The 115,343-nt window shown below is 66.7% G+C and carries 100 protein-coding genes and 3 pseudogenes (1 of these 103 only partly in view); 42 read left to right on the forward strand and 61 right to left on the reverse strand.

Going from position 1 to position 115,343, the window contains the following annotated elements; translation table 11 throughout:
* Positions 1–561, reverse strand: partial view of a class I SAM-dependent methyltransferase gene (locus ACIBUY_RS04450; RefSeq protein ID WP_399151751.1) — the 5' portion only. Its footprint begins 174 nt before the window's first position; the window shows 561 of its 735 coding nt (coding positions 1–561); its start codon is at positions 559–561; its stop codon lies beyond the left edge, outside the window.
* A 267-nt stretch (positions 562–828) separates the two neighbouring features.
* Positions 829–1,713, reverse strand: coding sequence for a DUF5655 domain-containing protein (locus ACIBUY_RS04455; RefSeq protein WP_399151752.1), 885 nt, complete (start codon positions 1,711–1,713; stop codon positions 829–831).
* A gap of 849 nt (positions 1,714–2,562) precedes the next feature.
* Here ACIBUY_RS04455 and ACIBUY_RS04460 point away from each other — a divergent pair.
* The 3 genes from ACIBUY_RS04460 (at position 2,563) to ACIBUY_RS04470 (ending at position 5,662) form a co-directional block, all read left to right on the forward strand.
* On the forward strand, positions 2,563–3,990 hold the full coding sequence (locus ACIBUY_RS04460) for a hypothetical protein (RefSeq protein ID WP_399151753.1): 1,428 nt from the start codon (positions 2,563–2,565) through the stop codon (positions 3,988–3,990).
* 313 nt (positions 3,991–4,303) lie between these two features.
* The gene (locus ACIBUY_RS04465; protein WP_365568009.1) at positions 4,304–4,702 is read left to right on the forward strand and encodes an SH3 domain-containing protein; all 399 of its coding nucleotides are present in this window, start codon (positions 4,304–4,306) and stop codon (positions 4,700–4,702) included.
* 156 nt (positions 4,703–4,858) lie between these two features.
* Complete coding sequence (locus tag ACIBUY_RS04470; RefSeq protein ID WP_399151754.1) at positions 4,859–5,662, forward strand: Type 1 glutamine amidotransferase-like domain-containing protein; 804 nt, start codon at positions 4,859–4,861, stop codon at positions 5,660–5,662.
* A gap of 48 nt (positions 5,663–5,710) precedes the next feature.
* On the opposite strand, the gene ACIBUY_RS04475 is transcribed toward ACIBUY_RS04470, so the two are convergent.
* On the reverse strand, positions 5,711–6,052 hold the full coding sequence (locus tag ACIBUY_RS04475) for an Lsr2 family protein (protein ID WP_365568003.1): 342 nt from the start codon (positions 6,050–6,052) through the stop codon (positions 5,711–5,713).
* Between the two features lie 324 nt (positions 6,053–6,376).
* On the opposite strand from ACIBUY_RS04475, the gene ACIBUY_RS04480 reads away from it, so the two are divergent.
* Positions 6,377–6,667, forward strand: coding sequence for a GNAT family N-acetyltransferase (locus ACIBUY_RS04480; RefSeq protein WP_399151755.1), 291 nt, complete (start codon positions 6,377–6,379; stop codon positions 6,665–6,667).
* Between the two features lie 14 nt (positions 6,668–6,681).
* On the opposite strand, the gene ACIBUY_RS04485 is transcribed toward ACIBUY_RS04480, so the two are convergent.
* Both ACIBUY_RS04485 and ACIBUY_RS04490 read right to left on the reverse strand, forming a co-directional pair.
* Positions 6,682–7,179 carry a TrmO family methyltransferase gene (locus tag ACIBUY_RS04485; protein WP_399151756.1) on the reverse strand — a complete coding sequence of 166 codons (498 nt, stop codon included), beginning with the start codon at positions 7,177–7,179 and terminating at the stop codon, positions 6,682–6,684.
* A gap of 117 nt (positions 7,180–7,296) precedes the next feature.
* On the reverse strand, positions 7,297–8,157 hold the full coding sequence (locus tag ACIBUY_RS04490; RefSeq protein WP_399151757.1) for a hypothetical protein: 861 nt from the start codon (positions 8,155–8,157) through the stop codon (positions 7,297–7,299).
* A gap of 173 nt (positions 8,158–8,330) precedes the next feature.
* Between ACIBUY_RS04490 and ACIBUY_RS04495 the strand changes: the two genes are divergently transcribed.
* Both ACIBUY_RS04495 and ACIBUY_RS04500 read left to right on the forward strand, forming a co-directional pair.
* The gene (locus tag ACIBUY_RS04495) at positions 8,331–8,939 is read left to right on the forward strand and encodes an NUDIX hydrolase (RefSeq protein ID WP_399152156.1); all 609 of its coding nucleotides are present in this window, start codon (positions 8,331–8,333) and stop codon (positions 8,937–8,939) included.
* A 123-nt stretch (positions 8,940–9,062) separates the two neighbouring features.
* The gene (locus ACIBUY_RS04500; protein WP_366078512.1) at positions 9,063–9,728 is read left to right on the forward strand and encodes a hypothetical protein; all 666 of its coding nucleotides are present in this window, start codon (positions 9,063–9,065) and stop codon (positions 9,726–9,728) included.
* Between the two features lie 19 nt (positions 9,729–9,747).
* On the opposite strand, the gene ACIBUY_RS04505 is transcribed toward ACIBUY_RS04500, so the two are convergent.
* Positions 9,748–11,874, reverse strand: a complete 2,127-nt coding sequence (locus ACIBUY_RS04505) for a hypothetical protein (protein WP_399151758.1) — start codon at positions 11,872–11,874, stop codon at positions 9,748–9,750.
* 206 nt (positions 11,875–12,080) lie between these two features.
* On the opposite strand from ACIBUY_RS04505, the gene serS reads away from it, so the two are divergent.
* From serS to ACIBUY_RS04520, 3 genes are all read left to right on the forward strand, one after another.
* Positions 12,081–13,373, forward strand: coding sequence for a serine--tRNA ligase (gene serS, locus ACIBUY_RS04510; RefSeq protein ID WP_399151759.1), 1,293 nt, complete (start codon positions 12,081–12,083; stop codon positions 13,371–13,373).
* A gap of 159 nt (positions 13,374–13,532) precedes the next feature.
* The gene (locus ACIBUY_RS04515; protein WP_365567982.1) at positions 13,533–13,832 is read left to right on the forward strand and encodes a hypothetical protein; all 300 of its coding nucleotides are present in this window, start codon (positions 13,533–13,535) and stop codon (positions 13,830–13,832) included.
* Between the two features lie 80 nt (positions 13,833–13,912).
* Entirely contained in the window at positions 13,913–14,251 is a 339-nt protein-coding gene (locus tag ACIBUY_RS04520; RefSeq protein ID WP_399151760.1) for a hypothetical protein, read from the forward strand.
* A 103-nt stretch (positions 14,252–14,354) separates the two neighbouring features.
* On the opposite strand, the gene ACIBUY_RS04525 is transcribed toward ACIBUY_RS04520, so the two are convergent.
* The 12 genes from ACIBUY_RS04525 to ACIBUY_RS04580 all read right to left on the reverse strand — a co-directional run bounded on the left by ACIBUY_RS04525 (position 14,355) and on the right by ACIBUY_RS04580 (position 28,985).
* A complete protein-coding gene (locus tag ACIBUY_RS04525; protein WP_160508150.1) occupies positions 14,355–14,558 on the reverse strand; it encodes a cold-shock protein in 204 nt (67 codons plus the stop codon).
* A gap of 342 nt (positions 14,559–14,900) precedes the next feature.
* A complete protein-coding gene (locus ACIBUY_RS04530; protein WP_399151761.1) occupies positions 14,901–16,304 on the reverse strand; it encodes a DUF6177 family protein in 1,404 nt (467 codons plus the stop codon).
* Positions 16,301–20,278, reverse strand: a complete 3,978-nt coding sequence (gene eccCa / locus ACIBUY_RS04535) for a type VII secretion protein EccCa (RefSeq protein ID WP_399151762.1) — start codon at positions 20,276–20,278, stop codon at positions 16,301–16,303. Before eccCa ends, ACIBUY_RS04530 begins: the two co-directional genes overlap by 4 nt.
* Entirely contained in the window at positions 20,275–21,393 is a 1,119-nt protein-coding gene (locus ACIBUY_RS04540) for a CpaE family protein (protein ID WP_399151763.1), read from the reverse strand. Before ACIBUY_RS04540 ends, eccCa begins: the two co-directional genes overlap by 4 nt.
* 51 nt (positions 21,394–21,444) lie before the next feature.
* Positions 21,445–22,809, reverse strand: a complete 1,365-nt coding sequence (gene eccD, locus ACIBUY_RS04545; RefSeq protein WP_399151764.1) for a type VII secretion integral membrane protein EccD — start codon at positions 22,807–22,809, stop codon at positions 21,445–21,447.
* Between the two features lie 30 nt (positions 22,810–22,839).
* A complete protein-coding gene (locus tag ACIBUY_RS04550; protein WP_365567964.1) occupies positions 22,840–23,127 on the reverse strand; it encodes a hypothetical protein in 288 nt (95 codons plus the stop codon).
* Positions 23,128–23,194: 67 nt separating this feature from the next.
* On the reverse strand, positions 23,195–24,058 hold the full coding sequence (locus ACIBUY_RS04555; RefSeq protein ID WP_399151765.1) for an immunity 49 family protein: 864 nt from the start codon (positions 24,056–24,058) through the stop codon (positions 23,195–23,197).
* 3 nt (positions 24,059–24,061) lie between these two features.
* Positions 24,062–26,524: a hypothetical protein gene (locus ACIBUY_RS04560; RefSeq protein WP_399151766.1), complete on the reverse strand. Its 2,463-nt coding sequence runs from the start codon at positions 26,522–26,524 to the stop codon at positions 24,062–24,064.
* Positions 26,521–26,925 carry a DUF6507 family protein gene (locus ACIBUY_RS04565; protein ID WP_399151767.1) on the reverse strand — a complete coding sequence of 135 codons (405 nt, stop codon included), beginning with the start codon at positions 26,923–26,925 and terminating at the stop codon, positions 26,521–26,523. Before ACIBUY_RS04565 ends, ACIBUY_RS04560 begins: the two co-directional genes overlap by 4 nt.
* 62 nt (positions 26,926–26,987) lie before the next feature.
* Positions 26,988–27,296, reverse strand: a complete 309-nt coding sequence (locus tag ACIBUY_RS04570; protein ID WP_399151768.1) for a pore-forming ESAT-6 family protein — start codon at positions 27,294–27,296, stop codon at positions 26,988–26,990.
* A gap of 37 nt (positions 27,297–27,333) precedes the next feature.
* A complete protein-coding gene (locus ACIBUY_RS04575) occupies positions 27,334–27,663 on the reverse strand; it encodes a hypothetical protein (RefSeq protein ID WP_399151769.1) in 330 nt (109 codons plus the stop codon).
* A gap of 155 nt (positions 27,664–27,818) precedes the next feature.
* The gene (locus ACIBUY_RS04580) at positions 27,819–28,985 is read right to left on the reverse strand and encodes a hypothetical protein (RefSeq protein WP_399151770.1); all 1,167 of its coding nucleotides are present in this window, start codon (positions 28,983–28,985) and stop codon (positions 27,819–27,821) included.
* 649 nt (positions 28,986–29,634) lie between these two features.
* Here ACIBUY_RS04580 and ACIBUY_RS04585 point away from each other — a divergent pair.
* Positions 29,635–30,183: a hypothetical protein gene (locus ACIBUY_RS04585; protein ID WP_399151771.1), complete on the forward strand. Its 549-nt coding sequence runs from the start codon at positions 29,635–29,637 to the stop codon at positions 30,181–30,183.
* A 130-nt stretch (positions 30,184–30,313) separates the two neighbouring features.
* On the opposite strand, the gene ACIBUY_RS04590 is transcribed toward ACIBUY_RS04585, so the two are convergent.
* The 3 genes from ACIBUY_RS04590 to ACIBUY_RS04600 are packed head-to-tail and all read right to left on the reverse strand — an operon-like array spanning position 30,314 to position 36,099.
* Positions 30,314–33,385: a type I restriction endonuclease subunit R gene (locus ACIBUY_RS04590; protein ID WP_399151772.1), complete on the reverse strand. Its 3,072-nt coding sequence runs from the start codon at positions 33,383–33,385 to the stop codon at positions 30,314–30,316.
* A gap of 1 nt (position 33,386) precedes the next feature.
* Positions 33,387–34,592, reverse strand: coding sequence for a restriction endonuclease subunit S (locus ACIBUY_RS04595; RefSeq protein WP_399151773.1), 1,206 nt, complete (start codon positions 34,590–34,592; stop codon positions 33,387–33,389).
* The gene (locus tag ACIBUY_RS04600; protein WP_399151774.1) at positions 34,585–36,099 is read right to left on the reverse strand and encodes an N-6 DNA methylase; all 1,515 of its coding nucleotides are present in this window, start codon (positions 36,097–36,099) and stop codon (positions 34,585–34,587) included. The genes ACIBUY_RS04595 and ACIBUY_RS04600 overlap by 8 nt, the downstream gene beginning before the upstream one ends.
* Before the next feature lie 1,765 nt (positions 36,100–37,864).
* Here ACIBUY_RS04600 and ACIBUY_RS04605 point away from each other — a divergent pair.
* The 3 genes from ACIBUY_RS04605 (at position 37,865) to ACIBUY_RS04615 (ending at position 40,379) form a co-directional block, all read left to right on the forward strand.
* A complete protein-coding gene (locus ACIBUY_RS04605) occupies positions 37,865–38,833 on the forward strand; it encodes a DUF6615 family protein (protein ID WP_399151775.1) in 969 nt (322 codons plus the stop codon).
* Between the two features lie 401 nt (positions 38,834–39,234).
* On the forward strand, positions 39,235–39,720 hold the full coding sequence (locus tag ACIBUY_RS04610; protein WP_399152157.1) for an SMI1/KNR4 family protein: 486 nt from the start codon (positions 39,235–39,237) through the stop codon (positions 39,718–39,720).
* Positions 39,721–39,938: 218 nt separating this feature from the next.
* A complete protein-coding gene (locus ACIBUY_RS04615) occupies positions 39,939–40,379 on the forward strand; it encodes a DUF6193 family natural product biosynthesis protein (protein ID WP_399151776.1) in 441 nt (146 codons plus the stop codon).
* A 261-nt stretch (positions 40,380–40,640) separates the two neighbouring features.
* Here ACIBUY_RS04615 and ACIBUY_RS04620 read toward each other — a convergent pair whose 3' ends face one another.
* The 3 genes from ACIBUY_RS04620 to ACIBUY_RS04630 all read right to left on the reverse strand — a co-directional run bounded on the left by ACIBUY_RS04620 (position 40,641) and on the right by ACIBUY_RS04630 (position 45,279).
* On the reverse strand, positions 40,641–42,467 hold the full coding sequence (locus ACIBUY_RS04620) for an IS481 family transposase (RefSeq protein ID WP_399151777.1): 1,827 nt from the start codon (positions 42,465–42,467) through the stop codon (positions 40,641–40,643).
* Between the two features lie 200 nt (positions 42,468–42,667).
* Positions 42,668–43,045, reverse strand: a complete 378-nt coding sequence (locus ACIBUY_RS04625) for an SsgA family sporulation/cell division regulator (RefSeq protein ID WP_399151778.1) — start codon at positions 43,043–43,045, stop codon at positions 42,668–42,670.
* A 1,448-nt stretch (positions 43,046–44,493) separates the two neighbouring features.
* Positions 44,494–45,279, reverse strand: coding sequence for a hypothetical protein (locus ACIBUY_RS04630; protein WP_399151779.1), 786 nt, complete (start codon positions 45,277–45,279; stop codon positions 44,494–44,496).
* Between the two features lie 294 nt (positions 45,280–45,573).
* On the opposite strand from ACIBUY_RS04630, the gene ACIBUY_RS04635 reads away from it, so the two are divergent.
* From ACIBUY_RS04635 to ACIBUY_RS04650, 4 genes are all read left to right on the forward strand, one after another.
* Positions 45,574–45,765 carry a hypothetical protein gene (locus ACIBUY_RS04635; protein ID WP_399151780.1) on the forward strand — a complete coding sequence of 64 codons (192 nt, stop codon included), beginning with the start codon at positions 45,574–45,576 and terminating at the stop codon, positions 45,763–45,765.
* A 49-nt stretch (positions 45,766–45,814) separates the two neighbouring features.
* Positions 45,815–46,003 (forward strand): hypothetical protein, encoded by a 189-nt coding sequence (locus ACIBUY_RS04640; protein WP_399151781.1) that lies wholly within the window; start codon positions 45,815–45,817, stop codon positions 46,001–46,003.
* Positions 46,004–46,138: 135 nt separating this feature from the next.
* Positions 46,139–47,173, forward strand: coding sequence for a hypothetical protein (locus ACIBUY_RS04645; protein WP_399151782.1), 1,035 nt, complete (start codon positions 46,139–46,141; stop codon positions 47,171–47,173).
* Positions 47,170–48,243, forward strand: a complete 1,074-nt coding sequence (locus tag ACIBUY_RS04650; protein ID WP_399151783.1) for a restriction endonuclease — start codon at positions 47,170–47,172, stop codon at positions 48,241–48,243. The genes ACIBUY_RS04645 and ACIBUY_RS04650 overlap by 4 nt, the downstream gene beginning before the upstream one ends.
* Positions 48,244–48,404: 161 nt before the next feature.
* On the opposite strand, the gene ACIBUY_RS04655 is transcribed toward ACIBUY_RS04650, so the two are convergent.
* Entirely contained in the window at positions 48,405–49,733 is a 1,329-nt protein-coding gene (locus tag ACIBUY_RS04655; RefSeq protein WP_399151784.1) for a hypothetical protein, read from the reverse strand.
* 644 nt (positions 49,734–50,377) lie between these two features.
* Here ACIBUY_RS04655 and ACIBUY_RS04660 point away from each other — a divergent pair.
* Both ACIBUY_RS04660 and ACIBUY_RS04665 read left to right on the forward strand, forming a co-directional pair.
* Positions 50,378–50,920 (forward strand): hypothetical protein, encoded by a 543-nt coding sequence (locus tag ACIBUY_RS04660; protein WP_399151785.1) that lies wholly within the window; start codon positions 50,378–50,380, stop codon positions 50,918–50,920.
* Positions 50,917–51,603 carry a hypothetical protein gene (locus ACIBUY_RS04665; protein ID WP_399151786.1) on the forward strand — a complete coding sequence of 229 codons (687 nt, stop codon included), beginning with the start codon at positions 50,917–50,919 and terminating at the stop codon, positions 51,601–51,603. The genes ACIBUY_RS04660 and ACIBUY_RS04665 overlap by 4 nt, the downstream gene beginning before the upstream one ends.
* Before the next feature lie 364 nt (positions 51,604–51,967).
* On the opposite strand, the gene ACIBUY_RS04670 is transcribed toward ACIBUY_RS04665, so the two are convergent.
* Complete coding sequence (locus ACIBUY_RS04670) at positions 51,968–53,500, reverse strand: recombinase family protein (protein WP_399151787.1); 1,533 nt, start codon at positions 53,498–53,500, stop codon at positions 51,968–51,970.
* 1,269 nt (positions 53,501–54,769) lie between these two features.
* Between ACIBUY_RS04670 and ACIBUY_RS04675 the strand changes: the two genes are divergently transcribed.
* Positions 54,770–55,708: an ArsR/SmtB family transcription factor gene (locus ACIBUY_RS04675; RefSeq protein WP_399151788.1), complete on the forward strand. Its 939-nt coding sequence runs from the start codon at positions 54,770–54,772 to the stop codon at positions 55,706–55,708.
* A gap of 249 nt (positions 55,709–55,957) precedes the next feature.
* Here ACIBUY_RS04675 and ACIBUY_RS04680 read toward each other — a convergent pair.
* Positions 55,958–56,107: pseudogene (locus ACIBUY_RS04680) on the reverse strand (phosphohydrolase); the annotation flags it as partial.
* Between the two features lie 556 nt (positions 56,108–56,663).
* On the opposite strand from ACIBUY_RS04680, the gene ACIBUY_RS04685 reads away from it, so the two are divergent.
* The 4 genes from ACIBUY_RS04685 (at position 56,664) to ACIBUY_RS04700 (ending at position 59,761) form a co-directional block, all read left to right on the forward strand.
* Complete coding sequence (locus ACIBUY_RS04685; protein WP_399151789.1) at positions 56,664–56,930, forward strand: hypothetical protein; 267 nt, start codon at positions 56,664–56,666, stop codon at positions 56,928–56,930.
* Between the two features lie 160 nt (positions 56,931–57,090).
* Positions 57,091–58,212, forward strand: coding sequence for a helix-turn-helix domain-containing protein (locus ACIBUY_RS04690; protein WP_399151790.1), 1,122 nt, complete (start codon positions 57,091–57,093; stop codon positions 58,210–58,212).
* Positions 58,212–58,790 carry a hypothetical protein gene (locus ACIBUY_RS04695; protein WP_399151791.1) on the forward strand — a complete coding sequence of 193 codons (579 nt, stop codon included), beginning with the start codon at positions 58,212–58,214 and terminating at the stop codon, positions 58,788–58,790. The genes ACIBUY_RS04690 and ACIBUY_RS04695 overlap by 1 nt, the downstream gene beginning before the upstream one ends.
* A gap of 140 nt (positions 58,791–58,930) precedes the next feature.
* Entirely contained in the window at positions 58,931–59,761 is an 831-nt protein-coding gene (locus ACIBUY_RS04700; RefSeq protein ID WP_399151792.1) for an SAM-dependent methyltransferase, read from the forward strand.
* Between the two features lie 13 nt (positions 59,762–59,774).
* On the opposite strand, the gene ACIBUY_RS04705 is transcribed toward ACIBUY_RS04700, so the two are convergent.
* From ACIBUY_RS04705 to ACIBUY_RS04720, 4 genes are all read right to left on the reverse strand, one after another.
* Positions 59,775–60,674 carry a helix-turn-helix domain-containing protein gene (locus ACIBUY_RS04705; protein ID WP_399151793.1) on the reverse strand — a complete coding sequence of 300 codons (900 nt, stop codon included), beginning with the start codon at positions 60,672–60,674 and terminating at the stop codon, positions 59,775–59,777.
* A gap of 87 nt (positions 60,675–60,761) precedes the next feature.
* Positions 60,762–60,998, reverse strand: coding sequence for a DUF397 domain-containing protein (locus ACIBUY_RS04710; RefSeq protein WP_399151794.1), 237 nt, complete (start codon positions 60,996–60,998; stop codon positions 60,762–60,764).
* A 937-nt stretch (positions 60,999–61,935) separates the two neighbouring features.
* A complete protein-coding gene (locus tag ACIBUY_RS04715; RefSeq protein WP_399151795.1) occupies positions 61,936–62,253 on the reverse strand; it encodes a hypothetical protein in 318 nt (105 codons plus the stop codon).
* A 31-nt stretch (positions 62,254–62,284) separates the two neighbouring features.
* Complete coding sequence (locus ACIBUY_RS04720) at positions 62,285–63,106, reverse strand: hypothetical protein (RefSeq protein WP_399151796.1); 822 nt, start codon at positions 63,104–63,106, stop codon at positions 62,285–62,287.
* 386 nt (positions 63,107–63,492) lie between these two features.
* On the opposite strand from ACIBUY_RS04720, the gene ACIBUY_RS04725 reads away from it, so the two are divergent.
* Complete coding sequence (locus tag ACIBUY_RS04725; RefSeq protein WP_399151797.1) at positions 63,493–63,987, forward strand: hypothetical protein; 495 nt, start codon at positions 63,493–63,495, stop codon at positions 63,985–63,987.
* Positions 63,988–64,604: 617 nt separating this feature from the next.
* Here the strand turns inward: ACIBUY_RS04725 and ACIBUY_RS04730 are convergent.
* From ACIBUY_RS04730 to ACIBUY_RS04750, 5 genes and pseudogenes are all read right to left on the reverse strand, one after another.
* On the reverse strand, positions 64,605–65,897 hold the full coding sequence (locus tag ACIBUY_RS04730; protein ID WP_399151798.1) for a VanZ family protein: 1,293 nt from the start codon (positions 65,895–65,897) through the stop codon (positions 64,605–64,607).
* Between the two features lie 76 nt (positions 65,898–65,973).
* Complete coding sequence (locus ACIBUY_RS04735) at positions 65,974–66,375, reverse strand: hypothetical protein (RefSeq protein WP_399151799.1); 402 nt, start codon at positions 66,373–66,375, stop codon at positions 65,974–65,976.
* Between the two features lie 274 nt (positions 66,376–66,649).
* Positions 66,650–67,417 carry a transposase gene (locus tag ACIBUY_RS04740; protein WP_399151800.1) on the reverse strand — a complete coding sequence of 256 codons (768 nt, stop codon included), beginning with the start codon at positions 67,415–67,417 and terminating at the stop codon, positions 66,650–66,652.
* Between the two features lie 69 nt (positions 67,418–67,486).
* A complete protein-coding gene (locus tag ACIBUY_RS04745) occupies positions 67,487–67,873 on the reverse strand; it encodes a DUF6221 family protein (protein WP_399151801.1) in 387 nt (128 codons plus the stop codon).
* 140 nt (positions 67,874–68,013) lie between these two features.
* Positions 68,014–68,788, reverse strand: a pseudogene (locus tag ACIBUY_RS04750) (transposase family protein).
* 638 nt (positions 68,789–69,426) lie between these two features.
* Between ACIBUY_RS04750 and ACIBUY_RS04755 the strand changes: the two are divergent.
* Positions 69,427–69,873, forward strand: a complete 447-nt coding sequence (locus tag ACIBUY_RS04755; protein ID WP_399151802.1) for a hypothetical protein — start codon at positions 69,427–69,429, stop codon at positions 69,871–69,873.
* Positions 69,874–70,132: 259 nt separating this feature from the next.
* On the opposite strand, the gene ACIBUY_RS04760 is transcribed toward ACIBUY_RS04755, so the two are convergent.
* The 4 genes from ACIBUY_RS04760 to ACIBUY_RS04775 all read right to left on the reverse strand — a co-directional run bounded on the left by ACIBUY_RS04760 (position 70,133) and on the right by ACIBUY_RS04775 (position 72,828).
* Positions 70,133–70,495 (reverse strand): hypothetical protein, encoded by a 363-nt coding sequence (locus tag ACIBUY_RS04760; protein ID WP_399151803.1) that lies wholly within the window; start codon positions 70,493–70,495, stop codon positions 70,133–70,135.
* A 236-nt stretch (positions 70,496–70,731) separates the two neighbouring features.
* The gene (locus ACIBUY_RS04765; RefSeq protein WP_365567910.1) at positions 70,732–71,010 is read right to left on the reverse strand and encodes a hypothetical protein; all 279 of its coding nucleotides are present in this window, start codon (positions 71,008–71,010) and stop codon (positions 70,732–70,734) included.
* Positions 71,011–71,042: 32 nt separating this feature from the next.
* Entirely contained in the window at positions 71,043–71,783 is a 741-nt protein-coding gene (locus ACIBUY_RS04770) for a hypothetical protein (protein WP_399151804.1), read from the reverse strand.
* Between the two features lie 553 nt (positions 71,784–72,336).
* Positions 72,337–72,828 (reverse strand): putative phosphothreonine lyase domain-containg protein, encoded by a 492-nt coding sequence (locus tag ACIBUY_RS04775; RefSeq protein ID WP_399151805.1) that lies wholly within the window; start codon positions 72,826–72,828, stop codon positions 72,337–72,339.
* Positions 72,829–72,911: 83 nt separating this feature from the next.
* Between ACIBUY_RS04775 and ACIBUY_RS04780 the strand changes: the two genes are divergently transcribed.
* From ACIBUY_RS04780 to ACIBUY_RS04795, 4 genes are all read left to right on the forward strand, one after another.
* Complete coding sequence (locus tag ACIBUY_RS04780) at positions 72,912–74,111, forward strand: hypothetical protein (RefSeq protein ID WP_399151806.1); 1,200 nt, start codon at positions 72,912–72,914, stop codon at positions 74,109–74,111.
* Positions 74,108–77,431: a hypothetical protein gene (locus ACIBUY_RS04785; RefSeq protein ID WP_399151807.1), complete on the forward strand. Its 3,324-nt coding sequence runs from the start codon at positions 74,108–74,110 to the stop codon at positions 77,429–77,431. Before ACIBUY_RS04780 ends, ACIBUY_RS04785 begins: the two co-directional genes overlap by 4 nt.
* Before the next feature lie 8 nt (positions 77,432–77,439).
* Positions 77,440–80,217, forward strand: a complete 2,778-nt coding sequence (locus ACIBUY_RS04790) for an RNaseH domain-containing protein (protein WP_399151808.1) — start codon at positions 77,440–77,442, stop codon at positions 80,215–80,217.
* A 252-nt stretch (positions 80,218–80,469) separates the two neighbouring features.
* Positions 80,470–81,219 carry a hypothetical protein gene (locus ACIBUY_RS04795; protein WP_365567892.1) on the forward strand — a complete coding sequence of 250 codons (750 nt, stop codon included), beginning with the start codon at positions 80,470–80,472 and terminating at the stop codon, positions 81,217–81,219.
* A 316-nt stretch (positions 81,220–81,535) separates the two neighbouring features.
* Here the strand turns inward: ACIBUY_RS04795 and ACIBUY_RS04800 are convergent, their stop codons facing one another.
* Positions 81,536–82,744 carry a pentapeptide repeat-containing protein gene (locus ACIBUY_RS04800; protein ID WP_365567889.1) on the reverse strand — a complete coding sequence of 403 codons (1,209 nt, stop codon included), beginning with the start codon at positions 82,742–82,744 and terminating at the stop codon, positions 81,536–81,538.
* Positions 82,745–83,018: 274 nt separating this feature from the next.
* Here ACIBUY_RS04800 and ACIBUY_RS04805 point away from each other — a divergent pair, with 274 nt between their 5' ends.
* Positions 83,019–83,342, forward strand: coding sequence for a hypothetical protein (locus ACIBUY_RS04805; RefSeq protein WP_399151809.1), 324 nt, complete (start codon positions 83,019–83,021; stop codon positions 83,340–83,342).
* Positions 83,343–83,648: 306 nt separating this feature from the next.
* Here ACIBUY_RS04805 and ACIBUY_RS04810 read toward each other — a convergent pair whose 3' ends face one another.
* From ACIBUY_RS04810 to ACIBUY_RS04820, 3 genes are all read right to left on the reverse strand, one after another.
* Positions 83,649–83,801 (reverse strand): Tn3 family transposase, encoded by a 153-nt coding sequence (locus tag ACIBUY_RS04810; protein WP_365567874.1) that lies wholly within the window; start codon positions 83,799–83,801, stop codon positions 83,649–83,651.
* Positions 83,770–89,211 carry a sacsin N-terminal ATP-binding-like domain-containing protein gene (locus ACIBUY_RS04815; protein WP_399151810.1) on the reverse strand — a complete coding sequence of 1,814 codons (5,442 nt, stop codon included), beginning with the start codon at positions 89,209–89,211 and terminating at the stop codon, positions 83,770–83,772. Before ACIBUY_RS04815 ends, ACIBUY_RS04810 begins: the two co-directional genes overlap by 32 nt.
* A gap of 301 nt (positions 89,212–89,512) precedes the next feature.
* Positions 89,513–89,881 carry a VOC family protein gene (locus ACIBUY_RS04820; protein ID WP_365567868.1) on the reverse strand — a complete coding sequence of 123 codons (369 nt, stop codon included), beginning with the start codon at positions 89,879–89,881 and terminating at the stop codon, positions 89,513–89,515.
* 92 nt (positions 89,882–89,973) lie between these two features.
* On the opposite strand from ACIBUY_RS04820, the gene ACIBUY_RS04825 reads away from it, so the two are divergent.
* The gene (locus tag ACIBUY_RS04825; RefSeq protein WP_399151811.1) at positions 89,974–90,939 is read left to right on the forward strand and encodes a helix-turn-helix transcriptional regulator; all 966 of its coding nucleotides are present in this window, start codon (positions 89,974–89,976) and stop codon (positions 90,937–90,939) included.
* A gap of 17 nt (positions 90,940–90,956) precedes the next feature.
* Positions 90,957–91,921, forward strand: a protein-coding gene (locus ACIBUY_RS04830; RefSeq protein WP_399151812.1) for an IS5 family transposase whose coding sequence is annotated in 2 segments (ribosomal slippage) — positions 90,957–91,326 and positions 91,326–91,921 — 966 coding nt in all. Because the reading frame shifts where the segments join, the coding sequence is not laid out codon by codon here.
* Between the two features lie 9 nt (positions 91,922–91,930).
* Here the strand turns inward: ACIBUY_RS04830 and ACIBUY_RS04835 are convergent.
* The 8 genes from ACIBUY_RS04835 to ACIBUY_RS04870 form a co-directional block, all read right to left on the reverse strand.
* The gene (locus ACIBUY_RS04835) at positions 91,931–92,389 is read right to left on the reverse strand and encodes a DUF6283 family protein (protein ID WP_399151813.1); all 459 of its coding nucleotides are present in this window, start codon (positions 92,387–92,389) and stop codon (positions 91,931–91,933) included.
* Positions 92,390–92,406: 17 nt separating this feature from the next.
* Positions 92,407–94,239: a hypothetical protein gene (locus ACIBUY_RS04840; protein ID WP_399151814.1), complete on the reverse strand. Its 1,833-nt coding sequence runs from the start codon at positions 94,237–94,239 to the stop codon at positions 92,407–92,409.
* Entirely contained in the window at positions 94,232–94,693 is a 462-nt protein-coding gene (locus ACIBUY_RS04845) for an ABC-three component system middle component 2 (protein WP_365567853.1), read from the reverse strand. The genes ACIBUY_RS04840 and ACIBUY_RS04845 overlap by 8 nt, the downstream gene beginning before the upstream one ends.
* A complete protein-coding gene (locus tag ACIBUY_RS04850) occupies positions 94,690–95,787 on the reverse strand; it encodes an ABC-three component system protein (RefSeq protein ID WP_365567850.1) in 1,098 nt (365 codons plus the stop codon). The genes ACIBUY_RS04845 and ACIBUY_RS04850 overlap by 4 nt, the downstream gene beginning before the upstream one ends.
* A gap of 561 nt (positions 95,788–96,348) precedes the next feature.
* Entirely contained in the window at positions 96,349–96,690 is a 342-nt protein-coding gene (locus ACIBUY_RS04855; RefSeq protein ID WP_399151815.1) for an Lsr2 family protein, read from the reverse strand.
* Between the two features lie 343 nt (positions 96,691–97,033).
* Positions 97,034–98,371: a hypothetical protein gene (locus ACIBUY_RS04860; protein WP_399151816.1), complete on the reverse strand. Its 1,338-nt coding sequence runs from the start codon at positions 98,369–98,371 to the stop codon at positions 97,034–97,036.
* A 550-nt stretch (positions 98,372–98,921) separates the two neighbouring features.
* Positions 98,922–99,416, reverse strand: a complete 495-nt coding sequence (locus tag ACIBUY_RS04865; protein WP_365567841.1) for a hypothetical protein — start codon at positions 99,414–99,416, stop codon at positions 98,922–98,924.
* A 570-nt stretch (positions 99,417–99,986) separates the two neighbouring features.
* A complete protein-coding gene (locus tag ACIBUY_RS04870; RefSeq protein WP_399151817.1) occupies positions 99,987–101,234 on the reverse strand; it encodes an IS110 family transposase in 1,248 nt (415 codons plus the stop codon).
* Between the two features lie 379 nt (positions 101,235–101,613).
* Between ACIBUY_RS04870 and ACIBUY_RS04875 the strand changes: the two genes are divergently transcribed.
* Complete coding sequence (locus ACIBUY_RS04875; RefSeq protein ID WP_399151818.1) at positions 101,614–102,681, forward strand: fatty acid desaturase; 1,068 nt, start codon at positions 101,614–101,616, stop codon at positions 102,679–102,681.
* Positions 102,682–102,696: 15 nt separating this feature from the next.
* Here the strand turns inward: ACIBUY_RS04875 and ACIBUY_RS04880 are convergent, their stop codons facing one another.
* Positions 102,697–103,590: a hypothetical protein gene (locus tag ACIBUY_RS04880; protein WP_365567832.1), complete on the reverse strand. Its 894-nt coding sequence runs from the start codon at positions 103,588–103,590 to the stop codon at positions 102,697–102,699.
* Between the two features lie 60 nt (positions 103,591–103,650).
* Positions 103,651–104,406, reverse strand: a complete 756-nt coding sequence (locus ACIBUY_RS04885) for a GntR family transcriptional regulator (RefSeq protein WP_399151819.1) — start codon at positions 104,404–104,406, stop codon at positions 103,651–103,653.
* 99 nt (positions 104,407–104,505) lie between these two features.
* Here ACIBUY_RS04885 and ACIBUY_RS04890 point away from each other — a divergent pair, with 99 nt between their 5' ends.
* Positions 104,506–104,763, forward strand: a complete 258-nt coding sequence (locus ACIBUY_RS04890; protein ID WP_366078507.1) for a hypothetical protein — start codon at positions 104,506–104,508, stop codon at positions 104,761–104,763.
* On the forward strand, positions 104,760–105,665 hold the full coding sequence (gene dapF / locus ACIBUY_RS04895; RefSeq protein ID WP_399151820.1) for a diaminopimelate epimerase: 906 nt from the start codon (positions 104,760–104,762) through the stop codon (positions 105,663–105,665). The genes ACIBUY_RS04890 and dapF overlap by 4 nt, the downstream gene beginning before the upstream one ends.
* Here dapF and ACIBUY_RS04900 read toward each other — a convergent pair.
* Entirely contained in the window at positions 105,631–106,521 is an 891-nt protein-coding gene (locus tag ACIBUY_RS04900; RefSeq protein WP_399151821.1) for a Scr1 family TA system antitoxin-like transcriptional regulator, read from the reverse strand. The genes dapF and ACIBUY_RS04900 overlap by 35 nt on opposite strands.
* Before the next feature lie 99 nt (positions 106,522–106,620).
* Positions 106,621–106,896 (reverse strand): hypothetical protein, encoded by a 276-nt coding sequence (locus ACIBUY_RS04905; RefSeq protein WP_365567817.1) that lies wholly within the window; start codon positions 106,894–106,896, stop codon positions 106,621–106,623.
* 699 nt (positions 106,897–107,595) lie between these two features.
* Here ACIBUY_RS04905 and ACIBUY_RS04910 point away from each other — a divergent pair.
* The 3 genes from ACIBUY_RS04910 (at position 107,596) to ACIBUY_RS04920 (ending at position 109,437) form a co-directional block, all read left to right on the forward strand.
* Complete coding sequence (locus ACIBUY_RS04910; protein WP_399151822.1) at positions 107,596–108,453, forward strand: IS5 family transposase; 858 nt, start codon at positions 107,596–107,598, stop codon at positions 108,451–108,453.
* Positions 108,454–108,469: 16 nt separating this feature from the next.
* The gene (locus tag ACIBUY_RS04915; protein WP_399151823.1) at positions 108,470–108,874 is read left to right on the forward strand and encodes a hypothetical protein; all 405 of its coding nucleotides are present in this window, start codon (positions 108,470–108,472) and stop codon (positions 108,872–108,874) included.
* 200 nt (positions 108,875–109,074) lie between these two features.
* The gene (locus ACIBUY_RS04920) at positions 109,075–109,437 is read left to right on the forward strand and encodes an STAS domain-containing protein (protein ID WP_399151824.1); all 363 of its coding nucleotides are present in this window, start codon (positions 109,075–109,077) and stop codon (positions 109,435–109,437) included.
* Between the two features lie 877 nt (positions 109,438–110,314).
* Here ACIBUY_RS04920 and ACIBUY_RS04925 read toward each other — a convergent pair.
* The 3 genes and pseudogenes from ACIBUY_RS04925 to ACIBUY_RS04935 form a co-directional block, all read right to left on the reverse strand.
* On the reverse strand, positions 110,315–111,325 hold the full coding sequence (locus tag ACIBUY_RS04925) for an IS110 family transposase (RefSeq protein WP_399151825.1): 1,011 nt from the start codon (positions 111,323–111,325) through the stop codon (positions 110,315–110,317).
* Between the two features lie 672 nt (positions 111,326–111,997).
* Positions 111,998–112,096 (reverse strand): annotated as a pseudogene (locus ACIBUY_RS04930) (3-oxoadipate enol-lactone hydrolase); the annotation flags it as partial.
* 104 nt (positions 112,097–112,200) lie between these two features.
* Positions 112,201–112,557 carry a PRC-barrel domain-containing protein gene (locus ACIBUY_RS04935; protein ID WP_365567805.1) on the reverse strand — a complete coding sequence of 119 codons (357 nt, stop codon included), beginning with the start codon at positions 112,555–112,557 and terminating at the stop codon, positions 112,201–112,203.
* On the opposite strand from ACIBUY_RS04935, the gene ACIBUY_RS04940 reads away from it, so the two are divergent.
* A complete protein-coding gene (locus tag ACIBUY_RS04940; protein WP_365567802.1) occupies positions 112,549–112,677 on the forward strand; it encodes a hypothetical protein in 129 nt (42 codons plus the stop codon). The genes ACIBUY_RS04935 and ACIBUY_RS04940 overlap by 9 nt on opposite strands.
* A gap of 129 nt (positions 112,678–112,806) precedes the next feature.
* On the opposite strand, the gene ACIBUY_RS04945 is transcribed toward ACIBUY_RS04940, so the two are convergent.
* Positions 112,807–113,145, reverse strand: coding sequence for a hypothetical protein (locus tag ACIBUY_RS04945; protein WP_399151826.1), 339 nt, complete (start codon positions 113,143–113,145; stop codon positions 112,807–112,809).
* Between the two features lie 674 nt (positions 113,146–113,819).
* On the opposite strand from ACIBUY_RS04945, the gene ACIBUY_RS04950 reads away from it, so the two are divergent.
* Together ACIBUY_RS04950 and ACIBUY_RS04955 are read left to right on the forward strand one after the other, a co-directional pair.
* A complete protein-coding gene (locus ACIBUY_RS04950; RefSeq protein ID WP_365567796.1) occupies positions 113,820–113,987 on the forward strand; it encodes a hydrophobic protein in 168 nt (55 codons plus the stop codon).
* Positions 113,988–114,021: 34 nt separating this feature from the next.
* Positions 114,022–114,195, forward strand: coding sequence for a CsbD family protein (locus ACIBUY_RS04955; RefSeq protein ID WP_365567793.1), 174 nt, complete (start codon positions 114,022–114,024; stop codon positions 114,193–114,195).
* Positions 114,196–114,287: 92 nt separating this feature from the next.
* Here ACIBUY_RS04955 and ACIBUY_RS04960 read toward each other — a convergent pair whose 3' ends face one another.
* The gene (locus ACIBUY_RS04960; RefSeq protein ID WP_399152158.1) at positions 114,288–115,328 is read right to left on the reverse strand and encodes a fatty acid desaturase family protein; all 1,041 of its coding nucleotides are present in this window, start codon (positions 115,326–115,328) and stop codon (positions 114,288–114,290) included.
* Between the last annotated feature and the right edge of the window lie 15 nt (positions 115,329–115,343).

Raw genomic sequence — 115,343 nt, forward strand, 5'->3', positions numbered from 1 at the left:
TGAGATTGAGGGAGTGGTAGCGCGCGTGGATCGTCCCAGCGCCATCCCCGGATCCGTCCCCGTCCCGACCAACCGCGCGCCCGGCCGCGCCACTGCGGCCAGGGCGGACAGCACCCGGGATGCCTGATCAGGCCCGCCCAACAGGCCCAGGCTGTCACCGCACAGGGCGATCGTGTCGAACTGGCCGAGCCCTTCAGGCAGCGACGGCACCGACCCCACCACAGCCGTGATCCCCCGCTCGCGCGTGATCCGAACAGCCCCGGGCGAGGGATCCACCCCCACCACGTCGTAGCCGCGGGCACCCCAGGCGACCGCGTGGCGCCCGGCTCCGCATCCCACGTCCAGCACCCGCCCCTCGGCCTGCTCCCACGCCCAGCGATCCAAGGCCGACCACTGCGCGGGCTCGCTGAAGTACCGAGCGGCGTCATTGGCCGAGATCAGAGCATCGTCGCGTTCGATCACTTCCACTGCCGACCACGGTGCGGCCCCGGCCTCCCAGCAGCGGACCAGAACACGGCCGAAGGCATCGTCAATCCCAGGCTGCTTCACGATGAACTCCATCTGGAACACAGCTCCTTCCCGGCTCCGGAGACCGGAGAGGAGTACTACTCCTCGTCGGCACGGGCATCCATGGCGAGACAGAGGCTCGGACCCTTATCACGGCTCCCGCCACTAGGGAAACGGTGCACACCACGAAGAATTGATTGCCCACTACCCGCTGCAATTCACCGAGCGAAGGGCCACCGTTGCGCCGCTCAGACAGCCGCCACGAGCACGCTCCACCACGTTCTCTGTCCGCGAGGCCGCTGCGCGCCGTCCCTCTGCGTCTTACACAGCACCGTAGCTGGCCTTGAACAGCGGAAGAGCACGGCACAGATCACTCTCCGACCTCAACCGGACCTCCAGCTCTCCCGTCCCGTGATGCCCCACCCCTCTGACATCCCGCGTGAACCCCGGCACGATGTCCACTTCATTGGGATCCGCCTTGAGATACACCAGTATCTGTTTCCTGCTCCCCCGCGTGACACAGGCAAAATTCCGCGATGTGCGGTAGGCCCGGTACTGCTGGCGCTCGACCCTGGCGACGTCGCTGCCCTGTCCAATAAGCGCGTCGTCAAGCGCCGCGTGGAGTTCCGCCAATTCCTGCTCACTGCCGAGCGCTTCCCCACGCGCCCGCAGGGCCGACGCGGGCCTTCTGCGCGCGGACCGGCCACCCGACTGAGCGACCTCCTCCAAGCCGAGCATGTCCGCCCCGTAGAACCGGTACCGGACAAGGTCAACGGGGTGCCCGATCAGGGCCAGTGCCCGGATGTCGTACGGGGTGAAGCCTCCTGCGACGCAGATCAGCCGTGGAGCGTCCCAGCGGATACGGGACGCGCACGCGATCCCCAGCCGCTCCCGCACCAGTTGCGTGAAGTCTCCTCGGTGTTCCATCAGCCAGGACAGGTAGAAGAGTCCTTGTGTCACCACACTGTCCGTACCGCGTTTGAACTCCACCACGACCGGAGTCCCGTCTGCGTCGATGCCCAGCGAGTCGATGCGGCCCCCGTGGGATGCGCCCGTCGCAAATTCGCTGGCCAGGAACCGGACTCCGAGCAGCGATTCCAGGTTGCCTTCGACCAGCCGCTGCAGATCGCGCTCCAGTGCCGCCTGTGCGGACAACACTTCGACGGCACATCCCTCGGAGATACGGAACAGTCTCAGCTCGGACACTGCTCTGGTTCCCCCCTCCGCGACGCTGAACGTGACCAAGATTCTTTCGCCAGACAAGATGCCCGTCAACGCCGATTCGCATCCCGATCCCAAGCTCAGCCTGCGCACGCACAGGCACCCAAGTACCCGGCGTCGCCCCGCCGTTGCCGATATGGCGCGCCCATGCCGGTTCCCGGGCTCCCGGCGCCACCGTGTAGGACCACGCACTGTGACCCGCCCCCAGATGAGAACGGAAGGAGAACTCCTCATCACCCCCAGCCCATCCCCGACACCCTCGCGCTACAGCGCGGCTACGATCCGCGCCACCTGGAATGGCACCGGAAGCGTGGCCGAGGCATCGAAAGCTCTCGGCTTCTCCCGCGCCAAGGGCTACGACCTGGTGCGCCGCGGCGAATTCCCGTGCCGCGTCCTGCGTATCGGTCGCAGCAGCAGGGTCGTCACCGCCTCCCTGCTGCGCGTCCTTGAATCCGGTGAGCCGGAATACAACCGAAACCAACCGCCAGGACCGCCTCTCCCGCCAGAGGCCACCGAGCACTCCAGCCCCAAGGCGCAGCGCGACACTGCCACGCCGACAGCAGAGCCCTCAGCCGGCCTGGTCCGCATCTCGCCCAGGGCGCGCCGTGACCCGTAGGACACGGCGGTGACCACGCTCTCCGTCGTGCGAGCAGCGTGGCAGGGCCGCAGGATCATCGCCGCCTCCCCTGATTCCACTCCCTTGCGCACCAGCGTGATCCAGCCGGAATGCCAGTGAACTCCTGTGACACCTGGGTGAGTTGATACCGTCGGCGCACACTTGATCAGCAGCCCCGGGCGATATCGCGGCGCGGGCAGGCGGGGAGGACGCATCTCATGCGGAGGGTGACGGCAGCGGGAGCGGTCCTGGTAGCGACCGTACTGCTCGCGGGCTGCGGCGGTTCAGACGGCAAGGACCATGCCGACTCCAAGGGCGGCGGCGCGGACAAAGCGCCGGCGTCGAAGCCACTGGCGAAACTGAATGTGCCGGCTGCCTACGATGCGTCCAAGGGGTGGGACGACACGCTGAACTGGGTGCCGGAGTCGGTGAGTTCGATCCCGGTAGCACCGGTGGCGGACAACCGTGCGGTCGCGATGATGTATGCGGCGTCCGGCGGCTACACGCTCAAGGTGCGCGACGCCGCCGACGGCACCGTCCGCTGGACGTCCACGGCATGGAACCCGCCGGTTCCGGTCGAAGGAGCCGACGGAGATCCGGACATGGGGGAAGCAGCAGAAATCCCCGATGTGGTGAGCCTGCAACAAGGCGGCCGCACCTATGTCGTGGCCTACGCGCACGGGATGCGCGGCAAGGACGACCTGCACAAGGGCACCGAGGTGGTGCGCGTCGCCATCTACCCGGCCGACGCCACGGGATCCTCCGTCACGCCGCAGCGGCAGATCGATGTCCCGGTCACGACCGGCCTGGGCGAGCAGCTGCACACGAGTGCCGACGGGGGCCGGCTGCTGATCGGCTGGGGCAAGCAGGGCGAATTGCCCGCCTCGGCTGCCGCGGTCGACGTGGCCACCGGCAAGGTGTCCCGCTACAGCGACGCCAACAGCCTGCTGCCGCAGTGCGCCAAGGAAGTGGGCTGCTACGACAGCCGGGTGGCCGGGGCCACCTCGGACTCGGTGGTGGTGGCGATGGACGGCGGCGGATTCGGCGTACCGGGCCGCTGGTTCAGTAATGCGGTCCGGCCCGGCGCCGTCGCCGCCCGCACCGGCTTCCTCGGCGCCTACAACGGCGATCTCTACGGCATGGCGGGTTCCTCGCTCGTGGCGGGCTGGTCCACCAACACGACGGACAGATCCGACCGTCCCGCGGTGTGGACGGTCCACGACGTTGAGACGGGCAAGGTGCAGGCACAGGTGACGTGTGCGGCCGACCTGCCGGGCGGCTCGTCCAAGGCCCGCGACTATCCGGTCGTCACCTCGCCCAACGGCCGCTATGTGGCGGCCGGTTCGGTGGCGTTCGATGTGCAGCGCAAGAAGGGAATCTGTCTGCAGGGGGACGGCAATCGCAAGACCATCGTGCTCGGCTCGATCCGCAACGACGGCATCGCCTACGGCGCCGTCGTCGAGGATGACGCCGCCACCAGCGATTCCGATCCGGTGGTCGCCCAGGTCGATCTGAACACCGGGCAGCCCCAGGTACTCGGCACCGGCGTCGAAGCCCCGTACACCACCGACTTGAAAGGCTCCGGCCTCTTCCTTGACCGCGACGACGACCACAACGTGCGCATCTCCCTGCGCCGGCAGCGCTGATCTTCCCTCGCCGCGCAGCGGCGAAGAATCTCGCGTGCACCGCCGGCGTCTGGTCACGGCAACGAAGCTGACGCAGACGACTGCGCGCCGGCAGCAGTGGGTCTGCCGCTGGCGGTGCGCCACCCTCCGGTGTTCCGCATCAGCGCAGTCGAACTCCGGCTCAGAGCAGGGGATGGCGTTCGGTCACCGGGGTGGTGCGCTGGTCAGTCCATCAGGTGAGGGGATGCCCCGGCGGAGTGAGCGCCGTTGGCGTGAGGCGAATGGTTTCGGCAAGGGTGGAACCCCTTCATCATCGCCGTCCAGGAGTAGCTTGATGCGTTGTTCCGCACCGCTGTTTCGCCGCGTGCTGCCGGTGTTCGCGACGGCGCTCGGCCTGGGTGCGCTGTGGCCGGGCGCCACCAACGCCTCGGGACGGCCGGACAGATCCTCGCCACGGCCGGTGACGAATGGGCACTCACATGTCGGGCGGGTGCGTACGGCCGGGGTGTGGCTGCGGGTGCGGCAGGAACCGACCACGCACAGCCAGGAGATCGCGGTACTGCGGCCATGCTCGACGGTGAGCGTCCTCGGGACGGTCGAGGGGCAGACGGTCGCGGGGACACCTCTTTGGTTCCGCCTCGAAGGACGGCCCGGCTGGATCAGCGCCGCCTACGCCCGCGTGCTGCGGCCGGATGTTGTCGAAGACGACTCGAGCGTCGCTGCCATGCCGTAGTCGCCTGCGTCACGTGGTCGTGCGCCTTCGGTTTGCTCTCCGCCCCGGGTGGACAGCACCTTGCGACGGACAGTTGATTCGCGCACGGACAGCAGGCGGCTTGCCCGTGGTCCTCGGCACCGCGCGCGTCCGCATCGCGCTATAAGGAGGATCCAGGTGGCTGTCGTTGCCCCACGGCGTGTAGTTCTCCTCGGAGGCGGCTTCTCCACCGACGACGACGGCCTGTTGGACACCTGGGTCCTCGATCAAGCGCACGCCCGCCGGCCCAAGGTGTGCTTCCTTCCGACAGCCAGCGGTGACGCCCCCGCCTACATCGACCAATTCCTTGCGGCGTTTCACCCGCAGGCTTGTGAACCCAGTGTCCTGCGGCTGTTTCGGCGGGACCTCGACGACGACGGCCTGCGCACCTTCCTGCTCTCGCAAGACCTCATCTACGTCGGGGGCGGCAACACCGCGAACCTTTTGGCAGTGTGGCGGACACACGGCGTGGACCGACTCCTGCGCACCGCCTACGACCGCGGGACCGTGCTGTGCGGCATCAGCGCCGGCGCCAACTGCTGGGCCGAAAGCTCGCATACGGACTCCTTCGGCCCGCTCACCCACCTGCCCGACGGATTGGGGCTGCTGCCCGGATCCGTCTGCCCCCACTACGACAGCGAACCCGGGCGTCGATCCTCCTACCAGGCGGCCGTGGCCCGCCATGCACTTCCAGCCGGCTGGGCAGTGGACGACGGCGTCGGTGCGCTGTTCACCAACGGCCAGCTGACACAGGCGGTGACGCGCACCCCCTCCGCCCGGCTGTATCGACTGGAGCCAGAGGGGGATCGCGAGGGGGATCGCGGAGTCACAGAACAAGCCCTGCCCTGTCGTCTGCTCCTCCCCGAACCTCAGCCCACCCGCCGGCGTAGAGAACGTGTCGCCGACCGCAGCATGAGCCCGCCCACAGGAGGTCACAGATGAGGCCCGCTGTTTCGGGCAGGGCTTCATCCGCCGCACACAGCGCCCCGTCTACCCCTGGGCGTTGGCGTATGCCTCCTTGATGGCCTGCGGCACGCGGCCCCGCTCGTTGACCTCGTGTCCGTTCTCCTTGGCCCAACGGCGCAGTTCCTCCGGCGTGGGCTCACCGGCCGGACGCTGCCTGGGGGCGAGCGAGCGAGTACGGCCCTGCGTCAGCTTGCCCGTGCGGCGAGCGCTCCCGCGGAAGGGCTCCAGAGCCTTGCGGAGCTTGTCCGCGTTCTTCTCGCTGAGGTCGATTTCGTAGGTCTTGCCGTCGAGGGCGAACGTCACCGTCTCGTCCGCTTCTCCGCCGTCGATGTCATCGACGAGAAGGACCTGTACTTTCTGAGCCATGTCCCCGACCCACCCATTCTAGTTGCCAATATTGTCTGCCCGCCCCGGGTCGCCTTGTGCAGGCGCCCGTTCGAAGGGCAGAAACCGGTAATGGCGCTGCGCCACCGCACCGTGGAGTGGACCTTACCGCCCTTCCGCACGAGACCCGACCGACTTGTGATTTTCCTATCCTTTTCCTGGATTGCGGGAGCAGCCGTCAGGCCGCTGAAAGGCCGCCATCGACATTTGGCATCGCCGCCCGCGTGCTCTCATCCGTGTCGCAATAGCGCAGGAGGACCGGGCGAAATGCCTTTCGACCCTGACCGAGCCGCCCCTGCAGGGGGCATGAAGCATCGCACCGCGCACGGTTACATTCTGGCCGGGCCCGACGACCGAGGATGTTGCGTGATCCACGAGATGTGGGTCGCCCCCGAACGGCGCGGCAGCGGTGAAGGCCGCGCGCTCGTGGATGCCGTGCGGTCCTGGGCGCGCGCCCAGGGGCTTGGCCCGCTGATCGTGCACTGCTCGCCCAAGAATGCGGGCGGCCGGGCCTTCTACGAGGCGTTGGGCATGCGCGCGGTGGCGATCGTCTACCAGGACGACCTGGACGCATCCCCACCCTCGAGCGCGTCGTAGGGCTGGTGCGTGGACTACTTCTTGACCCAGTAGTCGGCCAGCATCTGGGCCGGCCAGGCCGGTTCGCGGCGCGCCCCGCGCGGCCCCATGTCCGCGAAGTAGGGCGACAGATCGTAAATCTTGGTGCCGACCACGGCGTCCAAGTCGGTCACGCGCAGCCGCAGACCATCGACGGCGATCAACCGGGGGAAGGATTGGGCGAGTTGATTGGGTCGGCGATGGTTGCGGTGGGCGAACGTTCCCGTGGCCGGCCAGGCCGGATTCCCGCGCGGGCTGCGCGCGTGGTACTCGACATCGTCCGGGGACGCCTGGTTGAAGTGCCACACCACGATCAGATGCGAAAAGCTGTCCAGCCCTTGCACCGCGTCGGGCGGAAACTGGGACTCGTCGAGCTGGATGACCGACTCGATGCCGCCCCAGTAGTCGTCGGCGACTTCGGTGCGGCCTTCGACGACCTCTCCGATGGGGTCAATCTGTAACGTCATGGCCAGCCCCTCGATCGAGTTCAACATCTCTGGCGATCAGTCTCGTTGGGCAACGTGCATGCCTTGGAGTGTTGACCGCCTCGCTGCGCCACGACGTGAACCCGGCGGCCCTCGCCCACTACCGTCACTTCCGACCCAACACCTTCACGCGGAGCACAGCCCAGCAACCAGGCCAGCTGCGGCCTTGCGCGCCGGCTCCAACCGCGGATCTGCGTCATGCGCGTAGGGGCCCACCACTTTCGCGCAGAAGAACAGCGCCATCAGCCGGCCGGTCCTGCTCTCCAGGTCCGGCCGACGCTCCGCCCAGACGCGATCCGCGAGGGCGGGCACCGCCAGAGCATTGCCCCACAACGTCGCCGCGTCCAGCCCGCGCGGGGCCATGCCCCAGTCCTCCCAGTCGATGATGCAAAACCTGGGCCCGATGACATTGGCCCAGGTCAAGTCCGCATGCGCACACGCCCACTCATCGACGGTGAGGTCCACGACCTCGGGAAAGACCGGCCGGATGACCGCCTCCACGAGATCCTGTGTGATCGACTCGGTGTCCGGTGTCGCCCGGCGCGGCGTGTACTGGACGGCCAACGCATCCAGCGAGGCGTTCAGCCCCTCCCACCACGCCTCCGGCAGACGGGGGGCCTCGATCACCAGGGCCGCCGGCCCCACCGGCGGATCGTTTACCAGTTCAGTCTCATCGGCCCGCCACAGCACCGGCTCGTCCGCATCGCGCCAGGTCACCGCCCTATCCCAGCGCGGCATGGCCACCCCGCTCAACACGGCCGCCGACTCCGGCCCGTTACCGCCCTGCGCCGCGATGCGCCGCAAAGATCGCCGCTCCACCCGCACCCACGAACCCCGGTCCGTCCGCCCGCCCACCGAGCGGCGCTTGCGCATCACGCCGTCCCGGTCGATCCGGACCTGCAACGACCGCTCCACACGGTCCAGGACGTCCTCGACGGGCTCAACTCTCAGATCAACATCACGCGCAGCAGGTACCGGCAAGGTCATAGCGGGACCGTAGCAAGGCCCACCGCGCCGGTTCCCAGCACCAAGCCCACCTACTCAAGGGCATACGGGCGCCGCCGGAGCGTCTCCGCGGGCCATGATGCCCGCCCCGCACATCGACCGACTTGACCGGCGAAACATGCCAACTCCCCTGTCATCATGCACCCGTGGCCACAATGGATTCCTCAACTGCGCCCGATCAACAGCTGCGTGCCCAGCTGCTGCAGGTGCTCAGCAGCATCGACCCTTGGGACAATCAGGAGCAGGCACACCTCGACGCAACAGTGCAGTGGATCGCCAGCGGCGCGCCCCTTTACAGGACGCTGAAACCCGCCACCCCCGCACAGCACCTCGTCAGCTACTTCGTCGTATTCAACGAGTCCCGCGAGGAACTCCTCCTCGTGGCCCACCGCAAGGCCGGTCTGTGGCTGCCCAGCGGCGGCCACGTCGAGCCGGCCGAGGATCCCTGGGACACGGTCCGCCGTGAATGCCGCGAAGAACTGCGCATCGACGCGGTCTCCTCCCCGCTCACTGGGGACCGTCCTCTCTTCGTCACCGTCACACCAACCCGCGGACCGGGACCCCACACCGACGTGTCCTTGTGGTACGTCCTGCAGGCAGACACGAGCCAGGTCACCTCCTTCGACGAAGCCGAGTTCGACGCGATCACATGGCTGTCCCTGGACCAGGTCCTCGCCACACCGATCAACACCCTCGACCCCCACATGCACCGATTCACGCGCAAGCTGATGAACTTGCTGCCCCGGTACAGGAGCACCCGTTGAAGCCCTCCAGCTGTCCGGAACAGACGAAGTCCTCGGGTGCCGCACGTCAGGGGTCAGCGCCTTCTGTAATGCCGACACTGGCGTACCCGAAGACGCCATCGAGCCGTTCGGCTGGTGATCCCCTTGACCAACCCGATGACCGACTACTCCACGCTCATCAGGCTCGACTCCGCAGAGCTCACCCGAGCTCTGAGGAGGCTCGCTCCACCCCACGCTCCCGGACAGTGGATCTTCGCGCTCCTCGACATCGCGCGCACCGACTACTACCCCGTCAACCAGGACCGCAGAATCAGCCTCACGGCACGCCTCGCTTTTGCTTCCAGGCTGCTCGACTTCGTCACCCGAGAGCTGAGGCCACGCGACGCTGCCTTGGTTGCCCGCGAGTACCTGAAGGTCGCACGCCATGCGATAGAAAGCGCAGCCCAGGAGGTGCCTCCTGCTCTCCAGACTGACGCCGTAGTCGCCCGCGCTCTGGAGTGCTTCGCCCTCACCCGCGAGCAGGCGATGAGCGTTGCGACGGAACGCCGGTTTCGGTATGCGGATGCGCTGAGTTCAGATCTGAGCGAGGCAGATTTCAACTCGGCAGTACGGACACAAGGTGACAAGGAACTAAGCGCGATAACCCACCTTTTGCAAGAACTCCAGTGGTTCCAGGGGAAGGCCACCGACAAGGCCATCGCGGACAAGCTGAAGTCTTGGATAGAGATCTATCCTCGCCTCACGCTCGGAAGAGAGATGACAACCCAACTGAATACGCGCCAGAAGAGGCTCCGTGGTGACCTTCCCTAACCCGTCGACCTGCACGCGGCTACGGGTAGACGCCGAGCTCATAGTGGGACACCCCGTCGTACACGGTCACGGTGCCGTCGTCGTGAATCTCGCCCCAGGGACACTCAGGGAGCGAGATGTCCTGGAAGCTGCCGGAGCAGCCCTCGCAGCAGTCGAAGTGATCCTGCCACGCGGTCACGTCCACTTCGGTGTGTGGAGAGCGCACCGTATGGATGTCGTGGCCGTCGCATTCCTCGTTGGTGCACGGTGCGCCGTGGCCACAGTCTGCGGTGCCGCACGGGCAGGGACGATCGCACGGGGCCGGTTCCCAGTTCTGGGTCGCCACGGCGCGTTCGCAGGGAGACCTGCGATGTGCCGTCAGGGCTGCCACGACATGCTGCCAGGATGCCCGGGTCGTTTTCTGAATGGCGCGCGTGAGCGCGACCACGTTGCCCAGATCGGGTTCCGTGCCGGACAGCCATACGGTCGGCGGTCCGTACGGGTCGTCCTCATTGCGGTACAACCGCGCGAAGTACATGCCTGTCCCCGTGTCGTAACCCCAGTCGCTGCCCCGCTCCCAGCCGTTGAGGGGCAGAGTAAGAGTGAAGTCCTCGACGATTCGCTGCCCTTGCGGCACGTAGAGTGCGGTCATCCGGTGCCACGGGCAATGTGCGAGTTCCCCTTCGACGATGTCGGTACAGACGTCGTTGAGTGCCGGATTCCCTCGGCAGCGCCGCTTGGCGTGATGGTCGCGGCAATACGTCTGCTTCACGTCGATGAGCTGGTCGCACTGCCATCCCCCTGTGTCGCTGGGTGCCATACAGCGCTGGCGGTGCGAGGCGGCGGGGTACCGATTGGCCAGGGTGCCCTCGGCCCGCTGTTGTTCGATCGCGCGATGGATCCGGGCCACGCTCTCGTAGCGTTCCGCTCCTCGCAGCGGGTAGACGCTGCCTTTCGTCGTCAGCAGGTTCGTGAAGGTGTCCGGGGTAAGTTGCGGTTGCAGCAGAAGCCGCAGATCGTTCTCGCCGAGCGGGTATTCCACCGCCTCGCCCGACCGGAGGAAGCTGCGCAGGCGTCGACTGGTGACCAGTTCGAGCCACAGCTCCAGCATCAGTTCGCAGTCATCGGAAATCGGCTGGAAGGACCAGCGTTCCTCCGCGTCATGGATGGTGCGGATGCCGCGGTGGGCTACGGTCCGGGACGCCGACTTCGCTCGTTCCCGCAGCCCCTGGGCGCGCGCCAGGGTGGTGAGGTCCAGACGTGGCGCTCGAAGGCCACCGTTCCTGACCACATGACGGGCGGCGTAGAGCGTGTCCACCGTCTTGGCGGCCAGCGCGCCGACGTCCACCACATCGCCGTAGGTTCGCAGGCAGCGGTAGTCGCCATCGAAGAGATTGTGGCCGATGATCAGGTCGACGTCTCCGGCCTCGGCGTGGAGGCCCGACAGGTTACGGTCTCGGAACGTGTGAAATGCCGTTTGCCGCCAGAATTCCCCTCCCGGCATATCGGCGGCGTCCTGCCGTTCCATGATCAAGAGGCCGACGACGTCGATGTCCCAGCGCTCGGGCAGACTCCGGCTCGCCACGCGCGCGTAATCCACATCCAGCACTCCCAGCGTGCGCGGCGCCCCCGAGGGCAACTGCCCTCTCGCAGGCGTGCGATAGACAGGGGCGTGGCCATACCGGTCGGCGTCCACGACGCTCGGGTCCGGCGCCACGATCGGAGTCCACGCCTCCAACTGCTCCGCGCTGGCAGATTCGCTGTCCCGTCCTCCGTGCGTACACACCGAGTGCGCGACATAAGGGGCGAACCCTCGTCGCCGCAGATCCAATGCACCCGGATCATCGGCGAGTTGACTCTCAGAAAACACCCACAGGTAGACCGGGACACCGAGATCGGACCGCAGGTACCACCCCGGTTGCAGCGGCGCCCGAGGGGCATCGATCTGGGGGACGAAATCGGATGAGTATCCGTCAGGAGGCTGCGCCGTGAGCTCCGGGATCGGCTGACCGGACTCCCGCGCCGCGTCGATCAACGCCTGAAACATCCACCCGCGCGACGGCACCCGCGGCCCACCGAGCTTGATCACGGGCGGCAGCTGCTCGCGCGGCGCATTGCCGGTGCGCCGCGCCCGCGACGGCGGCTTCTTCTTCCGCTTCTTCGGCATACACCGGACAGTAGACGCCCCCAGTGACAATGGTGGCGCCAAGTCGGCCTGCCCGACGGCCCGTTGCCCCTACCCGACGTCGGGAGGTGCACGATTCCCACGTGCCGCCACGGTACCGAGTGGAAAATGCGGACCGGCGAACGGGGGCTGATTGCTACCGTCGCGGCACTGTCCTCTCCTCGCCGGTGACGTAAGGATCTCCCCTCATGCATGATGCCCGCGCCCTGATCGACATGGGTGCCGAAGCGGTACGTCGGCTCGCTCGTCGCGGTTACTCCCTGGACCTGTCCCGGCTGGAAGACCTCCAGTCCCGGCGCAACCAGGGCATCCGCTCGGCCGACGAGCTGCGGGCGGAGTCCAAGCGGGTGGCGAGCGAGGTCCAGCAGACCGCCAAGCAGGGTGGGGACATCTCCAAGCTGAAGGAGCGCGCCCGCGAGCTGAAGGACCAGATCCGCGACATCGAGGCCGCGCAGGAAAAGGTCCAGCAGGAGCTCACCGAGCTCCTGCTGACCATCCCAAACCTCCCCGACGACGAGGCCCCGGACGGCGACTCCGAGGAGTTCGCGGTCGAGATCCGGCGCGTCGGCAACCCGCCGGCGTTCTCGTTCGAGCCGAAGGACCACGTCGACCTGGGCGAGGCCACCGGCATCCTCGACTTCGCCCGCGCCACCAAGCTGTCCGGCTCGCGCTTCGCGGTCTCCCGCGGTGCCGGCGCCGCCCTGGAGCGCGCGCTGGCCACGCTCTTCCTCGACATCCACACGCGCCGCCACGGCTACGTCGAGCACGGTGTCCCGTACCTGGTGACCCGCAAGACGATGACCGGCACCGGCCAGCTGCCGAAGTTCGAGGAGGACCTGTTCAAGACCGGCGCCGCCGATCGCGACCTGTTCCTCATCCCGACCGCCGAGGTCCCCCTCACCAACCTCTACGCCGACGAGATCATCCCGCCCACCGAGCTGCCCCTGGCCCTCACGGCCCACACCCCGTGCTTCCGCTCGGAGGCCGGCTCGTACGGACGCGACACCCGCGGCCTGATCCGCCAGCACCAGTTCTCCAAGGTCGAGATGGTCAAAATCGTCGACCCGGAGACCGCGGACACCGAACTGGAGACCCTGGTCGGCCATGCCGAGGCGTGCCTGAAGGAGCTCGGTCTCGCCTACCGCGTGGTCAAGCTGGCCGCCGGCGACACCGGCTTCTCCGCCCAGCTCACGTACGACATCGAGGTCTGGATCCCCAGCCAGAACACCTACCGGGAGATCTCCTCGATCTCCAACTTCGGCACCTTCCAGGCCCGCCGCGCCAACATCCGCACCCGCGGCGAGGACGGCAAGCCCAAGCTCGTCGCCACCCTCAACGGCTCCGGCCTGCCCGTCGGCCGCACCCTGGCCGCGCTCCTCGAGCAGTGCCAGCAGCAGGACGGCTCCATCGTCCTGCCCGAGTCCCTCGTCCCCTACCTCGGCTTTGGCCGGATCACAGCGGACGGAACGCCCGAGGCATAGGGGCCCGCCGGGGCCAGAACCCTCGGTGAGGCGGGTGAGCCGCGGGCACGCTGTGGGCGATCTTGATATTCCTCAGCCACACACGCGGCGCCGAGGGGCGCCGGGGATTGGGTAGCGCATCGCCCGGACCGGCCGCTTCGGCAGGGTGCCCGCGTCCCGGTGGTCGACGCTCCCGACCGCGTGTGGTGGTTGTTTCCCCTGGCCACCACCCTGCTGACCGCACTGCTCGCCTACCTGGACCACATCTGGGTCCCGCGCACGCTCGTATGGGACGTCGGCTATGTGGTGATACTCGGGCTCCTGGCCGCCAGTTGGCTACTGCCCCGCACGCGTCACTGCCGTATCCCGCGGCTCGGACCCGGCGCCTCGGCCTGCGTCCTCACTCTCCTGTACGGCAAGGTGATCACGGTCGTGGCCTACGCCCTCGGCATCCTGTTCTGGCTCAAGAACGGGGACTGACCGCGCCCCGCGTATTACTCAGGGCCGCATGAGTACCGGCGCTCATGTGGGGCGGCCAGGCAGCCTTCTACGTTCCTGTCATGAGTGTTCAACAGGGATTGTCCGCACGGCCGTTGCCCGTCGGCTCGGTGTCGCTGACGCTCGGCGCACTCTCGCTCGCGCTGTTCGCGAGCCCGTGGCTGCCGGCAGCGCTGCCGCCCGCCGTCCGGTACTTCCCGCTCTACCTGACCATTCCCGCGGGGATCTGCGCCATCGCCGCCGGGATCAACTCCCTGCGCCAGGTAAGCGGTCACGAGGGAGTCCTGCGATGGCGGGCCCGGGCCGGCATCGCCTTGGGCACGCTCGCCATCATCGTCCCCCTCGCCGTCGTCGCCATCGGCTGCATCATGCTGTCGCACGAGTACGCACGCGGCTACTGACCGGCTCAGGCACCTCCGCCACAGGCCCCTGTATCACTCCGAAGCTACTTCGGCACGACGCCCGCCACGGTAAACCGTGGCGGGCGTCGTGGAGTTGTGCAGGTCAGGCGGGAGTGATGTTCTCCGCCTGCGGGCCCTTCTGGCCCTGGGTGATGTCGAAGTTCACCTTCTGGCCTTCCTGCAGCTCACGGAAGCCGGAGGCGTTGATGTTCGAGTAGTGGGCGAAGACGTCCGGGCCTCCACCGTCCTGCTCGATGAAGCCGAAGCCCTTTTCCGCGTTGAACCACTTAACGGTTCCCGTAGCCATGTTGTCCTCCAAGGGGACTCGAAGTCGGCGCCCGCACCCTGCGGGAGCCGGAGGTGGTCGTCCTGGCCCTCAGAGACGCTAAACAGCAAGCTGCCCGTGAACTCGCGTCCACGGGCGGTACTTCGGAACCACGACTGCTGACCTGGACGCTACACGGCCCCATGCGGTCAAAGCTACGAGCAACGGATCTTTCTCCTTTGCCGTCCCGGCTATGCCTGTTCGTCCGCCCGCTCCACCGTCTTCGCCGCCGCCTTTTGCACGGTGTCGATCTCCAGGCAGCACAGCCTCCGCGGCCATCTTGGGCTCTCCTGCCACATCGATTCGCGCCAACAGCCGTGCAGCTCAGGCTTGTTGCAGGTGCCTCGTCAGGCGCTGCAGGGTCTCCCAGCCTTGGGGATCGTTTCCGTCGCTGATGCGGTAATGAAGCACAGGCTCGGATGGCGGGCCGAGGGTGATGGGTGGATCGATGCCTGGCGGGTGTTCGGCGAGGTCGCGGTTGATAGTCCGTGTCTCCACGTGGCCCAGCGTCAGGGTGAGGGGCAGGGGCGGAGGTTCGAAATACGGCGGGACGGTGAGGTCGCCACGTGCCGTACGTACGGAGGCGAGCAGGCTGGCGAGGCCGTGGTCGGCGTCAAGTTCCGTGGCAAGGGTCCCGATCTCCTGCACCGGCAGCTCGTCGCTCGCGTAGCCGATGGTCAGGGCGATATCTTCCTCGACCCCGGTTGGGGTACGCAGCACGCGCACGGTGGCCAGAGCGGGGCGGTTGTTCTGCCCGACGGCGGTGAGCAGGGTGGGCTGGGGTGCGCGGGAGCGGGCGAGTTCGGTCAACTGGCGTGTGGACCAGGGCAGGTTGATCGGTTCGGCGGTGCTCCATCCTGCTGGTGGTGCGCCGGTCAGGTGGAGGAATGCCGTCTCGACGGCTCCGCCGAGTTGTAGGTCGGCCGTGGGCGCGTGGCGGGTGCGGATGTTGATGAGGAGTTGGCGTTCGCCGCTGTTGTCGACGTGTTGGAACGGCCTCGCGATCGGGGCCTGTCCGCTGTCGTCGGCCTGCGGGGTGAAGATGCCGTTCTTCCAGTGGAGTTGGGCTCCGGACAGCCCGTCATAGAGGCCGAGTTCGGGGTCTTGGATGACCCAGCGGTTGGGCAGTCCGCGTAGCGCGGTGCGCAGTGGAAGGGTGAGGCGGCTGGTGGGTGGGGTGACGATCTGGAAGGCGCGGTCGGTGTCGGCGGCCACGTGCAGGGCGTCGGAGAGCCAGGTGGTCAGCGGGACGATGGGCCGGTCCTGGATGATCACGGCGGCGCGCTCGGTGAGGACGTCGACAGCCGGGATCCCGGTGTCGGGGACGGGAACCGCGGTGATGTCGGTGTCCAGGGGGACGACGTCGGTGGTGGGGGTTGGGTGGGGCCAGACGGTGCCGTCGAGGACGGTGGCCACGCGTCCGGCGAAGGAGGCGGCGAGGTGTTCGGCTTCGGCGATGGCGGTGGAGGCGCGGGCCTCGGTCCACCACACGGGTCCGTCTCCGGGCGGTGCGGGGATGCCGAGGAGGCGGTCGATCTCGCTGCGGGTGTGGACGAGGGTGGGTGCCTCGATGGAGACCAGCGGGCGCCCGTCGGCTGCGCACAGTTGGATGACGGCGCCCTCGGCGATGGTGCCCACGCGCAGGTCGGGGCCGCCCGCGTACAGGCCGGCCAGCACGGTGGTCCAGTCCGGCAGGGTGGGGGTGAGGGCGATGGCGTCCTTGGTCACGGGGTCTCTTCAACGCTGAGGGCGGTCTGGATGAGCTGGTGGCCGCGGCCGCGGCGGACCAGGATGCCGCGCCCGGGCGGCTGGTGGGAGGCGTACAGGCCGGGGAACAGCTGCCCTTCAGCGCGTTCGCCCGCCATGACCAGGGCGGTGGTGCCGGTCTCGCGCAGCGCGGTCAGCAGCGGTTCGTACAGGGCGCGGCCGGATCCTGCGGTGCGGCGGGCGATGACGAAGTGCAGGCCGATGTCCTGGGCGGAGGAGATGTAGGGCAGGAACGCGGCGAGGGGTTGTTGGCCTGCTGCGGTGAGGATGTCGTAGTCGTCGATGAGGATGACGATGCGCGGGCCACTGAAGCTCGGTTCGGCCTCGGTGTTGTCCGGGTCGGCGGTCTCGGGCAGGCGTTTGGCCAGCTCAGTGCTGATGCCCGTGGCGAGGGCGTCGGCGAGGGTGGCGTTGTGGGCGTAGCCGCCACGGTAGGGCTCGGGGATGACCCCGCGCAGGCCGCGGCGCGGGTCGAAGATCCCGAAGACCAGTTCCTTGTCCGTGTAGCGGGCGGTCAGTTCGCGGGCGATGTGGGTGAGCAGGTTGGTCTTGCCGCACTCGTTGTCGCCAAGGATCAGCAGATGCTGGTCGGTGCCGAACAGGTCGAGCAGGACCGGGCTGAGGGTGTCCTGGTCGACGCCGAACGGCACCCGCTCCGGTTCCGCTGCCACGGTGGGCAGCTGCGTCGCAGGCAGCTGGGTGGGCAACATGCGGACGGGTGGGGCGAGTTCGCCGCTCCAGGAGGCGCGGATAGTGCGCGCGGTGCGTTCGACCGCCGCGCCCAAGTCGCTCGTATCCGGCTGGTGGTCGATGCGGGGCAGGGCAACCTGGGCGAACAGTTTGCCGTCGGTCAGGGCACGGCCGGGGGTGTCGGCGTCGAGGGTTTCGGAGAGTTTGCGGTCGATGGAGGAGTCGCTCGCATCGTTGAGGTGGAGTTCGATGCGGGCGCCGAACATCGACTGGGTGGCGATGCGGACATCGTTCCAGCGCAGCATTCCGGCGATGACGTGGATGCCGTAGGCGCTGCCCCGCTTGAGGAGTTCGGCGACCTGGTCGTCGAGGTCACTGAACTCATCGCGCAGCGCACCGAAGCCGTCGATGAGCAGCACGATGTCGGTGGCACCGAGTTCGGGCAGCCGCCCTTGGGCGCGCAGGCGGCGCAGCTGGTCGAGGGAGTCGATCCCGCCCAGGCGGAAGGCTACCTCGCGGGCGGCGAGCTGGGCGCGGACCTCGGCGACCGTGCGGGCCACGCGCTCGTGGTCGGCGCGCGAGGCAATGCCACCGACATGCGGCAGATCCGCGAGTGCGGACAGGCCGCCCCCGGCCAGGTCGATGCCGTACACGGCGACCTCGGCCGGGGTGTGCGTCAGTGCGAGGGAGAGGGCGAGGGTGCGCAGCAGGGTGGTCTTGCCGGACTGGGGGCCGCCGATGATCGCGGTGTGGCCGCCGGCGGTGGTCAGATCCAGGTGCCAGGGCTGCTGCCACTGCCGCGTCGGATCGTCCAGGGTGCCGATCGGCACCTGCAACGGGGTGCGCGGCCGCGGCAGGCGCAGCCCGCCCGCATCTGCCTCCAGCGGGCCCGCGGCCGCGTCCAGGGTGGTGGCTTCGGGCAGCGGCGGCAGCCAGATGCGGCGGACCGGCGGGGCCGCCGCAGCGAGTTGATCGACCATGACCGACAGCAGACTCGGACCGCTCTCGCGCGGCGTGGCTCGGGGCTCGTTGGCAGGCGCGTCGGACGTGGGCGGGCTGTTGTAGGTGAGGTAGGGGCGGGCGAGCGGTCCCCGCTCGCGTTCGTCGTCGCTGTGGGTGGGGCCGTGGTAGGTGCCGGAGACGTATCCGGCTTTGAAGCGTTCGTAGGTGGAGGTGTCGACCTTCAGATAGCCGAAACCCGGGAGCGGCGGCAGGTGGAAGGCGTCCGTGGTCTCCAGCACGGTGCGGGATTCGTCGGCGGAGAAGGTGCGCAGACCCAGCCGGTAAGACAGGTAAGTGTCCAGGCCCTTGAGTTTGCCGCCCTCGATGCGCTGGCTGGACAGCAGCAGATGCACGCCGATCGAGCGGCCAATCCGGCCGATCGACAGGAACAGGTCGATGAAGTCCGGCTTGGCGGTGATCAGTTCACCAAACTCGTCAATCACGACGAACAGGTGCGGCAGCGCCTCCAGGTCGGGGCGGCTGGTGGCCCTCAGGTGGGCGTAGGAGCCGATGTCGGCAATGTTCCCGGCGTCCTTGAGGACCTGCTGACGCCGCTTGACCTCTCCCGCCAAGCTGGCGTGGACGCGCTCGACGAGCCCGGCCTGGTTCTCCAGGTTGGTGATCATCCCGGCGACGTGCGGGAGCTGGGTGAACGGGGCGAAGGTGGCGCCACCCTTGTAGTCGACCAGCACCAGGGCCAGGTCCTCGGGCGCATGCGTGGCGGCCAATGCGAGGACGAGGGTGCGCAGCAGCTCACTCTTGCCCGAGCCGGTGGCGCCCACGCACAAGCCGTGGGGGCCCATGCCCAGTTGCGAGGACTCCTTCAGATCGAGGAGGACGGGTTGGTGGCGGTCGGTCAGTCCGATCGGCACGCGCAGGAAGTCGCGTTCGGTGCGCTTGGCCCACAGCCGCTTCAGGTCCAGGCGCCCCGCGTCCTCAATGCCGAGCAGGGCCGGGAAGTCGACCGGCCCGGACACCGGGGTGCCCTCGGCGGCCGACTCGGCGGACAGGCGCAGCGGCGCCAGCATGCGGGCGATGCCCTCCGCGCCGGCGATGCTGACCTCGTCGACCACACCCACCGTCGACACCGGGGTGGGGGTGCGCAGGTCGTCAACCACGATCTGGTCCCCGTGCACGGTGATCCGGACGCTGATGTGATCGGGTTCGTGGACCTGCTGCTCGAGCAAGTGGAGGACGGTGACGCCCATGTCGGGCAGGCTCACCGCCTCGTCCGGGCGCGGCAGTTCGGCGGCGACCTGGCCGTGCGTGTCGCTGACCACCAGCAGGCGCGCCGCCATGTTCAAGGCGTCGCGGGCCGCAAGTCCGCGGCGGACCTCGGCCGCGTACCCGGCGCGCTGCCCGAGATCGACCGCGCAGCGGCGGGCCAGCCCGGCGAGCGTGGGGGCGATGCGACGGGCCGGGAGCGGGCCGTCGAACGTGTGCGGATCCAGCGTGTGCGGCAGCCACTTGGCCCACGCCCACTGCGCCTCGTCACCGCTGGCCACGGCGAGTCCAGCGTCGTCGGGGGCGTGCATGACCACGGCCTGGGTCAGCAGGGCGCGGGCCACACGCAGGACGTCCTCGCGCGCGCCGATGATGCTCACATTCCCGGCCCGGTCCAGCGGGACGGTGAGCGGGAAGTCCGCGGCCGTCGTAAAACGCTGCTGCAGTGCACGGGCCTCATTCAGCATGAACGGGTCCGGCGGCGTCAGCACCCCGCCCGTGCTGTTCTGTGTGACGGTGAGCTCTTGCACCGCCACATCACCCGCCCCGGCCCGTACCTGGAGGAAGTCCGCGTCCAGGCGGCGGCGCTCCCACAGCCGGGCCGGATCGCGCACCAGGTCGTACAGGGCCGCAGGCGGCGGGTTGAGCAGCCGGGCAGCGTCACGCCGCTGTCGCTCGGCGGTGCTCAACTCCTCGCGCAGCTCCTCCAGATACTCCAGATACCGCTCCCGCTGCACCCGCCGCGTCCGCGTCGCCTTGCCGCGCTGGGACAGGAACAGGGCAACCGCGCCGAACAGGGCGGCGACCAGGACGATCGCGCCGAGCGCGGCGAACTGGCTGTTCCGGATGATCGTCATCATCACCACGGAACTCATCACCCCGGCCATCGGCAGCAGCGCGGTCGCCGCGTTACCGATCTTGCCTTCGGGCAGGTTCGGCGGCGGCTCGATCGCCCGCGCCTCCGCCGCCGCAAGGGGCCGGGCGGAGCGGGCGGGGCGGTGTACGAGGTGCTGGGTCATCGCACGCTCACCGCCCGCCGCATCGCCTCGGCCGCGAGCTGCACGGCCGCCTCTCTCGCGCCTCGGCTGAGCCGGTCGGTGTGGATGGGCCCTCCTTGGGCGAGATGGCGGTCATAGGGCAGCTGCACCACCGGGACGCCGGGCAGACGCAGATGCCCCGCGGCCACTTCCGGGTCCAGCGACGCGTCCGCGGACTGGGTGTTGAGGACGACGACGGTCGTCTCCAGTGCGGCGTGCGGCAGCTGGGCCAGCCAGTCCAGGACCTGCCGGGTGGCATGTACCCCTTCGGCCGTCATCGGCGCCACCACGATGCGTACGTGCGCGGTGTCCATCGCGGTGCGCGCGACCTCGCCGGGCAGCGACTCGCAGTCCACCACCGTCACCCCGAAGTAGCGGCGCAGCGCCAGCGTGACCGTGCGATAGGTGCGCATGTCCAGCGGGGCGCCGACGCGGCCGTGGCTGGCGGGCAGCAGCCAGCCGCCGTCCGCGACCGGCACCAGATACCCGGTCACATCGGTGAGCTGCATCGCGGGGGTGAGGATCTGGGCTATATCGGCGCACGACCAGCGCACCGCCTCTGCCCCCAGCCGGGTCGGCAGCGAGCCCAGGGCGGCATCCGCCTCCAGCGCGAGCACCGGATCGTGCCGGTAGTGGTTGAACGTGCGGCCCAGCAGGGCGGAGACGGTCGACTTGCCGACCCCGCCGCGGATCGAGGTCACCGCGATGACCCGGCCGGTGGTGACGGGCTGCTGCACCTCACGGGCCAGCCGCGTCTGCTCGGCCACCTCCTGGCCACTCGACGACGCCAGACGGCGCAGCCCCGCACCGGCGCGCCGGGTGAGCGAGTCACCGTGCTGCGGCCCGCCCAGAGCGATCAACAGACGTGGGTCGATGGCCGGTACCGACTGCGGTACCGGACCGGGCAGATTCGCACTGTGGCTCTGCCGCGGCACCGGAGGGGCCGCTGGGGCGGCAGGCTCGTGGTCCGGTGGCGGGGCGGGCGCTGCGGACTCGGGACCGGTGGCCCCGGCGCTCTGTTCGAGCACAGGTCGGCTCGGGGCATCGGTGCCCAAGTCCCGCAGCAGCGCGTGCTGCCAGTCACTCTCCCCAGCCATACCGATCTACCGACCCATCCGTCCTACGCCGCCTGTGTCCTGCCGTGCCTCTCACGTGAAGGTGCCCAGCAGCCGCTCGTACACCCCGAACACGCCCAGCACCAGCGGGAACATGGAGATCACCGCCAGCGACTCGATCGCATCACCCAGGCGTCGCAGCCTCACCCTCACATGCTCCGCCGGCTCCACGACCAGCGCTGTCAGAGGGAACAGCGCCAACACCACGAGCGCGGCCAGTGGTCCGGCGGCAGGTCCGCGATGCAGCCAGTGCACCACCAGCACGAGCAGCACCACACCGGAGGCGATCAGCAGCGCTACCACCTGGGCGATGAGTGGGAAGGCCCGGGCACGGAGCGCGAGCGCCGTCAGCATCACGGTGCTCAACAGCACCGTCCACACTGACACCTCACGCACTGCCAACACCCCTGCCGCTGCCGACGAAACAGCAAGCACGCAGGTGGCCAGCGTCAACCCGCGATGCGACGCGGCCAGCGCCGTGCCCACCTCATACCGGCTCACCGACGCACCTCCGGTGCGCCGGTCATCCAGACCGGTCAGCCCGGATGCCATCAATGCGACACGCGGCAGCACACCCAAGGCCACCACGCACACGACGGCTACCAACGCCCCGGCACGCGACAGACCTGCACTACCCGGAGCACCGCCCTGGGCAGCGAGCGCGGCCTCCCACAGCACCACCACACCGAAGAGGCCCCCGGCGCCGAGCAGAGCGCCGCGCCCCAGCCGCGTAAACCACGCGGCCAACAGCAAGGACACCCCCACCGCACCGGCGACCCCGGCCAGCCTGGCCGCCCCACTCCACGCATGGGCATCCGCGTACGTCCAGGCACTGAGCACACCGAGCGCGCCGCCCGCACCGATCAAGGTTGCGGCCGGCGCCTGCCGACCGGTGCGCCCCACCAGGGCGCCGGCGGCCCATGACAGCACCGCCACCGTCAACAAGCCCGCGGCGACCGCCGAGAACGTGAACTGCCCCCGAGCCAGAACGGCTGCGGCCACTGCCCACACAATGCTCGCCAACCCAGCGACTATCCGCCGCACGGCAGGGCGCCAGCGCCACGCGCGCACGCCGAGATCGTCCGCGCTCTCATCGGACACGTCATGAACAACCGGAGCCGACGGCGCGTCCTCGACGCGGACCAGCCGCAGCACCGCACCGTCGACAACCCCCGCCGACTCCAGGGTGGCGTCGTGGGCGAGCGCCGAGCCGTCCGCGGTGATCAGGTGCCGCAGCTCGGGCCGCGCCCCCACCTGGTCGTCCAGAAGCCGCAGCACCTCCGGCAACAACAACCCGACTGGCTCGCGTGCGGGGAGTACCAGGTCAATCCGGCGCCGCTCACCGATCAGCGTCACCCGGCTCAGGGCCGTATGGCCGTCGACCAGGGTGCGGCTCAAAGAGCCCGTAGACATCACGCGTTCAACCAATCACCGAGAAGAAGCAGAAGGAGACACCGAAGGCGCGGGAGGCGGTGTGGTCGTCGTGCCGGACACCCCGTAGGGGGATTTACCGATCACGCGGTGCGAGATGAACGACCAGCCCACGCACCCCGCACACACCACCGCCGCGATCACGATCCCGGCGAACACCTTGCCCAGCCGCTCGTCCCACGACCGCCGCTGACGCTGCGCACCGAACAACACCGCATCACGCAGCCGACGACGGCGCACCGCCACCGACTCCAGCAGCTGACTGTCGTAATCCTGCGCGGTCATAGGGGGACCTCACTGGCATGCCCACAACAGGCGGTCACTAGCCGTCCGGTGCCGATCCCCTGCATGCTCACGTCTCGAACTCTCCCACCCAGGCGCGCTGAAGAAGGTGCTGGGGCAGGTACTCGGATTCGACCTCGACCGGGAACCCTGCGTCGAGGGCCAGGCAGGCCATGGCGAGAGGACCAACAGCGACGAAACCCGCGCTGCTGGTGGCCCGCTCCTCATCCTGACTCCAGTAAACCTTGTGCCAGCGCAGCGCGTCGCGCAGGGCCTCGTTGAACTGCTCGGGCTCACGGGCGAGGTAGCGGTAGAACAGGTTAATCGGGGGATACAGGACTTTGAGCACCAAGTCCGCGTCTGCCACCTGGATCGACTCGGGCGAGGTGCCGTCCATCGCCGCGGTCAGCAAAGCGCCCACATCGCCGCCCTGCCGCCAGGCGGTCTGCAGGGCCTCCACCCATACGTAGATGTACTCGTCGAACACGGCGCCCGACGCGCGCAGCAGCTCGACCGGCACGTTGACCAGCTGGAGCAGGCGGTCCTGCTCACGGCAGATGATCGCGAGCCAGAACGCGTTCAGCCAGGTACCTGGGTCGGTGAAGTGCTGTGGGCCGTTCAAGGCGGGAATGGCTCGCGCCTTGTCCGCGATCCGGCACTCGATGTCCGGTCCATCAGCGGTGGCCGAGGCGAAGAGAGCAGAACCCACCTGCATCGCGGTGACCCATGCCTCCCAGGTGGGGAGATCGTTGGCGCGCGGATCGACCGCGCAGTGCATCTGGGCCGCGAGTAGGGAGCTACCGAACGCAAGATTGAACCCGCTCGGCGACTCCTCCAGCCTGTCGATCTTCCGGCGAGCGCTCCGGTCGAGATTCACTGCGCGCTCCGCGAGCCCCTCCACAGAGAACTCGTGCCGCTGCACGTAAGCGGACATCCTTTAGCGCCCCTTGCCGATGTTGAAGTACTTCAATACGTAGCCACGATACTGATCCCCGACCGGGTTGGCCCTAACCTCAACGTAGTCGAGATTTCCCTTTTCGAGCGCCTCTGCCAATTGGTCCGCCAAATCGGTTTCCCCGCGCTCTTCCATCTTGAGCAGCGTAGCTTCGAAATATTCTCGGGTCCCTTGCTGGTACTCCCGCCCGTCGCCCAGAATACGCTTACCCAGTTCAGTAGTGGTAGACGCCTTGGCTTCGACCACTACATAGCGACCAGACGGTGTTCTCCAGATTTGGTCGAACTTGAATCTGCCGCGGCTTCCATCATCAAGTCGAGTGGACCCAGGGAAATGATCCGGAACCGCATGATACCTTGCGGAATCTTCCCCCAGCTCCTCCGCCGAATCCCGAACCTCGGTGTGAGTTTCCTTATATTCCGCTACGGCATCGTGAAGGGCTGCTTCATTTTCAGGTGTCTTGTGCGCATCGTAATGCGCCTGAGCAGCCTGCTTCTTCTTTTCTGCGACCAAATCGGCATCAATGGCGTGTCGCCGCCGCACCGCGTCGGAATCGAGCGTGGGACGGTGTTCGGGAGCGACCGTCGCAGGGTCTCCAACATGTGCACCTGGGTGGTGCACCGCGCGCACCGTGTCCAGATTCGCCGTCCACGGCCGGTTCGGGTCACCGGTGCGATACATCTGCGACAGCCGGTCGCCAAATTCGTCCTCGCCCTCGATCGAGCGCCTCCGACCGGAAGGGTAGTAGTGCTTCTTGACCCACTCAGGGTCAGAGTTCGCTCGGTCGAGTTGCCTCTTAAGGATCTCCTCGTCCGACATACCAGCTCGATGAGAGGCGGACTGATCACCGGCGTCAGGCCCGTCGTGGCCACCTCGACCGACGCCATCTGTGCCGCCACCATGCCCTGCAGCGCCGCTGCCACTCCGGGGCGGCGGCACATCCGATCCTGCCCCGTGTCGGCCGTCGGCACTACCCGCCGCATCACCGCTCGACGGAGTGGAGTTGTGCGCACTGCTGTGACCCGCGGTCGCGTCGCGTCCTGCCCCAGAGGCCAGGTCGTCGCCAGCGTGCGCGGTGGCGTTCGGGGTGCGTGAGGCGGCGCCCGCCATGGCGGGCTGCCGAACGGAGTCCGGTTCGGGTGCGCTGCCGGTGCGGGGCTGTTCGGTCTTCGACTCGTCGGGGACGAGCTTGCCGTTCTTGTCGTAGGCGATGAACTGGCCGTCCTTGACAAGGACTTTGGAGCCGTCGCTGAGCTCGATGACACTGTGCACGCCCTGCGCGTCCACAGTGCCGGCTTTCGTCGCAGGCAGGAGGCGTGAGGTGAGGTCGGAGAGTTTGGGCAGCTTGCTGACGGCCTGGCCGGTGGCCTTGAGGCCGACGTTGACCGGGTCGATGAACTCGCCGACCTTGGCGGCGATGCCCGCGGTCTTGGCCACCGCACCGGCTTCGGCTGTCTTGGACGCGACGGCCAGCGGCCCGGCGCCGAGGGTGGCCACGTTGAAGACGACGGTGCCCGCCGCGCGGGCCGGGTTCTCGTCCCACTTGTCCCAGGCCACCAGGCTCTTGAAAAACTCCTTCGCGGCCTTCTTCTGCCGATCCGAGGTGGGATCAGCGGGGCCGGGGCCGATGGTTTTGTCCATCACCCAGTCATAGGGGGAGGCGACGTACTGGCCGATGCCGCCGAGGACGTCTCCGAGCCCGCCCCAGGCATCGCCGGCGCGGTCGCCGCCGTGTCCGCCGACCAGAGTCCACAGTCCGTCCAGGCCGCCGACGATGTTGTCCTTGACGATGCCGTCCCAGAAGAAGCTCTTCGCGCCGTGCCCGAACCAGGCCGCGCTCCACGGCTCGTAGGTCCGCTCCTCCTGAACGCCCCAGGGCAATTCCTTGGCGTGCTCGAGCGTCTTGAGGTCGTAGCCGTACATCACCGTCTTCTTGTTGACGGTGTGATACCCATCGTCGGTGATGAACTTCGGGCCGCCCACCAGGGCGGAGATGGTGGTGGCGGCGCGGCGCTCGGCCTCCTGGAAGGCATGCTGCGTCGTACTGACGCCGTCCATGAGTGCCTGGTGGCGGTGGACCTTGTCCTCGTCCTCAGTCCAGTCGTCGTCGCCTTCGACACTGTCGACGAAGGCGATCGCGTCCGCCTTGAGCTGCTTGAGCTTGGCGGCCAGCGGGCGGGCCTCGGCGGAGTAGGTGTCCAAGGCGCCGGCGACCTTCTCCAGTTTCGTGGCGAAGGTGTCGGAGCCGTCCATGACCGGCCGGGTGGTGGCGAACAACTGGTCGGCCTCGGGCGCCTTGTAGAACGCGCCGAGCATCTGGAAGCGGGAGTGCACATCCTCACCGCCGTTACGGATGCCGATGGCGTCGCTCTGCAGCGCCGAGACGTCCTTGTCGAGCTGGTCGAAGTCCCCGGTGAACTGAGGGATCCCGGACGGCTGGATCACTTGGTGCCGCCTTCCTGCCCGTGGCCCGCACCCTTGCCCTGGCCCGGCATGTCGATCTTCGGGGCGGCCAAGGCGTTGTGCTGGGCATGGGCGGCCATCTCAATGTGGCCGAGGATGTAGTAGCCGGTCGCCTCACGGGCGCCGTTGACCGACTTCGCCGCCCGCGCGGGAAGGCGCAGCACATCTTCCAAGGTCTCGCTGGCGAAGATCTGCAGCGCGGCCTTGATCGGACCGGTGGGCACCGTGCCGCAGTAGGCGCCGCTGATCGTGCCCGCCGACGTGCCGGCGCTCTCGACGTCCGTGCCGTACGCCTTGATGTCCTTGTTCATGTCATCCATGGCCATCTCGACCAGGCCGGTCACGAACTCCACCCCGGACGAGGCAATGTCCCACCCTGTCACGCCGAACCCCCGTTAAAACTCATCCACTTCACTTCACCCATACCGACCGAGCCGCAGCGGAGTCAGCCGATGTTGTCGACCGCGGCCTTCGCCTTGGCGAGGGTGGCCTGGGCGGTGCCGTCGTTCTGCTCCAGCGTGGTGCGCACCAGGCGGATGATGTCGCGGACCTCGTTGGCCGCCTTGTTCCAGCGGATTTCCTTGCCGTGGTACTCATCCGAAACACCGTCGGCCTGGTAGTCGGCCATCGCCGCCTTCACCGCGCGGTCGCGGTCCCCGAGCACGCTTTCCAGGCGGCCGATGATGCCCTGCAGCCCGCCCTGCACCTCAGCCGAAGCACCGGTGTCGTACGAGCGGCGGTCCTGACTTGCCATGTTTCACTCTCCCCGTGTGATGTCGATCGTGCGGCGGTCAGCCGCTAAAGCGGGCCGCATCAAAGTTGGCGGCGCCCATGTTGTGCTTGGCGTTGTCCGACTGCTCCACATCACCGGTGCCGAACGCGGTGTCCATGCCGGACTGGCCGCCCAGGATCGAGGCCAGCGAACCGTTCAGCTCCGCGGTGATGCCGTCGGCGTGCTGCTTGAACGAGTCGAACATCGCCTTGCCCTCACCGTTGAACTTGCCCTCCAACGGCTGGGCGGCAGCAATCAGCTGCTGGATCAGCGTGCCCAGATCACCATGTGATCCGTCGGTGCTCCGCGTCAGCGTCGACAGTGTCGTCGACCCCATGTCGAACTTCATGCCGTTCCCCCTCCACTCCCGCCGCCGCATGCCTCGTGCGGCATCTGGCGGCTCGTGCGTATCACGTGTTGCACAGTTCGCCGAACATCCTCTCCCATCACCCGTTGCAGAGGCAACGCAGATCGAGACAGGCGGCCGGATCCCGACCCCGCCCCTCAGATGCCGTGTTCGGGGACTGCGTCCTGGGCGTCCAGGAGCTTGTCGATCGCGGTCTGGATCTGCTCGACCGCGCCGGGCTCGGCGGCCAGCACCGCCAACGGGACTTCCTTCCAGCCCTTGAAGCCAGTCTCCTGCTCTGCGGCCACCTTCTCTTCCAACCCGCCCACGGTGGGCAGCGCCTGCGCGAACACCGTCGTCACCTCCAGGCCCAGATGATTGGTAATGGCGCCGAAGTTGAAGGCCAACCGCTCGTCAACGCCCGGCTCACGCAAGGACAGCGTTCCCACCGGCAACGGCACGGAGCGTCCCGGGACCCGGTAATGCAGGTTCAAACTGGGGTACGTGGCGTTGCCCCCGACCAGCTTTCCGCGCCGCGTCGCATGCTCCACAAGGTCCTGTACCACCTGGCGCACCTCCATGGTGCAGCCGTTCTCCAGCGCCTCCTCCACGGCGGTGCGCGTCCAGACCGGGCGGCGCTGCCCCGCCGGCGTCTTCGCGGCTGTGGCCACCTCCCCGTACACCCGGGGCACGAGTACCTTCAACTCCCCCGCGCCGCGGTACTGAGTCAACTCCACGGCGTACACGTCGGTGTGCCGCATCTGCCGGTTGAGGAACTCCACGATCGCCCGCAGCTCGACCGGAATCCGGTCGGCCACGAACAGCAGCCGCATCTGCCCCGCAGCCAGCCGCTCCTCCACCCCAGCCCAGAAATCCTCCGGCGCGCGTTCCGGATCGATCAGCTGCGCGTACGCCTCCGCGAGGTCCTGGCCGTCGGCCGTGCAGGTCTCCTCGAACTTCCGCTGCAACACGGCCGCGGGCCAGTACTGCGAGCCGTTGGCCGCGTAGTCGAGCATCTGCCCCACCACCTCGCGGCGGATCCGCGTGTCCGTGGCCCGCTTGACTTCCACCAGGGTCGGCACGCCGTCGCCGTCCACGAACAAGTGGTCCAGCCGGTACGCGGGCCCGCTCTCCGCGCTCGTGGCCACTCCCATCTCCCGCGCCACGAGCGTCAGCCGCACGGGCTGCCCGTCCGACAGGGTCCCGAAGTCCAGCACCCGCGGGTGCCGTGCCAGCAGTTCCTGGAACTCCGCCTCGGTCTCGAACCCGGCCACCTCCAGCGCCTGCAACTCCTCGCCCACCACGAACACCGGCTGGTCCGTCACCCTCGGCCTCCCGCACCTGTCTACGCACGCGATCACTTCGCGCTGCTCAACAGATTCATACCGGCTGCCACTGACAGGCAGCTTCCTAGCCCACTGCGGACGCGCCCCGGACCTCGTTCCGCAGACTCGCAGCAACGGGCGGCGGGCCATGGCGACTTCCGCGAACAGACGCGCCTGCACCAGGCCCCGGCTCACGCGGCGAGGTTGTCAGGCAGACGCTGGATGCGTCGGCGCCAACGTGCGGTCACGGGTGGGAGGGATGTGTGACGCCGATCCACACACCGATCACCACGACCACCACCAATAGCCAGAATTTCCCTTTGAGGCTCATACCGCCCTTCCCTCCACCCGCCCCGCAACCGTCGCCACCGGGGAGCCCAAGGTACGCAACTACCCTACGCAGACGGCTTGTTCACGCCCTCCACTCGCCACGCAATCGTGGCGCTCCCGCATGATGTGCCGCCCCTTGGCGCCCGGCTTGCACGGATCCTCTCCAGCCGTCTTCCGCCACGGGCATCCCATTGGCGGGCAAATTCTGTACTGGTCGCCGGTTGTTCACGCTCACGCTCTACTCGCATAGACCACCTGGGTGGTGTCATGCCGTCAGTCGCCCGGCATCAAGCCGGGCCCCACACCGGAGGCCCCCCACATGCGTCCGTCTTTCCGATTCGCGTCCGCCGCCTGTGCGTTGACCCTCGCGACCGCGGGCCTGGTCCTGACCGCCGCCAGCGCCCACGCCACCACCACGACTACGGCCGCGGGTTCCTGTTCGCAGTCCTACCTGCCGCTGCCCGACCCTTCCTGCCAGCCCGGCGCGTACAACCCGGACGTGACCCAGTCGACGATCAACTCGACGATTTGCGTGTCCGGTTGGACGAGTACCGTGCGCCCGCCGACGTCGTACACGAACCCGTTGAAGGTCCAGCAGATCGCCGAGTACGGGTACAGCGACACCAGCACCGCCGACTACGAGGAAGATCACCTCGTGCCGTTGGAACTGGGCGGGGCGCCACGGGATCCGCAGAACCTGTGGCCCGAGCCCCGCTACACGGCCGGCGGGAAGACAGCCGGCAACAAAGACACCATCGAGAACAAGCTCAAGACCGCCGTATGCTCCGGCCAGGTCTCCCTCGACGACGCCCGCCACGCCATCGCCACCAACTGGACGACCGCCCTATCTACCGTCGGCATCGGCTGACGAGGGCTACAACGACGCCCCGGCACACCTTAGTTGGCCTGCCGGGGTGCCAAGGCGTATGTCGAACCTCGGCTCAACTTGACGGACGCAGAACTTGGCCACCTTGCGATGGCCCCAATCGTGACGTCGTTCAATAGTTCTCTCGCACGTACTCGTACGTGCGGTCGAACAGCTCGCCCTTGATGGGCAAGCTGTACTCCTTCAAGACGGAACGCAGCTCGCGACGAACGCGTTTGTCTCCCGCGTCGCTCGCGTTCCACCCAGCATAGGCGACCTCGACAACGATCGAGTCGATCCGCGCGACTATGTCGGGGACGATCTTGTGCAGCCCGGGCGGTGTGTTCTCCGCGACGATCTGGGTAAGCGCCCCGCGTTTCGGATCGGCCAGCCGGTCGAGCGCCGTCTGGTCGCCTTGTTCCGCTGCTCGATCTGCGGCGACCACGTCCTGAGCGATCTTCAGTGCCGCCTCGAGGAACGCCAGGGAATCTTCGACGTTCTCGATCGCCTTGGCACGGAGCTTCTCGATCCGCTCCGCCAGCGACCGGTACGCCGGGCTCTCAGTATCGGCGAGCCGACGCCTGAGGCGCGCCTCGATGGAGTCGAGGACCTCCTGGTACACGTCGTCGGTCTTCGATTCCGGCGACTGCTGACCCGAGAGATTCAGCTGCTCGGCGATCTTCTTGACGAGCTCCAGGCCGGCAGCGTCGAGCGTGACTGTCTTCGACGGCATCGACTTCACGCCCACATCGCTCATGTGTCCGTGAATCAGGTCAGTGGTCTTCGCGCCGAGACGCGCCCAGAGGAACGCCTTGGAGACGTCCTTGGGTCGTATCGACTCGTACACCTTCGCGAGCCAGAAGTACTGTCTCTTGAACGGCTGGAGCATCGGGTGAGGGTCGAGGAACTCCCACACCGTCTGCAGCGCGACGTAGTTCTCAATGAACTCGGTGCGCTGCGCGCCGCCTTCAGGGATCCGCTCATGGGCCTCGGCGAGTGACTCGAATGACGAGTCACTGGTGTCGATGCCGCTGAACAGATGCAGCAGGCGTGTGAGGTCGGCGACGAACTTCCCCGCCAGCTTGGAGGCGTCGGTGATGTTGACCTCGTCGTCGTCATCCCTCACCTTCGGGCCGGCGACTGCCTTGCCGATGGCCTTTGCGAGTCCGATGTAGTCGACGACCCGGCCGAAGTCCTTGCGCTGACCGGTGACCGGGTTCTTCCACGGACGGTTAGGCCGTGTGATCGTCTGGAAGAGGTTGGTGCCCTTGGCGGGCTTGTCGAGATACAGCACGCCCTCAATGGGCGCATTGAAGCCGGTCATCCACTTCGCGGTGACGACGACGAACGACATCGGGTCATCGACCTTCTTGAAGCGGCGCTTGAGCTCCTCCTCCTGATCCGGAGTGAGGAGGTACTTCTTGTGCTCCTTGGGGGTCTCCTTGCTATCGACAACGTGCATCACCACACCGACCTCACGGAGTCGTCCGTCCGGCATGACTGCAGCACGGCGCTCCAGCTCAGCCTTGATCGCCTTGGCATACGCGATCACAAGGCGCTGGTTATAGGCCACGACCTGAGCCTTCTGCCCCAGAGGAGCGACGTAGGTAAGGAAGTGGTCGACGATGTCGGCGCACACAGCAGCCACGCGCTCGGGGTTGGAGAGGATCGTCTCGATATGGGACGCCTTCCCCGACAGGAAGACCTTCTCCTCCTCGTCCAGGCCCTCCTCTGCGGCCAGCTCGTCGAATGCCTCGTCCAGGGCTTCCTTGTCGAGGTTGAACCCGACAGCCCGGCCCTCCACGATCACTGGCTTGGTGAACCCGTCGGCGATGGACTGCTCCGGCGTGTATCGCGACATCACAAAATCCGGGTCGTCAGGGTCGCCGAACAGCTTGAACGTCGAACGGTCCTTATCCTCAACCGCCGTACCCGTTGCACCGAAGAACTTCGCGTTCGGCACCGCCGCGCGCCACGCCTCGCCGAACTTCCCCTCTTGCGAGCGGTGTGCCTCGTCGACGAGGACGACGATGTTCGACCGGTTGTTCAGATGGCCAGCCTCAGCGAATTTGTGCACGGTCGTGATGACCACGCCCGGCTCACCGCTGCGCAGCAGAGCGTGCAGCTCCCGCCGGTTTCCGGGCACCGACATCCGCGGCATGCCAGCAGTCTCGAACATCTCCGCCGTTTGCCGGACCAGATCCTTACGGTCGGCGATCACGATAACCGTCGGCGCGCTCCCGAACGCCTCCGTGACCGCGTCATCGCGCAGCAAACGGGCGGCGGCGAACGCCATGAGTTCGGTCTTGCCCGATCCCTGGTGATGCCAGATCAGTCCGCCAGGACGGCTGGCGAGCACCTTGGCCTGGATCGCCAGCGCGGCCTCGAACTGCGGGTAACGAGGCAAGAACTTGATGTCGACCTCGGAGGCGTCCCGAGCGTGACGAAACATCGCCAGGTCCTTGAGGATCGGCAGGACTGTCTCCGGCCGCAACAGCAAGCGGGCGGCCCGCTCGACTCGAGCCGGGCCTGTGATGGTCTTTGGGTCGTCCTCAGTGGCCCCCCACGGGGCCCAGATCTCGGAGTCGGGGTCCGGGACAGCACGGACCGGAGCCATGCGGAACTCCAGACCCTCGGTGGCGACGTTCAAGACGTTCGGCGCGAAGAAGTTCGGGTACTCCTCCTCATACACGTCGTACAGGTCCTTCGCGGCGTTGACCCACGAGACCTGATGCTTCACAGGCGTCTTGGTCTCGGCAACGACCAGCGGAAACCCATTGACGTAGTACACGACGTCGAAACGGCGCGGCTTGGCCGCACCGCTGATGGTGACCTCGTCAGCGACCGTGAAGCGATTATTGTTGAGATCTTTAAAGTCGATCAGCCGACGAGGCACATGCCTACCGTCGATGGTTGTGAATGAGTGGTCGCCACGAAGCATCACGGTCAGCCGCTCGTTGGCCGCAACGAGCCCGTTGTGCGCATCGAGGACAGCCTGATTGAGTTCATGCAGAACGAGGTCCGTCGACTCGCGGTCGTGTACCAGCTCTGGGTTCAGCGCGAGCAAGGCTTCGCGTGCCCAGTCCTCGACGATGACATCATGCTCATCGCGCGGCAATTCGTCCCCTTGGAGGCGTTCCCAACCAGCCTCCTCAGCCCACTCGAGCAATGAACGCTGGATCGTGCTTGCTTCCGTCCAACCCATCTCAGGACACCTCCTCAAGCAGAGCGTCGTAATCCTGCGGAATCTCGATTTCCTGGTTGAGGAGGGAGGCCAGAAGCGCGGAACGGAAGGCGCGGAGGTTGGCGAGCTCCAGATCCAGGTCTTCTACTGCGAATGCGACAGCGTCACAGTGCTGAACATACTTGGACTGATCCTCAAGCGACGGGATCGGTAGACGCAGAGAACCCAAGATGGCCTTATTGATCTTTCTCATCGATGCGGTCCCGCGCGCTGATGCTGTGATAGTTGAGCGCACTGACGGGGAGCACAATAGATGCGCCAGATAAGCCGACTGGCAAACATCGGGCTTTGTTTGAATTCGCCAGATAAGGTCAGGCAGGTAGGTTTGGCGGGCCACATTTCGCGCGATGGCAGCAAGGCCGACGCGATCGAAGGAACCACTGGCCCTAGTGATAAGTAGGTCGCCCTCTGCCACTAGGTGGGCTTCAGTGTAGCCCGTCAGGTCAACAAGCTTCTTTACTTCGGAAGCCACGAAGGCGCCCAATTGAATTGCGCTCAGTTTCAGGACGGTCGGATCTCCGGTTCGCGGCTTTCCATCCGAAGTTTGAACGCTCTTGCCGCCATGGATCCCAAAAACAATGCTGCGTAGATCGCGTTCGGGACCGTCCGGATGTGCGTTGCGAACGAGGGCTAGCAATGAGGCTGCCTTCTGCCTCTCGACACCCAACCCGTCAATCTGCGCTTCCACCGCTGCCATAACGTCGACGATGCGACGCTGCTCCGAAATAGGCGGGAGAGGGACTTCGATTGTCAAAAAATCAGCGGGCTTGACCCGTTCGCGCCTGCCGCCCATGCCGGTCGACAATGCCTGCAGTTGCTCCCACAGTCGTCTTGTGGTCGTAAGGAGTCGGAAGTATTCGGGAAGCATTCGCTCACCACACGTGAATGTGGGAAACTCTTGCGACGCGTAGACCTCGCCTAGATCGCTTGGGACGACCGTAATCGCTCCTTCGAATGCCTTCAAGCGGCTGTAGACGATCTGGTTCGGCCGGATGCGATTCAGCGTCTTGTACGAGGTCTCATCCCCACCAATCGGTTCCCGGAGCAACAGGCCCCGACCGCGGTTCAAGACACCGACGATGTCGTAGGAGGCCGTCTCTGTGATCGGGACCGCGTCGACATCCAGTGCCACAACCTCGTCGAGCCGGGCCCGTTCCCACTCACTCACTGGACACCTCGAACATGCTCAAATCGACCCCTGCCGCTGCAAGCCGCTCGAACATGACAGCCTCGGCGTCGATGCGATGCTGCCTGGCGTCGGCATAGGCTACGAGCGCGGTGCCTAGATCGGCGGTTTCTTCTGCAGCGACCTTGATGTAGCGGCCGATATTCAGGTCGAAATCGTTCTGCTCGATCTCCTTAAGCGGCACCAGTCTGACATTGGCACCGCTCTCACCCGCCGAGTCGCTACCTGCCCGGTACGCCTCAATAACAGCCCTGACGTCATCCTCGGACATCAAGTTCTGCTTTTTACCCTTGGTAAACCGCGCCGAGCCGTCAATGAAGAGCACGTGCTCCTTTCGGGCAGCCGACTTCTGGGCGCGGAAGATCAACAGGCACGCCGGGATTTCGGTTGAGTAAAACAGCTTAGGCGGCAACCCGACGACGGCTTCCAGAACGTCCTTACCGATGAGGCCCCGGCGGATCTTCGCCTCTGCGCCTCCGCGGAACAGCACGCCGTGAGGCATCACCACGCCGACACGACCGGATCCGGGCTTCATCGACGAGACCATGTGCTGGACGAAGGCATAGTCGCCGTTCTTCGCCGGCGGCACGCCGCAGATGGCTCGTGGATCCGAGGACCAGCGGTCCGCTCCCCAATTCGCCAGCGAGAAGGGTGGGTTGGCAATCACAGCATCAAATTGGCGGACCGCACCGCTGGGTGCCTTAAACGCCGGAGCACGTAGGGTGTCTCCGCGCTTGATGTCAAAGTCCTCGATCTCGTGCAGGAACAAGTTCATCCGGGCGATCGAGGCCGTTGTCAGGTTGATCTCCTGGCCATACACCCTGAGCGTGCGGTGGTCCTTGCCGGACTCTCGCAGCTGGTTGATCGTCGCGACAAGCATCCCGCCAGAGCCGCAGGACGGGTCGTAGACGGACTCGCCCGGCTCCGGCTGGAGGATCCCGACGAGCAGGTTCACGACCTCACGGGGTGTGAAGAACTCGCCGGCCTTCTTACCTGACTCGTCGGCGAAGTTCTTCAGCAGGTACTCGTAGCCCGCGCCGAGCAGGTCGTGCGAGACGGTCGACGGGTCGAGCTTGATCTTGTTGAACGCTCGGATGAGTCCCAGCAGGGCCGACTCGGGGATGCGTTCCTGGTTGCCCCATGAGGCGTCCCCGAAGACGCCGGCGAGCGAGCGCGGGTTGGCCATTTCGATGCGCTGGAAGGTCTTCGCGATCTCCGCACCGAGGTTGGCGACTTTCTCTGTGACCTCGCTCCACAGCGTGCCCTCCGGCAGCTCGAACCGGTGAAAGTCGGCCTCGATCTCGTCGTCGAGATCCTTACCGTACGCATCGAACGCCGCGGCGTGCTCGTAGGCCCAGGTGTCGCTGATCCACTTCCAGAACAGCATCGGGAAGACGTAGGTCTTGAAGTCAGCCGGGTCGACGGGGCCGCGGAGCGCGTTCGCGGCGTCCCACAGCCGGGATTCGAGCTCGTGCTGAGTGATCGTCACAGAGATGAGGTCCTTCGTTGAAGACGGTGCCCCGATTATGGAGGAGGGCACTGACAGTTCGGGAGTCAGCTACGGCATGCGGAGCGACCTCCAGACGGTGACCAGCACCCATGCTCCGAACCGAGCATGATCGCGGACACACTGAGACTTCATCTCTGCGTCTCCGCGTCAAGTCATAGCGTATGAGACGGGTGATCTCCACGGAGCTGAACTTGAAGGGCTGAAGAGGCAGGCCGAGGAGCCGCAGGGTCCGCGGGGTAGGCGGCGCGACAGCTCGCACGGGAGGTTTGTCGGACGAGCGACGTACCATAAGGTGATCCGTGTGGCCTCTACCCATCTCGTGATCCTTGGTGAGCGCACCGCGTTGCGGTGGGTGCTGACCGAGCAGCGTATGGCTTTTCCAGCAGGGCGAACACGCCAGACACGCGCTGTGCATGAAGGTGACGAGATCATGCTCTATACAACTCGCGGGTGTTTCAGAAGCCCTACTCGTGACGTAGGGCGCCTCATTGGGCGCGGTGTGGTAGCCACGCCAGTGAGTGTCCTGACGGACCCGGTGCGATTCGGAGAGCGAGAGTTCATTACCGGATGCGACATTCGGATCCAGAGCCTTGCCCCGTACCGGGAAGGTCTGAGCCTCCGAGAGCTTGTGCCCGACCTTGACATGTTTCCCAACCCGCGCGGTTGGGCCGTGCAGCTCAGGCGCACAACACTTGAGATCCCACCCCGGGATGCTGAGTTGCTGCGTAGGAAGTTGAAACCGCACCTCAAGCCGTACGCGGAAGCCATTGCTGGATATGAGCAGCTACCGGTGGCCGCGTAGACAGCCTTGGCCAGCTCGGGGGAACTTGCGGGGTCCGTTACCTCGCGGCTACCCGTCGTGCGTGAGCGGACGGGGCAGCACCCGTTGGATCGAACAAGCCTCTCCGCAGGAACGACGAAGACGTCATGAAGCGACAGAGGCGAAAGCGTCGGCCTCGGTATTGAGACCGTACGCGGCTCCCACTGTCACCTTTGCCGCGCTTCTCAGGGCGGCGTTACGCCATTCTCATTGCAGCGGCCGGGAGTTGCCCCAGCTAGAGGCGCCCGAGTCGAGGCATATGCGCTGTTGGGGGGGGCGGGCACGCCACTGTCGGCCGACCCGCCCAGTGCTCGGACGGGCTCATCGTTTGCGACGCCGACATCAGCAGCATGAGCCGAGTCTCCGATGGTCTGACCGGGACCGGCGAGTTTACGCAGATCCTTCAACGCGTTGACGACCGGCGGCCGTCCGGCCTGCCCGTCTCATTCTGAAACGATCAGTTGGCCTTGCTCACCCTCGCACACGCCAACCTCCACGGGCATCGCGAAGGGAAGGGCGAGGGGCCCTGTATGGGTCGACCCGGTCCAAGGTGAAGATCAGCCGCTGCGCCGCCCAGGACAATCCAACGAACAACGTCGGCGTGCCTACGCGCAGGTCGCACCGGTAGAACCACCACTGTCTGGCATACCCCCTGCAACAACGGGGCTTGTGCGCAACTGCAGTTCGTCAACGTGCGCGCAATAACTGCCAACTGCGGGGCGCCACCGGCGAGGGCCCGGGGGCCACGGCGCGCTCAGTCCCGCTCTGCCCCTGTTGGACGCCCCGGACAGCCAGCGCGTCGTCACGCCAGAGCTCACCCATCCGGTCACTGGCCCGAGGGATCCATCGCACCGGACAACCTGACGGTCGCCAGCACCGGCGTACTGCGAGTTGGAACGATTCCTGTCGTGAGAGGGTACGAGGGTGGCGATAGAGAGTCTCCATGACCTGTGCGCGGCCATGGACACGGCAGCGATAGAGACCTGGAAGCGCATCGAGTTCGGGCGACTTCCCGGGCGCAGGTTCGACGAGGCATCCGTCACGGACAACCTGCTGTTCACTCTGCAGAGCCGGGTCCCTGGGCTGCTGACCTACCAGAGCAACCAGGTGCAGGAGCGGGACTCCGGAGCCGACTGGGAATGGTGGATCGGCGACGACGCGGCAGGATGGATCTGCCTACGTATCCAAGCGAAACGCGCCTACGACGACAACACCTACCGGATGCTGAAGCATCCGGGAGCCGGCGACGATGCGTATCAATACGACACGTTGATCAAAGGCTGCAACCCTGACCAGGCCCGCTACGCGTTTCACGTCTTCTACAACGGCTGGCCCGAAGGCACCTTCGAAGACGGAACATACTGGGCCCCGCCCGCGCGGTGGAACGCCTGCCCCGGTCTCGGTTCATATCAGGACTGCAAGCACGCCGAGCCTCGCCACTACGGCTGCGCCATCATCCCTACTGGTGTCGTCAAGGAACTCAGCGATCGTGAGATCGCCGCGCCCGCCGCTGGCAGATACCACGTGCAGAAGTACCTGTCTGAGGCCGTCCCCTGGTCGTACGCCTTCGGCTTCCCTCCCTGGGACCACAAGCGAGGGGAGGAGCGCTGGCATCCCAAGCTCGATCGCGGGGACTGGGTCGATCGCATCCACGGCACGCTCGAAGTGCTCGCCCGAAGAGGGGGCGCACGCGGCGCCAGGGACGCCTCAGGACACCTCGGAGAGGTACCGGTCGATCGAGACCAACGGAGCTTCGTACTCCCGCCGTACGTCGAGGCGATGCGCGGCAGGACCCCAGGACGCTTCGAGCCGGCATCTGATGACGAAGTGCCTGCTGCTCCTCAGACGGTGATCGTTGAGCGAAGGCCAAAACGGGCGCGGAAGCGGAAGTAGGGGGCCTGCCCTCTTCTGAGGCCACGTTTCCTGATCAACCGCGGCTCAGTGCCCCATGCTGTTCACGTTGTAGGACAGCGTGAAGGGGCCCGCTCGTGCTATCGGCATGCTGCACTGCACATGGGCGTTGTAGCTGATGACGTTGGGGGGGGTCCCGTCGCAAGTGATCTGGCCCAGATCGAACCGGTGATCTGCAGCGACCAGATCAGTTGAGACGCGTGAATGCTACCGATCTCGGTTGATCTGGTCCCGGTGAGCGAACCGCAGATGGCGTCTCAGCCGAACTGGCCCGGATGCGGGACCTTCAAGAATCAGTGCCCGCCGAGCCGACCAGTGGCTAGCCTGCTCGCGTGACGTCGCACAGAGACCACCGCAACCTTCCCCCAGCCCTCGCCGCTGCCATGGCAGTCCGACTCGACTGGATCGGCGAGGACGGTATCGACTTCGAACCTTACGAAGCCTTCCTCACTGCGGAAGAGACCACTGATTGGTTGCGCTCCTGGACCGGCAACAGCGAGCTGAACGGCGACGACTTCCGCGTATTCGGCCAGGACGGAACCGGCGGGGCCGTCGCATTCTGGCTGATCCGCCCAGGCCAGGCACTGGTCGAGCAGCCGGTCGTCTTTCTCGGCTCCGAAGGAGAGACGGGTGTCGTCGCCCGCAACCTTGGCGCCTTTCTGTGGCTGCTGGCCGACGGCTTCGGTCCATGGGAAGCAGCCACGTCGGACAACCCCGAGCCCGACTGGACCCCATGCCCCAATCGTGAGCTGACGGCCATTTCCGAACAATTCGCAGCGGCTCACCGGGCGTCGGCAGTTGCCGTGATTGGGCAGGCCGTACGAGAGTTCCCCGACTTCGACGATGCCATCATGGCGCTCTGCCGCTGAACCCGATCGCCTGAGACGAGAGGCAAATCGGACCAGTTCGCTTGAGACAAGGACCGCATCGGCAGAGGCGGGACATGCGGTTTGAATAGCGGCCCCAGGCCCTGGTTCGGGCATCGTCAACGACCCCGACCCGTACTGACAGCGAAACGCGCCATGCGACAAGGCATCACCCTGCAGTTCCACACCGTTGACACGCGACCGGCTGGGAGGGACTCATCATGGAGGCCGAAACCTCCGGCGATGTGAGCGGTTGGTGGCAGGACCTCCTGGACCAGCACCGCCCGCCACATGCCGATCACTACACGGCCTCCATGTGGGAGCTGCTGCAGGCGGCGAGCCACGACCCGCTGCTGAGCACCCTCTATCCCACTATCTCGACCACCATGCTGACCTTCTCCTGCACGAACGACTTCAACGCCCGCGATGACGAACGTTTCCCTGTCATTGGAGCTGCGGAGCACCAGTTCGGAGTCAGTGTCCTCCCCATCTCAGAAGACAACATCCGTCTCGTCACCGCCGACCCCACCGAGGCAGTTGAGTTGGCTGTGCGGCTGCTCCGCGAACGGCTCGATGCTCTCAACTCCAACAGCGCGGCGCCCCTTGACGAGCAGCCGAGCACCAACACCAGCCCCTCCACCGGAACGACGGAGGCATCATGAGGCGACGGGTGAAAGCGTTGACCTCGGTATGAGGCTGTACGCGACTCCCACCGTCACTGTGCCGCGCTTCTCAGGACGGCGTTACACGCCATCCTCATTGCAGCGGCAGGGGTTTGCTCCGGCAAGCGGTGCTCGGGGCGAGGCGCCTGCGCAGTCTGACCGGAGGATGGGGAGGGCAACTCCCGTCACCGACAGCCGTGTCATAGGCGTCCCGCACACTGGATAACGGGCACGCGCCCGCGCGACTGTCGGTGTGAGGTCTCAGGACTTCCTTGACCGTTTGTCGTCACGAGATGCTTGACGCTCGGCTTGCGTCCCCATGCCCTTCACGTAGAGCCTGGTGATCGGCTTGAGGTTCTTGCGGGGCCTGACGGCGAGTTCGTCTTCGCCATGCAGGATCCGGAAGTGGGTGTCCTCGATGACGACCGTGACGATCTTTCCGGCGTGCCGTGGACCGAGCTTGATGAACTGTCCATTGATCATGAAGCGCCCGCTCGCGTGCACCTTGCGCTGCGCCCGAATGGCCCCTGTCGGCAAGGGCGGAGGAGGCAACGGGGAAGTTGCGGTCCGTGCACCGCGGATCTCTCCCAGCCGCTCGGCCGGGATCGGGCATGGCCACGTCCCCATCAGGGCGTTGTCCGCGATGGCGTGCATGAGGTGCCCGTTCAGCCGCAACGTGATGGTGCGGCCGGCGAGGGCGAACCCGCCCTGGTAGCGGCCCCCGGCCAGGCAGACGAGCCCGTCCCGCTGGACTTTGCGGTCGACCTCGACCGGCTCCCCGGCCGCGAGCATGGCCGTGCCGCTGCCCGTCCTGGGCAGAGCGGACGGTGCGGGTTCCGGCCCGGCCGGCCGGGCGCCGTAGCGCATGGTCAGGTAGGCGATGTCCTCCGGTCGTAGCCGGGACGGACTTGTGGTGACCAGGTGTCCGTCCAGGAGGTAGTGGACGCTGCGCTGGTTCGCCCAGACGGTCAGGGTTCTGCCGGCCAGCGCCTGGTGGATGCCGACCTGCTGTCTGTTCGACACCAAGGTGATCTCGCCGCGAGGCGGCACCCGGACCTCGAACTCGATGGCGGTGCCCTGCGGAGGCAGGACCGGTGGCTCGACCACGTCGACCGCCAACTGCGTGTCACCGGCGATCTGTTCGGGATGATCAGCGCCACGGTCGCGGGCGGCGTGGGGCCGGAACAGGCTGATGGGGGTGGCCATGTTCAGGGCCTGGTGCGGACGTTGGTGGTTGTAGGCGTTCACCCAGCCATCGACCGCGTCCTGCGCCGCGGCCAGGGACTCGAAGGGGGCCACGTGGTCGAGGAACTCCTCGCGCAGGGTGCGATGAAACCGTTCGATCTTGCCGGTGGTGGTAGGTGATCTCGGCTTGGTCAGCCGCTGGGTGATCCCGTTCTCCCGGCAGATGCGCTCGAACAGCACCTCGACCGGCTGGGGCCGGGTATGGCGGCCGGTGAACTGCTTGCCATTGTCCGTGAGGACTTCGAAGGGCACTCCATAGCGGCGCATCGCGGCGGTGAAGGCGGAACACACCGCGCGGGCGCTGGGCACGGCCACCACGGAGGCGATCACGACGAACCGGGAGTGGTCGTCGATGCCGGTGACCATCTTGCACTCCCGCCCGTCGGCCAACGGGACTCCGCCGACGAGATCCATCTGCCACAGGTGCATGGGCGCCTCGCGCTGCCACCGGCGGTACTGGCGTGGATGCTGCTGTTCCTGGGGGCGAACCAGACCGTTGCGGAACAGCACCCGGTGAACCGTGGCACGTGACGGCGCCGACTCCTCTCCGCGGGTGGCCAGTTCGTGGGAGATCCGGCGGGCGCCCCACCGAGGATGCTGACGACGCAGTTCGCAGATCTCGGCCTCAACCTCGGCCGACAGACGCGTGGGGCTGTTCCGCGGCCGTCGCGAACGGTCCAGCAGGCCAGGCAGGCCCTCCTGTTCGAACCGACGCCGCCAGTTGTGCAGCGTCTGGCGCGAAGTGCCGTACCGGACCGCGACTTCGCCGATGGGCGACCCACCGAGCACCTCGCGGACGGCTCGGTAGCGGTACTCGGCCAGCTGCTGCACATCCACAACCACCGACGGAAGCACCCCTGCCGCATCGCCACCCATCAGACGCCGGAGAACCAGCCGAACGTGTCAACGATGTCCCGAGCACGAATGGTCAAGCATCTCCTGAGACCTCACATCGACACGCGACTCCTCGTCGCGACCGGGGCTCGCGGGTGGCCTGCCCGCCTGTAGCCCAGTAGGCCCAACAGGCTGACGTCGACGCCAGGTTATGAGTCCTTCCTTCCTGAGAATGTGCCGGCTTGGTTGAGGTGCATCTCGAGCTCGGTCAGTCCGGAACGGACGTAGCGCTCCTCGGCTGAGCGGGGAACGATGTGCATTGCCTGTTCCAGAAACTCCTTCACCTGCGGGCGTGGCAGCGAAACAACACACCTCCCCTCAGGCGGTCGTAGTTCGAGGTACAGGCGCGCATCGCCGACTTCCGGCGTTTCTGGCCACACCGAGACATCCCCATCGCCCACCTTGGATCGAATGCCTTCGACCAACAGGTCTCTACCGAAAGTCCAGGAAGTTTCCTTCCCCTGGATCTGGAAGACCGCTTGCACGGCGACCGGGTCTGTTCCGCAAAAGGTCAGGCGTACCTGCAAGGGCAGAGTGAAGGTGCCGGACCGACTCCGATGGAATCGACCCGGGAGTTCCATCCTTACAACTTGCTTCTCTGATACCTCTCTCGGATTGGCTTCGGCCGGTGTCCCCTGATTCCACCATGGACTGCTGAGTGTTCGGCCTGCACTTCGACGCGATCGCGAGGAGCCAACAGAGGTCACGGTCCATGCGGCCGGTGAGGGCCAGGGAGCCAGCTCTGGCCTCTGCTCCGCAAGACAAAGCAGCCAGACGGCAAGGCGCGCAGAAGCCGCCGAACCGTCTCTCGTATCAGGCAACTGAGAAGCCAGGCGCACAGAGCGCTCCAGTGCACGCTTCCACCCGTACTGCGACCGCATGAATGAATCAAATGTGGCCTCCGCTGTCCGCCAGGCCATGCCGTCGGATCCAGGTACGTCACGCGACAGTGCGCCTTCAAGTAGCCAGCGTCCGAGCAGGGCGGACTTGCCGCTCCCTGCCTGACCGGTCAGGATCGAAGGCACCCACTCCCCTGCGTTACGAGGCTCTCTGAGCCCTTGCCACCTGTCCTGTGACCACCGCGCTCTCAGGTGATGGTGCAGAAGAATGATGGCCCGACGGTCACTCCCGCCCGGCACGCTGAGGCGGAAATCTCTCGAGTTCGATGGCGAGTTGCTGCTCTCCGTCTCTGCGCACCGCAGGCCCTCCAGGAGAGCCGGGGCCACGTCAACAGCGTCGTGGAGCACGCCCCACCGGGGAGTGCGGTGAGCAAGTTGCTCCCTGAGTACCGCACACACCTGATCCCGCCCATCCAAACCAACCGCTTCACGGGCAATACGATGTGCGGACTCGGGGTCCTGCTCCCGGCCGTTCCGCAGGATCTGCCGCCAGCCCACTTCTGCCATCTGCTCTCGAAGTACGTCCTGGAGCGCGCAACGGCCGTGCGCGTTGAGACCAGGAAGTCTTCCCGCGATACGTGCCAGTTCCCTCACCGACAGGCACTCCTGATAGCGAGACGACCATAGTTCCGTCGCCGCTTGTTCCACATGCTGGCCCACTCTGCGCGCACCGGGATTCAAACTGGCACCAGAAAGCAAGGCCCAAGACTTCAATAGCGGCTCGGCGCGAACGAGCTCCTGCCACCGAGATTGCCAGTGCGACCGAGTCTTGCCTGAGCCCGGGGCGAGCCACAGCACGGCCTTCACTTCGGGTCCCTGCCTCAGCCAGCTGCGAGCCGAAGGTGTGGCCGGCACGTCCGCGGTCGGCGCCTCGCTCTCGGATTGTTCGCCTTCCGGCCCGACGCACAGGTGCGGCTGCCGAGCCGCGTCTTCGAACCGGCGTCGCGCCCCGGCCGGGGCGGCCCCGAGGCTCTGTGCCACGCGGGGTGCGCCCAGGCTCGATGCTTCCAGCAGGGTGTCGAAGTCCTCGAGGTCCTCCGTCGTGATGTGGTCCATGGCTCCTTCGCTTCGGACGGTCACCGCTGCTCCCCCTCTTCCTGTGCGAGCACGAGGGCCCGGCGATTGACGCGGCCGCGCAGCCTGCTGATCCGGCGCTCCAGCGCCTTCTCCGTCAGGCCGACGCGCCGGGCCGCTTCGGCCTGGGTGTAGCCCAAGGCACAAAACCCAAGCGCTTCCAGCAGCTGCGGGTCCTTCACCAGGGGCAGGAGGCGCTCAAGGATGTCCCGGGATTCCGCGTGATGGGCGGGGTCCGTGGCCCGCTGATCGGGGACGAGGCTGAAGGGGTCGGCCGACGTGTCGTCGGCGCAGGGGGAAACCGCCAGCTCGGCCTGCCCCCGGCGGTGGCTGTCGTACCAACGGATGTAAATCCGGGGGAACGCACGCAGCACGGCGCCGACGAAGTAGGTGTCCAGGTTCGCCCCGCCCGCGGCGCTCCAACGCCCCTGGACCAGGCCGTGGGTGTGGAAGACGCGCAGGCCCCCCAGCACGCTGTCGACCACGACGCCCTGGCGATCCTCCGGCGACCAGACGGGGCTGGCCTTCTCCAACGGGACCGGCCGCCCTACCTGGCGCGCCTTGCGGAACACCTCGCCGCTGATGGTCCACTTGGTCATGGTCAGGTAGCCGTACTGAGTCAGGCGCTCGATGGCCTTCTGGTAGCGGGGGCCCTGGAAACCGTCAGCCCGCAGGATGTCCACGATCCGCGCGTCGACCTGCCGGCGGCGCGCGCGGTCCACCACGCCGTCCTCGCCCGCGAGTTCCTGGTCGAGGAGGTCAAGGGCCTGCGGTCTGAGCTCCGCCACCTCTTCTCCACTGGGGCATGAAGGGGTGCAGGCGGCGTTCTCTCCGCCCTCGAGCACGTCCGGCACATCCGCTCCCTAGCATCCGCTGCAGGTTCGGCGGCCCCCGTGCAGCCGCCCCTCGCACACGTCATAGACGCCATCGAGCGCTTTCCCCCCTCCCAACTCAGAAGTTTTTTGCGGCCCCTGACGGTGATTCACGTCACAGGGGGTGACGGGTATGGGCCTCGCCTATACCTCCAGCATCAGCCGCACCGGACGTACCGCGTGCACCTCCCACCCCTGTAGGAGCCGACCGTGTCCCAGCCCAACCCGCAGCCGCCGCTGCTCAGCCAACGTGCCGCGGTCATCCTCCTGCTCGGAGTCCTGTCCGCCGTCGCAGCCGTCGTACTGACGGTGCTCGGCGGCGCCGCCACGACGACCGGCCTCCTCGCGGGAGGCACCGCCTTCGCGGCGGCCGTCATGTTCTTCAACGCCATCATCGACTGACGCCATGCCCTGGGGTCGGTGATCATCTCTTTCCGTTAGAACTGGCGGTGTGCCACGGGATCCTCAGAACCTGTGGCCGGAGCCCCGGTACACGGCCGACGGGAAGACAGCTGACGACAAGGACACGATCGAGAACAAGCTCAAGACCGCCGTGTGCGCCGGACAGGTGTCCCTCGACGACGCCCGCCACGCCATCGCCACCAACTGGACGACCGCCCTATCAGCCGCCAGCAGCTGACGAGGACCACAACGACGCCCGGCATGCCCGAGTTGGGCTGCGGGGCGTTGCGGTGCGGCGAACGACGAACGGCGAGCAGGCCGACCGGAGATCGTCTCGGTCGGCATTGTCAGTGCCGCTCAGTAGAGTCCCGCCGTGACCACTGGATTACCGACGCACAGCCTCCGGGACCTGCTCAGCGAAGACAGTCGTGGTGCTGCTCTTGCTCGTGCTGCAGCGGCGGCTGGCGAGAACGAGCGATACGCAGCGTTCTTCCATGCCTGTACGTGGGACATCGCTGCGGAGATCTTCGACCGTATGACCGCGCACCGGGACGACATCGCCACCGCGCAGGACGACGCCGAGCAGCACGGTGGCTCCCGGCCCAGTTCGCCGCTGCACCCCGCTTCACGGCACATCGACACGGTCTCTGCAGCGGCTGCCCAGGCGCTTGTCCAAGCCCTCAACGAGGAGTTGGCGGAGGCCACCTCCGCCGTGGACGAGGCGACCCGCGTGCGCTCCCGGATAGCTGGCCACGGTGACCAAGGCGTGCCCCCGCCGCCTGCGTCCGGCCTGGGAATTCATCGGCTGTCTCCGCTTGAGGCGTTCGGTGCGTTTCACCACCAGCTCGATGCAGCCCGTCGGAGAGTGCACGCCTTGCGGTCCGAGAACATACGAGTCCTGCAGGAACTGGTTTTGGAGGAGGACCTCCGCAGGCAGGCTGCCGCGGACCGCAACGCCATCACGTTGAAGGACATCGACCTCTACTGCAAGGACGACTTCCACGACGTGATCGCCGATCTCGCCGACGGCACACCGCACCCCGCGCCCAGCTACAGCGGCCAGCAGCTGCCCGTCACGGCCGCTCTGCCCGACGGCCGGCCCGTCGTCTTCCTCACCAAGCATCTTCCCGTCTACGGTCACGGCAGCTTCACGCCACCGCCCCTGCCTGCCCTCGGACTTCCCGACGTGCTCGAGATGGCCGATGCTGCACGGCATCAGTTTCCCGGGGCCAGCATGGTCGCCGTCACCAACGGACGCTTCTCGCCGACTGCACAGCGCTATGCGCAGAGCAGCGATGTCCGACTCCTTGGCCGGGAGGGCCTGGAACGCTGGGCGACATGGTCCTGCCCCCTCCCGACGGTCCTCGGCTCCTGCGAGGCGCACACGGCCACGGAGACAAAGTCATGACCGATGCCCACGCCCTGCGCGCCGCAGCGCCCGTGTATCAGGACGAGACGCTCAACGAGATGCTGGAGCGCCGAGCCGCGGACGCCGATGACGCGGTTCTGGAGGCTGCGGTGCGCTGGGCCACCGAGGACCTCCTGTTGGCGCATGTCCTGCTCCAACTCCGGGCCCACTGTGATGATCTCAAGCGCAAGCACACCGATGCTCACCGCCGTGCCACACACGAACCGGGTTTCGACGACCCCGCGTGCACCCCCACGACCGTTCGCTGCGCTCTGGCTGCCCAGCGGCTCGAGCGGCTTCTGGATCAGGAATTGCGCTGGTCGCGAGAGGATGTCGCACACGGCGAACAGCTCCAGCAGCGCCTGCGCTGGCTCAGCACCAAACCGGCGGAGCGCTACCGTCAATACCCCTGCAGCACGCCGGAACTCGACGCCGCCGCCGAACTCCTCCACCACTGCAGCGAATCGTCGGGCCGAGTACAGGCGCTCCTCGCGGACGACCGTGAATGCCTTCATGCCCTGGCCATCGAAGAACAGCGGGCCCGGGACTTCTTGGCCTCGCCTGCGAGCACGCAACTGCCACAGATTCACGCGATGTCCCACCGTCGGTTCGAGCACCTGGTCTCCGCTCTGGCAGCGCGCGACGGACTCGACGTCGAACGGCGACACGGCGGGCCACACGACGGCGGTGTCGACGTCATTGCCACCACACCTGCTGGCCTAAGGGTGGTCGTTCAGTGCAAGCACACCACGACAGCAAAGCCGGTGGGGGTGTCAGCGGTCCGCGAGCTCATGGGCATTGGCCCTGTCCACAACGCCGATATCTCGATTCTGATCACCAATAGCACCTTCAGCAAACATGCCGAGGGACTCGCGCGGCAGCAGGACATCGTCTTGTTCAGTTGGTGGGTGTTGATGCGCTGGGCCACCTGGGGTGAATCCCTGCTCGACATACTCGACCTCGACGAAGTCCGTGAACCGGCTGCGCAAGCTTGCCGCCCACACGACGGCGAGTCCCCTCCGATCGGACGTCACCAGCGGGGCATGCCGCGCAGCGAGTTCAGCCAATGACTGAAGGGCCCGGTCCCCCGGGCCGTCTCCGTCTGTCGGGTGCGGCAAGTGAGCATGCGTTCCTGAGGATCTCAAAGACCGCACCACTCAACGTCGCATGAAGCAGCATCACGCCGCTCTTGCCGGCTACTCGGCGCCGCTGCCGGACACCCGGAGGTTCTTCAGTTCCCCGGAATGAAGTTGATCTTGAAGTCGCGACGGACAAATGAGGGAGCCCTGCGCGAGCACGCCAGGTGGGATCGGTAGAAGCCGCGACGTTCGGCCTCGTTGTGCCACACGCTGAGATGGTCCACTTGCTCGTCCGAGAGCCCGGAGACCACAGCGAGCTGCTCAGCGGTGAGCCCTGTCGGATGCTGGTGGAATGCGCGGGCGATCCCGGCTGCCTGGACCTCTTCGTCGAAGAACGGGCGCTGCTCATAGTGATCGTACAAGGCATCCCGGTGGTGCGCTGAGCAGGCGATGACGGGCCGTCTTCCGTCGTTCTCGGGGTTGTGGGGATGGAGGAACGAGGAGTCGGCCACCGCGCCAGCCATGCCTTCAGCCACGGGAGTACGGCCGCACCAGTCACAACCGGGATGCGGATGTCCTGACAGACTGCGCGCCCTGGCCGCTTCGTCGGCACTCCATCGCTGCATGGCCTGCCGGGCCGAGCGGGCCCGCGGAATCAACGCCTCGATGTCGCGCAGCAGCGGGGTGAGCGCGACGACAGTGGGAGCCAGGGGCGCGATCTTCTGGAACAGCGGGTAGCAATCCTCGATGAGCATCTGGGCGCGGCTCGCGCACTCGTGGGCATTGACCTCGTCGAACTCCGGCCCGACCAAGGGCACGTGGAGGGCGAGCGGTGTGCTCGAAGCGCGGAGTTGCTGGAGGCGGCGCAGGGTTGGATCGGCCGGGACGCTCCAGGTTGCGGCACGGAAAACCCGGCCGACCCACTCGATCAGGACTCGGCCGTCTCGCGCCAGCATCAACACCTCGAAGGGAGTGCAGCGGACGATGCTCTGATCGTAGGAACGCCACAACGCCCGAGTGCGTTCTGCGAGGTAGGGCGCTCCCCGTACCGTGGCCTGCTCCACCATCGCGTGCTGCAGGGCGGCGAGTCCTGGGTCGCTGCCGTGTTCCGTCGCTACTCGCGCCATGACTGTCTGCGCGGCGCGCACATAGTCGTCCGTGGCTACATCGGCCGCTTCGATACCCAGCGCCCGTACGACGGTATGCCGCTCTACTGCATCCACCGCGTCGTGTCGGCTGGCGAACCGCGGAACGCCAGTTGGCCACCGGGCCGTTGGCCCCAGCGCGAAGCGGTGTGCAATGGACGATGCACGGTCGACGGCCTCATCCTTCGAGGCGGCGGCCTGCTCTGCCTCCTCGATTCGGTGGATCACGCCGTCATCGCGATGCTTGACGAACTCACTCAGTGCCCACCGGACTCCCGCTTCTTGCAACGGAACCTCCGGACGCATCGTGATCAGTTCGATCGCGCTGTCGCGCAACGGTCGTCCCCTGCGGCTCGTTCCGCAGAGTGCAGTGGCCACTGCGGACGCCTGCGGATGTACCGAGGACGTGGATCCCTTCCGCCCCCGCCATCCGCGCGGATTGCGCGGCAGCAGCCCCACCCTGCGCCACGCCTCCAGCTGCTCCTGAGTCGCCCCCGACTCATTCATGAGGCGTGCATCTGCTGCGCTGACCAACCTCGGCACCCCATCACGATAGAACCCCGGGACCCTTCCTCGGGTAGGCAGCGGCACCGGTCGCTGCAATGGGAACGGCCGGTTCTCCGCGGGGTCACCACCCGCCCATTTCCCTGGGAGCGTGCACTGTGTTGGCGAAAGAAGCGATCGGCCTGATCGCTACATTGCTCACCGCAACGGGCAGCGCCGCCGCCGGTGCTGCAGCTCTGATCACAGCCACACGAGGCCGTTCCGCCGACAGCGAAGACGGGCAGCAACCACATCCCCCTTCCCCCGGCAGCGAAGCACGCGATCATCCCGGCGAGTCGGGCCCTCAGCCATAAGCGCACCGGGCCGGTGGGCGCACTCGGAAGCGTATCGAGTCGTGATCAAGCGTCGCGTTTCGCCCACGCAACGGTGTCCGATTCAGGCGGATGTTCAGCTCTACGGATAGGTAGCCTGTGGCCATGACTGAGGAGGAACTCCGGGCAGTTGAACAGCGGCTGCGGGAAATCGCTGAGGAGTCGGGTCTCGACTGGGTGATCGAACAGGCGGATGAGCAGATCGCCGAGGGGATCGCGGAGGACGACGATTCGCCTCCGAGACGCAGCTACAACAGCTGGAGCTACCGCTTGGGGCTCGGCGACGACAGTGGGTATCAGTTCGAGGCGGTAGCGGGGTGGAGTGCCCCTCGCCGCACCGTCACACTCGCCGAGATGCCCGTGGGCCAGCGCATCGTGATCCTGATCGATGCGGTCTACCGCGTTCTGACCGAACTGCCCGCAGTCGAGCGGGAGATGCTGAAGAACTTCTCGCCGTCGACGGCGCTTCGCGTGGTTCCGACAGCCTCGATCTCCTTCGCTCCAGACGAGGATCGGCCCGGATACGAGATCCGGACGCTGGCGGTGGATTCGGAGCCCGGTAGCGATGCGGCCGACGGCGACGAACGACAGCAGGCGCGCGCTGCCACCGTGCTCGCGCAACTACGTACCCTGGTGGTGCAGTCATGACAGACGTCACCGCACTGCTCGACGAACTGCAACGCACGCTGCCGGCGGACTCGGTGTCCTACACGTCCAAGTCGGAACCCTGGGACGTGTACGAAGGCTATGTCTTTACGCTCGCGGTCCAAGCGGCTGCAGCCGCAGGAGCCGACGTGGAGTTTCGTACTGTCAAGGGCTCTCCCACCAGTGATCTGATCTTCAGGACGAGTCCGGGCAACATCTGGTCCACCCGGCGCGAATACACCCACGCCCTGGTCTCCTTCCCCGGGACGCCGGAACTGGAGATCCACATCGGTGTGAAGGTCGAAGGCGCATCGCGGGTTGCGCACGAGTGTGACGTACTGATCCTGTGGGCCGCGGAGGCCGAATACTGCAGACGACACCGGTCCCTGCCGCGGACCAAGTTCTGCGTCGTGGCGGCCGAGTGCAAGTTCTACGCCTCCTCTCCTCCGTTGGGGGCTGCCCGCGGCTTCGAAGGACTCTGCGTCGACTTGGGCAAGGTCGGCAAGAAGGCTGTGCTAGTGACCAACGGGGAGAACCCAAGCTCGGTGAGGTATCTGACGAAGCGCAGGCGAGTGTGGGAGCAGAACGTGCTGCCGGGCACTGAGCAGGTGAAAGCGCTGCAGGAGAAGTTCCGCGATGCGCTACGAGATCACATCGTGGAATTCGCCCCCGAATGCGCTGTATAGCCAGCAGCTCAGCCACCCCAGTGCAGCAGCCATGTCATTGGGCGGCAGCAATGTGTCTGGGGGTGTCTGTCGAGTCGTGATCAATCTGCTGTATTTGCTCTCGAGGCGTGCTCTGGGGCGACTCGATACGACAAGACCCCGGACAACTACCTTGCCAGCCTCAACGATCGGGGCCGCAGCCCCTCATGCGGTTGCTCCGACCCAAAACCAGAGGACCGCCTGGGCGCGCCCGAAGCCCTCGCACCCTCCAACCAGGCGCAGTCCCTCACTGTGGCCGGCTCCACCAGTCGCTCGCCCAACTCGCAGTCCTGGCACGGTAGTCGCCTCACTCGGACCGACCCCGTCACACGTGGCCCCACGCTCCTCACGATTCTCTGGAGGAGGCCGTAGCGGGACCATAACTCGCGGGCACAGACACCGTCAGACCGCAGGCGTCCCCCGCGGCCGGTAGACGGATAGCAAGGTCTGTCACCTGGAACAGTCGAAGCAGGAGATGCTTCGGCGCCAACTCCAGATGGGCCAGCAGGAACGGGAGATGCTCCACAAGGTCGGGACTCGAGTCACCGGTACCCGCCGCCTGGGCATCGGGCCCGACCGAGCAAGCTGGCGACACGGGAGCACTCACCAGTGCCAGGTCCCCGGCGAGACGATCGAGGTGACGGGGCCCGAGCAAGCAGTCCGCGTACAGCCGCGCCACCTTCTTGAGGAGCTTGGCCTCATTGGCATAGCGCACCTTGGGGTGCCCGGCATACGAGTCAGGACGGCCGCGATTGTTCGCCTTCGGCCAGCAGATGTAATAGGTAACTCCTCTGCGCTGGTTTCCATGGAGACGACGCCCGCAGAAACAGAAGACTCTGCCGCGCAACACATAACACCGATGCTCATCCTCTGAGACATCCTCCACCGCAGTCGGGGCCCTCCGCTTCCGTCGGCGAGCGGTAAGCCGGTCGAACATCCACTTGGGAATGAGTGCCTCATGGGCCGGGCCGGGTGACCATACCCACATCGACGGGTCATTCACTTTCCCGCCCCGCGACCGCGAAGCCCGCCGGTTGAACACCTGATAGCCGGTGTACTTGGGGTTGTTGAGGATCTCGTACACCGTTGACCTGCCCCAGACCCCGCGCGCACGGACACAACCTGGCGGCTGCGGAGGAGGGTAGAGCTCAAGATCCGCGTTCAGCAGGTCAGCGATCTCTCCGTACCCCAGTGCCTGGTAGTAGCGCCAGTTGGCGATCTGCGTGACGGTCACGGCTCGCAACCCATCCGGCACGAGCCGGCTCTTCATCGCTCCCTTGTCGGCCTTCACCGGATTCGGATTGCGGTACTTCTTAGCCGCATACCCGTACGGCGGCTTGCCGATGTTCCAACCTTCACGAACGTGTGCACACAGTCCGCCCCATGACGTCTCAAGGGCGTTGTAGACCTCATATTCGGCGACCGACTGATTGATCCGACGCTGCAAGATCTGTTGCGACCTGCCGCCCTCTAGTTTGATCGTCTCATTCCAGGCGAACAGGGGGACCCCCGAGCTTTCCAGCGTCCGCTCGATCGAGAGGCTCTCGAACATGGCACGGGCGATCCGTGACGTACTTTCAGAGATCGCAACATCGAACCTTCGTCCCCGGCTTGACGCCTCCTCCAGGAGATCTGAAATTCCGCCATCCCGTGGAATCGGAATGCCGAACATCGCGGCGTTCTCCTTGTTGCCACGCATCGCGAGCGGAAGCCGGCCAGATTCGACATCGAAGAAGTGGCAGGTGATGGTCCACGTAGCGGGTAGCGCCGACCTGCATCGCTCAAGCTGGCGCATCAGCGACAGCCGAGGATCCTGGCTTTCCTCCGTCGATGTCCGGCCGATCCACGCCACACGCACGCTGCCGCTCAGCAGAAGCACCGGGAGGGCAAACGGGGATACGGCCAAGTCGGAGAACCGGGCAGGCGCACCAACTGGCGCCTGAACAGGCGGGTGCCACACGGGAGGTTCTTCTCGATCGGTCACCGCTACGCCCCCTCGGCCTTCCTCCCGCTCGTATCTCGTTCCTGCTTGGCCCACAGCAGTAGTTCATGGAGCGTGAGCGCCAGCTCATGGCGTAGGCGCACCCCCTGCACACCCCCCACATACATGACCTGGCGACCTTGTCCTTCGGAGCCGATGCGGACATGAGCCGACGAGCACTCTTCGTTCATCTGAACCAACCCGAACTAGCGAGAGGCTTAGGATGGCGATCGCCTCTTTTCTGCCCAGACACGCCGGTAAGCAACCGATGCGAGCTATGCCCGTTTGGGTGACGGGGTTGGCTGCTGACGAACGCCTCCGAGTCCACGGCAATGCGCGCCCTGCACCTTGACGTTTCCTCGCCGAAGCTGTCGTCGACAGCCGACGGAACGGCAGGTACACCACCGCCCGCGCCACAGAAGAACAACCGGTGCCGACTCGGCGAACACGCCCGCCGAATTTGGCTCACATCGGCAAGTCTCTGCACGCGCTCGCCCGCGATCCCCAGGCCACCGTCGCCTGTGGGCGCACCGTCTACGTGCCTCGCCGGCTGATCGTGTCGAGCGCCGGCAGGAAGGCGGCGAGGAATCCCCAGAGGCTGCTCTATCGGTGTACGGGCTGCCCGTCGAGGGCTTCGTACAGGGCGCGTTCGACGTCCAGCGGTTCGGGCCAGTCACCCGCCGCCTTTGCGATCTCTACGCCTTGGCCGGCCCGTGGCTCGAACAGCCCGCCAGCGCCAGCACGGCCGCGATTAGCGGTGCGACGAGGCTGCGCCGCGTGGGGGTGGTCGATGCGGGGGCGGACGTCGGTGTCATTCCAGGTTCCATTCTTGGCAATAGCCGGACGGCAGGGGCCTGGCGGGCGGACAGGTTGGATCACGTGCGGCCGTGAGTGCTGAGGGGCGGCAGGCTCGGCACGCCGCGCGGCCTTCGAACCGGGAGGATCCCAGGCACAGTTGAGGCCGTCACCCACTTTTGAGCGTGCTCGAAACACGTAGCGTCCCCGCTACTCTGCACGACGAGCGGACCAGCCGACGCCGGGCCGACGCGGCGCGAGAGGGGCAGGGGGACAGCGATGTTGCGTATCCATTTCACGGCCGCCGATCTTCCGCGGACTCGGGTGGCGCCGGCCCCAGATGCTCTCTGGGAGACGGTCCTGAGTCTGCACATGCTGCAGACCACCCAAGGGCGTTCGGGGTTCGGAATGTGGCGCCATCGCACGGCCACCGAACTCCGTGCCGACAGCGGCCTGGGGGACATCCGCGACCTCTTGCTGCCCCTCGCCCCGGCCGCGGCGTACTTTCCTGACTTCCTCACCCCGGCCGAAGGCGTGCTCGGCTACGAGACGGGGCGGGACGCCTTGTTGTCCACGCCCCGACAGCGATTACACGACGAAGTCGCGCAACTCGCCGCGGGCGGGTCGCTGCCGACCTGGTCCCACGACCTCTCACGCGGCCAGGCACACATCATGGGCCGGCTGGAACGGATCCTGGACCGGTACTACGCGACGGCCATCGCCCCGTACATGGCACACATCCGCGGCAGATTCGACGCGGAGCGCTCCGCACACGCCCGGGACATCCTCGACGGAGGCGTGGAGCGCCTGCTGGAACATCTGCACCCGACCATCCAGTGGACAGCCCCCATTCTGCAGGTGCACTACCACTCCGACTGGGACCTTCACCTCGAGGGCCGCGGACTGCTCCTCATTCCGTCCTTCTTCTGCTTCCAAAAACCCATCACCCTCGCCGACCCAGCGCTCACTCCGGTCTTGCTGTACCCCATGGAGCCAACTCCTTTCTGGCAAGCGGCATATGGAGGAGGCGCCGAGGGCAACGAGCGCCGACTGGCAGCCCTCGTCGGTCCCACCCGAGCCGCACTTCTGCATACCGTCCCGAGGGAACACACCAACAGTTCCATCGCGCATACAGTCGGCATCTCCGACGGAACCGCCACGTACCACATGAAGGTCCTCTGCGAGGCCGGACTGGTCACCCACCGTCGACGCGCGAACGCGGTGCACTACAGCCTCACGCCTCTCGGGCGCGCGCTCATCGGAATACCCCCGCCACCCCACCCAACGACAGAGCCCGAGACGGGAACCTAGGACAGCCCACAGCTCAGTTTCGACGCTGTCCACGCGCCGCGGCTTTTTGCTCGAACGCATCATGTCCGGCTTCTACCTGAAGAACCGGATCATCGGTGGCCCCAACAACGGGTTCCTCGTCAAGGTCGACGGACCGCGCCGGGCCGGAGGTGGCTGCCTCAGCCCCGGCGGGGAGCACATGGCTGCCTCTGCTCATGGCGGCCAGACCTGCGCTATGCACTCTTGGACGCCTTCGGGCACACGGTGCTGAGCCAGTTCTGCCCGCAGCACACGCTCCTCGGCCTCCAGCAGCGCGAAGGAATGGTTCGCCACCGGGCGGATGACTCGCTCGTCGACGCCGTCCGGCGCGCGCAGATGGCGTGCTCCATCGAGCGGGTGGAAGCCGGTGACGACCAGCTGTCGCTTTGCCGCGCTTTCGTTGGTGAACAGGCGTGGGGTCAGGCCCGGTTGAGGCGGACTCGCCTCACCTTTCGGCTCGCGCGGCAATACGCTTCTTCTTGTGGCTTTGCGATTGCAGGTGTCGCCCGGATTAGTCCTGGCTGCATTCTCGAAATGGCGCTCCGCTCTCCCGTTGCCCGCACGGGTGCACCTCTCCGTGCGCGCTCTAGAGCAGCGGATCCGGCGACAGTCGGCACCCTCCAGGGGCCGTCACCAGCGGGAACACAGAGGTCGATCGATCTGGTTCATGCCGTGACCGCTCCTGCCATAACTTGTTCGCTTTTGACTCGGCTGCAATTGCGGGACGGAACTGACCCCTGGGGCCGTTTCGCTGATTTTCACCCGGTGCGCGCGAGGTTTGCCTTACTACACCGTACGGATGGCGGGCGGCGAGGGTGAGGCGCTAGCGTCCCTTGACGCAGAAATGCGAGTCGGCCCCGGACCGGCTGGACACCAAGACCGGGGCCGCTCGGGCAAGTTGACCAATCAAGAATCTCAGCTCTAAGGAGTGGACCCCGTGTTTGATCAGCTCTCAGCTGGAGGTCGCTTGCGACGTTCAGCTGGTTACGAAGCTACTCTTCCGCAGCTTCGTCGTCGTGAAACCCGCGTTTTGAGTGCCTGGACTGGCACGCTGCAGCTGAGTGCCTTCGTTGCGCTCCTCGTGCTGCCGATCGTTCTCATCACCGGCGCCTGGCAGGCACCTGCAGTCGCTGGTGGCCTCGCGTGGGCGTATGCCGCCACCCGTCGCTCCTCGGTCCGCTACCTGCGGATTCGCGCGAGCTGACATGCGCCGTGCCGGTCGGCGGCGACATGCCCGCCGCCGACCGGCATCCGCCCTCGCCCCGCCACCCAAGATCCGGAACAGTCTGTTCCTCTTCCGGTGGGGGCCGAGGGTGCGTACGGCGAGAGGAGAGAAACAGTCCGTGGGTGACGAGGGAGACAGCGTGTCGAAGCGTAAGGCGCCGAACGGCAAGTGCCGGTTTTGCAAGCGCCCCATCCAGCAGCTCAACCGGGTGGGACGGCGTCGGGAATACTGCTCATTGGCCTGCCGTCGCAGCGCCCAGCGTGAGCGGGGCAAGGGCCTCGAAGCCAAGAAGGAGACGACCAGCACGCTGCCGCTGGGGCGCAGTGTCACCGAGGACCTCCAACTGTTGGTCGCCCGCCTGCTGTCGGCCGAGTACGAGGGCAAGAGCCTGGAGGTCCGCCTGCGGCTGGCCAGCGAGGTGAGCCGGGAGGTCGAGCACTACATGTCGGCCGCGGTGCACGAAGAGCATGTCCGTGGCGCGAGCTGGGAACAGGTGGCCGCCGCGGCCTCGGTGAGCCCCGCCACGGCGCGCACGCGCTGGGCCCCCCGGGAGGTCGAGCGGCGGCTGTCGCGCCGGGCGGCGGACCGGGCGGCGGCCCGCCAGCTGGAGGCGACCCTCCCGGCGGCCCGGCTGCCGGTGGACGAACAGGCTTTGACCGAGAGCACGGCGCGGGCCGGCAGCAAGCTGGCGGCAGCCCTGTCCTTTCTGCACCGCGAGAGCGGACTGACGATCAAAGAAGCGGCCGCGCAGATCGGTGGCGGCCTGTCGGCGCCTTATGTGTCGCGCATCTTGTCCGGGGAGCGGCTGCCGACCTGGGAGGTGACCCAGGAACTGGTGACGGCGTGCGGGGGCGATCCGCGCGAGGTGAGCCTGCTGTGGGAGCACGCCCAGGGCATGGCGCCACCGGTGCGCCACCCGTTGAACGACGCGGTCGACCGGCTGCATGCGGCCCTGCGCGGCCTGCACCTGGCCGCCGCGCGGCCCAGCAGTGACCACATCGCCGACGCCAGCGACGGCCTGCTCGCACCGGCGGATGTCACGGCCGTCCTGAGCGGGCGCATGGTGCCGACATGGACGATGACCGGGGCACTCGTCAAGGCGCTGGGCGGCTGGCCTGCTGATGTCCGCCCGCTGTGGGAAGCCGTCGAGTACGGCTTCCTCGTCCGCCTCGACCCGGGCGACCTCGCCCAGACACCCTGTCTGCCGCTGCGTCTGCCGGATCCCGCCCTCGGTACCGACCCTGACCTTCCGGAGTCGTGATGACCACTGCCCTGTGCCCCGAAGTCCCCTGCCCCGCCCCGCTCACCGCACCGGCCGACGGCCCCGCGCTGACGGCAGCACCGCGCCCAGGGGCATGCCGGCGCCCCCGGACCGCCGAGGTCGCCATCCAACTACCCGCCGACTACCGCGCGTTCTGCCTGCTCTACCAGGAGACGTATCTGCGCTATGCCCAGGCGCGCGTCAGTGAGCCGGACTCGAGTCACGCGATCGTGGCCCGTGCCCTGGGACTTCTCGCCACCCACTGGCCCCGCGCCCTGACTTCGCATCCCGCCGAAGTGGCCTGGGAGCTCTTGGGCTCCCTCTTCCCCCGCCCCCGAGGTGCGATAGACAGCGCAACTCTAAGCATGGGGGGCTGCGAGGTGCTCTACCGGGTACTGCCCGCGAACCAGGCCGACGCGGTCGTGCTGCGCCACCGCTTACTGCTCGACACCCACGCGTGCGCCGACCTCATGGGCGTCGAACCGTTCACCGTCACCTGCCGGCTCTCGCTGGCGTACCGCTCCTTGCCGAAGACTTTCGCAGACTGCCTGCAGGGCAGGACATCCACCCCACGCTGAACCCCAGGCGCTCCCCCTCACCAACAAGGTGTCCGAAGACAACCCCCTATCGTAGCGGGGCAGTTGTTCCCGTCGCTGAGTTCTGGCTCATCACGCGGTTCCCCAACTACGATGAACATTCGCTGTTTTCGGGGGGACGCATGGACGCCAGCGACAGGTCTCTGCCGCGCACCATCGATATCACCCAGCCCAACCTCGCCCGCATGCACGACTACTACCTCGGCGGCAAGGACAACTATCCTGCCGACCGCAAGGTGTGCGAGGACTTACTCGAATTCGCCCCGAGTACACGTGCCGTGGCCGCGAGCAACCGCCACTTCCTGCAACGCCTTATCCCTTACCTCGCCACCGAGCACCACATCCGTCAATTCCTCGACCTCGGCTCCGGACTGCCCACACAGAACAACACCCACGACATCGCGCAAGCCGCCGCCCCCGAGGCCCGCGTCGTCTACGTCGACAACGACCCCATGGTCTTCGCCCACAGCCGGGCCCTGCTCGCCGGCGCACGGAACACCGCGGTCCTCCACGCCGACCTGCGCTCACCTAAGTCGATCACCCAGCATCCCGAGGTAAAAGGATTCATCGACTTCCACCAGCCGGTCGCCGCCCTGTATGTGTCCGTGCTGCACTGCATCCCGGATGACGATCAGCCGGAGAAGGTCCTGCGGGACATGGCCGCTCTGCTGCCTGCGGGCAGTGTGCTGGTGGTGAGCCAGCTGATCAGCGACGACGCCGCCATGCGGGACACCATCACCGATCTCATGCGCGATGCCCTGCCCGGGCAATGGGGCAAGGTCCGCAGACGCCAGGACGTCGAGGGCTACTTCCGCGACCTTGAACTTCTCAAGCCCGGGCTGGTCGACGTCTCCACCTGGCCCACCGGCACGGTTCTCGGACCGCGCCCCTCCAGCAAGGAGTGGATCGAATACGGCGGCATCGGCAAGATCTCCCGACGCACGGGCTGGTGAAGCGTGAAGTCCTCTACAGCGACTGCGCCTTCGCTTTGAGCAGCCGCACCGTCTCATCGGGATCTACGGCGTCGTTGAGGTGCGTGTCGAGCATCGAGCGGTACCGGTCGCACTCCGCGCGCCTATCCAAGAACCGCGCGTCTTCCAGGTCCTCCAGATACACCGTGTCGGGCAGGCCCAGCTGATCGAACCGCAGATAGGTGATCGGGTTACTGATCGGCGGGCAGTACTGGCCGCGGATCCGGGTCAGCTGCAGCGTGATGTGCGGCTCGTCGGCCACCTCGATCAGGTGCTCCAGCTGCTTGCGCATCACCTGCGGTCCACCACCCCACACCTCCAGCACCTGCTCCTGCATCAGCACCCACAAATTCGGGGCGTCCGAGCGCCACAGCAGGTCCTGTCGGCTCATGCGCAACTGGACGAGGCGTTCCACCTCGTCGGGCGACAGATACGGCAGTCCGCCCGTCACCCAGGCCGCGTAGTCCCTGGTCTGCAACAGCCCGGGCACGAGCTGCACCTCGTAGGTGCGGATCGTCGACGCCGCCTCCTGCAGGGCTATGAGCCCATCGAGCCATTTCGGCAGCAGGTCGTCATAGCGCTTCCACCACCCCGGCTTGTCGATGTCCCTCAGCAGCTGCACGAACCGCGCGATATCGCTCTCACCGACGCCGTACGCCCGCAGCAGCACCGTGACCGTGCGCGCGCTCAGGTGCTGGCCGTACTTCTCCAGGCGGGTGATGGTCGCCGGATGGCACCCCAGCAGGCCGGCCGCCTCCTCCGCTTTCCGGCCCGCCGCCACGCGCAGGCGCCGCAGCTGCAGGCCGAGGACCAGGCGCAGCACGGTGGGATTGTGCCGGTCGGGCTGACTGAAGACCTCAAGGTCGGGAAGGTGCAGCGGGCGGGCGGCGGACATGCGAGCTCCTGCGGGATCAATCGGGTGCGAACGAGTTTTCCACCCAGGAGCTCGCCAGGGGCGCAAACCCCAATATTTACTGGCCAGTTACGCGACCAGCGCGTCGAACTCCCCGTCCTTCGCGCCCGCCAGGAACGCGGTCATCTCAGCCTGCGTGTAGATGAGCGCGGGCCCTTCCGGGTGCCGGGAGTTGCGTACCGCCACCGATCCGTCCTCGAGCACCGCCAGCTCGACGCAGTTGCCCATTGCCGCGCTGCGCCGGCTCTTGATCCACTGCACGCCGCGTAGCGACGTGGTGGGAACACCGTTGATAGCAGAGTCCATTCGGGCCGTCCTCCTACGTTGTTCGAACGCTCTCCCCCGTAGAGAAGGGATTGCCGAGTCACGCTGCGTACATGCGTTCGCCGTCACCCCAACGAGTGCAATTTCGCCTGCAATTGCACAGATCTCCTTTCGGCCGGAATACTGGGTGGACCAGGACCGTTGTCGCGCGGCCAGCGGGCCGTCACGCGGGGAGGGGCAGTGCGGACACATGCAGTGACTACAGCGTGTCACGCAGGACCGCCTGACGGTGCATCGGAACAAGTCGAACAGAACCTGACACAAGACAGCCTCATCCCGTCACCAAACGCTCACGATTGGGGCCTGTCCCTCGGAATTGCCACGTCCGGATTCGCCGCCCACATCATGGAATCCGGTCCGCGCGGCCGCGGAGAGCTGTGCAGATTCGTCACGAATGCCCTGGACGAATGGGGATTACCCTCACACACCGAAGAGGTCGTGTACGCGATCGACAGGCTGACAGCGGGAATCACATCTCCCGAGCACGCCGCCAGCCAACAACAACGGAACGTATCGCGAGCCTGGGTAGGGCTACTTCGGAAACATCAATCCGTCATATGCGTGGTGACGGAACTTTGTCTGTGTGAACCAGACGACCGACCGCGCCAGACGCCTGCCCCACCAGGATCCGCCCCAGGCGAGCCCGACCCCAGCACACCCACACTTCCGTCGGCCGAATCGGGCAAAACTGCTTGGACCGCCGTTCCATCCTGAGGCGATACCCGGAATCCTCAGGACCACGACAAGGGATCCTGGCACTGAGAACAGCGGGCTGTACACGGACGCGGCCGAAAGGGACGCCGGGGAATCCGCGTGAATACGCGGTGCCGCATTCCACCAGCGGCACACCGTCTCCTTCCTCGCTTGCCGATCATGCCGAGCACTGGCAAGGAGCGGCGAGGAATCCCCGGAGGCTGCTCTATCGGTGTACGGGCTGCCCGTCGAGGGCTTCGTGCAGGGCGCGTACAACGTCCAGCGGTTCGGGCCAGTCCCCCTCGGTCTCGCTGTGCCGCTCGGCGAGGGCGGTCAAGTCACCGTCGCTCAAAAGGACTTGGCACTCTGCGCACAAGTAGCAGCGCCGCGGCAGGGCAATGGACGGCGCACCGGCATCGGGGGTGAGGCTGTAGCTCCAGATGACGTCCACACTCCCGCACACCTGGCAGGACTGGTCCTGCCAGGTGACGGGGGCGGGCGTCTGGTCGGCATCGGGGCTGTAGGAGCCCTGGTATTCACTCATGGGCGGCCTTGCGGGGAGAGTGACGGGTGGGTCAGCGGCCGGTTCCGCTGGCCGGTGCGAGCTTCCAGACGCCAGCGTAGCGACGGATGTCCCAGCCTCGGTATTTCACGTTGACGACCGCGGGATAGCCGGGCCAGCTGACGTGGTAGGCGACCATGGGGAATTTGGTCCGCGATGTCTCGTGCGCCCCGAAGTCCCGGTTCAGGTCATGGTTGTAGGTGCCGGTGGAGGCGTGGACCGGGGCGGCGAAGTGGTGGCCGTCGGCGGTGGCGTCCTTGGTCTCGCAGGTCCAGTCGCTCGCTCGCGGGACGTTGACGCCGCAGTAGTAGTCGTAGCTGAAGGAGTAGGCGTCGCCGGTCCAGTGCCTGGTGTGTAGGCCCAGCGTCCAGCGGTGCGAGGAACCTCCGTGCAGCGTCTGCTTGAGCTGGACCTTGACCGATGCCTTCACGGTGCATTCGCCGTTCTGGCAGCGGTCGAGCTTGGCCAGCCCTTCGTCGGAGCGGTAGTGGTAGCGGTCGGTGCGGTGGTTGCCGTGCAGGGTGTAGCCGTTCGGGGTGTCCGTACGCGCCTCAGGGGCCAGGCTGCGGGTGGTGGTGATGCTGCCGTCCTCGATCGCCTGCTGGGCCTCACTCGGCATCCCACCGCCTCGAGCCGGTGTGGTGCGCATGCCGCCGGTGTCCAGGCGCGTGATGAGTGCGGAACCGTCGCCGAACTCGACCTCGGTCTGGTACCACTCCCCCTGCGGGGTATCGTCCGCGCGCACCGGCTGGCCCGTTACCGGACCGGCGAGGGCGAGTGCGGCAGTGAGGGCGCAGACAGCCGTAGTGAGCCGGAAACCAGGGAGGCGGTGCATGCCCGTATTGTGCGGCGAGATGCCTGGCGGAGCCGGACGGCACGCGGTGCAGCTCGCTCTCCCACACCGCCTTCACCAAGACCTGCGACTGTCGGCGCCGCGCCCCCCGCCGGGGGCTGTGGCGCACTCTTGTACGCCCTGGTTGGGTGGTGGATTCACGGCGCGCGTGGGGCAGTATCTGCGAGGTCTGCTTTGCTCTGTGAGGGGTCGTCATGTTCGGTGTGCGCCGAGGCGTGCCGCTGGTACTGCTGTGCTGTCTCGTGCTGGCTGGGTGCTCGTCTACTCAGTCGGGTTCCGACTCGGGTTCCGGAGGACATGGTGCGCCAGCCGCCCCTTCGGCGGGGGCTCCGGGTGCCGATGGCAGACTCCCGGTGGGGGCGGGCCCGTTGAAGACGTACACGGTGCAGCAGCAGCCGGCGGCAGGCAGTTGCCACTACCGGTATACGAAGGCCAAAGAGCCATTGCCGGACTTGAAGTGCACGCCGGGCGCGATCTCACCGGCGGTGACGCAGGCGAATCTGGCGCGCACGATCTGCCGGAAGGGCGGCTACACGAAGGGCATCCGCCCGCCGGTATCGGTCACGGGTCAGGAGAAGAGGCTGAACGCGGTCTCCTACGGCTATACGGGCAGCCTGCGCGACGCAGAATTCGATCACGACATTTCGCTTCAGCTGGGTGGCGACCCGAACGACGCCCGCAACCTGTGGGTCGAGCCGATGGACCCAGGCCACAAGCCGGGTGGTGGAGTCAACAACGAGAAGGACCCGGTCGAGACAAAGCTGCACACGGCAGTGTGTTCACACAAGGTGACGCTGGCCGCGGCGCAGCATGCGATCGCCTCGGACTGGACGACTGCCCTGCACACGCTCGGGTTGGACTGACGCCCCGGCGAACGCTGGGCCTGTGGTCGGCGCACCCGAATGCTGGCCGGGCCACCGGCCGGGAATCGTACGCCTTGTCTCCGAGCACGGCCTCGTGATGTCGGCGGGGACGGCCTGGCGGTCCGGCCCACCGGCAGAATGCCGTCGCCCAGCCCGATGAACTCCGGCGCTGAGGGCGCGCCAACCTCGCTGCTGTAACGGGAAGTTGCTGCCGCGCCACTGACAGTCCCGAGCCCCAGGAAGGGGCAGATGAGGCGGAGGAGAAAACTGGGGCAGGCGAGGCACGGAAACCGGCCATGCGGCAAGACCGACCGCGGTCGTCGCGGCTAGGCTCGTTGCATGGTCCGGAGCCATCATCCCCCGTGTGGCTCCGGACCTTCGTTGTGAAGGACGTGGCTGCGATGGACAAGTTCCAGCGGTCGTGTGGCAACTCACGCCGCTCGGAGCCCGAGCGCCACTGCTTGCGGACTCGGGGTCTCCGGCCCTCGTTGAGGGGCCCTGGCCTTCGGCGCAGCCGAAGGCCAGGCAGGCGCATCGGCTGCAGCCCGTACGTTGCTCGGTGCGCGGGCGGCTGAGGGGCAGCGCTGGGCTGGTCCTGCGCGGGGCTCTCGAGCGGCCTATGCCCCGTCAGGGATTACCTTCTGGCCCGTCACGGCGTCGATGAACAGGTCCGGCTCCTTGGCTCCGTCGGGCATGCCGATCATCCACACCGGGCGCCACGTCTCCTTGACCTTCTGTGCGAGCAGCACGGCGGCCACCGGGGGGACGTTGGTGCGCCGGCGGACCAGGTCCTCGGCCGCGGCCTTGCTGACGGTGCTCTTCGGCATGGCGGGGTCCGGGATGGGGCGGGCTGTGAAGCCGATGATGCGTCCCGCCGATGTGATGCTGATGTCGAGTCGCATCGGCATCATGAGGCCGTCGCTGTAGCGCCGGTAAGTGAGCTGGTACACCGCGTGGTTGTCGACCGTGCGGCCGAGGACGTGGGTGGTCAGCTTGGCGCCGTCTATCTCGTCGGTGAACCATTTCTTGGCGAACCGCGCGCCGATCTGCACGGCCTGGTGCTGCCGCACCGGACCGGCTTCCGCGCGGTTGTCTTTGGGGATGGACTGGATCAGCTTCTTCTCTGGCCACCAGGCGATCAGCTTGCCCCGGTCGGTGGTGGCCGTGATGACCAGGTGTCCGTCCTTCTTGTCTTCCTGGATTTGCTGGAGTTCTGACCGCTCGCCGAACACTGACTTGGACGCCGTCGTGATCCATTGCGAGGATCCGAAGGACGCCTGCGCCTCCTGCTGCTGGCGATGGTGCAGCGCAGCCGCGTCATACGTTTGAGGATCCGAGGCGTTGAAGAGGCCGACGAGAGCCAAGGCTCCCGCCGTCGTCACGCCGACAGCCCAGCCGGCGTCCTTGACCGGCCGCCATGTGCCCTCTGTGTTGCGACGCACCAGCAGCCACACCTGCGCGGCTACGGCGCCGACCACGGCGCCCGTGCTGTTCATGACGAAATCGGTCATCGTGCAGGACCGGCCCGGCACGGCCCCAGTCTGCGCCCACTCGATCGCACCGCTGAGAAGCACCCCTGCTCCCACGGTCGTGATCGGCCGCCGAAAGAGCGCCACGGCGAAGAAGGCGGCCGGCACGAACAGGGCGAGGTTCATCCAGGCCGACGACGAGTTGAGTGCGTCCGTCAGCGACCAGCTGGCATCGCACATGCCTTCGCCCGCTGTTCCGGCGTTTCCCGGGAGGAGCGTGACCGCAGCGATCCCGGCAAGGGATGCCGCCAGCATCACGCGCACGGACACGGGGCGCCCTCTTCTCCGCGCGATCAGCCAGGTCGGCAGGCACAACAGAACAGCCAGCACCAGGAAGGACACGAACAGGCCCGGGAGGGCCTTGATCGAGGCTTCGATCACGACTTGCCTTTCATCAGCACCCGCGCAGGAAGCGTTGGGCGGGAGACTGGCTGCCCGCCCAACGCACCGGCTCAGATCAGCAGAAGTTGACGGTGGGGGTGTAGTACGGTCCGCCGGTGCTCGCGTCCATGAGGCCGGTAGCCCTGCAGTCGGGAGCGTACTTCGCCTTGCTCTTGCCGCCGAAGGAGTAGTCGACGGTCTGCCCCGAGGAGACCGACTTCAGCGGCGAGGAGAAGACCGACTCCGAGGTGCTCATCTTGAGATACACGTTGACCTTGCTGCCGCCGGTCTTCTTGTACTTCGTCGCCCCATAGAAAAGGCTGCCGTTGCCGCTCACCACGGCGCCGTCCTGGGCCGAGAAGTAGAGCGTCCCGTTGCTGAGCTGGGTGCTGGTGGAAGCGGCGTAGGCACTGGCACCGCTGAATACCAAGGCCGTGGTCAGAGCCGCCGCAGCCAGTGCGCGTACACGTATGGACATGTCCCCTGTTTCCTTCTCTCAATTCCCCGCCGGATTGGCACCGGCGGGTGGAGCCGGAGGAACATAAGCGATCGCCCGGTCCGGAAGAAATGATTCCGAGTCACCAGGTGCACCCAACACCAGCCTTGTTTCAGCCGAATCGAGAGGCGCTACTGATCCGGAATACAGGCAGTTGCCCTGATCCGCGTATGCGGAATAGTCGCAATCTAAAGGCTGTCCCGTAAATGATCTTGAGGTCGATGCGTAGGTCGGAGCCTCGGTACAGCCGGATCGGCTATCCGTTGAGGGCGAGGTTGTGCAGGCGGGCGATGCCGAGCATGGCGAAGTGAACGCCGTCGCCTTTCAGGCGGCAGTCGCGAAGGATCTTCCAGCTCTTCATGCGGGCGAAGGCGTGCTCGACGCGGGCCCGAACTCGCTTGTGGGAGCGGTTGTGATCGTCTTTCCAGGTCGGAAGTTCCTCGCCCTTGGTCCGGCGGTGCGGGATGACGAGTCCGGTGCCCTGGTAGCCGCCGTCGGCGATGGTCATCGTGGTGCCGACAGCGTCCTTGGCGCCGGATTCTTCCCAGCCGCAGGAGTCGTGCCGGTTTCCGGGCAGAGGCCGGCCGACCACGACGATCAGGCGGGTGTCAGCGTCGATGACGACCTGGTGGGCGGTGGAGTAGCGATAGTTCTTCGACTGCTCGGCGATTGAGCGGTCGCGGGTGGGGACCAGTGTGCCGTCCACGATGAGCACGGTGTTCTTACAGAACCTCTCGCGTGGCCGAAGCGCGAACTTCGGGCCGAGGTGATTGACGACTCGGTCGGCTGCGGACTTGGAGACGCCGAAAAGCGGAGCGATCTGCCGCATCGTCAAGTTCGTCCGCCAGTACGTCGCGACCAGCAGGACGCGGTCCTCCAGCGACAGGCCCCACGGACGTCCGCGCCGCGATTCCGCGGCGATCTCGCGACGTACCACGGTCACCAGCTTGCTGAAGTTGCGTGGACTCAATGCGGTGAACGGGGTTATCCAGGAGGGCATCGATGCCGTGATCACTGCAGACACGGGACGTGATCTTTTCACCGATGCTACAGACGATGGAACAGCGGCTCACTCAGTGCAGTTGGGCTGCAGCTATGGCCTCCAGTGTTCGCGGTAGTCGGCGTGATCGGCGTATACCGAGGCGAGCATGGCCAGTGCCTGCCGAAGCCCATCGCGGTATCCCACTGCCATGCCAGCTGCCTGCGCGGCTTCATAGAGGTCCAGGAGGGCCCGCCTGGCTTCGACCTCCCTGACAATCCGCGCGGGATCGAACCGGGCGATGTGGTCAGCCGGGCCGAGGTAGACCTCCGGAATCTCGGCGCCGGTGTCCAGCACGACAACGGTCCGCTCGGCCCTCCACTCCCCGTCCTCCACCATGGCGTCGCGGGCATGGTCCAAGTCGTCCTGAACCCTGGCTCGCAGAAACGCGACAAGCTCGGAGGCCGAAAACTCGGCCCGGTCAGCACTCATCTGAGGCATGACCAGATCCTTGCCTCTCCACCGGAGGCTGTCCACAGCTTCATCAGACGTCACCGCAGCCCAGTTACGGGACAACCTTTAAAGGGTGTTGCACAAGGCCGTGTTCGGGCAGGTCAGGGCCGGTGGAGACGGTCCTCTGGTCATGATGCGTGGGCGAGGTTGTGCATGTGGGCGACGGCCTGGACGGCGTGGTGGAGGCCGTCGCCGTGCTGTCGGCAGTCGCGGAGGATCTTGTAGTTCTTCATCCGGCCGATCACATGCTCCACCCTCGCGCGCACCGTGCGGTGGGCCGCGTTGTCGGCCTCCTCACCCGCCAGCAGCGGCCGTCGGGGGCGTTTGCGGTGCGGGGTGACCATCCCGCAGTTCAGGTACGCGCCGTCACCCAGCACGGTCACGCCCTGGCAGTGCACGGCCAGGCCGGAGGCCCGCCAGGCGTGCGCGTCCGCGGTGGTGCCCGGAACCGGCCGGGCCGCCGCGATCACCAGCCGTGTGTCGGCGTCCACGATGACCTGCACATTCGCCGAGAACCGGTAGTTGCGGCTGGAGGAGCCGACCTGCCGGTCACGGACCGGGACCAGGGTGCCGTCCACGATCCACAACCGGCCGGCCGGCCGCATCAGCCGGGCGAGCAACGGGCTCCAACGCGAGCAGCGGACCGAGCCGTTGGATCACCCGGCACACCGTCGACGATGAGATGCCGAACAGCGGCCCGAGCTGCCGCATGGTCAGGTTCGTGCGGTAGTACACCGCGACGATGAGAACCCGCTCGGCCAGCGGCAACGACCACGGCCGGCCCCGCAGCGTGCCGTTGCCACCCCGCTCCCGCACCGCCCACAGTAGCCGCCCGAACTGCTCCACCCGCAGCCCCGTGAACGTCTCCACCCACACCCGTTCAGCCCTCAACACCCCAGCCATACACCGGAGATGCCCAGTTCACGGCCTTGTGCAACACCCTTTAGTCGCGCTCAACAGGTGTGAACCAACGCCAGAACACTCATGGTCAAGATCGGCTGATTCCGGGCCATTCGAGGCCGTCGCTGCGGCCCGGCACACACCCCCGACGCCGAGCGCGACGCTCATGAGCTGCTGCCGACGAAGTCCCGGTAGACGTTCGGCCCGTCATGGCCATTCCCCTCCCGCATATTGATCACGGCCCTGTTGTCGACGCATCGCTTCTCGATCAGCACGGTCGTGTTCGCTGTCACGTCAGACGTCAGCCGCCCCCTGAACGGGCCCGGCCGCTCCGACAGGTACCTCCGACCGCGGTACCCCCGGTGCGCCCTTCTCTACGTGCAGGCTGACCTCTCCCAAGTGCGCTGGAATCTCTGACCCGTTACTCATCGTCATGTGCGCAGGGAGCGGCGTTCGGGCGGCGAGCGGACCGTCGGCTTGCGCCGGCCACGCCGAGGACGCCCAGTGGTGAGACGAGGAGAACCTCACCGGCCTGCAGCACCGGGTGCCTCAGTCGATGATGTGGGGCGGCAGGCGATGTCTCTCCTCTCCATGCGCGGTTAGGCTGCCCGCGTCCGTTACCCCGGCTGTCTGGAGAGCGCATGCCGACGCTGGTTGAGGCGGTCGATGTCCGCCCGCGCGTGTACTACCGGACGCTTCAGATCGGCCCGCTCCTCTTCGAGGAGCTGCCGACGGGCGACGAAATCGTCGAGATTCCCGGCCAGGGATTGACGCTCAACTCCAGCGACAACGACTTCTATCCGCTGGTGCGTCTGGAATATTGGGACGGCCCGGTGCCGGATCCGGACGGGGCCTGGGACTATCGGCGCATCTTCGCCGCGCCGTTGACGGATCGTCTGTGCGTGGTCGATGTCAACGGCAATGTCCGCGGCGCTCTTCCCGTCGCCCCCGGGAAACACCACGTCCGCGTCCTGTGCCGCGGACGCGACCACCCCGAGGCGTTGTTGACGTTGGATCCCTTTCCGCCGCAGGACCCGCATGAGGATCCTCTGGAGTTCTGGGTGATTCAGGCGTGGCCTGCCGGCTGACCTTCGACAGGGCCAGCCGGCAGGCGTGTTGCGCTAAGGATTGGTCGCCCCGGCGCCGTGCCCCCGGACGCGTTGGCCGACTCGGCGATCGCGCCTGCCATCAAGGGACTCTGGCGCCATGGGCCCGGCCCTGGCTTCATGCTCTGCTCGACCGCGGTCGGCGCCCGCCCTGACATGGCGGGGCGGCTGGTGCGCGACACTCTCCTTTCCGGAATCGGAGAGTAACGACCACAGCGATCTCCGGTCCCGCGAAGCCGGATCAGGATACGAGGCGCTGACACCGGGCCGTCCATACCGTCGTGGCCACCTGGGTCCAGCCGTGGAAAGTCTTGTCGTCGTCTCGGGCCGCGCCTTCGACACCGAAACGCTGCTGAGCCAGCACGCGTTCCGCCTGGTCTCGGGGCAGGACCGGCACCCTTCCGGTCACGGCGATCAGGTAGCGGCCAGGATCATCCGGGCGGGCCGTCGTGTATTCGTCAGCAGGACCTAGGTCGAGGTTCGGTCCAGCCGCCATGCCCTGGTCAGGGCCGATGACGGACATGATCCACCGGCCGCGGAACACACTTACTTCAGCCCAGTACAGGGCGGGAAGGTCAGCGTGGGCGGAGTGCAATTCCGACACCGGGTCTCCTCGACGAAAGTGGGCTCCCGCACACTGGTGCTGCGAGGATGCGAATCTACTGCGAGACGCTGCCTGGCACCGCCGAGATCGTACAGTCCGAGGCTGGCGTGCTGAGGTTCATGTCGGGCTTCCTGCCGCTGCCCCGCTCCTCGACAGCCCCGGGTGTGTGACGACGTGACACGACGGAAGCATGTGCCGAAGTATCCAGCGTCGCTGGTCAAAGGCGCGACGCGGGGTCACTCCCATCTCCCGGTGTAAAAGTTCACCTTTCCGTCGTTGATGCCGATATGGGTGGCGCGGACACCGTCACGGTTGACGCAGACCCACCAGGTCGTTCCCTCCTTGTCCGTTCCATCGGGCTCGCAGAAGAATGCCCCCGCCAAGGAGCGTATGTATCGCCCCGGATCACCGATGTGGACAGGGGGCTCGTCTTCGATCGGTCCAATCTGAGGACGATCATTGGGCCGGCGTGCCACTTCGCTCATGACGGGGACGGTCAGCGCGAGGACGATCATGCTTCCAATGAGGTAGAAGATGATCCGCCTCACTACTGTCCCCCTCCGAGTACCTGTACGCCGAGTGGGGCAGATCCGCGCTCGTAGAACAGGGTCAAGGCCCCCAGGACGAGCGCCCCGGCCGCCGGCTCCTTGATGGCGTCAGGCAATCCGACCAGTTCAAGGGCGGTCAGAGCCGCAGCCAGGACTGTGCAAGCGCCAGCGAGCTTCAGAGGAGTGTGACTCTTGGCTACGGTGGCACCTTCCAAGTCCTCGGCGTCCAGCAGGCACCACAGGCGGGCGCGGGCGTACCTGTCGCCGATCTTTACGAGAAGGCATGCGAGTTCGCGTAGGGCGTCGTCACCGTGGGTGTGGGCGCTCTGTTCCGCCTGCCGCAGCCGTCCGACCACCAGATCGGCGTGCTCCTTGAGGAAGCGGTGCCGGGATGAGAGGAGCGGCACCGTGCCCCGGACGCGGTGTGCCCACCTGACTGTCCGCTCGACCTCTTCCACAGCAGCAAAGAGTTCGCGTTCTGGTCCATGATCAGTGCCGCGGGACACGGCCGCCGCGCAGAGGTGAACGGCACGCGCTGCAGAGGCGACGGGCTTGTACTGGTGGGCGACGACTGCGGGCGACCAGGGCCCGGCAGAAGGAGGGACGCAGGCCATGACGAGTCGGTACAGGGGTCGGGAGATCATCGGGCTGACCACGGCCACTGCCAGCCCGCAGGGAAGCGCGTAGAACAGCGCCCAGATGATGAGCGACTGCGTCCGAAGATTCGGCACCAGCCACACGAACGGCGGGAAGGATGCCCAATCCGCGTACTGGCGAGTGGCCTTCCACCCCCACACGTACAGTCAGCCGTCCACCGCGTCCCAGGGTTGCCGTGACATCCGCAGCACCTGAATGGCGACCAGGGCCGGAATCAGCGGGAAGTGGAACACGCTCAGCATGCGCGCTCCCGCGGCCCGCTCCCACACACGCAGACCCTCGCGCAGACCAGAGGGGACTGGCTCATCTATCCCAAGGACCTGCAGGGAATTCTCCAGCTCCGGTTGGACGTGCGCCGAAGGAGACTCAGCCCGGCCCCGTAAGAGGAACTGTGTAGCTCGCGACATCCGGCTGATGCTAGCCCGAGGATCGCGGCGTCAACTCGGCGATGAGTATTTCTCGTTGAACGTCCTTGGCTCCTGCTGCTGTCGGCACGAAGCAGCAGGCGTTGCCGGACCGCGTGCCGACAACTTCGCATCCCGACGGCTGCTCTCCTTGGCAGATCGGCGATGGTTGTCCTCGCCCAGGCGGCTGTCGACAGGTGGCTTCCCGCTGCTCTCGTGTCGTTCCGGACTTCTAGCGAATGCGGCGCGCTCTCTTGTGGCGGGCCTCGGAGCGCGGTGCGGAGCGGTCGATCATCTTGCTGGTGCCCGTAGGGGAAACGTAGGTAGCCGCGCCTTCTCCGTAGACGCCGGCGTCCGTGGTGTCGTTGGTCTTGTAGGCGAGCCGGTGTGTCACGCCGAGGTGGCGCAGAGCGAGCAGGACACGCTCGGCTTCCGCCTTGTTCGCCCTGCGCTGGTTCTGGTCGGCGGTGTAGATGCAGATCACGCGGCGTGTGTCATCTCCCCGGGCGGCGTTGACCAAGGTGCCGGCCTTGGCGAGGGGGCCGAGTTGGTCGGCCTGGACGGCTTCGTGGATAAGGCGCCATGCGGAGTCGAGAGTGGCTACCGGGAGGAACCACAGCCACTTGCCCCAGGTTGGCCGTGCGTCGCCGTCCGGTGCGAGGGCCCAGAGCCACGGTGTATCCGTGGTGGTGGCGGGACTGAGGCCGGTCGGGCGCGTGTCCATGGGCAGCCTCCATACGGGGGGTATCGGTGATCGACGGCCATTTTGCGACACACTCCGCGTTCGGCTGTTCGTACCGTGGGCGCATGTCGTCGGCTGACTGTGCCACCGTCGCACGCCTGGACGAGGCGATTACGGCCTGCTGCCTTGCCGCAGCCGCCTTCGCCGATGCGGCCCTGGCGCCCCAGCGGGTAACACAAATCGCGATGGATTGCCTCGGGTTGCTGCGCGCGGCCCACCCTGCACGTGGCACTCGCGGTCTGGATATGGCGGCCTTCCGGCAGGGATTGCGTGGGCCGCTCGGCTCGCTGTTGCCGGGCCACCAGGAGGTGCCTGTGGAGGTGTCGTCGCTTCACCTGCTGGACAGTCAGGGGAAGTTGAGCGAGCAGGTGCACCGTCTGTGCCGGGAACACCTGGTGCCGCTGCAGGCTCTGGAGGTGCCCTGGCCATGGGCGCGGTTGCGGGCCGAGCAGCAGCAAGGCCGTCTGCACGAGACGCTGCGTCAGCTGCCTCCGTCGCTGTACGGGCGCGCTCGCATGCTCTGCATCACGCACCCTGCCGGGGAGGCCCGGACTCTTCGGCGGGCCTGGGGCGAGCTGTGGGGAAAGGTGGACTTCTTCGAACCGGTCTCCGACTGGCCCTGGGCCCAGGTCGCCGGCTGGTGGTTCGCCTGCCCGATGTGCCGGTGGCCGATGCTGGTGGAGACCGACGACCACCAGGCCCGTGTGCGGTGCACCGCACACGCCTGGCGCGGCGTGCGTTACACCCTCGATCTGTCCCGTGCCGAAGGGACAGCCGCGCCCCGGCTACGCCTGGCCGGACGCCCCTCTTCTCGCAAGTCATGGTCGTCCCAACCGGTTGTGGGGCAGCCCGCCAGCAGTGACCACCTTGCTTTCCAGGAGGGCGCCTGGCACTTCACCACGGTCGCGGGACTGGTCGAGAAGGAACTGCGTGACAGCGTGCACGAGGAAGTACCCGAGGCCGACTGCGAGATGTGGCCGGCCGACCCGTACCCCGACGCCTACGACATGCGCGTGAGCGTGCAGACCGCGCACGGCGAGCGCGTGTTCCGCGTCGACGTCAAGGACTGGATGGACGCCGCCGCCCTGGCCCGCTCCCTCACCAGCAAGCCGCTGCCTGAGAAGTTCATCTGCGTGGTGGTCCCCGATCATCAGGAGTCCCAGCTGCCCACGCTCAGCGAGCGCCTCCCGGCCACGCATTACCGGGCGTTCACCGTCAGCCGGTTCATCCAGCATGTGCGCGCCGCCGTCCAGGGGGACGCGTGAGTGCATGGCGTCCGCAGCGCGACCCCGAGGAGCGCGACGAGCAGAACGAGGTGGTCGCGGCGGGCCTTGCGCTGACCGACCGGTATTGGGGCTTCACCGATCCCGTCGGGCGCCGATTGGTGCCGCTTGATCAGGCCGGGGTGTTGGCCGCCGGGCGTCTGGGTGACCTGATGACCGACTGGGAGCATCTGAGTGCCGACGAACATGAACGCTTCGGCCGCTTCTGGCAGGCACGAGGTGACGATCTGGCTCGGGAGGCCGACTTCACCAGCGCCGCCTTGTACTACGCGGCCAGTGGTCATGGCCTGTACGCCAAGGCCGATGGTGACGGGCCGGGCCGTGGACGGTACGTGGTGGCGGTGCACGGTGACGAGCCGCTCGCCGTGGCCGACCGGCACCTTCACCAGGCCGCCCGGTTGATCGACGCCCGCAAGGCGCTGCCGACACGGGCCGGCGAAGGGCTGTGGCAGTTCGGCACCCGTGAGATCACGACCGTGCGCGTGCCGCGGCACGCGCTCCCGGCCCGGGAGCAGGATCTTGCGCCCTTGGTGTGGAGGACCGCGCCTCGCTGCGACGATGCTGAGGTGCGCGTCGCGGACGTCCTGGCTCAGGTCCGCGCGCACGAGCAGCTGGATGCGCGGGTGGCGTGGAAGCCCGCGCTGCTGGAGCAGTTCTTCGATCGTCTGCGTGATCAGCACGGTAACAAGATTGATGCTTTGGAGTTGCCGGCCGGGCGGCTGAGCATCGTCAACGCGCCCACCGGGGTCGGCAAGTCGGTCGCCATGCTGGAGATTGCCATCCTGGCTGCCCGGCAACGGCAGGGCCCGGTATTGGTCGTGGTCCCTCAACTGGGCGATGTCTTCAAGATCACCGACAAGCTCCGCGCCATCGTTGAGCACGACCTGGACGACGGCCTCCTCGATGCTTCCGGGCAGCCCGCGCGCCGCGCCGGTGAGCTGCACGTCAGTTCGCTGATCACGCCGAGCCGCATGGCGGAGCAGGCGGCACGTGCACTTGCCCGCGGCCGGTGGGACCGCTTCGACTTGCTCGCGTACCCCTGTGACCTCAAGGCGTGGATCACGCACGGCCCCGGGCCGGCCCCCGGTGATGAGCCCTGCCTGCGGCTGCGCCGCGTTCATGACAGTGACGCGGATGCCGGAGAACTGACAGAGACCGGGCCCAGCGCCTGCCCCCGGATTGACCACTGCCCCCGGTTCGCCCTGCTGCACGATGCTGCCCGCGCCGACATCATCGTCACCAACCATCACAACCTGCTGCTGGGCAGCGCCCGTCTCCCTCTCGATGTCGACGGACAGCCATCGAGCCGTGAGAGCCTGCTCAAACTCCTGCTCGGGCGATGCCCGACGGTCCTGATCGACGAAGTCGACGGCCTGCAGGCCACGTTGTGCGACACCAACACAAAGCAGCTCGCACTCGCCGCCCACGGCCCCGGCACCAGCGACAGCCCGCTGGTCCAGCTCGATCGGGCACACCGCCGCCGCCCCGTCCCCCCGTCGGTGACACGCCGTATCGCAGATCCGCTGCGTCTGGCCCGGCACTTCGCCGAGTCGTTCCTCGACAACGTCCTGGAAGGCGAGTTGTGGCTGGAGACCTACGACGACGACCACGACCGTCCATCCTCCAACCTGCATGTGCCCGGTACCTGGGATCGCCGGATCGCCGCGGCCCTGCTGCACAAGAACGAGCACGACAAAATCACTTACGCGGAGATGGAGGGGCTCAAGGAGCTGTTCCCCGCTCCGTTCCAGGACAAAAAGCACCCCAGCAAGCGCCGTAGCCGGCGCGGGCAGTCGCAGACCGACCTGCCCCAAGCCCGTGCGATCCGTGCGCTGTTGGAGGAGGCCATCAATGCCGGGCAGGCCCGCAACGTTCTCCCCTTCATCAAGGACGAACTCACCACCTTGCTGGAGAAGAACGGGCATCACGGACCCGCGCTGCTGCAGCTGGTCAACGCGCTGCTGGTGCGCACCTGGCTCGGCTGCCTGACCGACGCCCTCACCAAGCTGCGCAACGTCGCTGCGGCAGCGGACGCGTTCTTGCCCGAAGCGCGCCCGATCGCCGAGCTGCTGGGCACCTTCGCCCAGCACTCGCCCATCCCCCACGGTGCCCTCGGCGACTCGCTGTACGGCTTCGCCATCGCCCAGAACCCACGCCCCCATCCCACTGGCCGACTCGACGTGCGCAGCTTCACCGGCGATCCGCACACCACGATGACGCAACTCGGCAACACGATCGCCCTGGGAACCTGCGGCAAACGGCGCCGCGTCCTGGCCTTCTCTGCCACCGCCTTCTTCCCGCGGGCCGCCAAGACCCACCTGCACACCCTGCCCGCCTACCTCTACAGCGACACGAGACCCGACGCGGTGCGCGCCAAGGCCGGCCACGTCACCCGGGACGACGACACCAACGACTTCTTCCGACTGGCCGGACTCGAGGAGAGCGCCAAGGTCCGCGACCTGCCCGCCTTCGGCGGACGTCTGTGGAAGAAGCGCCTCGAGCCCCACCTGCGGTTCATCGCCGGCCACGATCCCGACCGCCAGCTCGTGCTCACCGTCACCAACTCCACCCACCACGCCTTCCTCCTCGCCTCCGGCATTGCCACTGCCGCACCCCAGGCCCACTGGGTCGCCGTGGTCCTGCCTGCCAGCGGCAAAGCCCCGGCCATCGCACTGCCACCCGGCGTCGTACTGGTCACCGTCGACGAACTCGAGGAACTGCCCGCCCGGTACCCGGATGTCAAGGTCATCGTCGCGCCCATCGGCCCGGTCTGCCGGGGCCTGAACATCCTCGTGCCCGGCACCGAACGCTCCGCCCTGTACTCGATCTGGGTCGGCACCCGTCCCGTCATGCAGATCCACGACCCCAACACCATGTACGCCTCGATCAACGCCGCCGGCATCTCCCGGGGCGGGCCCAGCCTGGACCCCGCCGCCATGCTCACCGCGCAGCGCCACGCAGCCGAACAGCGACGCGACGCCATCATCGCCGCCGACCCCCGCTTCAGCCGCTACCCCCGCTTCCTGAAGACCGAGATCCTCGCCGGCATCCTCGTCGACCTCATCCAGCTCGCCGGACGCGCCCGCCGCGGCGACACCGACGTCGAGATCTACCTCGTCGACAACGCCTTCCACGACGCCCGCTTCGGCAGCGACTACCCCTCACTGCTGCGCACCTATTACGCCGAACTCGAGCCGGGCGAACAGCAGCAGCTGCGCCACACCTACGGCGCCACCTTCGACGCCTGGATCGACTTCGCCAGCGGCAACCCGCCACCCCTCACCACCCTCACGGCCCTCTAGGAACCTTGATGAACCACTTTCCCCAAGGCCCTTACCTCGACGTGCTCGCCTACCCCGCAGGCCAGGACCTGCTCGGCGGCGGCTACCTGTACGACCTCACCTCCGCCGCACAGACGTGGATGGCCGCCACCCGCGAATACCGCGGCCTCACCGGCAGCGACGGCAACCTCCCCTACACCGCGCTGCTCACCGTGCTGCGCGTGCTGGGCAAGACCAACGCCGAGATGGACCGCCCCTCCCACGACACGCCGCCCACCGGACTGATCACCGGCGCCCCGCTGCACCGCGACGACCTCTACGACGCCGTCTGTCTGTGGGAACAGACCGCCCTCCAGGTCCCCGAGGACAAGATCAGCCTGGCGTACGACAGCCGCCTCGCCGAACAGATCGCCGCCATCGAACCCGAGCACATCCGCCTGGCGGACCACATCGAAGCGGGAACACACACCTTCACCGCGCCAGCATGGCTCTACCCCGCCGCCACGTGGAACCCCGCCCGCCTCCTCGTCCAGTCCCCCTTGAACCTCGACGGCCGCGCCATCAACCTTCGCGCCGACGACTGCGGGAACGTCCACGCCTGGGACCCCGAACACCTCTGGACCGCCTCCTGGACACAGATCAAGGAAGCCCGGGAGAAGCGCAAAGACAAGAACTACAAGAGCGACCCCGCCCGCCAAGGCGAACCGGAACACACCAAGTACGCAACCCTGTACCTGGAAGTCCTGCTCAGCTCCATGCCCGGCACCCCTCAGCCCTACGTCCTCGTCCAGCCGCAGACCCTGCGCTACAGCGACCGCCTCGCCTCGGCCCGCACCGTGTACTACTCCGCCCAGGCCGACGCCCCGCTGATGACGCTCGCTCTCGGTGGCCGAGCCGACCACACCCACTTCGCCCACACCAGCCGCCTCGCCCTCGACAGCTACGCCCGGCTCCGCGGCACCCGCCCCCTGCTACCCGACGTCGTCAGGGACCTGAGCGGAACCCCCGGCGACTTCCGTGTCGTCGTGCCCTACTCCGTCCGCTTCCCCATCGGCCGCGGCCCAGGCATGCACACCATGTCCCGCATCGGCGACCACAGCTCCACAGCACTCGACTGCGAGCCCCTGCGCCTCAACCAACGCACCGAACGAATCTCCCGCACCCGGCGCACCACACACCTCGGACGGGACACCACCCTCCTGGACGCCCCGGACCTGCACCGCATCCTCCAGACCGCCGGGTGCGAACGCCTGCGCATCCTCGCGCTGTATCACAACCCCACCACGCGGCCCCGAATGCAAAAGCTCCTCTGCTACCACTTCAACCGCCCCGACCTCGCCGACGCCGCAGAAGGCAAGCAGGACAACCACATCATCCCGCTCAACGAGCACGTCGAGATCAGCTTCAGCCACGTCCCGCACCTCCTCGAACACCGCGAAGACCACGCCGGCCGCCTGGCCGCAGCGCGCGAGATCCCCCACCGCATCGCACCCCCAGGTACCCGCGTCCTCGCTCTGGCCGAGACCGAATTCGACGCCTCCGCCTGGTCACGGCGCCGCCGCGCCTCGCGCCAGACCGATTCCACGGAGAAGGACCCCTACCTCGCTGACGCGAAGCCCTACGCCAACCGCTACCTGGCCCGCTTCGGAGTCCTCGCCCAGTTCCTCACCCACCACGACCGCCCCTTCCCACCCAGCCGCAAGGCCAAGAAGCTCGAGAACCCCACCGAGCTCGAACGACTGGGCCAGGAAATCTCCGGCGACCACCCCGGCCACAACGCCATCGCCGACCTGATGCGCGCAGCCGCCCTCGTCCCCTCCCGCCTCACCCGCAACCTCACCTTCACCGACCACGGACTCAAAGAACCCCTCATCCACGTCGGCCTCCACCTGCGCCAGCAGCGCAGCAACTGGAAAGCCGGCGAACCCCCGCGCCTGGTCTGGCTCATGAGCGCGCTCATTCCCGACGGCGATCACTGGCGCGTACTCGCCCACCGCCCCGGTTCCTCCAACACCCCCGGCTCCTGGATCCCCTACCCCGAAGCCAACCTCGACTTCCGTTCCAACCAACTGCCACCCGGACGCCGCCAGGACCAGCACCTGACGCGCGCCATCGACCAGGCACTGTTCACCCTCGGGCACCACAAGGGCACGGCCACCGGCTACGTGCTGTACGTCAACGGCAACAGCTGCCGCAGCCTATGGCCCCACCTCGCCAACACCCACCTCGACCAACCCATCGACCCGGACGGCACCATCGCCCACCTCGACGGACGCCTCGCCCTGCCGGGCCTGTCCCTGGACGAACACCAACGCCCGCGCGCCATCGTCCGCGTCACCGACGACAGCACGTTCCGCGGCCAACTCCCCCGCCCCGCCCAGGTCCAGCTTCCGTCCATCGACCCCGACACCGGCCTCGAAACCCTCGACCCGGGCAAACGCACCAACGGGCTCTTCGCCCACCCCACAGCCCCCACCACCTGGTACCTCGCCCACGTACCCCACCAGTTCAACGGCGGAACCCGCCACGCACGAGCCGGCGAGCACTACAGCCGCTGGGCCAGCACCGACCCCGAAGAGCAAGCAGAAGACTGGTACGCCCACACCCTCACCGAATTCCACATCCCCTTCCACACCTCCGGAGACGACCCCTACCGCTACGCACTCGCAGCAGCCCGCCTGTGCGACAGCGCCCTCTCCTACGACCACCGCACCGACTACCCGCTCCCCATCCACCTGGCCATCCAGATGGACAAGGACCACCCCAACTACCGGCGCATGCTCCACGAACAAGAAGACGCCCAATAAGGATCTTCAGCTACGCCACTGCCGGTGAAGCAGGGGGGCCGCCCGAGCAGCAGGTCGGGTGGCCCCCCACACACAACCCGACCGGTGCCTACGCTGAAGAAGCTCGGTGAAGCCCTCCAAACGCCATCGTGAACACCGAGCACAGCACCCGCCGGTCGGCATCACCCTCGGCCACCGGACTCGAAGCAAGCGCGTGGCCACGATTGCAGAACTCGGGCATGCAGAACGCCGACACGGACTACGTTGATCCGCATGTCCGCAATGACCCATGCCAGACGCTTCGTGTTCTACCAAGTCCAGCTCGGGCGCGACGAATTGGACCATCTCATCAGCCTCGCCACGGAAGGCATCCGCTCCCCGCACATACAGGTAGGGACTCAACGATACGAGAGAAGTTTTTACTCTACGGATCTCGACTCACTCCTCCGGGACGTACGAAAGCTGTGCGGCCCGCAGTCCCCCACCAAGTGGACCCGCCTGACATGGAAAGCATCAGGCCCCGATCACACAGCACGCCTCAAATTCCAAAAGAACTGCCTGACCGTGGAGTTCCAGTCCTCGGACGCGACCTGGACCACCGAACGCGAACGCGACGTCACTTACTACCTGCGCCGCGAGGCAAAAGCCAAAGAGGAACCGCTCCATCCCGCAATCCTGCGGTGGCTCATCCCGCTCGCATTAGTCTTAGCTTTCGCATTCTCGTGGGGAGAACTGGGGCTATGGCCCGTGGTACGAGAGAACAGTCAGAACCATGCGGCAGACATGGGACTTTCCATTCTCCTCGCTGCGAGCATTTTCGGCGGGTACGCCCTCCATCGCCGACTGCGCACCATCACTCGCCGGGAAAGTCGAACGGAAGTCGACGTCAAGCATCCGCGTCCACCCCAGCGCCCCCTCTTGAGAATGATGGTGCCCGACTGGGCTTCGGCGATAGTCGCGAGCCTCATAGCAGCCGTCGCCACCCTCGCCGCCATCCTGGCCCTGATCGCGACGGGCTTCTAGCGAGCTCGTGCATGGTTGGCGTCCGGGCATAGCGACAGGGCTCTTCGGTATTGCTTACCTCGCTACGGCAGGCCGCGGGAACTGCCTCTGTGCGGAGGCGACCCCGACGTTTGCCAGCACAAGTTCGTCGAGGAGTTCACGCCTGCCGAGGTGACGGGGCAGGCCCCTCCAGTTCTTGAGGTGGGCGATGCCATGCTCGACTCGGATCCGTCGCGATGAGTGAGCCGTGCTGTGCTGGGTGAACCTCTCCTCCCACCACGCCAGGGCGTTCTTCTTGAATTTGCGATGCGAGCGATCCGGAGTCAGTCGATTTGGGTCACTCCAGGAAGGGACCGGCAAAGATCTCCTTCTCGCATGCTCGAACGTGTTGTGCGATGTTCGGATTCTCTTCGAAAGCGCCTGGCAGCCGAGTTGACCCATAGACCTTCGCGGTCAGCAGCTGGTCAACGGTCAGCCCCGCAGCTGCGGACAGGTCCGCGCCGTCAAGATTGGCGTATGCGATGTCGGCCCCTGCCAGCACAGCCGTGCCGAACTTAACCCCCACGAAGGATGCCTGCCGGAATCGGGCGTTGGTCAGTGTCGCCCCGCTCAGGTCGGCTCCCAAGAAGGAGGAGTTGCTCCAGTCGGAACCCTGCAAAGAAGCGTCCCTCAGGGACGCATCATTCAGGTCTGCTTCACGAGCCCGCACTTTATGAAGGTTTGCCGCGTCCAGGCATGCACCAAGGAGCTGAGCCTTGTCGAGATTGGCGCTGAGGAGTTGAGCACCGTTCAGGCGGGAATTTTTCAGATCTGCACCATAAAGGGTCGCGTTATACAGAAATGCCCCGTCGAGCCCGGCATCGGACAGGAAGGAATAGGTTGCGTCACAGCTCTGGAGGTCTGCCGCTTGGAGCTGCGCGCCACGCATGACGGCACTGTGCAGAAAGGCGTGGTCCAAGGACGCTTTCGGCAGGCAAACGTTTGAGAGTTGCAGGGGGCCACCGCGGCGGTCCTCGGGGCGTCGCCGCAGCACCTCCAGAGCGGCTCTGACGTCCTCGGCTACCGGTTCTGGTGGGGCGGGGTTGCCTGCCGCTGCGTTCGTGCGCACGAACGCTGCCAGAACCTCGACGACTGTGAAGTGGTCCTTCACCGAGTCCCGAAGGATCCGTTCCAGGGCGTAGATCCCGCCGAGGCGTTCCGTGAGACTGGCAGAACCCAGCAGTTTGATTGCTTCAACATATCGGTCGGTCATCTGACCCTCGCGGGTCAGCTCCGCCTGCTCGCGATCCCGTTCACGCGTGTGCTGCAGCGTTCGGTGGGTGTAGTACAGGCCAGCCGCAGCTACAACTCCAGCACCCAAAGCAATGAGTGCGGTGCGAAACCCCGTGATGACGACGCCATCAGCGGGTTGAAGGTTCTTGTTGTTGATGTGCGAACCGTCGAACCACCACGGCCCCCTCCAGAGCAAGAGGATGAAGAGGAAGAGGACCACGCACGTGGCGGCGACCGCACCGACAGCAGTCACCTTCTTGGACAGCCTTTGCATGCATGCATGATGATCGGGCTGGTTGCCGCTGGCCAGTGCGTGAACCGACTTCAGAGGAAGGCTTGAGGTCTGGCGATGCTGGTGGGGCGTTCGTCAGCAGCACCTGGCCTCTCCAGCACCTCGAAGTCAAGGGCCCGGCACGAAGCGTCCTGGCGCCGCGGTTGATCGCACCGCTCGGGGTGCCGACGATTGGTTGGCCGCCCTGGCTCTCGGCCTCAATCGACGGCCTTTTCGTCTCTGGCTCGGCCCGGTCAGGCAAGCTGAGATGGAGGGCATGAGCGCGCAGGACCTATTCAAGGCGATGATCAAGGACCGGCTGGCACCAGCGTTGCGCGGCGCCGGGGTCGTGGGCAGCGGACAGGTGTTCCGCCTCAAGGCGGCCGATCCGGACTTCGCTCTGCTCGGCTTCCAGAAGAGTTCGTCCAACACCGAGCACCGCTGCCGATTCACGATCAACCTCCATTCGGTGACATCCATGGAGCACGAGGAGCGGATGCTCCGGTTCCCAGAGCGCGGCACGGGCACGCCCAACCCGAACTGCACCGCGCCCGAAGGCTGGAACGACCGCATCGGATTCGCGCTGCCCGCCCCCGCATGACCACTGGTAAACGGTCACCGACGAGCAGAGTGTGGACGTCACGAGGCCCAGCACACCGCACCCGATCCCCGGGGGACCCGGCGTGCACGCCTGGCAGTACGGATACGCGTCAAAACCCTCCGAGTGAGAACCTGATGGCACCACTGCCCCACCTGCACCTGAAGGGGGACAGGCCATCAACACACCTCCCCGATCTCGCAGTTGAGGCCGCCGGCAGGACCTGGATGCGAGCCTGGGATGCCGAGCCCACCTCGCCGCCTCGCCGGAGCCCTGCGCGACCCGCTAACTTGTTCGTCGTCACCGCGGTCACCTGCCGACACATGGCGCGTCCGAGAGGAAGCGCAACAACTGCACGGTGCGGATGACGCGGCCGACCTCACGGAACGCGGTGTAGGTGGCGCTATTCCGCGAGGAAGAGTGCAGCCGATCAGGGCCATGTGAACCGCAGCCGCAGCGCATTGCCCACCATGCGGTATCCCGCGAGCCCTGGTGCCCCGAAGGGGTTGGGCAAGGGGGTGATGCGGCGGCGGGTGCCGTCCAGCACGTGCGAGACATAGACGATGATGTATGTCTCGTCGGGCTTGAGGGTGCGCGCGCGCTCGACTTCGGACTCACCCAGTGGAATCTCGGCGTCGGCGCCGGTGGATGCCTTCGCCTCGAAGTACAGGGTTTCTTCTGGGGTGCTGACGCGGAAGTCGTAGCCGAGCCGGTCGTCTCCGATGCCGTCCGGGTAGACGTGTGATCGCAGGCCGGAGCGCCACGACTCCTGCTCCGGCACGCCATAGTGGTGGCGCAGCCACGCGCCGACGACGATCTCGCCGGCAAGCCCGATTGCCCTGGTCGTTTCGGGATCGGCAGGGGTCACCGTGTATCGGTCATCGCTTCCGCCGCGCTCGGCCCGGGGCCGGGGGAATGTAGGTGGAAGCGAGGCCAACGGCGTCGGCTGGACGGCGAGTTGGTCCTTGGTCACATCGGCGGTCACCTCGCGGGCCAGGACATGCAGGTCGTCCCGGCCGATGGACAGAGGCTTTCCGCTGAGCAGCACCTGCGGGCGAGTGGCGGTCGGGCGCGCTTGGGTGCCGAGCGCGGGCGACTCGCCTTGTCCGCCGGGGCGGGATGTGTCCAGATCCAGGTCGGCGGGGCGGTGGGTGAGGGGCATGCCGTTGGGCCAGTAGCCGTGGTCGCTCAGCCAGCGCGTCAGCCGCCGCTTGCTCAGCCGATCGAAGTCGAAGAGCCCTTCGGCGTCCATGGCCTGTGTGACCTCTGCGACGGAGGGAAGCGCGTGTGCTGGTGAGGCGTCGTGCATGCGTGTCCAGGTGTCGGTGAGCGTGCGAAGGCGTGGAAGCTGCTCGTGCAGGACGCCCACACACGCGTCGCGGACCTCAGCGACGGGCTGTGTCCGGACGTCGCCTTTTCCTGGCTTCTTGTGTTGCACCGGCGAGGGGGTCGGCAGGTGAGAGCGGGCCCACTCTTCCGCGTGTGCGTCCAGGACCTCTGCCGGTATGTCCCAGTAGGTGTCGAGCCATTCCGGTGCGGCCTCGAGTCCGGGCAGTTCGCGCAGCTGCACGTATGTTTCAAGGCTCGCCCCGGTTCGGTATGCCGGCAGGAAGGCATCGCGTACGAGATCGACGAGGCGGGCCCGGTTGTGCTGCATCCAATGCGCGAACTGGCGTGCGTGTCCGGCCCTGTTGTGCACGGGTGGCAGCCCCAGGTTTCGCCACGCGCGGTTCGCGTCGGCCAGTTCGACGCCGAGGGTGGTGAGCCTGCGCTCCCAGTCGTCGTCATCGATGAGGAGCATCAGGGTGCGGCTGGTCTTGGGATCCAGACGCGAGGCCAGCCAATCGCGGACCTGTCCGCGGTCATGGAAGGTCTCCTGCAGACGCTGGAGTCCCTCGGCTAGCCCGACATCCACGCAGGCCACAAGCGGGACGAGACGGGCGCTGCCGGAACGTATGGAGGCCCGGTCCGAGAGTACGGCTTCGAGCTTGCCCACGGGCACACGCAGGACCTCTGCGAGATCCACCTCACCGACGTCTCGTGGCCGGGCGCAGCGCTGGGCTAGCTGGAAGTGGGTCAGTTGAAGGCGCTCGCCGAGAGCCGCGACGCCCACGAGGGCGGCCACGGCCGGGGCTGCGTTCTGCAGGATCTCCCACTCCGGAGCCTGGTCACCCGCGGGGTGGACCGTCACGACGAGCCCCTGCTCCGGTGTTCCCTGGAACAGGGAATGCTCCGTCGCTTCGCCGGGCACGGCGTGCCCGTCCACGTGCAGCACCGTGTGCGTGGCCCGCACGAGCCGGCAGGCGCCGATCCGGCGTGTGATCAGACCTGGTGAGACGTCGGTGAACCGCAAGGCCCGCTCGGCGTCGAACTCGACGAGCCCCGCCACCAGCGTCGCCAGCCAGGGCCCCGCCACCTCCGTCAGCGGATCACCGCAGGAGGCGTCCAGGGGCATCCCGTCCGCGAGGGCCTCCACCTCGGCATCGCTGGTGCGGCGTGTTGGGAATGCAGCGTGATGCCTCAGGTGGGAGTGGACGCGATCGGCAAGGGGGCCGGCGGCGATGGGCAGCACGGGGACGGGGACGGCATCGAGGAGTCTGCGCTCGATGGTCCCCTGCTCGTCGGGAACGTACACGGTCTCGGTCTGATCCTCATGGGCCAGTCCGTCCTCCTCTACGCCGTCATCCTTCGCCGCGCCCTCGTCTGGCTCGTGTTGCCTCTCCAGGTCGGCGCGTTCTCCGATCACTTCGAGTGTGCCCTCGCGGGAGATCACAAGGTCAGTGACTTCCTGAAGGCTAGAGTGTCCCTGCCCGGGTGCGGGCAGGAGATCGGCCCACGCTCTCTCGTTGGCCTGGCGGACCAGATGGCCAAGTCGACCGTGTCGCAAGCTCGGCGTGGTGGCCACGAGCTCGGCCAGGTGGTCCAGCCGGTCCAGCGCCGTGTCCGGTTCGTCCCACCGTCGCACGCCCAACTGGGCAAGCCGCGCCAGGGCGCGGTCCGTTGCCCGCGCGCGCAGTGAAGCGGGCACGGTGGTGAGGTATTCGGGCGGCGCGCCCTCGGCCGCCCACCACCACGTGCCGTCCGCGTCCGCGAAGTCGGACGGGGCGCTCTGCGCGGCCTCCGGGCGGGGATCTTGTTGCGGGATCCAGGGCGCTTGGGCGAGGAACCCCGCCAGCGGTGTCGGCCACGGCGTGCCGTGCCGGTCGGAACCGCCGGTGTAGGTGGTCTCAAAGGCTGCTTCCGGCCAGGAGTTCAGGCCGTGGAGGATCAACTCCGCGTACAGCTTACGGCTGTCGTCGTCGAACCCGTCGTAGTCACGCTGCCCGGGCAGCGTGCACAACGGCCCCTTCGGCCGGTAGGACACCGTGATGTACACCCACTGCCGCCCCGGCCAACGGGCCGCCGTCAATCGCCAGTTACTCAACTCCTGCCATCTCAGCGGCAGGCGCGGGAACCCGCCGAAGCGGTAGGGCGAGTTGAGCATCTCTCCCTTCACGGAGTCGGAGGTCCGGTGTACCGCATGCCACCGGGGTTGCAGCCCGTGGCTCACGCCCTGCCGCTCCAGGAAACGCCGCAGCGTGCTGGGGTCCAAGCCGGTCTCACCGCCCGTCCCCAGGATTCCCTCGGGTGGCTCGATGACGCAGCCCCTGAGCCGCGCCACCTCGACCGACCCGGCCGATTCCCGGTCAAGGAAACGCACCAGGACGTCGTCGACATGTCGTTGCGCCCCCGGCCAGCCGCTGCCGAACATGGCAGTGTCCAAGGTGATCCATCCGCCTTGTGCGGGCCCCAGCAGGCCCTTGACCTGGAGACCGGACCCACCCGTCTCCGCGAGGCTCGCCGCCCACACCACGCACGCGTACCGCAGGTACACGCCCAGGGCACTGTCGTCGCCCCGCTCCGCCGCCATGGCCTTGGCCACGACGTCCAGAACGGTCTGGGGTGCATACGCGTGCACCAACTGCTGCTGCTCCAGCCAGCGCCTCCCTTCCGTGCGACGCGTGGCCCGCTTCCCGTACCAGGGGATTCCGCCGTGCACGAAACGAATGTGCTCCGCGAGCCGCCCGGGCACCGGCACGGTGATGTCACCAGCCGCGTCAGCGGCCGGGCCGGCAAGGTCGAGCGCGCCGACGGGGGACGGCTGGTCCGGCTGCGGCAAGAACACGCCCGTGCCCCCTGCGGGCAACAGCTCCCCGCCGGAGCCCAGGAGGATCCGCTTCCCGCGCAGCGCATGGCTGCTGTCCGCCAGGCACAGCGAAAGATCGGCATAGAAGTCCGCCCACGCATCCAGCCCCCTACTACCGGCGACCAGGGCTGCAGCAAGTCGCTCCGCCCACTCCGCAAGCTGGTGGGCACCCGGGTCGAAACTCAGGAAGGAGCCTTGCCCGAGCACCTTCACACGGTGCAGCCGCCTCGGATGGAGCCTGGGGTCGATGAGGTCCTCAACGCCCGCCGCAGCCAGTGCCTGTGGCGTGAACACCCGCGCCTTGTCGGAGCTATTCCAGAGGAAGCCGCATGTGAGCGACGTGTGCCCGCCGGCAGGGTGCAGCACCGGCAAGAAGGCGACCTTCTCCAGCTCCTGGCCCAGCCCGCTGAGCGCGGCCTCCAGCCGGTGCACCTGCGGCCTGTTCCAGCACATCAGATCCACGAGCGCAGCCGACGGGATACGGCGTCGATCCTGCGCGGGCAGCAGCGCCGCCAGCGCACATGCACGGGCTGCCGCATCGAGCAGCAGAGCGTTCCACGGAACGGTCTCGGAGAACGATCGGCGCTCGAAGGTGGTGAAGAACGGCGCGTTGACGAACGCATGCACCGGGCAGGGCGCCTCGTCCGCCATCGGCAAGAACGCGTACAGCCGCCCGGCGGGCAACGGGTCGTCGGCCGGCACGGCCACGCTGACCTCCGCCGCGCCCCGCCAGGAAGACCAGACCTTGCTCATCACGCGCGCGTCGACGGCCTGCTCGATCGCTGTGAGAGCTGCGTCCTCGTCCACCTGCGTGTGCAGCACGATGAGCCGCATGCTGCGCCGCAGCACCACCTCCTGCACCTGCAGTCCGTCCGCCGAGACGAGCGTGCGAACCTTCCTCTTATACGTCTGCGGGCGCATCCGCTTCTTGTCCGGGCCACCGCGCCGCGCGATGGTCACCTTCGCCAAGCGGTGCAGGAACAGCTCGAAAGGCGCCTGCTGAGAGGAGAGTTCGACGAGCTGCCGCTCGACCTCCGCACGTGCCTGCGCCGAGCGCAGCGGGAGGCGGACCACGGTTACGAAACCCCGCCGCCGCAGCGACCTCACGCTGTCCGGGACGTCGTCTACCGGAATCGGCAGCTTCAAGGAGCTGACCCCGTCACGTAGTTGCTGCGCTGCCTCCGGATTGTCCGGAGCCACTTGTTGGGCAATCCAGTCGAAGTCGGCGTCTTGAGCGAAGCGGAAGCAGAAGCCATCGAAGGCGCGCGCGTCCTGCCGGGACGCACTGTAGATCTCGGGGGCGTCGGTGAGCTGGAGGACGCTCTTGAAGCCGATGCCCTTGTGCCCAATACCTTCGTCGGGGCTCTTGGGCGACAGCCCGACCGTGCAGACCCCCGTGAAGTCCCGGTCACTGAACGGGTGTCCGCCGTTGGCCACCAGGAGGGCGCCATGCTCGCCCTCGTCCTCGCACAACAGGAATTCGATCTGTCCGCTGCGCCCCTTCGCCGGATGCGCGTCATGCGCGTTCTGCAACAGCTCGATCAGGACGCGCCCCTCATAGCCAGGCGTGATCATCTCATCGACGAGCGCCTTCAGCTCTCCGGTGGACCGCCCGCTCGCAACATCCGCCAAGTAGCCCCGCGCCTCGACAAAGCTCTGCCTCAACACGAGGTCTCGCCACGACATCCCCACCACTTTCCGGCCCTTCCGCTCCCCGCGTGATCCAACTCGTACGGGGAGGCTAGCGGCAGCCACTGACAAGTGAAGTTGCCGCAGACCGAAGGCAGTTGATCCGCTCCGCCGAAGGAGCTGCGCGTACCGGTCTCAGCGGCGACGTGGGCGATGGGACGTGTCTGGCACCGCTTCACGAGCCGCCTACGGCCCTCGACATTCAAGGGCACATTCGCGTGGAGCACTCATCGTCCTCTCGAAGTCAGACGACGGCAGGCGCGACGCCCATCGTGCGCGCCTGCCGCATTGCGGCCTGTCAGTCCCGCGGTGCGACGCGGATACGGTTCCCGTCAGGATCGGCTGCGAGGAAGGTCAGACCAAACCCCGCATCATGAGGCTCGTGCAGGATCGTGACGCCCTTGGACTGCCACTGCTTGAAGATCGCATCGACCTCGTCGGGCCCACCCCCGTGGATGGCCAGGCACACCTCACTGGTGCGCGGAATGTCCGGTGACAGACCCTCGAACCGGCCGGACCACACAGCGAGATCAGCGCCGGGCCCGAGGTCGAAGGTGATGAATCCCGAAGTCTCGAACGAAGGGCTCATGCCGAGGAGGTCGCCGTAGAAACGAGCTGCGGCGGGAGCGTCGTTCACGTAGACGATGGACAGGACGGATGTGGTCATGGCTGTTCCTTCTCGCAGGTCGCTGGTACGCATCCAGCAGCCTGACCGGGAAATACGCCGCATCGTGTCGCAGTTCTTGAAAAACTTGAGGTGTGACGCCGGATCGCTTCTTCTCCTTGATGCTGCTTCTCGCATCGAGGCATGCCGTGACCACGCAGGACCTTGCCTCGGCGCTCGACGTGTCCCTTCGAACCATCACCCGGGACCTGAACTGGCTCCGCGACGCCGGTCTGCCGGTGACCGCGCAACGGGGCCGGCTCGGAGGCGTGACCCTGCTGCCCGGATCCGGGCTCGACCTCACACGACTCACTCCGGGCGAGCGAGATCATCTGTCGCTCACCGGGCTGGACGAGAAGCAACGTGCGGAGCTCAACGCATCCGTCGAAAGCCGACGCGCGCTCTCCAAGATCGCCGCTGCACAGCCACGCCGAGCTCATGAGCTTTTGCCGCTCAGCGACGTGGTGCACGTGGACAGCCGTCCCTGGCTCCAGGCACCTACGTCCGGCACGACTCCGGCTTCGCTGATCGGCGCAGTGCGGCGAGGTCGCCGGCTACGGATCGAGTACGACAGCCCACGCGAGTCAGGCCCACGCGACCTGGTCGTGGATCCCTACGGGCTGTTCGCCAAGGCCGGAATCTGGTATCTCGTCGCCGACCGGGCTCGAGTGCCACGGCTGTACCGACTCGAACGGATCACTACGTGGAAAGAAGTCGACCGGCCACGACGGATCCGCGAGAGCCAGACCCTGGCCTCCGTCGCTGCAGCGCTCGTGGCTCAGTGGGAACACGATCATGCGATAGAGGTGACCGCCACCATCGACCGGACCCAGATCGAGCGAGCGCGGCGGATCTTTGGCCAACGACTCGTCTGGGACGACCGTGAGGAGCCCGCCGCCAGCCACAGGGTGACGATCCGCTTCCCGCATCTGGAGGACGTACGAGCACTCCTGCCGTTCGGGAGCGCCATCACTGTGCACGGCCCCACCGAAGTCAGGGCTCACCTTCGCGACCTCGCCACCAACCTCGCCCTCCACTATGCGCCGTCACCAACGTCCTGACCCGCAACACCTAGGGGGTGTCTCCTCGATCAGTAACTCGTTGTTCTGATCATGCTCAGCAGGGGGATCTCACGGACCGCGAGTGGGCAGTGCTTGAACCGCTGCTCCCCAGGGGCAACAACAGGTGCGGTCGGTGGCGGGATCACCGGCAGGTGATCAACGGGATCATTCATCGGCTCAGCACCGGCTGCCAGTGGCGCAAGCTGCCCGAGCGTTTTGGCCCGTGGCAGACCATCCACAAACGCCATGCCCGATGGTCGGCCGACGGCACCTGGGAACGGCTGCTCCAGCACGTCCAGGCCGTCGCCGACGCAGCCGGTGACATCGACTGGAACATCAACATCGACTCCACCTCGATCCGGGCTCACCAGCATGCCGCCGGCGCCCCGACCGCTCCGCCACCACCGGGTGCCTCAAAAGGGGCCCTGCAAAGATCAGTTCACTTGCGCGCGCACATGCACCGACGCCGGTTCCAGGAGGAGGCGGAGCGGCTGGAGAGGCCCTCGGCCGCTCCCGTGGCGGGCTGACTACGAAGATTCATCTGGCGGCGGACGGCAGATGCCGCCCGCTCTCCTTGGTTCTCACGCCCGGACAACGGGCGGACTGCACGCAGTTCGAGGCGGTCATGGACAAGATCCGCGTTCCGCGACTCGGCGCGGGCCGACCACGGCGTCTGCCGGACAGCGTCGGTGCGGACAAGGCGTACAGCAACAGCCTGATCCGCAATTACCTGCGCCGGCGCGGCATCCGGCACGTGATCCCGGAAAAGAGCGACTCCAGAACCGCCCGCTGGCGCCGAGGCTCAGACGGCGGCCGACCACCGGGCTTCGACAGGAGCCGGTACAAGGCGAGGAACACCGTCGAGCGAGCGATCAACAAGATCAAGCAGTTCCGAGCCGTGGCCACCCGCTATGACAAACGCCGATACATCTACCTCGGCACCGTCACCGTGGCCGCCCCCCTCATCTGGCTCCGTTCGTGACCAAGAACTCTATTGCACAAGGTCGTTGCGAGTCCGAGTGATCTTGCTAATCAGGTGGCGGGCCTTCTCATCCGGCGTTTCGATGCCCGATTCACCATGAGTTGCTGCCTCGCTGCCCGATGAGAACAGCGGTACCGGCGACGCGTACTCGACCACGGCCTTGTACGTGTCGGTGTCGATGCTGCCGTCGAGCAACGCCAGTCGCAGGGCGAGCAGTTCCTCGCCCTCGTGGCATCCAGCCCACCCGCCACAGAATCGCCGGACAGCACTGTCGGCATCGGCCTGATGGCACTGGAACAGCCCCGCGGGCTGATCAGGGGTGTCAGCGTCGTAACGCCGGAGCTTCGCATACTCCTCCCTAGCCCAGATCCCCGCAGGCACATCACGCCGATAAGGGCAGCTCTCACAGGGACGCTGCGCAGGAGGTCGAAGTGACGAGGACATACAGCCAGTATGGCCGAGAGCCATGATCGGGGAGTCACTCCCTAGTGCCCAGGTGTGGGGAAGAAGCCCGCTCTGCCGCTTGTCGTGCCGGTGAAGTGATAGGTGACAGCTTCGGACAGGACCTTGGTCGGTGGGTCGCCGTTTTCGATGATGATGGCCTGGCCGGGGAAGGACAGCATGTCCTTGTAAAACCGTTCCACAACGGTGGAGGTCAATTCCACATCGTCGATGTCGTCCGGCTCGGGATCCCGGTAGGTGACCACGGGTGAGTCCAAGACCACGAAGCCGAGATGGTGCAGGTCCCGGTCCAGGCAGAAGCGGGCCAGGGCTGTGGTGAATGCCGAATGCAGGACCGACCGCATCCCTTTGCCGCGTTCTATCCGCTTACGGCCGCCGGCGCGGATCTCGGCGTAGTACTGGTCGTATTCGGCGTGGTCGGCGGCCGGCACCTGCCAAGCGTCGAGAGTCTGTTGGAGGATGGAGTCGAAGTCTCCCAGCGTGGCGGTCGGGATGTGCTGAGTGGGACGCGCGGCGGCGACGGCGCCCTCTCCGACAAGTCGGGACTTTTTGTCGTCCAGCTCGGCAATGCGAGCCTGCAGCTCCAGTTCCCGCTCAACGACGGACCGTTCCTCGAGCAGGTCTTCGACGTCGGAGCGCAGTGCGGCGATCCCGGCTTCCAGCTCAGCGGTGATCTGATCCCACACTCCTATGTCGGATTGCGTCTCCACCCGGCGGCTGATCAACGCCGTCTGCTCCCCCGCCAGCTCGGAGATCGTGGGCAATAGGTCGGCGAGCAGTGCGGTGGTCTTGGCGGCCTCTGCTTCCACGGCGGCGTGCAGCTGGGTGGTCTCCTCCATGCCGTGGTTGGGCTGTTGGTGCTCGCGATCAGCGCCGCAGAACGGGCAGGCGCCGACCTTGAAGTAGCCCAGGATGCTGCCCGCTTCGTTGACCATGGCCAGCCGTTCCAGATCTGAACGGTACTGCGCCTCCAGCAACTTGAAGCGGCTCAGCAGGTCGCTGACCTCGGTCAGCCGTTCATCGAGCGCGGCCAGCTCGCGAGCGGCTTCCATGCGGGCATCGACCGCTTCGCGGTGGGTCTCATTGGTCCGGCGCAGGGGCGCGGACTGCTCGTCCAGGGCGGCCCTGATACGCAGGTGCCGGTCCCGGAGCTGACGCTCGTTCTCCTGTGTGGTGAGCTTGGACGACAGGTCGAGGACAAGCTGGTCCAGCAGCTGTATCTGTCCCCTGTGGACGCGGCGCTGCCCGGCGTTCAGGCCGGTGTCCGCGGCCGGATCGCCTTGCCCGGTGACCAGGAAGCGCATCACCGACAGCTCCGCGGTCCGCGTATTCGCCCGTCCCGTGCGCAGTACCGGGGGCACGTCGCCGACCATGCGGTTCTCGGTCACCAGCGCCAGGTGCAGCAGATCAGCGAGGGCCAGGGGGCGAGTGCCGCCGGCTTCGTTCTTGCGGATCAGGACCTCGTCCAGGCCCAGTTCGCGCAACAGGTGAATGGACAAGCTGTTACGGCTGCGGGCGTTGTGGACCGCTGATACCGACGCATCAGGTGCGTCCGTCACATAGCCGCGCAAGTCTGTGTGGTAGAGGAAGATGGTGTTGCTGTCGGGGGCGCGCAGCAGGGTCAGCGGGCTGCCGTCTGGCATCAGCAGCCCCAGCAGGATCTGGGTGTAGCCGTCGCCTTCGGGCACCATCGCCAGATCGGCGCCGCCCAGCATGTATTCGATCGACTTCACAACGAATGACTTGCCGGTGTCGGAGGTGCCGTAGATGACGGTCAGCTCCGGGCCGAAGGCGATCTGCGCGGGGGCGAGGTTGGGGCCGCAGTAGGTGAGGTGGGTCAGCTGCAGTTCACTCACGGCGGCCCTCGGCGTACGTGGACGCGGACAAGGAGCCGTTCAGGAGTTGCGCAGTAGCCTCGCGGACATCCCGGTCGGGGGCCCAGTGGTGCACGGCCCACTCGGCGCGCTCGCGCAGGCGTCCCACGTAGGGGGCCTCGAGGAGGTCGACGAACGCGGGCCCGCGCTCGGTGGCCCGGTAGACCAATCCCGTCTCATCGCCGTCCATGTCGGCGAGCCCGGCACGGATGAGGACCAGGAGCGCTTGTTCCAGCACGGTGCGCTTCATACCCAGCTCCCCGGGGTGCCCGGGCAGCGACGGGTGCAGGGAGGGCGGGCCGTCGAGGTCGCCGCTGTGAAGGACAGCGTGGTCAAGGACGGCCAGCTGCGCCAGGTCGAGGGGCTGGGGGTGGCTCTCGGCAAGCAGGACCAGCGCCCGCACCCCGATCTCCAGCGGACTGTTGAGCGGGTTCATGCAGCTCCCCCTTCCTCACACCATGTCAGGCGACCATCGTTGGCCAGGTGATGGCATACCCCTTTACGGTCCAGGGGCCTCACATACCGGGTAAGAACCGTCTGTGTCAGCGCCACGGCCCCGGCCGCTTCCAGCACCGCCTGCAGCCGATCCCAGCCAAGCTCGAAACGCTTATCGCTCACCTCTACCGCAATGCTGTGGACGTCGTCCATGACCCCGTTGAAGTGTCCCTCCGGGTAAGCGTCCCGGGCGAAGCGCCGCAGAGATTCGGCACTGTAGAACGCCTCGCGCTGGCGGCGCATGTGCTCGCCGGCTGTGGGGTGCTGCGCGATCGACTCCAGGGTGTCAGCCGCCGACTTCCACCGCTCCGCATACACCCGCGTCAGTTGCTGCACATAGCGCGCCTCTTCCGGATCATGCTCGTCCGGGGGCGTCATGATCGCCGGACGCGTGCGCTGTTCGTCCGGGAAGCGCATCGCCCAGTACGGGGTGGTCTTGTGCTGTTCGAGCATCTGGTCCATGTCGATAGGCACGAACATGGAAAAGTCGGTCTGCTCGGCGCGCCGGGTCACTTCCTGACGCTGCTCAGCCGTCAACCGCGTGATGACCTCATCACTTGTTGTGGCCAACTCCTCCAGGAACTTCGCCCGGGTCTGCTCCGGCTTCGCCAGCGCCGCGCGCAAAGGACGCGCGAAGGCGGGGGCCACGAACACGTACCGGGTAGGCAACACGAAATGCCCCAGCACCACACCGGCGAACATCTTGCGGATCTCGCCGGCTGCTGTACTCCAGTTCAAGGCGGTCTTGTAGCGCTTGCACTGGTAGTTGTCCCACGGCCCTTCCAGACCCTGCTCGCTCCGGTACGCGGCCACGTCGATGCCGTGGTCCCCCGTACCGCCCTGCCGCTCGACGCGCACGTAGTCCGCCTCGAGGGCCGGAACCCACTCCTTGACGAACTCCTCGAACTCGTCCGGGTCATAACCGAACACGATCTTCTTAGGGCTCGGCATGTACGGGAACTGCATCGCCGGGCCCGTGAGCACCAGCGGCGGCTCGGCGAGGTCGCTCTGCGGCGCACGCGTCTGATCCGACACGTTCCCCCCTCGTCCAGCCCGGTCGGATGCCGTTGCAACGGCTGTGACTAGGGATATCACTGATCGATCGTTCCCAAAAGAGTCACCTTCGGGGCACGGCTGAAAGCGGGCGGCCGCATCTAGCACCTCGGCCTCGCACCCAACTGCAGGCTCGACACCCTGCGCCTCCTCGACGCAGGTGGTTGGCTCCGACCGTAGGGGGGCAGACCTCTGGTCACTCCTCGTGCCACTAACAATGAAGCTGTCCGCCGCTTCACAGGAGGCCGCAGCCTTCTCGCACCAGGACTGACCATCAAGCCCCGTCACGACGGGTCGCCGCCTGTTCCTGGACGAGCCGGTAGATCGCCCGAGCCACGTACCCCTTCAGGTAGCGGATGATCTCGAGTCGAGTCTTGCCCTGCTCGACGTTGCGCCCACTACCTCAACAGCGCCTACCCGCACGCGGATTCACCACGAGCACGGCGTTCAGCCAAATCAGGCCGTACGCCCCGTGTGCCCCAGCCATCAACACATACAAAGTGGCCCCCACCCAAGACTGGGGCCACCATGTTCTACCGGGCGTCAGTGGGCCTTCTCGTAGGCTTCGCGAACGACGGCCGGCACACGCCCGCGATCGTTGACCTCGATGTTGTTCTCCTTCGCCCACGCCCGGATCGCCGACGATTCGTCCTTGCCACCAGCAGACACCCTGGGCTTCCCCTTCGCCTTCGCGGCGCCTCGGATCCTGCGGGCACCGTCAGCGTGGAGATAGGGGTTCAGGATCTCCAGGAGCTTTTCGTAATTGTCATCGGTGAGGTCGAGTTCGACCCCTGCTCCGTCGATGAGAATGCTGTGCGTGGCGATTTCCGACGATTCCTCGCCAGTCAAATCGTCGACATATGTTGTGACTACCTTCTGGGCCATGAGGGGGATCGTAGAGCACGGTCAGACACATACGGCAATCGCGACGGGGCGGGCTCCATGACACCGCCTTTTCACGGGCATCATCGGGCATCGAGGCTCAAAGAGTTCCGTTCCGGGCGGTGTGTGGAGGCTCGAGCAGCAGGAGCACTGTGGGCCCAGCGGTCCTCGACACGCTTGGACAGCTTCCTCGGGCCCGGGTACGGATCAGACCGGTGGGCCAGGTCCTCACCGGGCCGCTCCGATACGCCGTCGCCGGCTCCCCAGCCCCTCCCACGAATCCGCAGCCAGACGTCTTGCAAGGCTCCGCCAGGTCGCGGCCCGGGGGCGGCGGGGCACGGTGAGGTCACCGGGCCGCTTGCTCTGCGCAGACCTTGTGGGACGGCTGGGCATCGTCGTCGAGGAGGCTGGCGGGTTTCCCGCAGTGACGGCATGGCTGTGGTTGGGGCAGAAAGCGGTCGGCGGCTCCCCAGTCGAGGAGGTGCTGCCTTGGAAGGGAACTGGTCGCCGTGGGAGGCACGTGGCGCAGTGGAGTGGGTTGGTTCGGGATGCCCGGGAGGGCATGGGTGTCGATGGTGATGCCGAGTTCGACGTTGTCGATGCCGCGTCGCGGCAAGGGTGCGCTCAGGGGCCCGTTGTGGTCGCCGAACCTGCAGGTGGTTTCGGCGTCGCTGCCCGAGAAGTGCACGTCGTCATCGGGCGGTGCTGGCTCCGGCGTGTGCGACGTGGTGCTGTCCTGATAGTCGGTCCACGTGGCGTGGTCGCCGGCGGGGACCCACATGAAGCTGCCGCTGCGCGGGTCTTTGCGGCTGGGCAGAAAGATGGGCAGGACGCTTCCGGTGGCGGCGCCGATGATGGTGGCGCCGATCGTGATGCCGAGCCGGTCGCCCCGATCGCCGGTGTAGCCGCTCGCGATGCCGTCGGCGACGCGTGGGGTCTCCCAGAACAGATGGCGTTTGCCGCATCCGGTCTTCGCTTTGCCCCTCGGGCACGGGCGCACGGCTGCCGCCGTGCAGAGCCAGTCGGCGAGAACACGAAACCCACCGACGAGGGGGAGGTCGGCGGCGTTGTCTATCTCTCGCCAGGTGACGTCGCGGATCAGCATCCACTGAGCCCGGTCGACGAGGTGGAAGGTGTCGTCGTGGGTGATCCAGTTGGAGACGAGCCCGGCCTCGGCCTGCGCCTTGGCCCGGCGCACGACCCTGCTGGGGCTTGCGTTATAGAACTGGGCTTCACAGCCGAGGCTAATGCCGCCGCGGCCGTAGATGGTGACATCGGGACGGGCGCAACGGCTCTTGGTCGGCTTCTCGACCGCTGTCTTCAGACCCGCGCGCTGACAAGTGCGGCCGAGGAATTCCTTCATCGCCTTGTGCCGGTCGCTCTCCTCCGCCGTCATCTGATGCACGGTCGGAAGATGCGCCGCGCGTAATCGCAGGACGCCATCCGGGCCTCGATGGCGGCGGACGTACATGTGCGGACTCTTGACGCCAGACACCTCGGCCTTACAAGCACGCTCAAGAGCCTTCTCCGGGCAGACGAGCAGGTCCCGCCTCCTGGAAGCAACGGGCTGGAGCAATTCCTCGATCACGTCGCTCACGCTGACCGTGCTGCCCGAGAGCCCGAGGTCCGGCTTGTCGAGCTCAAGGACGCACTTCAACTCGGAGTGCCACACGCCGTTCGCCACAAAACCCCCAAGTCCGCGGGAAGTTGGACCTTCACCATAGAACGCAGCACTGACAATTCCTCTGGCCCGGAGATTCATCCCTGGCGGCCGAGCCAGGGCAAGCCTCGATGTACAACTGGCCGTCACGCAGGGCGCGGTCTAGTGATTGAACCGTCGCAACGTGACCTTCCCCGACCGGAAGAGCGTCTTCCTCCGGCCCTCGTGCACCACTCCACACCGGAGCGCCCCCAACCACTTCAAAGATCGTTAGGTCGGTCGCGACCTGCGCACTGGACAGCGACTCCGCCGTTACCTCAAGTAGAAAGCCGTGCCCGTCCGCGCCTGACGCCGACCTTGAACAAGGCGGTAGACCTCGCGCGCCACGTACCGCTTCAGACGGCGAATCACCTCACGGCGGGGTTTCCCTTCCGAACACGTCTGTCGTAGTACGCCTGGGTACGCAGGTCCCAGCGCGGGCGGGTCAGTGCGCGAACTGCGCGATATGTTTCGCGCACCGTGACGGGCGGCAGGAGCGAATTCCTGCCCCACGCATAGCGCACCGCCTTCTCGTCTACGAGGCGACACTCAGGCCGGTCGCCTCTCGTGGGCCAAACAAGTCATCGAAACGGCGGGCTCCCTGGGCGGAGATCAGGAAGTATGGGGCGCCCGATCCCACGGGGCTGTGCGGTCCTTCCTGTCCCGCGATGTGCACATCGTGTGGTGCCCACACCCCCAGGCCCTCGAACACGTAGTAGACCGGGAGTCCTGTCCAGGCAACGAGCTGCAAATGGGCCTGCACCGCTGCCCGTTCCACTGCGTGCCTGCCCGTTCGCCGACTCGTCATCCCGCCCTTGCAGTCGATCAGCACGAGGTCTTGCGCCTTCGCTGCGATGAGATCTGGGAACCAGCGGATGGAGCTGTCTGTCTTCTGGAGCGCGCGTTGGAGCGCGCGACTCAGCAGTCCCTGCCCCCAGAAATCAACTTCCCAGCCTCGCCCGGTGAGTTCCTCGGCAACGTAACGCTCATGCGCGTCACCTATTGCCTTCCGCTGCTGAAAGGTCGCCATGGATGCAGTGTGGCCCGCCCGAGCCGGCAGGTAACTCGGCATGGGTTGAACCTGGACAGTCCCGCTTAGTCTCACTGTTTCTCACTGTGTTCGCGGCAGTCCGTGGAGGTGCATCCTCGTTCGCGGACGTCCACAACAACTTGGCCGAAACTCGGCGGCAAAACCGTGCTTTCGGGTTCTCAAGGCGGATGGGATTGTCAGCCCGACGAGAACGGGACTACAGCGGGACTACAGAAGGATCCTGGTCCCAGCGCCTGCGACGTGTTGCGCTGGGACCATGGCACACAACGAGGCAGCAAGGCCCGCTTTCGAACTCCGCTGCGGCGGCATATACGTCGCTGTGCAGCGCGTCCCTGGTTGGCTGGTGACCGCTGTCGCCACGGTCACGGGAAGCGGGCTGACTGCGTGGATCACGAGATGAACCAGCCTCGGGGAGAACGAGCGATGCGCACCGCGCGGTCGGCACACAAGCTGCTGCGCCCGACCTGTCACGCCCTCAAGCCCCACGGGCCGGTGAACGCCGAGTTCCCGGGCCTTCTCCGCGCTACCGCCTTCGCCAGACACCAGGAACTACTCGCCACCGTGCGACGCCGCGGTTCCAGCAGTCTCGTCACCAGTCGCCGGCCGTTCCTGGACGAGCCGGTAGACCTCCCGGGCCACGTACCGCTTCAGGCAGCGGATGATCTCCCGCCGGGTCTTGCCCTGCTCGATGCGGCGCGCGTAGTACGCCTGCGTCCGTGGGTCCCACCGCAACCGGCTCAGCACGATGCAGTGCAACGCGGCGTTGGCCTGCCGGTTCCCGCCCCGGTTGAGCCGACGTTGCCGTCTGCCACCCGAGGAGTATTCAACGGGACTGACCCCGCACAAGGCGGCGAAGGATGACTCACCGCGCAGTCGATCGAGGTTGTCCCCCATAGCGATCAGAAGGACAGCGGCACTCTCCGGCCCGACCCCCACAGCAGCGAGCAGCATGGGGAAATGCCGCTCTAATAGATCGGCCTGACGCAACTGCAGTTGCCGGGCTTCCGCAGTGAGCTGCTCGATGCGCACAGCCAGGATGTGCAGCGTGAATCTTGTCGCCTGCAGCAGCGGCTCCTCGTTCGCGGCATCCTTTCCGTCGATGAGTGTGACGCAGGCGTGGACGAGTTGTCTCCGCGGTAAAGCGGTCAACTCTTCCCGCAGCGCCGGGTCGGCGGTAACCAGGACGGCCTTGAGCTCGTTGACGGCCTGGGTTCGGGCTTTGACGGCAGAGAGCCGGGCTCCCCTATACAGGCGGGCGATCTCTATCGGCCCGTCGCCCGACTTGGCATGGGTACGCGCCCGGCCGGACACTACGGCGCGGGCAGCGGCCACGGCATCAGCCGGGTCGGACTTACCTCGTCGACGCCGAGCAGAACCGCCCAGACCAGCGACCTCGAACACCTCAATGTGATGGGAGAGCAGATGCCGGGACAGGGCCGCACCGTAACTGCCCGTCCCTTCCACTCCGGCGCATCGCGCGGTGCCAAACTGTTCTGCCCATCCCAGGAGTTGGCGGTATCCCGCTTCGGCGGCCGGAAACGTCTGTACTGCCAGGGGCTGTCCCGTCGTGGACATCACGGCTGCCACGTGGACGTCCCGGTGCGTGCCGATGCCGAGGCGCTCAGTAATCGCGGTGAGTAGCTGCTCGTGACGCTGCTGTATCCGGATCACGTTCTCGAGGTGATCGCCGCGCACCGGCTGGCAGCGAGTCTGGGCGCGGACGACGGAGGCGGAGGGAACGTGGGCTCCGCCAGGTTCTCCGGCCACTGCGGGCGCATCGAGATCCAGAGCACGCATCTCGTGCGCGACCGGGCGCCTCCGCGCTACCCAACAATCCGAATCCAACCGCCAGTTGATTCGCAACACCACGACGAGGGACGCGATCCAGCTGCGCCGTGCGACGAGCAGAAATCCGCCATCCCTTCGATCGGCGATTGCATTCGCCGGCGCCAGGGAGGATCAGTGCCGCGACGGCCCTGCACGCTGGGAGGCGGGTGCCGTCAAGCCAGTGATGACAACGGTGCAACCACCGGTAGGAGCGCAGACCGCGTGAAGGGTATTTGGTCTGCCGGTACCCGGTGCACAGTCGCGATCCGGCCATCGAGCTCGGCGCGAATCTAGTGCACCAACTACATTCACGGTGATCTCCGAACCCTCTTTGCCTCGGGGGACACCCATGCCTGTCGCCACGATCCTGATCTTGTCCGGCATCCTTCTCCGTCAGATCGACCGCCTGCGTCATCGGCCTGGATCGGTGGCGCTCACTGCGGCTCAGGCGATGTCGCTGCAGAGAGAGCGCGCAACGGTGTGGGTGCCGGCGCTGTTGCTTCTCGGGGAGTGGATACAGATCGCTGGATGGTGGCGCTTGGCCGGGGTGGGACTGCTGCCCGCTGCCGTTGCGGTGGTGGCGGTCGGGGTGCAGTTTCGGCACTTGCAGGAGATCAGCCACTTCGCCGTGCATGGTGTCCTGGCGCGTGGCCGACGGGCCAATGCGGTATTGGCTGAGGTGTTTGCGCACTTGCCGATGGCGCTCGGCCCGGTCGCAGTGCGCCGGATTCGTCATGTGCGTGATCACCATCCGAACGCCACCGTCAGTGGCGCCGATCCGAACCTCGCCGAACTGCATGCCGCCGGACTGGTACCCGCTGCGTCGCGGTGGACAGTGACGCGAGCCGTTCTCTTCCCGCTCACGCCGCGAGGGACGGCAGTTGCGGCAGCCGCGATCGGGCGAGCGCTGCACCGTCCGGCGGGTGCGGCTGCAGGGGTTGCCGTAGCGTTTAGCGCGTTCTCGGTCGGCGGGTGGTTCGGTGTGCTCTTCGGCCTGGTCGTGCCTCGTCTGTGGGTCTATCCCCAACTGGCCTGGCTGTCACTGCTGGGCGAACACACCTGGTTCGATCCACAGCGGCGCGAAGGGGCACGTGCCGAGGTGGAAGCAGGCCGTTGCCTGCGTCTGTACCCCCAGCGCCCCTTGATGGCGGCCGCCGCTTCGATGATGTGGCTCCCGTACGGCGATCTGCACCACTATGCACACTCGGCGCATCCCGCTGTCCGCTGGAATTACCTGCCTGCCGTGGAACGTCATTTGGCCCCACCGCACTGCACCCCGCCTGCCCTGCTGATCGGGCCTCGGTCCCTGCTCGCCCGTCACCGGCGCGCGTTGACCGGAACGTCCCCGGGCGGCGGCGCGGTCGCTCCAGGGGCAGAAAGCCGCACGTGCAGTTGCCTGCGCGCTGAGACGCGGTGAGCACGTCCTTGCGGTTCAGAGACTGTCGACGCATGCCGAGACGGCACCCTCGTCCCACGCTTCCAGCAACGGCCGCACCCTCGCCTCGTAGGCATCCAGGGCGGCAGAGGCGCCAACTCCGCGTTCCCAGGCACGGGTGAAGTGCCCGATCTGGACGTCGACATCCTTGAAGTACAGCGTCGACCGCCCCTTGGAGTAGGCGGCGTCTCCTTGCAACTCCTCGATCAGGACGGCCGCATGGGCGAAGACCACGGCGTCTGTCCCCTCTCTGGTATTCAGCCTTTCATCCACAGCAAGCCCGCAGTGCACACCGATCTGACGGTGGCGGTCGACCAGAGCGAGGAGATGGCCGGCGAAGTCCGGCGAGAGAAGGTCGCTGCGTGCGACGACGAACAGCCGGTCAACGCGGCCGCCCTGCTCGATGAACCGCCGGTTGGCGTTGAGGTAGTCGCGCCGCTGCAGGAGAAGGGCCGGGTTGGTGGTCCGGTCGGTGGCGAGGATGCGCTGGGGCTGGCTCCCGGCCTCCATGAGCGTGTCGACCAGCATGACGGACAACCGGGGCACTTCACCGTCGACCACGCTCAGGTACCCATCGGCTATGCCGCGGTAGTCGGAGGTCAGCGTGCGCTCCAAATGAGCCCGGATCGCGTCGTAGAACAGCGGGTCCGCCATGGAGCCGATGCCGTTGGTCCGGCGCAGGTGGATGTGGGTCTTGTTCGACCACAATTTGCTCGCGACCACCAGCAGCAGGAGGGCCGTTTCAACAACGATCACTATGGTGTGATCGATATGGTCGAAGACCCAGCCCGCGATGGGCACAGCAAGCCCGGCGATGCCGATCAGGACGTTGAGACTGTTGCTGTTGAGCGCGTCGGAGACACGAGACCACAAATCCCGCTGGCTCGGCACGAGTTCCCCCTCAATACGATGCCCCACCTTGCATCACTGCTCCCCGGGGCGGGATGCGGATCAGGGTGCAGGTAGGGGCAGGGTGACGGTGTAGGCGATGTCCCACAGGTCGCCGGGCACCAGCCAGTCGGCGGTTTCCACCGCTCGCCCATCGGCACAGAAGTGGGTGCGTTCGATGAGCGTGGCCTGGGCACCGGTGGCCAGGCCGAGGAGATGCGCCTGCTCGCGGTCGAGTCGGACCGGACGCGGAACCTCCACCACGTGCGAGACCACCAGACCGAGGTGCCGCATACGGGCGATCACGCCGCGGCCGGAGAGGGGTCCCCCCTCGGGCAGGGTCACTGGAGTGCCCCTTGTCACGGCCATCGGTTCCCAGGACGTCGCCAGCAGGGCGGGCTGGGAGTCGGTGAAGAACTCGTAGGCGGTGACCACGCACAGGTCGTCCTTGCAGATGCCGAGCCGCGTGGCCGTCTCGGGGCTGGCCGGTACCTTGGCGATGCTGCGGGCCTCCCACGTTCCTGCGAAACCGCGAGGGGCGGGCGATCCGCTCTCCCCAGATGTTCCGTTCAGGACACGCCGCTTGCGGGGCGCACGGACATACGTGCCGGAACCGGCACGGCCCTCCAGCAGGCCCTCCTCGATGAGGCATTCCTGCGCCCGGCGGACGACATTGTCCCCGACACCGAACTCCTGACTGAGCGTGGCCCGTGAGGGCAACCGGTCACCCACGGCGTAGGTGCCGTCTTTGACGCGGGTACGAAGGAGCTGTGCAATGCGCGCGTAGGGAGCTGACCGCATCGTTCCAGGTTCAGCCATGGGGCTCCTCGGCCACAAGGTCGACTTCTCAGGCTTGACAATCTAGCCCACCGACTGAAATCTGTTTAACTAGATTTGCTCACGGTGATCGGAGGGGTGATGGCTGACGCGACCGAGCCGCCAGGTGACGTCCTGCGCGCCTATTCAGCTCTCAGTTCACTCGCCGAGCAGCCACCAGAGATTCGCGGTGAGCCTGATGGAGGCATGCGTCTCGAAGTGACCGTCACGCCCACGCTGACCGCGCGGTGGGACGATCTCCTAGCCGTGCTCGACCTGGGACGCGCCTACGGACTGGACGACAGCACCGGCAGCCAGAAAGCCTGGGTCTCCTTTGCGCCGCCCTCCGCACGCCCGTGAACTTTTCACTGCCCTTCACCAAGGGAAACGGCGCGGGCAACGACTTCCTGGTCCTGCATGACCCGTTCAATCAGCACCCCCTGACGCCGACGGACGTCACACATCTGTGTGACCGCCGCACCGGTCTTGGCTCCGACGGACTTCTGCGAGCCGTACGGTGCGAAAACCTCGCCGAAGGCCGCTCCTACGTCGGACACGCCGAATGGTTTATGGACTACCGCAACGCCGACGGGAGCCTCGGTCAGATGTGCGGCAACGGCATCCGGGTCCTGGCCCGCCACCTCACGCACCACGGCCACACCGCACCCGGCCGCGTCACCCTGGCCACCCGGGCCGGCCCACGCTCCGTTGCGGTCCCCGACACTTCTCACACAGGCCCCGTAGCCGTAAAGCTGCCACGGCCTCAAACTGAGGCCACAGCAACTGCCCTGACCGTGACGTCAGAAGGCCGGTCCTGGCCCGCACAGTATGTCGATGTGGGCAATCCGCACGCCGTCGCGTTCGTCGACAACCCTGCCGACGCCGGCACCCTGACCCGCCCCCCGCAAGTCGCACCCCCGCCCGCGCACGGCATCACCGTTGAATTCGTACAGATCATCCGCCCCGGGCATCTGATGCTCCGAGTCCACGAACGCGGGGTCGGCGAGACACCGTCCTGCGGCACAGGCGCCTGCGCCGCGGCCACTGCCGCCGAACTCACTGGCGCATCAGCGCCAGACGGCCGGTACCGCGTCGACTCCCCAGGTGGCACTCTCCACGTCGCCGTAGCACGCGACGGATCCGGGACGATGACCTTGACCGGTCCGACGGCACTGACACTCACCGGACTCCTGACACCGCCCCGGCCAGAGACCAGCACCGAACCGATCACGTCGTGTTGGACGCCTCCTGCCACTGGTTGACGAACATCTCCGTAGCCCTCTTTACGATCTGCACGGCCAGCGGGCCGTACACCGCTTGTCCTTGCAGAAGGCTGAAGACGCGGTCGTACTGCTGCAGGTCGTACTTCGTCGACAGGTCCGCAGCGGTGGAGACGAGCTCCAGCTTGACTCGTTGTTCGTCGAAGATCCAGAAATCCTCCGCTGGCCACACCAGATGGCGATCGCGCACATCGCGGGCGAGCGGGATGATCCCCAACTGCACCGTCTTCAACTGCATGACCTTCAAGAGATGCATCGACTGCTGGATAGAGATCTCCGGATTGCCGAACCCTCGTCGCAGAACGGCCTCTTCGATCAGGAGATCGAAGCACCGCCCCTTGTCAGACAAGTACTTCTGAACCTGCTCACGATGGGTAGCCGCCAGCACTACATCGTCGGGCAGCCCACGCCTTACCCGAAGAGAATCCAGAATGACGCTCGTGTACTCCCGCGTTTGAAGGGGCCCTGGAATCACCCAGCTCGCGTAGGCGCGATAGTGACGGGTCGACTCCCACAGCGGCAGAATCGCCCGCTGTGCCTCGACCAGCCCCGGCCTCTCGATCTTCGACCACTCACGAAAACGAGCCTCCGTATCCCGCACGAAGTCGCACAGGTCTTCGTGCTGTCCTTCCAGCCCGCAGGCACGCAGGTACGTCCTGACATCGCCCGCAGACGTCGTAAGACGAGAGCCACTCTCGATCCGCGAGCACTTCGTCTTGCTCCAGCCGGTCAGTCTGACCAGGTCGGCGGCCTGGAGGCCCGCTTCATGGCGGATACCTCGCAGCCGCCGACCCAGCTCCCGTAGCGCTTCCCTCTTGAACTCCGACACCTCAGACATACAGGCAGTGTGTCCAAAGCGCCGCGCACGCTACCAATTCAGCTACCGAGCACACCTGTTGCGCCAGCTTGCCACCGGAGGTGCTCACGCCAGCCCGAACTATGCGCCGACAGGTACCTTCGGATCTCCCTGCCCATCTTCCCCGTGACAGAGACAGCGAACGGAACCCTGCTGCCCGTCCGGGAAGAGAGGGAGGAGCCGGGCGGGAAACTCCACGACTGTCTCGTGGTCCGGAACCGCGATCGGCAACAGCCGCTCGTAGTCGGTCACCTTCCATGACTGCAGAAGATAGGTCTGGGTTCTGTCGTCGAAGTAGAGAGTCGGGCTCTGCCCGATCTGGCTCTCCGGATCCCGGCAAAGTTCATGCAGGGCCACGGCATCCTCCCGAATATCGGTGGGTTTCATTCCGATGGGAACAGCCTCCCCTCTGAAAAACTCGGCAGCCGAAATCCCCTGAAAGTTTCAGAAGTTCCGTCCGGTTTTTCTCTTGGGGTCAACCAGTTTCAAGACGTCCGCCCGAAGAATGCCTATTCACGGCAAAGGTCAGGATTTTTCGGAGGCTCATCTTGTTGCTAGAGAGTTCCACGGGCCGCGTGCAGCTACCGGATGCAGGCGTCCTGATACCGCGCTAGCGCAATGCGATCATTCGTTCGGTTGACTTATCGCGTGTCGGGCGACGCCGCCCGACACGCCGCCGTCAACTGACGGGCCCTGCCAGCGCGTTCCGCCAGCGAACGGGACCCGCTGAGGCGCCAGGAAGTGTCTGATGAGCGCGGAACAGGTGATCAAAGAAGACGCCGACGTCAACGCGCTAAAGGTCCCTCCGGCAAGGCGTGTTCAGCAGCACCCCCGTCCTCTGTCGCTGAGGCGAGTGTGGCGCACGCAAGGCTCGACCTGTGAGGAGCTATCCAAAGGGTCCGGGCCTCCTCCTGTGGCTTGTTTCAACTCTGCGTGTTTCCGGGGAGTTCACGCTTGCCGCGCTGGTGGGCTCTGAGTGGGTGTTCTGCGAGACGTCGTGGCCGGTTGTCCGGTTTGAGGGGTTGCAGTTGGCCGCTTCTGCGGAGTGCGGGAGACGTGGCTGAGCGGCAGCCGTACCCGAGTGATCTGTCGGATGAGGCATGGGAGTTGATCCGGCCGGTCATTACGGCCTGGAAGGGGCAGCACCGCTCGGTCAGTGGTCATGAGGGCCGCTACGAGATGCGGGAGATAGTCAACGCGATCCTGTACCAGGCCCGGGTCGGCTGCCAGTGGCGCTATCTGCCGCACGATCTCCCGCCGTACACCGCGGTGTACTACTACTTCGGCCTGTGGCGCGACGACGGCACCGACCAGACCATCCATGACCTGTTGCGCTGGCAGGTCCGCGAGTCGAAGGGCCGGGGCGAGGACCCGTCCGCGGTCGTGATGGACTCTCAGACCGTGCACGTTTCGCTCAACGCCCCGAAGAAGACGACCGGGCTGGATCCGGGCAAGAAGAGCCGGGGCCGCAAGCGGGGCATCGCCACCGACGTGCTCGGTCCGCTCATCGCGGTGATTGTGGTCGCCGCGAGCGTGCACGACAACACCATCGGGATCACGCTGCTGGACAAAGTGGCCGCCGACAATTCCGGCGTGGTGAAGAGCTGGGTCGATGCCGGGTTCAAGAACGCCGTCGTCGAGCACGGCAGATCGCTGGGCATCGACGTCGCGGTCGTCTCACGTGATCCTCAGGCCAAGGGGTTCGCCCCGGCACCGAGGCGCTGGGTCGTCGAGCAGACCTTCGGCACCCTCATGCTGCACCGCCGGCTGGCCCGCGACTACGAGCGGCTGCCCGCCAGTTCGGCATCCTGGATCCGCTGGTCGATGACCGATGTCATGACCCACCGGCTCACCGCCACGACCACTCCCACCTGGCGGGACCCGCCACCGGCCCGCCTGCCCGGACCGGCATGATCGCGTGGGAGTGAGCATGCAGGAGTTCCTGGAGCAGATCGAGATCCGTGAGGCCGCCGGCCGTGACCTCGCCGGGCGGCTCCGCAGCCAGATCGCGGAGCTGACCGCTCAACTCGCAGCCGCCGAACAGGCCCTGGAGCGACTGAAGATCACCCGGGAGACCATTCTGGACATCGTCCCGGACCTTCCCGGCGGCCTCGCTCCGCTGCCCTCGCCCTACCGTCAGATCCTCGCCCTCTTCGAGAACACTGCGAACGGGCTGCACTCCAAGGATGTCTGCCTCGCCCGGGGCACGGGCACCGAGCCCCGGCATGTCGAAGGAACCCGCGCCAAACTGAAACGCCTGGTCAACCGCGGCATCCTCACCGAGCCGGAACCCGGTCTCTTCCAACTACCGCAACCAGAAGGACACCCGGACTGAGACCCGGCGAAAGCTCACAGAACACCCACTCAGAACTCCTGGGGCATATGTCAAGGGGATCGATTGAATTACACACAATCGCGGGACCAGAAATTTGTTCCGCCTCCCCTCCAGCGCCATCAACCGTAAGATCGCCAGCCTTCGTTCGCCCCAGACCATGGCGAGTACCGCATTGCGCCACACAGGGCGGAGTTGCATATATGCAAGTTCCGAATCCAGAAATCTCTGAACACGTCAAACTGTTCGAGAATGACGGGCGAGTGATACTCGCACTACACGGCGAAGTCGACATCCTCTTCACCATGCAGGCTGGACCGTTCCTCGACCGGATCACAGCACAGCGCGATCTGCGGCTCGTCATCGATCTGACTCCGACCGAGTTCATAGACTGCTCGGGCCTTGCCCTTCTGTGCCGCGCCCAACGGCGAGTGACGGAACGGGGAGGGACCTACGCCACCGTGTGCCCGCGTCCCTTTACCCGGCGCCTCATACGAGCAGCCAGTCTCCTCGCGCGACTTCACGTCATGCCGACTCTGGAACGAGCCCTCGCCTCCAAGGACTGACGCTCGGCACCGGTGACCCCGGATGCTGTCCTGCCGTCGAGGCTGTGGGCAAGCCCGCGCCTACAGGGCCTCGTCAGTGAGCTGTACCCAGAGCCTCTGCACCATCTCCTACGTCGTCACGGAGGTCGGTCCACACGTTGCCTACGACCTCGACGGGCGTGGCCGGGCGGGCGGGCGGGTGTTCAGGAATTCCATGAACTGGTCGCCACACCAGCCCGGTACCCATCCCCCGGAGCGGCACAGGAACACTGCACCGAAGGCAACCTCGGGAGTGCACCCCTGGTCGATGCGCATACTGACACGGCCCAGCGGTTCCTCGCCGGGCCGTGCCATTGACAGGTCATCCACCCCCGCAGAGAGATCATCGACCGCCCGGGTCTGACACCCGCCGCACTACGAGGGTCCATAACGCGCCAACTCTGCTTGACGGCGGCATGGTTGTGCTCAACCGGGTATTAGGGTCGAGACGGCCCCCGCCGGGAATCGTTTCCGAACATCGGCGAGGGCCCCAGTGCGGCGTCGCGCGGCTCCCCTTCACGCACAACGCCGCATCTCCATCCTTCGGAGCCCGCCAAGACCATGCGGGAGCATGTCCGGCCCGCGCACCTGGGATGGAAGGCCGGAGCCGCGTAGTCGGCGATGCGGCTCCGGCCACCCTTGGTCCCTGCGCGCTACGGTGCAACTGCCCAGCGCTGCAAAGGAATTACGCTAGAGCATATGCCAGTCGAGTCTCAAGGTCGCAAGCCAGCCATGGGCCACGAACAGGGGCGTACGTACTCCGCGCCCAGGCCAGAAGTACCAGCCGCCTGCACACACGACCGCCCGGCACTTCGACAAGGCGTTGCGCCGTTGGCCCTCGAGCCCGGTGAACCGACGATCATGCACCCTCGCGACCGGTGGCCGACCGTTCCTGGACCAGCCGGTAGACCTCCCGGGCCACGTACCGCTTCAGGCAGCGGATGATCTCGCGCCGGGTCTTGCCCTGCTCGGTGCGGCGCGCGTAGTACGCCTGGGTGCGCGGATCCCACCGCAGGCGGGTCAGCACGATGCGGTGCAGCGCGGCATTCGCCTGCCGGTTCCCGCCCCGGTTGAGCCGGCGTAGATGTCTGCCGCCCGAGGAGTATTCAACGGGGCTGGCCCCGCACAAGGCGGCGAAGGATGCCTCGCCATGTATGCGGCCGGGATTGTCGCCCATCGCGATGAGAAGGACGGCGGCGCTCTCCGGTCCCACTCCCACAGTCGCCAGCAGCGCGGGAAAATTGCGCTCGAGCAACTGGGCCTGACGCAGCTGGAGCATCCGGGCCTCGGCGGCGAGCTGCTCGATGCGCTGTGCCAGGGTGCGCAATATGAACCTGGTCGCCTGCGCTACCGGTCCCCCGCTACCTTCGTGCTCCTCAGCGATGAGCGTGCCGCAGGCGTGCACGAGTTGTCGTTGCGACAACCCTGTCAGCTCTTCTCGCAACGCCGGATCGGCGGTGATCAGAACCGACTTCAGCTGGTTGATGGCTTGGGTGCGGGCTTTGACCGCTGAGTCCCGGGCTCCCTTGTACAGGCGAGCAATTTCTACCGGCCCGTTTCCCGACTTGGCGCGGGTGCGTGCGCGGCCGGACTGCACGGCCCGTGCGGCGGCTTCAGCATCGCCCCGGTCGGACTTGCTGCGTCGACGATTCGCCGCACGCCCCAGCCCCGCGACCTCGAACACGTCGACGTTGTGCGACAGCAGGTAGCGGGACAGGGCCGCACCGAAACTGCCCGTCCCCTCAACTCCCGCTCGCCGCACGGCGCCGAACTGGCCAGCCCATTCTCGAAGTTCACGGTATCCAGCAGAGGTGGCCGGGAACTCCTGTACTTCAAGAAGCTTTCCCGTCACGGACATCACGGCAGCCATATGAGCATCACGGTGGGTGTCGACGCCGAGTACCACCTCCTCCGCATCCGAAAGACGCTCCTCGAGGACGACACCACAGTCAGGATCGATTCCTTGGCCTCCCTAAACTTCCACTGGCCCGGGGAGCGGCCATCAGTGAGATCGTGCAGATTCCTCGCAAAAATCCAGTCGAGAGACGCACTCGCCCGGGACAGCTCTGTACTCACCACCCACGCCGGTGCACGACATATGGACAACAAGACACTTCAGGATCCGTAAACTCAAAGAGTCAGATTCCGGCGCGCGGCAGTGCTGCCGGCATCCTTCCCAACCCCACCCCGTCGGTACGCCACCAACGCATCCCGTGTGAGGGACAGAAGGTGCACTACGCCGCTGCCCCGAGCAGAGGCTGCACCGGCGCGTTGGCGTACGCCCGCGCAGAACGGGAAGGCGCACGAACTCAGAGTTCACCACCACAGAACAGCAAATCGTGACAGAGCAAACCCCGCGATCCACCGCTCCCCACGCCCCGAACCCAGCACAGAGGCCCCCGTCGGATTCAACCGACAAGGGCCTCAGGTATCACGCAAATATCACGGACATCGTCGATGCCCCTGGATCACACGGTTCCCACCCGACGCAAACGCCATCGTTTCGGACCACATGGACCCGACAAGACGGTTCCGACTACCTGTGCCATGTCGTACCCAGTGAGGGTCCCAGGATCAGGACTGGGGCATGTTCTGGCCCGTCAAAGCGGTATTGCAGGGTTTGGGTACTCGTCTCACTCACCCACTCACGCTCCCACATCTCACCGCAGCCCCTATGACCGGGGGTTCCGGCTGTGCCCTTTTGACGCGTGCGTGGTGATCTCGGCCGTCTTCTCCGCAGCGCGGTCAGCGGCGGGCGAGTTGTCGCTCTCCGGCCGCACCGGGCTCGTAGGGCAGTCCGTAGTGCTTGAAGATCGCCTCCTCGTCCTCGGCGGGCAGGACGTCGTCCGTGCCGATCGAGGGAGCCGTCCTCACGAGGGCCTTGGGATAGGTGACCTTGATGTAGTCCGGGCCGGCGACCGCGTCGGCGAGGGGGACGAACAGCAGGCGGTGCCGGGTGGGCAGCCCGGTGCGCACCGTGGCCATGGCCGGTTCGTCGGTGGCGGTGTCCACATAGACCGCTTCGAGGACACCGATCTTGTGCGCCTCGGCGTCGACGACCGCACGGTCCCGCCACTCCCGGACATCGGCTGCGTGAATCATGACGTCTCCCTCCTGCACGGCGTCTCCCTCCTGCACGGCGTCTCCCTCCGTGCGCTGCGGCGGCTCCATGCCGCAGGCCTGGTGACGACGGCGCGCCCCTCCATCGTCCGGCGCGGCTGATCGATCTCGGTGCGCAGCACGGCGACGTCCGGGTCCGGGGACGTGCTCCCCCAAGTGGCGTGGGCCGTCACGTGCCACCGTTCCTCCTGGATCGTGGTCATCCGCTGCATGACAAGCCCCTCTCGCCGGTCACCTGCGGCGCCCATGGTCTCGACGGTCCTCGCGCTCCTGGTTCTCCTGGCTCTCCTGGCTCTCCTGGCGGTCCTGGCGGTCCTGGCGCAGCCAACGGCCCTGGCGCTGGCGTCGGTAGCGGCGGTCCCACCGTTCCTGCCGGTCCCGGTAGTCCCGGTACTCCCCGTACTCCCCGTACTCCCCGTGCCCCGAGGCGCTCCCGCGCCTGCGGCCCGGACCGCCTCGGCCGGGGCGTACGAGGTAGAAAACCAGCGCGGCCGCGGCCAGCCACCACAGGGCATTGGCGAAACCGAGGCCGAACAGGGCCGCGAGGAGGATGAACCAGAGCACGAACACGGCGGGCCTCCCGGGGTGGAGCGGGGCATCGCTGCCGGGGACCGGGGCCTCGTACTCCAACGTAGCCCTGTTCGACGGCTGCGGATACCTCACCGCGTTACCGCTCAACCGGCCATGACAGACGGCCATATGACGTCTGGTCAGTGAATGCGGCGGGGGCTAGCGTGCGCCGTGCCGCCCCGGCCCCCGGCTGCGCCGAACGACCTTCGCGTTCCCCGCGGAACGCACACGCGCATCGCTGTCGCAGCCGCCACGTCACGTCACGTCACGAGCGCGGCCTCGATGCGCTCCATGCGGGCTACCGAGCCACTGCCCGCCGCGTCGCACGCATCGACCACAGGCGGTACGCATGTACACGCTGATCGTTCCAGCCGTAGTCCCGTTCGTCCTCCTCGCCGCCGTCATGGGCCTGTCCTGGTGGGAGGATCACATCCTGCCGCCGGCCGAGTCAGCCGCACCTCCCACCGAGGCTCCGATTTCCCCGACGGCCCCGGTCGAACTCCCCCAACTCAGTGGCATCCAAAGGCCGTTGACACGGGACATCGCCAGGCGTTGACTGACGGCACGGCGCAGGGCCGTGCCACTCCGGATCCATCGGGCGGCGCATTCCGCCCTCCCGCTTCGCCCGGACCCCGCGGAATCCAGGAACACTCCCGCGCTCTGGAGGCCCGGCGATGTTATGGCTCCTTCTCCTTCTGCTGATCCTCGTGGTGTTCGGGTTCGGCTTCACCCTGCAGTTCCTGTGGTACGTCGCGGCCGCACTGCTGATCTTCTGGCTGGTCGGCCTCGTGATGCGCGGGCGCAGCGGGGGCCGACGTCGATCCGGCCGCCGGCGCGGCTGACCCACCACCCATCGGACGATCTGAGGACGACACCATGAGCGCAGGACAGACGATCAGGCACAAGGTGCAGGCCGTCAGGGGCCGGATCACGGAACGCTTCGGCAGGAACACCGGCAACGGTCGGCTGCGGAGGCGGGGCAGGACCGACCGGATCTCCGGAAATCTCAAGCAGTCCGGAGACAAGGCCAAGGGCGCCTTCAAGCGCTGACACGACCGACCGACCGGCCCCGTCCCATCCGGTCCCGTCCCATCCGGTCCCGTCCCATCCGGTCCCGTCACGTCACATCCCGTCCGTGGACGTCATTTCCCCGGTACAGCGAAGCGCAGGATGCGCCCCCAGGTGGAGCCGTACTGTCGCCACAACGGCCCGGTGACGTACGGAATGCCGTACTTCTCGCAGAGTTCCCGCACGCGCGGGGCAATCTCGGCGTAGCGGTTGCTGGGCAGGTCGGGGAAGGCGTGGTGCTCGATCTGGTGGCCGAGGTTGCCGCTGAGCACGTGGAAGAGCGGGCCGCCCTCGATGTTGGCCGAGCCCTGGATCTGCCGCAGGTACCACTGTCCACGCGTCTCGCCCTCGACGTGCTCCTCGGTGAAGGTCTGGACGTCGCCGGGGAAGTGGCCGCAGAAGATGATCGTGTTGGTCCACAGGTTGCGCACGGTGTTGGCGGTGACGTTGCCGAGCAGGCAGGGCAGGGCCGAGGGCCCGGCGAGCAGCGGGAAGAGGACGTAGTCCTTGGCGAGTTGGCGGGTGGCCTTGGCGAGGAACCCGGTCAGGTCGACCCCGAAGGACCGCCACGTCTTGCGTCCCGCGGCGACGGCGTCGGGCTCCAGGTCGTACAGCGCGATGCCCCATTCGAAGAACGGGGCGAGGACGAGGTTGTAGAGCGGCTGGGCGAGATGGCGCGGACGCCAGCGCTGATCGGCGCTCATCCGGAAGACGACGTAGCCGAGGTCCCGGTCGCGGTCGACGACGTTGGTCCAGGTGTGATGCACGTGGTTGTGGGTGCGTTTCCATGCCTCGGCGGGGGTGAGGAAGTCCCACTCCCAGGTGGTCGAGTGGATGGCCGGGTCGCCCATCCAGTCCCACTGGCCGTGCAGGATGTTGTGGCCCAGCTCCATGTTCTCGAGGATCTTGGCGACGGAGAGCATGGCCGTACCCGCCACCCAGGCGGGCGGGAACAGCGAGACGGCCAGCGCCGTCCTGCCTGCCGCCTCCAGGCCGCGCTGGGTGGCGATCACGGTACGGATGTACCGGACGTCGTCGTCGCCGCGCGCGGCGACGACCTCGGAGCGGATGCGGTCGAGCTCCGCCCCGAGGTCCTCACTGAGCTCCGTGCCCAGCTCCGTGCCGAGCTC

The organism is Streptomyces sp. NPDC050085 (genome assembly GCF_044460595.1).
Lineage (GTDB): Bacteria > Actinomycetota > Actinomycetes > Streptomycetales > Streptomycetaceae > Streptomyces.

Excerpts from the sequence above, each read along its gene's own strand:
- ACIBUY_RS04460 (WP_399151753.1), top strand. The coding sequence starts at position 2,563 with ATGCGGAGGGTGACGGCAGCGGGAGCGGTCCTGGTAGCGACCGTACTG.
- ACIBUY_RS04465 (WP_365568009.1), top strand. The coding sequence starts at position 4,304 with ATGCGTTGTTCCGCACCGCTGTTTCGCCGCGTGCTGCCGGTGTTCGCG.
- ACIBUY_RS04475 (WP_365568003.1), bottom strand. The coding sequence starts at position 6,052 with ATGGCTCAGAAAGTACAGGTCCTTCTCGTCGATGACATCGACGGCGGA.
- ACIBUY_RS04480 (WP_399151755.1), top strand. The coding sequence starts at position 6,377 with ATGAAGCATCGCACCGCGCACGGTTACATTCTGGCCGGGCCCGACGAC.
- ACIBUY_RS04485 (WP_399151756.1), bottom strand. The coding sequence starts at position 7,179 with ATGTTGAACTCGATCGAGGGGCTGGCCATGACGTTACAGATTGACCCC.
- ACIBUY_RS04490 (WP_399151757.1), bottom strand. The coding sequence starts at position 8,157 with ATGACCTTGCCGGTACCTGCTGCGCGTGATGTTGATCTGAGAGTTGAG.
- ACIBUY_RS04495 (WP_399152156.1), top strand. The coding sequence starts at position 8,331 with ATGGATTCCTCAACTGCGCCCGATCAACAGCTGCGTGCCCAGCTGCTG.
- ACIBUY_RS04505 (WP_399151758.1), bottom strand. The coding sequence starts at position 11,874 with ATGCCGAAGAAGCGGAAGAAGAAGCCGCCGTCGCGGGCGCGGCGCACC.
- serS (WP_399151759.1), top strand. The coding sequence starts at position 12,081 with ATGCATGATGCCCGCGCCCTGATCGACATGGGTGCCGAAGCGGTACGT.
- ACIBUY_RS04520 (WP_399151760.1), top strand. The coding sequence starts at position 13,913 with ATGAGTGTTCAACAGGGATTGTCCGCACGGCCGTTGCCCGTCGGCTCG.
- ACIBUY_RS04525 (WP_160508150.1), bottom strand. The coding sequence starts at position 14,558 with ATGGCTACGGGAACCGTTAAGTGGTTCAACGCGGAAAAGGGCTTCGGC.
- eccCa (WP_399151762.1), bottom strand. The coding sequence starts at position 20,278 with ATGACCCAGCACCTCGTACACCGCCCCGCCCGCTCCGCCCGGCCCCTT.
- ACIBUY_RS04540 (WP_399151763.1), bottom strand. The coding sequence starts at position 21,393 with ATGGCTGGGGAGAGTGACTGGCAGCACGCGCTGCTGCGGGACTTGGGC.
- ACIBUY_RS04550 (WP_365567964.1), bottom strand. The coding sequence starts at position 23,127 with ATGACCGCGCAGGATTACGACAGTCAGCTGCTGGAGTCGGTGGCGGTG.
- ACIBUY_RS04555 (WP_399151765.1), bottom strand. The coding sequence starts at position 24,058 with ATGTCCGCTTACGTGCAGCGGCACGAGTTCTCTGTGGAGGGGCTCGCG.
- ACIBUY_RS04570 (WP_399151768.1), bottom strand. The coding sequence starts at position 27,296 with ATGGCAAGTCAGGACCGCCGCTCGTACGACACCGGTGCTTCGGCTGAG.
- ACIBUY_RS04575 (WP_399151769.1), bottom strand. The coding sequence starts at position 27,663 with ATGAAGTTCGACATGGGGTCGACGACACTGTCGACGCTGACGCGGAGC.
- ACIBUY_RS04585 (WP_399151771.1), top strand. The coding sequence starts at position 29,635 with ATGCGTCCGTCTTTCCGATTCGCGTCCGCCGCCTGTGCGTTGACCCTC.
- ACIBUY_RS04590 (WP_399151772.1), bottom strand. The coding sequence starts at position 33,385 with ATGGGTTGGACGGAAGCAAGCACGATCCAGCGTTCATTGCTCGAGTGG.
- ACIBUY_RS04610 (WP_399152157.1), top strand. The coding sequence starts at position 39,235 with ATGGCAGTCCGACTCGACTGGATCGGCGAGGACGGTATCGACTTCGAA.
- ACIBUY_RS04615 (WP_399151776.1), top strand. The coding sequence starts at position 39,939 with ATGGAGGCCGAAACCTCCGGCGATGTGAGCGGTTGGTGGCAGGACCTC.
- ACIBUY_RS04650 (WP_399151783.1), top strand. The coding sequence starts at position 47,170 with ATGACCGATGCCCACGCCCTGCGCGCCGCAGCGCCCGTGTATCAGGAC.
- ACIBUY_RS04660 (WP_399151785.1), top strand. The coding sequence starts at position 50,378 with ATGACTGAGGAGGAACTCCGGGCAGTTGAACAGCGGCTGCGGGAAATC.
- ACIBUY_RS04665 (WP_399151786.1), top strand. The coding sequence starts at position 50,917 with ATGACAGACGTCACCGCACTGCTCGACGAACTGCAACGCACGCTGCCG.
- ACIBUY_RS04675 (WP_399151788.1), top strand. The coding sequence starts at position 54,770 with ATGCTGCAGACCACCCAAGGGCGTTCGGGGTTCGGAATGTGGCGCCAT.
- ACIBUY_RS04695 (WP_399151791.1), top strand. The coding sequence starts at position 58,212 with ATGACCACTGCCCTGTGCCCCGAAGTCCCCTGCCCCGCCCCGCTCACC.
- ACIBUY_RS04700 (WP_399151792.1), top strand. The coding sequence starts at position 58,931 with ATGGACGCCAGCGACAGGTCTCTGCCGCGCACCATCGATATCACCCAG.
- ACIBUY_RS04705 (WP_399151793.1), bottom strand. The coding sequence starts at position 60,674 with ATGTCCGCCGCCCGCCCGCTGCACCTTCCCGACCTTGAGGTCTTCAGT.
- ACIBUY_RS04710 (WP_399151794.1), bottom strand. The coding sequence starts at position 60,998 with ATGGACTCTGCTATCAACGGTGTTCCCACCACGTCGCTACGCGGCGTG.
- ACIBUY_RS04715 (WP_399151795.1), bottom strand. The coding sequence starts at position 62,253 with ATGAGTGAATACCAGGGCTCCTACAGCCCCGATGCCGACCAGACGCCC.
- ACIBUY_RS04720 (WP_399151796.1), bottom strand. The coding sequence starts at position 63,106 with ATGCACCGCCTCCCTGGTTTCCGGCTCACTACGGCTGTCTGCGCCCTC.
- ACIBUY_RS04735 (WP_399151799.1), bottom strand. The coding sequence starts at position 66,375 with ATGTCCATACGTGTACGCGCACTGGCTGCGGCGGCTCTGACCACGGCC.
- ACIBUY_RS04745 (WP_399151801.1), bottom strand. The coding sequence starts at position 67,873 with ATGCCTCAGATGAGTGCTGACCGGGCCGAGTTTTCGGCCTCCGAGCTT.
- ACIBUY_RS04755 (WP_399151802.1), top strand. The coding sequence starts at position 69,427 with ATGCCGACGCTGGTTGAGGCGGTCGATGTCCGCCCGCGCGTGTACTAC.
- ACIBUY_RS04765 (WP_365567910.1), bottom strand. The coding sequence starts at position 71,010 with ATGATCGTCCTCGCGCTGACCGTCCCCGTCATGAGCGAAGTGGCACGC.
- ACIBUY_RS04775 (WP_399151805.1), bottom strand. The coding sequence starts at position 72,828 with ATGGACACGCGCCCGACCGGCCTCAGTCCCGCCACCACCACGGATACA.
- ACIBUY_RS04780 (WP_399151806.1), top strand. The coding sequence starts at position 72,912 with ATGTCGTCGGCTGACTGTGCCACCGTCGCACGCCTGGACGAGGCGATT.
- ACIBUY_RS04790 (WP_399151808.1), top strand. The coding sequence starts at position 77,440 with ATGAACCACTTTCCCCAAGGCCCTTACCTCGACGTGCTCGCCTACCCC.
- ACIBUY_RS04795 (WP_365567892.1), top strand. The coding sequence starts at position 80,470 with ATGTCCGCAATGACCCATGCCAGACGCTTCGTGTTCTACCAAGTCCAG.
- ACIBUY_RS04800 (WP_365567889.1), bottom strand. The coding sequence starts at position 82,744 with ATGCAAAGGCTGTCCAAGAAGGTGACTGCTGTCGGTGCGGTCGCCGCC.
- ACIBUY_RS04805 (WP_399151809.1), top strand. The coding sequence starts at position 83,019 with ATGAGCGCGCAGGACCTATTCAAGGCGATGATCAAGGACCGGCTGGCA.
- ACIBUY_RS04810 (WP_365567874.1), bottom strand. The coding sequence starts at position 83,801 with ATGCGCTGCGGCTGCGGTTCACATGGCCCTGATCGGCTGCACTCTTCC.
- ACIBUY_RS04815 (WP_399151810.1), bottom strand. The coding sequence starts at position 89,211 with ATGTCGTGGCGAGACCTCGTGTTGAGGCAGAGCTTTGTCGAGGCGCGG.
- ACIBUY_RS04820 (WP_365567868.1), bottom strand. The coding sequence starts at position 89,881 with ATGACCACATCCGTCCTGTCCATCGTCTACGTGAACGACGCTCCCGCC.
- ACIBUY_RS04835 (WP_399151813.1), bottom strand. The coding sequence starts at position 92,389 with ATGGCTCTCGGCCATACTGGCTGTATGTCCTCGTCACTTCGACCTCCT.
- ACIBUY_RS04845 (WP_365567853.1), bottom strand. The coding sequence starts at position 94,693 with ATGAACCCGCTCAACAGTCCGCTGGAGATCGGGGTGCGGGCGCTGGTC.
- ACIBUY_RS04855 (WP_399151815.1), bottom strand. The coding sequence starts at position 96,690 with ATGGCCCAGAAGGTAGTCACAACATATGTCGACGATTTGACTGGCGAG.
- ACIBUY_RS04865 (WP_365567841.1), bottom strand. The coding sequence starts at position 99,416 with ATGGCGACCTTTCAGCAGCGGAAGGCAATAGGTGACGCGCATGAGCGT.
- ACIBUY_RS04870 (WP_399151817.1), bottom strand. The coding sequence starts at position 101,234 with ATGCGTGCTCTGGATCTCGATGCGCCCGCAGTGGCCGGAGAACCTGGC.
- ACIBUY_RS04875 (WP_399151818.1), top strand. The coding sequence starts at position 101,614 with ATGCCTGTCGCCACGATCCTGATCTTGTCCGGCATCCTTCTCCGTCAG.
- ACIBUY_RS04885 (WP_399151819.1), bottom strand. The coding sequence starts at position 104,406 with ATGGCTGAACCTGGAACGATGCGGTCAGCTCCCTACGCGCGCATTGCA.
- ACIBUY_RS04890 (WP_366078507.1), top strand. The coding sequence starts at position 104,506 with ATGGCTGACGCGACCGAGCCGCCAGGTGACGTCCTGCGCGCCTATTCA.
- ACIBUY_RS04900 (WP_399151821.1), bottom strand. The coding sequence starts at position 106,521 with ATGTCTGAGGTGTCGGAGTTCAAGAGGGAAGCGCTACGGGAGCTGGGT.
- ACIBUY_RS04915 (WP_399151823.1), top strand. The coding sequence starts at position 108,470 with ATGCAGGAGTTCCTGGAGCAGATCGAGATCCGTGAGGCCGCCGGCCGT.
- ACIBUY_RS04920 (WP_399151824.1), top strand. The coding sequence starts at position 109,075 with ATGCAAGTTCCGAATCCAGAAATCTCTGAACACGTCAAACTGTTCGAG.
- ACIBUY_RS04925 (WP_399151825.1), bottom strand. The coding sequence starts at position 111,325 with ATGGCTGCCGTGATGTCCGTGACGGGAAAGCTTCTTGAAGTACAGGAG.
- ACIBUY_RS04935 (WP_365567805.1), bottom strand. The coding sequence starts at position 112,557 with ATGATTCACGCAGCCGATGTCCGGGAGTGGCGGGACCGTGCGGTCGTC.
- ACIBUY_RS04950 (WP_365567796.1), top strand. The coding sequence starts at position 113,820 with ATGTTATGGCTCCTTCTCCTTCTGCTGATCCTCGTGGTGTTCGGGTTC.
- ACIBUY_RS04955 (WP_365567793.1), top strand. The coding sequence starts at position 114,022 with ATGAGCGCAGGACAGACGATCAGGCACAAGGTGCAGGCCGTCAGGGGC.